The 100848-nt window shown below is 61.9% G+C and carries 82 protein-coding genes; 43 read left to right on the top strand and 39 right to left on the bottom strand.

The genetic code is table 11. The features are described 5' to 3' along the window. Positions 1–311 precede the first annotated feature (311 nt). From JF616_10980 to JF616_10920, 13 genes are all read left to right on the top strand, one after another. A complete protein-coding gene (locus tag JF616_10980) occupies positions 312–953 on the top strand; it encodes a cytochrome c3 family protein (protein ID MBW8888269.1) in 642 nt (213 codons plus the stop codon). Next, on the top strand, positions 941–4081 hold the full coding sequence (locus JF616_10975; GenBank protein MBW8888268.1) for a TAT-variant-translocated molybdopterin oxidoreductase: 3141 nt from the start codon (positions 941–943) through the stop codon (positions 4079–4081). The genes JF616_10980 and JF616_10975 overlap by 13 nt, the downstream gene beginning before the upstream one ends. Positions 4082–4120: 39 nt before the next feature. Beyond that, the gene (nrfD, locus tag JF616_10970) at positions 4121–5545 is read left to right on the top strand and encodes a polysulfide reductase NrfD (protein ID MBW8888267.1); all 1425 of its coding nucleotides are present in this window, start codon (positions 4121–4123) and stop codon (positions 5543–5545) included. 2 nt (positions 5546–5547) lie between these two features. After that, a complete protein-coding gene (locus tag JF616_10965; protein MBW8888266.1) occupies positions 5548–6027 on the top strand; it encodes a DUF3341 domain-containing protein in 480 nt (159 codons plus the stop codon). A 4-nt stretch (positions 6028–6031) separates the two neighbouring features. Next, positions 6032–6640, top strand: coding sequence for a cytochrome c (locus JF616_10960; GenBank protein MBW8888265.1), 609 nt, complete (start codon positions 6032–6034; stop codon positions 6638–6640). A gap of 12 nt (positions 6641–6652) precedes the next feature. Beyond that, complete coding sequence (locus tag JF616_10955) at positions 6653–7846, top strand: hypothetical protein (GenBank protein ID MBW8888264.1); 1194 nt, start codon at positions 6653–6655, stop codon at positions 7844–7846. Next, positions 7839–8423 (top strand): hypothetical protein, encoded by a 585-nt coding sequence (locus JF616_10950; GenBank protein ID MBW8888263.1) that lies wholly within the window; start codon positions 7839–7841, stop codon positions 8421–8423. The genes JF616_10955 and JF616_10950 overlap by 8 nt, the downstream gene beginning before the upstream one ends. A 4-nt stretch (positions 8424–8427) precedes the next feature. Then, the gene (locus JF616_10945) at positions 8428–9324 is read left to right on the top strand and encodes an SCO family protein (protein MBW8888262.1); all 897 of its coding nucleotides are present in this window, start codon (positions 8428–8430) and stop codon (positions 9322–9324) included. A 55-nt stretch (positions 9325–9379) separates the two neighbouring features. After that, on the top strand, positions 9380–10318 hold the full coding sequence (gene coxB, locus JF616_10940) for a cytochrome c oxidase subunit II (GenBank protein MBW8888261.1): 939 nt from the start codon (positions 9380–9382) through the stop codon (positions 10316–10318). Between the two features lie 83 nt (positions 10319–10401). After that, positions 10402–12003: a cbb3-type cytochrome c oxidase subunit I gene (locus tag JF616_10935; GenBank protein ID MBW8888260.1), complete on the top strand. Its 1602-nt coding sequence runs from the start codon at positions 10402–10404 to the stop codon at positions 12001–12003. Continuing rightward, entirely contained in the window at positions 12003–12656 is a 654-nt protein-coding gene (locus JF616_10930; protein ID MBW8888259.1) for a cytochrome c oxidase subunit 3, read from the top strand. The genes JF616_10935 and JF616_10930 overlap by 1 nt, the downstream gene beginning before the upstream one ends. Positions 12657–12661: 5 nt before the next feature. Beyond that, positions 12662–13147 carry a hypothetical protein gene (locus JF616_10925; protein MBW8888258.1) on the top strand — a complete coding sequence of 162 codons (486 nt, stop codon included), beginning with the start codon at positions 12662–12664 and terminating at the stop codon, positions 13145–13147. 21 nt (positions 13148–13168) lie between these two features. Further along, the gene (locus JF616_10920) at positions 13169–13861 is read left to right on the top strand and encodes a hypothetical protein (protein ID MBW8888257.1); all 693 of its coding nucleotides are present in this window, start codon (positions 13169–13171) and stop codon (positions 13859–13861) included. Here the strand turns inward: JF616_10920 and JF616_10915 are convergent. From JF616_10915 to JF616_10880, 8 genes are all read right to left on the bottom strand, one after another. Further along, positions 13821–15098: a cation:proton antiporter gene (locus JF616_10915; GenBank protein ID MBW8888256.1), complete on the bottom strand. Its 1278-nt coding sequence runs from the start codon at positions 15096–15098 to the stop codon at positions 13821–13823. The genes JF616_10920 and JF616_10915 overlap by 41 nt on opposite strands. 102 nt (positions 15099–15200) lie before the next feature. Further along, entirely contained in the window at positions 15201–15863 is a 663-nt protein-coding gene (locus tag JF616_10910) for a sigma-70 family RNA polymerase sigma factor (protein ID MBW8888255.1), read from the bottom strand. 193 nt (positions 15864–16056) lie between these two features. Further along, positions 16057–18168, bottom strand: a complete 2112-nt coding sequence (locus tag JF616_10905; protein ID MBW8888254.1) for a hypothetical protein — start codon at positions 18166–18168, stop codon at positions 16057–16059. A gap of 38 nt (positions 18169–18206) precedes the next feature. After that, positions 18207–19025: a hypothetical protein gene (locus tag JF616_10900; protein ID MBW8888253.1), complete on the bottom strand. Its 819-nt coding sequence runs from the start codon at positions 19023–19025 to the stop codon at positions 18207–18209. Positions 19026–19955: 930 nt separating this feature from the next. Continuing rightward, positions 19956–20831: a TIGR02147 family protein gene (locus JF616_10895; protein ID MBW8888252.1), complete on the bottom strand. Its 876-nt coding sequence runs from the start codon at positions 20829–20831 to the stop codon at positions 19956–19958. Positions 20832–21150: 319 nt separating this feature from the next. Continuing rightward, positions 21151–22158: a 2-oxoacid:ferredoxin oxidoreductase subunit beta gene (locus tag JF616_10890; GenBank protein MBW8888251.1), complete on the bottom strand. Its 1008-nt coding sequence runs from the start codon at positions 22156–22158 to the stop codon at positions 21151–21153. Further along, positions 22155–24050 carry a 2-oxoacid:acceptor oxidoreductase subunit alpha gene (locus JF616_10885; protein MBW8888250.1) on the bottom strand — a complete coding sequence of 632 codons (1896 nt, stop codon included), beginning with the start codon at positions 24048–24050 and terminating at the stop codon, positions 22155–22157. The genes JF616_10890 and JF616_10885 overlap by 4 nt, the downstream gene beginning before the upstream one ends. A gap of 123 nt (positions 24051–24173) precedes the next feature. Continuing rightward, entirely contained in the window at positions 24174–25112 is a 939-nt protein-coding gene (locus tag JF616_10880; GenBank protein MBW8888249.1) for a hypothetical protein, read from the bottom strand. Positions 25113–25422: 310 nt separating this feature from the next. On the opposite strand from JF616_10880, the gene JF616_10875 reads away from it, so the two are divergent. From JF616_10875 to JF616_10865, 3 genes are all read left to right on the top strand, one after another. Further along, positions 25423–26163 (top strand): type I 3-dehydroquinate dehydratase, encoded by a 741-nt coding sequence (locus tag JF616_10875; protein MBW8888248.1) that lies wholly within the window; start codon positions 25423–25425, stop codon positions 26161–26163. After that, entirely contained in the window at positions 26160–29516 is a 3357-nt protein-coding gene (locus JF616_10870; GenBank protein ID MBW8888247.1) for a PD40 domain-containing protein, read from the top strand. Before JF616_10875 ends, JF616_10870 begins: the two co-directional genes overlap by 4 nt. A gap of 81 nt (positions 29517–29597) precedes the next feature. Further along, the gene (locus tag JF616_10865; GenBank protein ID MBW8888246.1) at positions 29598–30062 is read left to right on the top strand and encodes a PTS sugar transporter subunit IIA; all 465 of its coding nucleotides are present in this window, start codon (positions 29598–29600) and stop codon (positions 30060–30062) included. Here JF616_10865 and JF616_10860 read toward each other — a convergent pair. Next, a complete protein-coding gene (locus tag JF616_10860; protein ID MBW8888245.1) occupies positions 30059–31198 on the bottom strand; it encodes a glycosyltransferase family 4 protein in 1140 nt (379 codons plus the stop codon). The two genes, JF616_10865 and JF616_10860, sit on opposite strands and share 4 nt — an antisense overlap. 171 nt (positions 31199–31369) lie before the next feature. Between JF616_10860 and JF616_10855 the strand changes: the two genes are divergently transcribed. The 3 genes from JF616_10855 (at position 31370) to JF616_10845 (ending at position 35699) form a co-directional block, all read left to right on the top strand. Next, positions 31370–32134: a recombinase family protein gene (locus JF616_10855; protein ID MBW8888244.1), complete on the top strand. Its 765-nt coding sequence runs from the start codon at positions 31370–31372 to the stop codon at positions 32132–32134. 122 nt (positions 32135–32256) lie between these two features. Next, entirely contained in the window at positions 32257–34833 is a 2577-nt protein-coding gene (locus JF616_10850; GenBank protein MBW8888243.1) for a DNA topoisomerase III, read from the top strand. A 50-nt stretch (positions 34834–34883) separates the two neighbouring features. Further along, complete coding sequence (locus JF616_10845) at positions 34884–35699, top strand: hypothetical protein (GenBank protein MBW8888242.1); 816 nt, start codon at positions 34884–34886, stop codon at positions 35697–35699. A gap of 76 nt (positions 35700–35775) precedes the next feature. Here JF616_10845 and JF616_10840 read toward each other — a convergent pair whose 3' ends face one another. The 5 genes from JF616_10840 to JF616_10820 form a co-directional block, all read right to left on the bottom strand. Next, complete coding sequence (locus JF616_10840) at positions 35776–36693, bottom strand: class I SAM-dependent methyltransferase (protein ID MBW8888241.1); 918 nt, start codon at positions 36691–36693, stop codon at positions 35776–35778. 7 nt (positions 36694–36700) lie between these two features. Next, positions 36701–37687, bottom strand: a complete 987-nt coding sequence (locus JF616_10835) for an RluA family pseudouridine synthase (GenBank protein MBW8888240.1) — start codon at positions 37685–37687, stop codon at positions 36701–36703. 7 nt (positions 37688–37694) lie between these two features. Continuing rightward, positions 37695–38276, bottom strand: a complete 582-nt coding sequence (gene lspA / locus JF616_10830) for a signal peptidase II (GenBank protein ID MBW8888239.1) — start codon at positions 38274–38276, stop codon at positions 37695–37697. After that, positions 38273–39448, bottom strand: a complete 1176-nt coding sequence (locus JF616_10825) for a squalene/phytoene synthase family protein (protein ID MBW8888238.1) — start codon at positions 39446–39448, stop codon at positions 38273–38275. Before JF616_10825 ends, lspA begins: the two co-directional genes overlap by 4 nt. Positions 39449–39556: 108 nt before the next feature. Continuing rightward, complete coding sequence (locus JF616_10820) at positions 39557–40129, bottom strand: hypothetical protein (protein ID MBW8888237.1); 573 nt, start codon at positions 40127–40129, stop codon at positions 39557–39559. A gap of 308 nt (positions 40130–40437) precedes the next feature. On the opposite strand from JF616_10820, the gene dnaA reads away from it, so the two are divergent. Continuing rightward, positions 40438–41781 (top strand): chromosomal replication initiator protein DnaA, encoded by a 1344-nt coding sequence (gene dnaA, locus JF616_10815; protein ID MBW8888236.1) that lies wholly within the window; start codon positions 40438–40440, stop codon positions 41779–41781. 26 nt (positions 41782–41807) lie between these two features. Here the strand turns inward: dnaA and ptsP are convergent, their stop codons facing one another. The 4 genes from ptsP to glgA form a co-directional block, all read right to left on the bottom strand. Continuing rightward, positions 41808–44090 carry a phosphoenolpyruvate--protein phosphotransferase gene (gene ptsP, locus JF616_10810; protein MBW8888235.1) on the bottom strand — a complete coding sequence of 761 codons (2283 nt, stop codon included), beginning with the start codon at positions 44088–44090 and terminating at the stop codon, positions 41808–41810. 65 nt (positions 44091–44155) lie between these two features. Next, positions 44156–44446 carry a hypothetical protein gene (locus JF616_10805; GenBank protein MBW8888234.1) on the bottom strand — a complete coding sequence of 97 codons (291 nt, stop codon included), beginning with the start codon at positions 44444–44446 and terminating at the stop codon, positions 44156–44158. Between the two features lie 103 nt (positions 44447–44549). Next, positions 44550–46553 carry a DUF3416 domain-containing protein gene (locus JF616_10800; protein MBW8888233.1) on the bottom strand — a complete coding sequence of 668 codons (2004 nt, stop codon included), beginning with the start codon at positions 46551–46553 and terminating at the stop codon, positions 44550–44552. Continuing rightward, complete coding sequence (glgA, locus tag JF616_10795) at positions 46543–47796, bottom strand: glycogen synthase (protein MBW8888232.1); 1254 nt, start codon at positions 47794–47796, stop codon at positions 46543–46545. Before glgA ends, JF616_10800 begins: the two co-directional genes overlap by 11 nt. Before the next feature lie 207 nt (positions 47797–48003). Here glgA and JF616_10790 point away from each other — a divergent pair, with 207 nt between their 5' ends. The 4 genes from JF616_10790 to JF616_10775 all read left to right on the top strand — a co-directional run bounded on the left by JF616_10790 (position 48004) and on the right by JF616_10775 (position 54119). Beyond that, on the top strand, positions 48004–50307 hold the full coding sequence (locus JF616_10790) for a response regulator (protein ID MBW8888231.1): 2304 nt from the start codon (positions 48004–48006) through the stop codon (positions 50305–50307). 347 nt (positions 50308–50654) lie between these two features. Then, complete coding sequence (locus JF616_10785; protein ID MBW8888230.1) at positions 50655–50993, top strand: hypothetical protein; 339 nt, start codon at positions 50655–50657, stop codon at positions 50991–50993. A gap of 44 nt (positions 50994–51037) precedes the next feature. Further along, positions 51038–53386 carry an RNB domain-containing ribonuclease gene (locus JF616_10780; GenBank protein MBW8888229.1) on the top strand — a complete coding sequence of 783 codons (2349 nt, stop codon included), beginning with the start codon at positions 51038–51040 and terminating at the stop codon, positions 53384–53386. Positions 53387–53405: 19 nt separating this feature from the next. Further along, the gene (locus tag JF616_10775; protein MBW8888228.1) at positions 53406–54119 is read left to right on the top strand and encodes an adenosylcobinamide-GDP ribazoletransferase; all 714 of its coding nucleotides are present in this window, start codon (positions 53406–53408) and stop codon (positions 54117–54119) included. Positions 54120–54132: 13 nt separating this feature from the next. Here the strand turns inward: JF616_10775 and JF616_10770 are convergent, their stop codons facing one another. Beyond that, positions 54133–54429, bottom strand: coding sequence for a Dabb family protein (locus JF616_10770; GenBank protein MBW8888227.1), 297 nt, complete (start codon positions 54427–54429; stop codon positions 54133–54135). A 9-nt stretch (positions 54430–54438) separates the two neighbouring features. Continuing rightward, the gene (locus tag JF616_10765) at positions 54439–55752 is read right to left on the bottom strand and encodes a glycosyltransferase (GenBank protein MBW8888226.1); all 1314 of its coding nucleotides are present in this window, start codon (positions 55750–55752) and stop codon (positions 54439–54441) included. A gap of 81 nt (positions 55753–55833) precedes the next feature. Between JF616_10765 and JF616_10760 the strand changes: the two genes are divergently transcribed. Beyond that, entirely contained in the window at positions 55834–57042 is a 1209-nt protein-coding gene (locus tag JF616_10760; GenBank protein ID MBW8888225.1) for a glycosyltransferase, read from the top strand. Beyond that, positions 57039–57806 carry a polysaccharide deacetylase family protein gene (locus tag JF616_10755; GenBank protein MBW8888224.1) on the top strand — a complete coding sequence of 256 codons (768 nt, stop codon included), beginning with the start codon at positions 57039–57041 and terminating at the stop codon, positions 57804–57806. Before JF616_10760 ends, JF616_10755 begins: the two co-directional genes overlap by 4 nt. Positions 57807–57843: 37 nt before the next feature. Here JF616_10755 and JF616_10750 read toward each other — a convergent pair whose 3' ends face one another. Both JF616_10750 and JF616_10745 read right to left on the bottom strand, forming a co-directional pair. Further along, entirely contained in the window at positions 57844–58392 is a 549-nt protein-coding gene (locus JF616_10750; GenBank protein ID MBW8888223.1) for a hypothetical protein, read from the bottom strand. Between the two features lie 19 nt (positions 58393–58411). Continuing rightward, positions 58412–59362, bottom strand: a complete 951-nt coding sequence (locus tag JF616_10745) for a hypothetical protein (protein MBW8888222.1) — start codon at positions 59360–59362, stop codon at positions 58412–58414. A 147-nt stretch (positions 59363–59509) separates the two neighbouring features. Here JF616_10745 and JF616_10740 point away from each other — a divergent pair, with 147 nt between their 5' ends. Beyond that, on the top strand, positions 59510–61591 hold the full coding sequence (locus JF616_10740) for a hypothetical protein (protein MBW8888221.1): 2082 nt from the start codon (positions 59510–59512) through the stop codon (positions 61589–61591). Between the two features lie 40 nt (positions 61592–61631). Beyond that, complete coding sequence (locus tag JF616_10735; GenBank protein ID MBW8888220.1) at positions 61632–62624, top strand: hypothetical protein; 993 nt, start codon at positions 61632–61634, stop codon at positions 62622–62624. Between the two features lie 18 nt (positions 62625–62642). On the opposite strand, the gene JF616_10730 is transcribed toward JF616_10735, so the two are convergent. Next, the gene (locus tag JF616_10730) at positions 62643–63716 is read right to left on the bottom strand and encodes a hypothetical protein (GenBank protein MBW8888219.1); all 1074 of its coding nucleotides are present in this window, start codon (positions 63714–63716) and stop codon (positions 62643–62645) included. Between the two features lie 81 nt (positions 63717–63797). Further along, positions 63798–64508 (bottom strand): hypothetical protein, encoded by a 711-nt coding sequence (locus tag JF616_10725; protein MBW8888218.1) that lies wholly within the window; start codon positions 64506–64508, stop codon positions 63798–63800. Positions 64509–64549: 41 nt separating this feature from the next. Here JF616_10725 and eno point away from each other — a divergent pair, with 41 nt between their 5' ends. From eno to JF616_10700, 5 genes are all read left to right on the top strand, one after another. After that, positions 64550–65836 (top strand): phosphopyruvate hydratase, encoded by a 1287-nt coding sequence (gene eno / locus JF616_10720; protein ID MBW8888217.1) that lies wholly within the window; start codon positions 64550–64552, stop codon positions 65834–65836. Positions 65837–65894: 58 nt separating this feature from the next. Then, positions 65895–66431: a DUF3052 domain-containing protein gene (locus tag JF616_10715; protein MBW8888216.1), complete on the top strand. Its 537-nt coding sequence runs from the start codon at positions 65895–65897 to the stop codon at positions 66429–66431. Positions 66432–66596: 165 nt separating this feature from the next. Further along, positions 66597–67691 carry a hypothetical protein gene (locus tag JF616_10710; GenBank protein MBW8888215.1) on the top strand — a complete coding sequence of 365 codons (1095 nt, stop codon included), beginning with the start codon at positions 66597–66599 and terminating at the stop codon, positions 67689–67691. 42 nt (positions 67692–67733) lie between these two features. Beyond that, positions 67734–68186 (top strand): D-tyrosyl-tRNA(Tyr) deacylase, encoded by a 453-nt coding sequence (locus JF616_10705; GenBank protein ID MBW8888214.1) that lies wholly within the window; start codon positions 67734–67736, stop codon positions 68184–68186. Between the two features lie 26 nt (positions 68187–68212). Then, positions 68213–68848, top strand: a complete 636-nt coding sequence (locus tag JF616_10700) for a class I SAM-dependent methyltransferase (protein ID MBW8888213.1) — start codon at positions 68213–68215, stop codon at positions 68846–68848. Positions 68849–68875: 27 nt separating this feature from the next. Here JF616_10700 and JF616_10695 read toward each other — a convergent pair whose 3' ends face one another. The 6 genes from JF616_10695 to JF616_10670 all read right to left on the bottom strand — a co-directional run bounded on the left by JF616_10695 (position 68876) and on the right by JF616_10670 (position 76777). Continuing rightward, entirely contained in the window at positions 68876–69706 is an 831-nt protein-coding gene (locus JF616_10695; protein ID MBW8888212.1) for a hypothetical protein, read from the bottom strand. Then, entirely contained in the window at positions 69699–70571 is an 873-nt protein-coding gene (locus JF616_10690) for a TIGR02147 family protein (GenBank protein ID MBW8888211.1), read from the bottom strand. The genes JF616_10695 and JF616_10690 overlap by 8 nt, the downstream gene beginning before the upstream one ends. A 51-nt stretch (positions 70572–70622) precedes the next feature. Then, complete coding sequence (locus tag JF616_10685) at positions 70623–71510, bottom strand: hypothetical protein (GenBank protein ID MBW8888210.1); 888 nt, start codon at positions 71508–71510, stop codon at positions 70623–70625. Between the two features lie 253 nt (positions 71511–71763). Next, complete coding sequence (locus JF616_10680) at positions 71764–73755, bottom strand: DNA gyrase/topoisomerase IV subunit A (protein MBW8888209.1); 1992 nt, start codon at positions 73753–73755, stop codon at positions 71764–71766. 135 nt (positions 73756–73890) lie between these two features. After that, on the bottom strand, positions 73891–75843 hold the full coding sequence (locus JF616_10675; GenBank protein ID MBW8888208.1) for a type IIA DNA topoisomerase subunit B: 1953 nt from the start codon (positions 75841–75843) through the stop codon (positions 73891–73893). Between the two features lie 223 nt (positions 75844–76066). After that, a complete protein-coding gene (locus tag JF616_10670) occupies positions 76067–76777 on the bottom strand; it encodes a hypothetical protein (protein MBW8888207.1) in 711 nt (236 codons plus the stop codon). 157 nt (positions 76778–76934) lie between these two features. On the opposite strand from JF616_10670, the gene JF616_10665 reads away from it, so the two are divergent. Next, positions 76935–77300 carry a hypothetical protein gene (locus JF616_10665; GenBank protein MBW8888206.1) on the top strand — a complete coding sequence of 122 codons (366 nt, stop codon included), beginning with the start codon at positions 76935–76937 and terminating at the stop codon, positions 77298–77300. A gap of 68 nt (positions 77301–77368) precedes the next feature. Here JF616_10665 and hemB read toward each other — a convergent pair whose 3' ends face one another. From hemB to rpmG, 3 genes are all read right to left on the bottom strand, one after another. Then, on the bottom strand, positions 77369–78340 hold the full coding sequence (hemB, locus tag JF616_10660) for a porphobilinogen synthase (protein MBW8888205.1): 972 nt from the start codon (positions 78338–78340) through the stop codon (positions 77369–77371). 44 nt (positions 78341–78384) lie between these two features. Beyond that, on the bottom strand, positions 78385–78774 hold the full coding sequence (locus tag JF616_10655; GenBank protein ID MBW8888204.1) for an HIT family protein: 390 nt from the start codon (positions 78772–78774) through the stop codon (positions 78385–78387). A gap of 100 nt (positions 78775–78874) precedes the next feature. Further along, on the bottom strand, positions 78875–79057 hold the full coding sequence (rpmG, locus tag JF616_10650; GenBank protein ID MBW8888203.1) for a 50S ribosomal protein L33: 183 nt from the start codon (positions 79055–79057) through the stop codon (positions 78875–78877). Between the two features lie 236 nt (positions 79058–79293). Between rpmG and JF616_10645 the strand changes: the two genes are divergently transcribed. Further along, on the top strand, positions 79294–80235 hold the full coding sequence (locus tag JF616_10645; protein ID MBW8888202.1) for a 2-dehydropantoate 2-reductase: 942 nt from the start codon (positions 79294–79296) through the stop codon (positions 80233–80235). Between the two features lie 57 nt (positions 80236–80292). On the opposite strand, the gene JF616_10640 is transcribed toward JF616_10645, so the two are convergent. Further along, positions 80293–80724, bottom strand: a complete 432-nt coding sequence (locus tag JF616_10640) for a response regulator transcription factor (GenBank protein MBW8888201.1) — start codon at positions 80722–80724, stop codon at positions 80293–80295. Beyond that, positions 80721–81866 (bottom strand): HAMP domain-containing protein, encoded by a 1146-nt coding sequence (locus JF616_10635; protein MBW8888200.1) that lies wholly within the window; start codon positions 81864–81866, stop codon positions 80721–80723. The genes JF616_10640 and JF616_10635 overlap by 4 nt, the downstream gene beginning before the upstream one ends. Before the next feature lie 156 nt (positions 81867–82022). Between JF616_10635 and JF616_10630 the strand changes: the two genes are divergently transcribed. From JF616_10630 to JF616_10600, 7 genes are all read left to right on the top strand, one after another. Then, positions 82023–82697: a hypothetical protein gene (locus JF616_10630; GenBank protein ID MBW8888199.1), complete on the top strand. Its 675-nt coding sequence runs from the start codon at positions 82023–82025 to the stop codon at positions 82695–82697. Positions 82698–82871: 174 nt separating this feature from the next. Next, a complete protein-coding gene (locus JF616_10625) occupies positions 82872–84944 on the top strand; it encodes a hypothetical protein (protein ID MBW8888198.1) in 2073 nt (690 codons plus the stop codon). Positions 84945–85069: 125 nt separating this feature from the next. After that, positions 85070–88981 (top strand): translocation/assembly module TamB domain-containing protein, encoded by a 3912-nt coding sequence (locus JF616_10620; GenBank protein MBW8888197.1) that lies wholly within the window; start codon positions 85070–85072, stop codon positions 88979–88981. A gap of 8 nt (positions 88982–88989) precedes the next feature. Beyond that, positions 88990–90972, top strand: a complete 1983-nt coding sequence (locus tag JF616_10615; protein ID MBW8888196.1) for a BamA/TamA family outer membrane protein — start codon at positions 88990–88992, stop codon at positions 90970–90972. A 119-nt stretch (positions 90973–91091) separates the two neighbouring features. Further along, entirely contained in the window at positions 91092–91598 is a 507-nt protein-coding gene (locus JF616_10610; protein MBW8888195.1) for a DUF421 domain-containing protein, read from the top strand. A gap of 52 nt (positions 91599–91650) precedes the next feature. Then, on the top strand, positions 91651–94764 hold the full coding sequence (locus JF616_10605) for an FAD-binding protein (GenBank protein MBW8888194.1): 3114 nt from the start codon (positions 91651–91653) through the stop codon (positions 94762–94764). A gap of 54 nt (positions 94765–94818) precedes the next feature. After that, on the top strand, positions 94819–95763 hold the full coding sequence (locus JF616_10600; GenBank protein MBW8888193.1) for a cation transporter: 945 nt from the start codon (positions 94819–94821) through the stop codon (positions 95761–95763). A 3-nt stretch (positions 95764–95766) separates the two neighbouring features. On the opposite strand, the gene JF616_10595 is transcribed toward JF616_10600, so the two are convergent. The 4 genes from JF616_10595 to JF616_10580 form a co-directional block, all read right to left on the bottom strand. Continuing rightward, the gene (locus tag JF616_10595; GenBank protein MBW8888192.1) at positions 95767–96864 is read right to left on the bottom strand and encodes a mandelate racemase; all 1098 of its coding nucleotides are present in this window, start codon (positions 96862–96864) and stop codon (positions 95767–95769) included. 5 nt (positions 96865–96869) lie between these two features. Beyond that, positions 96870–98627: a pyruvate oxidase gene (locus tag JF616_10590; GenBank protein ID MBW8888191.1), complete on the bottom strand. Its 1758-nt coding sequence runs from the start codon at positions 98625–98627 to the stop codon at positions 96870–96872. A 74-nt stretch (positions 98628–98701) separates the two neighbouring features. Beyond that, positions 98702–99217 (bottom strand): MarR family transcriptional regulator, encoded by a 516-nt coding sequence (locus tag JF616_10585; GenBank protein ID MBW8888190.1) that lies wholly within the window; start codon positions 99215–99217, stop codon positions 98702–98704. A gap of 31 nt (positions 99218–99248) precedes the next feature. Next, on the bottom strand, positions 99249–99587 hold the full coding sequence (locus tag JF616_10580; protein MBW8888189.1) for a four-helix bundle copper-binding protein: 339 nt from the start codon (positions 99585–99587) through the stop codon (positions 99249–99251). Between the two features lie 221 nt (positions 99588–99808). On the opposite strand from JF616_10580, the gene nhaA reads away from it, so the two are divergent. After that, positions 99809–100848 (top strand): Na+/H+ antiporter NhaA (nhaA, locus tag JF616_10575; protein ID MBW8888188.1); only part of this gene is annotated, 1040 nt, incomplete at its 3' end.

Genomic DNA, 100848 nt, shown 5'->3' with positions numbered 1-100848 from the left:
CTATGGTGTGGGATAAGGCGATCGTGTTCGTATAGGGTCTCGCGGTTAAACGCTTGACTTCATTCCGGTTACGAACGGATCAGGAACCGCGTCTCGCGCGGGTCGGCTCTCGCTGACAACAATTCCCAATTAATCGCGGCGCGAACGGGGAGCGGATCGAATCCGATCTGACTAAAAATTTCCCCCTTACAACGCTTATGATCCATTGGCAAGCGGTTACCCCTTGTCTATCTTTTCGCGCCGTCAATGATGGCCTCGGACATATCCTGCTGCATCCATCTCGCCCAACTCCCGCAACGGAGAGCTGATTAATGGTATTCCCCAAGTGGACAAACAAGATCCCGGCGATAGCCGCGGTATCCTTATTCGTCGTCTCGAACGCGTTGATATTCGTGTTCTGGTACTGGTTCTCCCCGAAGCATCTGAACGTCGGCTTCCAACCGGAGCAGCCCGTCCATTACAGCCACAAGCTGCACGCCGGGACCATGGGCATGGATTGCCGGTACTGCCACTTCAACGTCGAGCGCGGGCAGTTCGCCGGAGTGCCGCCGACGGAAGTCTGCATGAACTGCCATACCAGCGTTAAGACCACTTCGCCCGAGATCGTGAAGTTGCGCGAAGCCTTCGCTTCCGGCCAGCCCATCCAATGGGTGCGTATCCATAAGCTGCCCGAGTTCGCCTACTTCAACCACAGCGCCCACGTCAACAAGGGCGTCAGCTGCGTGGAATGCCATGGCCGCATCGACCAAATGGACGTGGTCCACGAGTTCGCCCCGCTGAGCATGTCCTGGTGCCTGGACTGCCATCGCAATCCCGCCTCCCATATCCGCGACCGCAAGCTGATCACCAACCTGGCTTGGCATCCGGACGGGGACCCCGTCGAGAACGGCCGCAAGTTCATGGAAAAGTATCACGTCAATACCAGAACGGACTGCAGCACATGTCATCGTTGAATCTGGACCCCAAGAATACCGGAAAGAAGTATTGGAAGAGTCTCGACGAGCTCGCCGAAGCTCCGGAGTTCAAGGAGTTCGTAGAACGCGAATTTCCTGAAGGCGCATCCGAGCTGGGTACCAACGTATCGCGCCGCCGCTTCCTGCAGGTGATGGGCGCGGGCATGGCATTGGCCGGCGTTTCGGGATGCAAGCCCATCCGCCGTCCGGATCTGAACATCCTCCCTTATAACAAGCAACCGGAAAGCCTGATCCCCGGCGTGCCCCAGTTCTACGCGACCACCATGTCGGTGGGCGGCGAGGCCGTGGGCCTTTTGGTCGAGAGCCACGAAGGGCGTCCGACCAAGATCGAAGGCAATCCCAAGCATCCTTCCAGCCTCGGGGCCACCGGCAAATACCACCAGGCTTCGGTGTTGGGCCTTTATGATCCCGATCGCTCCAAGGAACCGTTCAAGAGCGGCGTGAACAGCGATTGGGGTTCCTTCTGGAAAGAGGCCGACGCGCTTTTCGCGGGCTATAAGGCCAACGGCGGGCAGGGACTGCATTTCCTAAGCGGGTATATCGCTTCGCCCTCCCTGGCGGACGTGAAGGCCCATGTGCTCAAGACCTACCCCAAGGCCCAGTGGACCACCTACGAGACCGTCAACCGGGACGCGCAGGCCCAGGGTATCAAGGCGGTTACGGGCCAGGCCCTGGATCCGCACTATAAGATGCAGGCCGCCAAGCGCATCCTTTCCATCGATTGCGATTTCAGCGAGTCCGAATCCGATCACCTGAAGAACGGCAAGGCCTTCGTAAGCACCCGCAATCCCGATCTCGGTCCGGAAGGCATGAGCCGCCTCTATATGGTGGAGTCGCATTTCAGCCCCACCGGCGGTACGGCCGACCATCGCCTGCGCGTGAAGCCGAGCCAGATCGCCAACGTGCTCATCCTGGTGGCTAAGGAAATGCAGGCCCAAGGCCTCGATCTGGGCGCCTGGGGTTCGGAAGTGTCCGCCCTCTCCGCCGATGCCGCCGCTGCCGGCGTCAAGCCCGAATACATCCGCGAAATGGCGAAGGACATCCTGGAGCACAAGGGCGCGTCCCTCGTGGTCGTGGGCCGTTACCAGCCGGAGCAGGCCCATGCGCTCGGGCACATCCTCAATTCCGCCCTGGGTAACGTCGGCGTTACCCTCGAATACAAGCCCAGCGTGGTGGCCTCCCTCAACGGCGAGACCCCTTCCCTGGAAGCCCTGCCGGCATTGGCCTCGGCCATGGCGGCCGGACAGGTCGAGACCCTGGTCATCCTGGACGCCAACCCCGCCTTCGCGGCCCCGGCGGACATGGACTTCGCCGGCAAGCTCGGTAAGGTCAAGCATGTCATCGCCCTTTCCTCCGAGAGCAACGAAACCACCGCCCTGAGCGAATGGCATCTGCCCTCGAGCCACTTCCTGGAAGAGTGGGGGGATGGCCTGGCGTATGACGGCACCGCGTCCCTGGCGCAGCCGCTGATCAATCCGATGTACAACAGCATCGGCGCCGCGGAATTGCTCGCCGGTCTCTCGGCCTATCCTTTCCGCAAGAGCCATGACATCGTGCGCGAGTACTGGCGTAAGCAAGGCGGCGCGGACTTCGAGCATACCTGGCGCCAATGGTTGCACGACGGCGTCATTCCCCGGACTACGTATGCTTCGGTCCATCCCGGCTCGGTAGGCGGCGCCTTGGCCAAAATTCCCGGCGCCCCGAAAACCGGCGGCATCGAGATGCTTTTCCGCCATCATCCCAACCTGTACGATGGCCGCTACGCCAACAACGCCTGGCTGCAAGAGCTTCCCGATCCGGTCACCAAGCTGACCTGGGACAATGCCGTACTGGTTTCGCCGAAGCTGGCGGACAAGCTGGGCATCGCGGCCCAGATGCTGACCGACAATAAGACCGGCACCCGCATGGGCGAGTACCGCCATCGCGCCATGGTGCGCGTGACCGTGGGCGGGAAATCCCTGGAAGCCGTGGCCTGGATCCTGCCCGGCATGTCCGAGGACACTGCCTTGCTGCATTTCGGTTATGGCCGCCGTTCCGTGGGCAAGGTCGGGACCGGTTCCGGCTTCGATGCCTACGCCTTGATGTCGAGCGCTTCCCCGTATTGGGCCGGCGACGTGAAGATCGAGGCCACCGGCGGGCTGTATGAGGTCGCTTGCACCCAGGATCATTGGTCCATGGAGCGCCGCCCCATCGTTCGCGAGGCTTCCCTGGAAGGCTACGAGGAAACCAAGAACAGCACCGTAGAGGAAGAGAAACCGTTTTCCGAGGCCCGTTGGAACGAGCATCCGGTCGATCCGAAGGACGGCCTGGAGAAGTCCCTCTGGGGCGAGGCGCCCTTCAAGAAGGACGGCGCCCGCGGCGATTACGACTTCACCGTCGGGCAGCAATGGGGCATGGTCATCGACCTGAACAATTGCACGGGTTGCAATACCTGCCTGCTCGCCTGCACCGCCGAGAACAACGTGCCCGTGGTGGGCAAGGAACAGGTGCTGCGCGGCCGCGAGATGCATTGGATCCGCTTGGATCGGTATTTCAACGGCGACGTGGACAATCCCGATATGGTCTTCCAGATCATGACCTGCCAGCAATGCGAGAACGCCCCTTGCGAGGAAGTCTGCCCGGTGGCCGCCACCGTCCATTCCCACGAGGGTCTGAACGACATGGTGTACAACCGCTGCGTCGGGACGCGCTACTGCTCCAACAACTGCCCGTACAAGGTGCGCCGGTTCAACTTCTTCAACTTCACCAATAACTGGAAGAACAGCCCCTTGGCCATGCAGAAGAACCCGGACGTCACCGTCCGCTTCCGCGGCGTCATGGAGAAGTGCACCTACTGCGTGCAGCGCATCAACCGCGCCCGCATCCAGTACAAGAACAAGGGCCAAGAGACGATTCCGGATGGCGTGGTGACGCCGGCCTGCGCCCAAGCCTGCCCGACCGATGCCATCGTGTTCGGCAACATCAACGACCCGGAAAGCCGGGTGGCCAAGCTCAAGAAGCACCCGCGCAATTACGGAGTGTTGAAGGACTTGAACACCAAGCCCCGCACGACCTACCTGGGCCGGGTGCGGAATCCGAACAAAGCCATCGAAAAAATCGCGGCCTGATAATGATGAATAGGTTGAACGGTTAAGGGAAATGCCGAAATGATCATCCACAGCGATTACGATCCGACAAAACGGCCGGTACTGGTCGAGACCGAGGACTTCCACGAAGTCACGGATATCATCACCTTGCCGGCCGAAGCCAAACCCACCGCGACTTGGGTTTTGCTGTTGCTCGCCAGCCTGTCCCTGCTTTCCCTCATGGCCGGCCTTATCGGCTACCTGTTCTGGGAAGGAACCGGCGTCTGGGGCGTCAACGTCCCGGTGGCTTGGGGCTGGGCCATCGTCAATTTCGTGTGGTGGATCGGTATCGGCCACGCGGGGACCCTTATCTCCGCCATCTTGTTCCTGTTCCGCCAACGCTGGCGCACCGCCATCAACCGCTTCTCCGAAGCCATGACCATCTTCGCGGTGATGTGCGCCGGCATCTTCCCGGCCATCCACGTCGGGCGTATCTGGGTCATCTATTACGTGTTCCCGATCCCGAACCAGATGGCGGTCTGGCCCAACTTCCGCAGCCCTCTGCTGTGGGACGTCTTCGCGGTCTCGACCTACTTCACGGTCTCGGTCCTGTTCTGGTACATGGGCCTCATCCCGGATCTGGCGACCTTCCGCGACCGCGCCACCACCAAGGTGCGCAAGTTCGTGCTGGCCGTGTTCGCCCTCGGCTGGCGCGGTTCGGCGCGCCACTGGCAGAACTACGAACGCGCCTACCTCATCCTGGCCGCCATCTCGACCCCTCTGGTGCTCTCGGTGCACTCCATCGTCTCCTTCGACTTCGCCGCCTCCAAGGTGCCGGGCTGGCATACCACTATCTTCCCGCCCTACTTCGTCGCCGGCGCCGTCTTCAGCGGCTTCGCCCTGGTGGAAACCTTGCTCATCGTCGCCCGCCAGGTCTTCGGCCTGAAGAAGGTGGTCCGCATGCACCATCTGGAGAACATGAACAAGTTCATGCTCCTGACCGGTTCCTTGGTCGGATACGCCTACTTCATGGAGCTCTTCATCGCCTGGTACTCGGGCAGCATCTACGAACGCTTCGCCTTCTATACGCGCGCCCTTGGCGAATATGGTTGGGCCTATTTCATCATGATGTCCTGCAACGTGATCACCCCGCAGTTCTTCTGGTTCAAGAAGATCCGCACCAATATCCCCATCATGTTCGTCATGACCATCTTCATGAACATCGGCATGTGGTTCGAGCGCTTCGTCATCGTGATCTCCCTGCATGCCGACTTCCTGCCTTCGTCCTGGGGCTACTATCGCCCGACCTGGGTCGACATCTGGACCTACGTGGGCACCTTCGGCCTGTTCGGCACCTTCTTCCTTTTGTTCCTGAAGTACTTGCCCCAGCTGGCCATCGCCGAGGTGAAGGGCGTCATGCCCGTGGCCAGCCCGCATTACGGCGAGCATCATGATACGCCGCCTGCGGCCATGGGCACCGCGGGCGCGAAAGCCAGAGGACACTGAGAATGGAAAAGACCGTCACCCAAGCCAAACCGAAGACTTTCGGCGTCCTGGCCGAGTTCGCGGGCGTGAAGGAAGTCTATCACGCGGCCGAAAAGGTACGCGATAAGGGTTTCAAGAAATGGGACGTGCATTCGCCGTTCCCCATCCACGGTATCGACCACGCCATGGGAATCGGCGATTCGCGCATGGGCTGGATCGCTTTCTTCGGGGCCATGGCCGGCTGTTTCGGCGGCTTCGGGCTGCAGTACTGGATCAATATGTTCGCCCAGCCGGTCGTCATCGGCGGCAAGCCCCTGAACCCCTATCCAGCCTTCATACCCGTTATGTACCATGCCCTTTTCAAGAGCAAGAACTTCGGCAAGTTCTCGGACAACGGGTTCTTCATCAGCATCGAGGCCAAGGACCCGAAGTTCAACGTGAACGAAGTCCAGAAATTGCTGGCGGACATCGGCGGCCGCAACATCGAAGTCCTGGAGGATTGATCCCTTGAAACCCCAACCTCGCATCGCGCTTCTCGCCGGCCTCGCTCTCGCCGCCCTGCTGGGCTGCCGCGGCCAGACTTCGGATGAAAACCCGGTCTGGATCAAGCATGGCATGGAGTTCCAGCCCAAATGGCTGCCCTACGGGAAGAATACCTTCACCGAAGACGGCCGCAACATGCAGACGCCCCCGGAAGGCACCGTGGCGGTCGGCCTTCTGAAGGCCGACGACGATTATTATCGCGGCGGCAAGGACACGGCCCACTACGCCGCCAATCCGCTCAAGATCGATATGGCCCTTCTGGAACGCGGCCAGGATCGCTTCCAGATCTATTGCACCCCCTGCCATGGCCGCACCGGCATGGGCGACGGCATGGTCATCAAGCATGGTTTCCCGATCCCCCCGCCGAACTTCCACGATGATCGCATCGTGAACATGCCGGACGGGCAGATCTTCCATACCATCACCTACGGGGTCCGCAATATGCCTTCTTACGGCAAGCAGGTTCCCGAAGAGGATCGTTGGGCCATCGTGGCCTACCTCCGGGCCCTGCAGCGGTCCACCCATGCGACTCTCAACGACGTTCCCGAGAACGAACGCGCCAACCTGAAGTGACAAGGAATAGGGATGTCAACTGATAATTACCGTTTGACCGCCAAGGTGGGGAGCGCCCCCATCTTCCTGGGACTGGGAGCGATCGGCGCCGTCCTGTGCGGCGTAAGCTATATGCAAGGGCAGCAGGCGTTCTTCGCGTCCTACCTGACCGCGTTCTGCTTCTTCCTGGCCATCGCGCTCGGCTCCTTCTTCTTCGTGTTGGTTCAGCACTTGGCCCGCTCGGCCTGGAGCGTTACCATCCGCCGCGTCAGCGAGACCGCGGCCGCCAACCTTCCCTGGATGCTTATTCTGTTCATCCCGGTCATCCTGGGCGCGGGCCAATTGCTCCCGTGGTACAGCGCCGATGTCCGGGCCCATGACCACCTGGTGCACATCAAGGAAGCTTACCTCAACCCGACCGCCCTCTATATCCGCCTGGCCATCTACTTCGGCCTGTGGACGGCCTTCAGCGTGTTCTTCCTGCGCACCTCGCGTAAGCAGGACGAAACCCGGGACCCCGCCCTCACGATCAAGATGGGCCGCGTGGCCGCCGGCGCCGCCATCGTCTTCGCCCTGACCCAGACCTTCTTCGCCTTCGACTGGATCATGTCCCTCGACCCGCACTGGTTCTCCACCATGTTCGGCGTCTACTTCTTCGCCGGTTCGGTCGTCCTGCAATACTGCTTCCTGATCCTGATTTCGGCCTACCTGCGCGGCAAGACGGGCCGCAAGGACATCTACCGCAAGGATCACTTCCATGATGCGGGCAAGTTGCTTTTCGGCCACAACGTGTTCTGGACCTATATCGCCTTCGGCCAGTTCTTCCTAATCTGGTACGCCAACATCCCGGAAGAAACCTCCTTCTTCCACCATCGCGCCGTCGGCAGCTGGCATACGGTCAGCCTGCTCCTGCCCTGGTGCCATTTCGCCATCCCCTTCTTGTACCTGATGTCCTGGCACGTCAAGCGCAACATCCTCGCCATCTCGGCGGGGGCCCTTTGGCTGATGACCATGTGCTACATCGATATCTATTGGATGATCCAACCGAATTTCCATCCGGACGGGGCGACCTTCGGCCTCGGCGATGTCGGATCGCTGTTGTTCGTCGGAGGGATGTTCCTCTTCCTATTCTTCCGCCGGATGAACAGCGCTAACTTGATTCCGTCGGGCGATCCGCGCCTGGCCGACTGCCTATCCTACGATAACGGGGTACCCGATCATGAGTAGCACCGATACCCGCACCGTCGATCCCGCCCAGCCGCATTCTCCCGCGGGCGTCGGGCATGAGCTGTCCGATTTCAGCTGGACCACGGTCCTGTGGCTGATTCCCATCAGCGTGATCATCATGCTGGCCTTTTTCGCCGTCTGCATTTTCTGGTTCAAGGGCGCAAAGGATCACGAAATCGCGCATAAGCAAGCGCAATTCGTCCCTTCCGAGTTGCAAGCGCTCCATGCCCATGAAGACGAAATCCTGACTTCTTATAAGATTCTGGATAAGGACAAGGGCCGCATCCGCATCCCTATCGCGCGAGCCATGGAGCTGGTTGCACAAGAACATCAGGGGAAGCCGGGCCGGGAATGGGTTCCCATCACGGACACCTACCTGGAAGGCGCTGCTTTCGCCGCCGCTGCGGCCGCATCCGCTCCCGCCGCGGAAGACAACGGGATCCAGGTGGAGAATGCGCCTGAAGTAAAGAAGAGCGCCAAAGTGGTTTCGGGGCCCAACGGCGCAGCCGTTGGGAAGCCGGCCTCCGCCAAAGCAACCTCCGGCAAAGCCAAAGCCGCGCCCCAGGTGAAGAAGTAACAGCATGCTAGCCGTCAACCGCAGCGTCCTTATCCTGTCCGGTCTAGCCCTATTGGGCATGGGCCGGGGCGCGCATGCGTTCGGCGGCAGCTACGATACCAACCGCGAACCGACCGCCGGGGCGGAGGGCCAATCACTGCCCGCCAGCCTGGTCGACGTGGGTATCGATGAGCACCTCGGGGACCAGGTTCCCTTGGACGCGAAGTTCAAGGACGACGAAGGCAAGGACGTTACCCTGGGGGCCTACTTCCAACCCGGCAAGCCGGTCCTCCTCAATTTCGCCTATTATCAATGCCCCATGCTGTGCAACCTGGTATTAAAGGGGATGCTGGACGGCATGAAGAAGCTGACCTGGACCCCGGGCAAGGAGTTCGAGGTCGTAACCATCAGCATCGATCCGCGCGAAACGCAAACGCTGGCGGCCGCCAAAAAGCAGTCCCATATCGAAGCCTTGGGGAAGCCGGAGGCGGCGGCAGGCTGGCATTTCCTCACGGGGAACGAGAAGGAAATCAAACGGGTTACCGCCGCCATCGGTTTCAAATACCAGTACCTGAGGAACACCAACGAATTCGCGCATGCCGCGGGCATCTTCACCATCTCGCCGGCCGGCAAGATTTCCCGGTATCTGTACGGGGTGGAGTTCAAGCACAAGGATCTGCGCCTGGCCCTGTTGGACGCCAGCGCCGGCCGGGCCCTTTCCATCGGCGAGAAGATCGAGATGTTCTGCTACCGCTACGATCCGAACGCTAAGGGCTACGTCCTGTTCGCCCGGAACTTCATGAAGGGGGGCGGCTATGTGGTCGCCTTCGGGCTCTTCCTGTTCCTGGGAACCCTGTGGCGTCGCGAGTTGAAACGCAATAAAGTCCCCAATCGGCCGGTGGCCGCGGGGACGGGGGCCTGAGCCGAAGGCTCGCGGCCGGATGACATCTTTCAATCAACGGGTGTAAGAGAAGAATATGGATAACGCGAAAACGTTCTGGCTTCCCGAAAAGGCCTCCACCTTCACGAGCATCGTGGATCCGGCCTTCGATCTATACCTGTGGATTTCCGTATTCTTCTTCGGGCTCATCGTCATCTTGATCACGGTGTTCACCTTCAAGTACCTGCGCCGCCGCCCCGATCAGCTCGCCACCGCCCAGATCACGCACAACCTGACCTTGGAACTCAGCTGGACCATCATCCCGCTGATCATCGTGATGGCCCTGTTCTTCGTGGGCATGAAGGGATTCCTGCACATGCGCGTGGCGCCTTCGGGCTACATGCAGGTCAACGTGAAAGGCCAGAAATGGTCCTGGAGCTTCGAGTACCCCGCCGGCGCGGTCAACGATACCCTGGTGGTCCCGGTCAATACCCCGGTGAAGCTGGCCATGACCTCGCGGGACGTGATCCACAGCTTCTTCATTCCCGCTTTCCGCGCCAAGGCGGACGTGTTGCCCAACCGCTGGAACGCCATATGGTTCCAGGCCACCCGCACCGGCGTGTTCCCGGTGGAGTGCACCCAGTATTGCGGGACCAACCACTCCTACATGTGGACCGCCGTGAAGGTGGTAGAGCCGGACGTCTACCAGGAATGGCTGGCCAACGCCTCGGATCCGGGCAAGGGCAAGACTCCGGAGCAGTTCGGCGCCCTTCTGTACCAGAAGCGCGGATGCAATGCCTGCCATTCCATCGATGGATCCAAGGGCGTAGGGCCTTCCTGGAAGGGGCTGTACGGCCGCCAGGAAACGACCAATATGGGTATGGTGATGGTGGACGAGGCGTACCTGAAGGAATCCATGATGGTTCCTACGGCCAAGGTCGTCACCGGATTCCAACCCGTGATGCCGGTTTTCCAGGGCGTATTGTCGGACCGCGAAATCGCCGCCCTCATGGCCTACATCAAATCGTTGAAGTGACCGGATCTGATCGTTAGCCTGGTAGGTTTGGAACATTAGCGTGCACTTAGGTAGCGGGAAAAAAAGAGAGACGGACGGTTAATATGATTGCCCACGTACACGACAACATCAACTACCTCAAGACCAAGAAGGGCCTCATGTCCTGGTTGGTCACGGTGGACCATAAGCGCATCGGGATGATGTACCTGGCTTCCATCCTGCTTTTCTTCATCACCGGCGGGACTTTCGCTTTCCTGTTCCGGCTCGAGCTATGGAGCCCGCTCAAGGATTTTCTCACCCCGGATCAGTACAACCAGTTCTTCACCCTGCACGGCGTGATCATGGTGTTCCTGGTGGTGGTTCCCGGGATTCCGGCGGCCCTGGGCAATTTCTTCGTGCCCATCCAGATCGGCGCCAAGGATCTCGCTTTCCCCAAGTTGAACCTCACCAGCCTCTACCTATACTGGATCGGCGCCGGCATCGCGCTTTGGTCCATCGTCGCGGGTCATGCCGATCAGGGTTGGACCATGTACGCTCCATACTCCTTGTCCCAGAATCCCGCCGTACTGTGGATGATGGTGGCCGCCTTCATCCTGGGCTTCTCTTCCATCCTGACGGGCCTTAACTTCATCGTCACCATGCACACCATGCGCGCCCCGGGCATGACCTGGTACCGCATGCCCCTGTTCCTGTGGGCCATGTACGCCACCGGCATCATGCAGATTTTCGCGACTCCGGTTTTGGCCATCACGCTGTTGCTGTTGCTGATGGAAAACTTCTTCGGCATCGGCATCTTCGATCCGGCCTTGGGCGGGGATCCGCTCCTGATGCAGCACTTCTTCTGGTTCTACTCCCATCCTGCCGTATATATCATCGTGGTCCCGGGTTTCGGCATCACCTCGGAAATCATCGCCGCTTTCGCCAAGAAGGACATATTCGGATACCGCTTCGTCGCCTACTCCTCGGTGGCCATCGCCATCATCGGGTTCGTCGTTTGGGGCCATCACATGTTCGTGGCCGGCCAATCCGAACTGGCGGACACCATCTTTTCCTTCCTGACCTTCTTCACGGCGATCCCCTCGGCCATCAAGGTCTTCAACTGGACGGCTACCCTCTACAAGGGTTCCATCGACTTGAAGACCCCGATGCTGTACGCCCTGCAATTCCTGTGGAACTTCACCATCGGCGGCCTCACCGGGATCATCCTGGCCATCCTGTCGGTGGACATCCATTTGCATGACACCTATTTCATCGTATCCCATTTCCACTACGTAGCCATGGGCAGCACCATGATCGCCTTCATCGGCGGCATCCACTACTGGTGGCCGAAGATGACGGGCAAGATGTACAACGAGACTGTGGGCAAGCTGGCCTCCATCACCGTATTCATCGGCTTCAACGTCACCTTCTTCGTGCAGTTGATCATGGGTTCGCTTGGAAGCCCGCGCCGGTACTACCATTACTGGGATCAGTTCCAGATTTACCATCAGATCTCCACCGTAGGCGTGGTCATCCTCGCCGTCGGCTTGTTCACCGCCCTAATCAACCTTATCGTGTCCCTGTGGAAGGGCGCGACGGCCCCGGCCAATCCGTGGGGCGCCAAGACCTTGGAATGGCAGACGGATTCCCCGCCGCCGCTGTATAACTTTACCGAGACCCCTATCGTGACCCACGGTCCCTACGCCTTCGAGACGGAGAAAGCCTAATGGCCACCGTAACCGGATTGCCCGAACACCACGTCGCCCATCATTTCGACTCCGCCGAACAGGAGTTCGATTCCGCCAAGATCGGCATGTGGTTGTTCATTGCCTCGGAAATAATGATGTTCGGCGCCTTGTTCGTCGGCGCCTTGCTCTTCCATACCTTGCACCATGGCGGTTTCGCCGAAGGTTCCGCCCATCTCGATTGGCGCTTCGGAGCGGTCAACACCTTCTGGTTGCTCACGGCCGGCCTTACCATGGGCTTGGCGGTTGTGGCCGCCCAGGCGGGCCAGCAAGCGAAGGTCCGCATGAACCTGATCTTGAGCCTGATCTTCGCCGCCGGCTTCCTGGTGACCAAGTCCCTGGAATACGCCCAGAAGTTCGAACACGGCACCCTCCCCGGCCGTTTGTGGCATGCCCACCACGGCTTCACCGACCCCTTCTCGCACGTGTTCTTCGGCTTCTACTTCGTCATGACGGGCCTGCATGCCGTCCACGTCCTGGTGGGCATGGGCCTGATGATCTTCGCCTTGGTCCGGACTTCGCGGACCCGTTTCAGCCGTTCCTATTTCACCCCCATCGAAATGGTCGCCATCTATTGGGCCCTGGTCGATTTGGTATGGGTCTTCCTGTTCCCCCTCCTTTATCTCATCAGGTAAGCCAAATGCACGATACCACCCTTCCCGGCCATGAATTCCCGAAAGGCGCCGTCATCGGCAGCTATTTCGCCCTACTGATCCTCGCCGCCGTTATGATCGGCCTGTCCCAGCTCGACGTGGACAAGCTGGGCATCGATTGGTTGAACCTGCATGCCATCCGCACCACCCTGATCATGGGGACGGCGCTGATCATGGGCATTATCGTGTCCATGTTCCTCATGGGCTTGCGCTATGAAAGCAAGCTCCTGAACCTGACCATTTTCCTGGCCAACTTCGTGTTCCTGCTGATCTTCGTGCTGTTCACTTGGGTGGATACTTCCTTCCGGGGAGAGGTCGATCCGACCTTCAACGAGAAGATCAATTGGACCTCGCCCGTGACGAAGAACGCCGCGGAAGAGGCCGCGCCCGCTGCCGCCCCGGCGACCCAAGCGGCGCCCGCTCCCGTAGGAGCGCCCGCTCCGGCTGGAGCGCCCGCTCCCGCTGGCCATTAGACCGGGGCTTACGCAGGACCCGTGCGAAAGCCCATCCTCTCCCCATCCCGCAACGCCGCAGGCAATCAGCCCCTGATGAAGGGGCCTTTCTTTATTTTCCTCCTGCTGATGCCGGCCTTTCTCGTGCTGGTTTTCCTCATCTTGCTTGCCATGCAATACAAGCAGCTGAAGGCCCTGGTCGCGCCGCGTCCGGCGGAACTTACGTCCGTGCAAACCTCGCCCGAGTCCCAGGCGCGCGTCCGCGCCAAGGTGGACAGCTTCCTGACGACGCCGAAAGCGGCGGACCCTGCGGCCAAAGATACCTTGGCCCTGGATGCGGCGGAGTTGAACGACCTCATCCGCGGTAGCGACGCCCTGGAGAACCTCCATCTCGACTATCATCTTTCCCTGGAGGACACCCTGCTGGTGGCGCGGAACAGCCTGCCGGTGGAGCAGATGAAAGGGGCCTTGGCGACGCTGGCGAAGCTGCTGCACGTGCACGGCTACCTGAATTCGGTCATGAAAGGTTATCCCAAGCTGGAGGACGGGAAATTATCCATGGTCCCGGTCGCGGCCATCATGAACGGGATCTCCGCGCCGCCTTCCGTGCTCTCCTCCAAAGGCAAAATCGAAGCGCGCGATTGGGCCTCCGACAAGGAGGCTTTCGATCGGGCGACCGCGCATCTGGCGGACGTCAAGATCCGCGGGGGACGCTTGCTTTTGATCCGGGGCTGAGCGCGCGGGATACCTGCCCGGGCGTTTTGCCGAGGATCAGATCGAGCAAGGGCCCGGTCATGGCGGTGGTCACCAGCGCCACCAGGACCATCAGGGTGAATAACCGGGGCGGCAGGATACCCAGGTCGAGCCCTACGTTCAACACGATCAACTCCATCAATCCCCGGGTATTCATGAGCGCCCCCAGGGCCAAGGCTTCGCGCCAAGGCGCACCCGCGGCCCGTGAAGCCAGGCTCACGCCTCCCAGCTTGCCCGCCACCGCCAAGGCCAATAAAAGCGCGAAGACCCCCCAGTCTACCGCGCTCGTGAGGCTATCCACGCGAGTGCGCAAACCCGTCGAGGCGAAAAACACGGGAAGCAGGAAAAGCGATGCCGGATACTCCAACCGTTCGCGCAAGAAGGTCCGGAAGGCCGATTGGGAAGGCATGGCCGCGCCCGCCAGGAAGGCCCCGAACAAGGCGTGGATGCCGATGGCCTCGGTGCATAGGGAAGACAAGAAGAGAACGATCAGGGCGGCGAGTACCGCTCCCCGTTTGGGCCGGCCATCGGGATCGAGCACCGGCAGGCGGCGCGCGGCGGGCCGCAACACGAACAACATCGCCAGGGTGAAGGCGGAGGCGGCCAGCGCCACCGCGGCCGCGGAGAAGGGCGAAGCCGCCTTGGCTACCGCGATGATCAACGCCAGCAGGATCCACGCGATCACGTCTTCCACGGCGGCGCTGGCCATGGCGGTATGCCCCAAAGCCGTCGCCAGCAGGTTCCGTTCCGCCAGGATGCGGGCCAGCACCGGGAAGGCCGTGACGCTCAATGCGCTTCCCAGGAATAGCGCGAAGGCGGGGAAGGGCACTTGCGGCGGAGCGATGCCTGAGTAGAGGAAGGCCGCCGCGCCCGCCCCCAATAGGAAGGGCACGACGATTCCCGCCGGGCTGACGAACAGCGCCTGCCGCGCATGCCGCCGCACCGAAGCCAAATCGATCTCCATCCCCATGGAAAACAGGAACAGGATCACGCCCACTTGGCTGAGCAGGTTCAAGGTCCCTAGGCTCGCCGGCGGGAACAAGGCTTGCGAAAAGCCGGGGAAAAAATGGCCCAGCAGGGACGGGCCCAGGGCGATGCCCGCGGCCATCTCGCCGATCACGGCGGGTTGCCCCAAGCGTTTCGCCAGCAAGCCGCAGGTTCCGGCGATGCCCACCACTACGGATAGCTGGGCCAGCAGCAATCCGAAAGGAGTATGCAACGCGTCCACCGGCTTAAGTTAAAAATCGCGACGCGCTTGCTCGGGCGATGCCCCCCGAAGGAAGGGCGCCTGCCCGCGCCGACCCTATCGATGAGTCGCTTTCTAAGCCGCGATGAGTTGGGCCTCGGGGGCGTAGGCCGGATCCAAGGCCAGTTCCGCGGAAGCTTCGCGATGATGGCCGGCGCGGGCCAAGGACAAGGCCGGCGCGGCCCCGGCGGCGAAACGCGTCTGCCCGGCGCGTACGAAGGCGGTCTCACGCTTAATGCCCAGGTCGGCAATCTCCTTCTTGAACCGGGTAAGGCGACGGGTAATGGCGACCCGCGAGACACCCATGCGGTTGGCGATCTCCCGATGGTTGAGCCCGTCCATGGCCAGGCGCAGGATCTCGCGGAGGCGGCCGCGTATTTCGGGCAAGACCTTCTCCAGCCGTAAACGATGGAGAACGAATTCATCCCCGGACTCTTCGGACTCCCATGCGATTTCCAGCGCCATCTCCGCGCGGCGTTCCATATGGCGCCTTTGCCGTATCCGGCGGCTGAAGCATTCATGCTTGGCGATGGCGCCGATCCAGGTCAACGGATCGCACTTCCATTCGAATCCCCCCCAGGCGCGGAAGGCCTTGATGAAAACGTCTTGGGAGGCGTCTTTCGCTTCTTCCCTGTCCTTCAGGAAGTAAAGGCAGATCCCGAATACTTTCTGGTGGTAACGGTCGTAGAGCTGGGCTTGCCAATCGGCGCCATTCCGCAGGTCTTCGTGTTCCGACATGCTATCCTTCTTTCCGATCCCAGGGCTGATTTCAGGAATCATGCCCCTTCGACGAGAAAGATATCGCCGTCGGTGCCCCCACCACGGGCAGGGCAAGCTCAATTCGCTCCATTCTGTGAGCGGCTCGTATTCCGGGGACGGATGGGGTATGCGGAACTACCCGGATAGCGGAACTATCCGGGTAGGCGAGGAATCAAGGCGCGCGTTTGGTAGGCGCGGCCGAGGGCGCAGCCTTCGCGGGCGCGGAGGCCTCCCCGGGGGCCCCGGCCTTGGCCGGATTCGGGGCGGTAGCACCGGGGTTACGGGGGGGAGCCATGCGGCCGGCGGGCGCGGCGGCCCCGCCTTCCATGCCTTGGCCGGCATCGGGCCAGCATAGGCCCGCGCCGGGCCGGCAGGGGAAATGGAAGTGGAGCAGGATCGGTTCGACGGGCGGGGGCTCTTTCGATTTCGTGGCGGAGGGATAGAGATAGACCTGGGCCAGAACGGTCACCGAGGGCATCAAGTAGGTCCCGTCCAATTGCGGGGCGTCGCGGAATTTTTCCGTCGTCTCCACGTAGGATTCCAGGATCTTCACGGGCTTGATGTCGCGGATGCGCAAGCGATCAGGATGATACGGATACAGCAGGGTGCGCGGCCGCGTGCGGGAATTCGTCCATCGGACCAGGCTGTCGGCGACGTATTGTCGGGTGGGAACCTTCACCGGCGCGCCCTCGGCCAGTACCGGGTCGCGCAGGGAGAACAATTGGGTGGCGCCCCCGGCGCCGTAGCTCAAGCGGACCTGGAAGGCGTCCCCCAGCACCAGGCGATCGTCCAACTTACGGATGTACCGGCCGAAATAATAAGCGGGCACGGCAGGGAGAACCTGATCCTTCGTCTCCGGGGATTTCTTCTGCACCATGGTGATCTCGTAGTTCGCGAAGGCGTATCGATCGGCCTTCTCTTGCAGCAGCTCGCGCAGGATGCCATCCGTGCGGAAACGGATCAGGGAATCCGGAACGTAATCCTTCTTGTCCAACATCGGAACGCTTTCGTCGGAGAAGCCGAGCTCGGACATGCCCGGCTCGTAGGTCAATAAGGCTCCCGACTTGTCGCGCCAAACCCAATTGACGGCGGTCGATTCCGGCTTGCCCGCGTCCTTCATCTTGAATCGGGTGAGGAAATACTTGACCTCGTCCTTGTTGACGGGCCGATTGAGGATCCGATAGCTCTTGGCCAGGGTGCTGTCCTTCTCATGCTGCGCCGCGCGGGCGGCCGCGGCCGCGGAGTCCCGTGAAGCCTTAGCCGCCGCGATGGAATCGGTCCGGGCCTGGAGGGCGGCGCGGCGCAGGGCTACCTTGGCTTCGGCGGCCGCTTTCAGGGAATCGGCGCGATGGCGGCCGGCAGCGAGGACGGAATCGGCGCGCGCCCGCGCGGCCGCGTGGACGCTATCGGTCCTGGCTTTCGCCGCGGCGCGGAGGGAATCGGCATGGGCGCGTTTGGCTGCCGCCGACAAGGAGTCGTTGTGGGCTTTGGCCGCCCGGGCGTTCTTGACGGAATCGGCCCGGGATTGCGCCAACGCCTTGTCGGCCGCCACCTTCGCCAAGGCTTGCAGTTTCACGGCCGATGCGATGGAATCCGCCTTCGCCTTGGCGGCGGCCTTCGCGAGGGAAGCCACGGAGTCCTTGGCCGCCTTCGCGGCTTGTAGCGAGTCGGCGAGGGTCTTGGAGGACGCGACTTTGGCTAGGGCCGCCGTATGGACGGAATCATCATGCGCCTTCTTGGAGGCCGTGGCGGCGGAGTCGCGGTGGGCCTTGGCTACCGCCAAGGAATCGTGGACGTACTTGAGGCGCGCGGCCAGCGAATCCATGACCAACTTGCGGCGGACCGCCAGGGAGTCGCGAACGAACTTCTGGCGGGTCGCAATGGAATCGCGCACGTGCTTGTGGTGCACGACCAGGGAATCGTGGACGTACCGGCTGCGAGCCGAAGCGGAATCCAGGGCTTTCTTACGTACGGCCGCCAAGGAATCCTTCTGGGCCAGGCGCTTGATCTCGTCGATCTTGCGGGCCGAGACCAGGGAGTCCTTGGCGAACTTGGCGCGCGTGGCCGCGGAATCGGCCAAGGCCTTATGGGCCGCGGCGGAATCCTGGGCCACGGCGGAAGCGGCCGCCGCGGGCGCGGCTTTGGCCGGGGCGGCTTTGGCTCCGGTGTCGGCAGGAGCGGACTTGGTTGAATCGGCCCGGTTCGCGATCGCGTTCTGCGCGGGAGCGGCATGGGCGCCGAAGGCGAGAAGGACGATCGCCATGGGAAGGACAGCGTTACGCATTGCGTTTCTCCGCGTGAGGAATGGAATGGGGGCGGGCCTCAGTACTGGGGCGTGCCGATCACCCTGGAGTAGTAATAACCCGTATTGGCGATAGCCTTGTTGTAATTGTGGGGCGCCAGTTTGAAGAACTCGCGGCAATAGTCCCAGGAATCATCCGAATATTGGGCGGACAGGCAACCGGGTTCCAGTCCTTTGGTGGGGTAGAGGTGCTTATACCCGTAGTTGGCCTCGGCATCGAAGAAGGAGGACAGTATGCTTTTCCCCCGGGAGGTCCAATTAAGCCAGAAGTCGTTGTACAAATCCCAGCTCAGGTTATTGTCGAAGACGTAGGACTTGAATCCGAGCATGACCTTGAGGCCTTTGAATGCGGGCTGCCAGACCGTGGCGGGGGCGCCGCCGTTGAACAGCGAGCAGGAGTTGGCCAGCAACCAACGATTGTAGCCGACCCCGAGGTTCAGATCCGAGGGCTTGACGTAACCATAACTCGGGTAATTGCCGAGGAACATCTGCCCGTAGATCCCGTGGCCTCCGAAATAAACGAAATCGGCGTATTCCCGGTTCCCGTATCCGCTGGACGTATTCGTGAGAGCGGCTTTCGACACCTGGGTATCGCGGGCATCTACCGCCAGGGTGGGGGTGCCCGTGTTGCCGCCCGCATAGGGAGGAACATCGGCTTGCGCCGCCCAGAAAAAGTTCTGCCCCCCTGCGATGAGGTAGCTGAGATCCAGCGCCCCGCCGCCATTGTCGGTGTAATCATCGATCGCGAAAGCGCCGATGTCCATGGAAACGGGGTAGCTGCGGACGAGAGAGGGGATTGAGAGCGAGGCCCCTACGAGCAGGGCGGCGCGAAGGCCCATCCGGCCGCGGCTTTTACCTTGGGGCGCGGATCGCGGGGATGCCTTCCCCTTGGAATCGCGAAATGAGGTCACCCAGTTTGATGACCGTGATTGGATTGGAGTGGTGAAGACTGTCATTGACCAATTCCTTTACCAGTGAAAGGGCGTAGACTTCGATCGAGAAGACCGCCTTCGGAGCCGAATGGGAAACCACCTTGATGCATCGCAACGGGAACCGGCCATACACGGTAGGACCTATGTACAGGCTGTCGTGCCCGAAGGATGGCGGCCAATAATATGGCGCGCCAGGAATGTAGTAATAGAGCTTGGCGTTCCCGCTAGTGTCGGATTGTAAGGATCGAAGTAGGGAGTCGGGTATCCCGGCGAATTGGTAATGAGGGCTGGTCAGGCTGGTCGTGCTCGAGTCATTGACGTGAATCGGCCACTCCAGGAATTTTTTCCGCTTTTTGGAATACGTGAAACCCGGAAATAACGCGCGAACGGAATCAATCCGGACTTCGACGGTAAATCTTAAGGTATCCATATCGCCTTGCAACAAAGGGTTAAGGTCCACTGCATTGATTCTGCAAGTATCCGAGACCGGGAAAACCAAGCGCAAGGTCGGTACCGAGTCGAATAAGGGATTAAATCCGGATCGATAGAGGAGGAAGGTCGCCGCGAGCCGGGTCGGAACCGGGTTGCTTCCCGCGGTCAATGCTTGCATGAAGGAAAAGGATAAAATGGAATCCGCGGTTCCGATTATTTGGATAGGCTGCGATCCGACGTCTTCTTGGGGCCAATTGGTGCTGGAGGTTGCGCCTGCCTGGCGATCATCATCCCCGATTGGGGTTTGTCCGTTATCCGTACCGGGCCCCGTCGATTCGGGCTTCATACAAGCGAATGCCAGGAGTGCCCCGAGAATGCAAATCGCCCGTATGGCCGGCATCGTTCTCATTTCGTGTTCGGAATAATCTGGAATACTACGGTGCATACCTTGTCCGTCCCTTTGTCCTTCGCCACGATATCCTGCATCTCTTGCTGGAAGGCCACGAACTTCATCCGGATCGCCTTCAGGCTCTCGCTGGAAACCGTCGTAACCTGGGTGCTGAAGGCCTTGAAGCGCATCATATCCTCTTGCGCCAGATCGCTCGTCAGCTTTTGGATCTGCCGGTTGTACTCCAAAGCGACTTCGCCCGTGAATCCTCCCGACACCAGGTGGTTCCGCGTCAGAGCATAGCCCCGCTCCGATTTCTTCACCAGTTCCAACTCCATCAGCAGGTCGATGGCTTCGGACACCTGGGCGTCGGTCAGCGCCGGGGTAATCTCCGCGGCGATCTCCTTGGCGGTCGCCTTCCGTTTGTCCAGCCCGAGGTAGCTGAAAACCACGGCATAGTACCATTTAGCGTAGTACTTATGCTGGTTCTCCCTCACCACCCACGGCTTGGAGTTCCGGAACCGCGACAGCTTCTCGAACAAGAAGTTCCTTTCCAGGTCATGCTTGGCCTGGTTGTGCTGTACCAGGAGCTCGAAGTATTCGTTCTCCTTATCGTTCAAGCCCAGGGCGGCCGCGCAGCGCACGCGCAACTTAGGCCCCAGATCCCGCCGGCCCTGGATGACCTCGTACAGGATTCCGGTGGATCCGAAGTACTTCTGCGAGAAGGCGCGTTTGGAGAAACGCAGATTCCCCTTTTGCCGCCACTCTACGTAATCGGCCAGGTAGGACCGGTATTCCAGGTGTTGGAATATGTCCGGTCGGCCTGGCTCGGTTTTAGGGTTAAGATGATCCAAATGCTGCCCTTGGAAATCCGACTTCCGAGGCGACTTCACGTTTTCCGCTCCGAATTGTGAGCGGATCGGACTCGCCGTACCGGGGTTCGGAACGGTGGCGACGCTTCCAATTTCCATGAAATGCTCCCGAGTCGAGGGAGATTCGGTAAAAACTAGCTTCCCTGTGAGCTAATTGGCAGGATGTCCCTACCGGGGCTTTGACGATTGCGAGCGGGATTCGGCTACCCGTTCCGGGTAATGCGGGATTCACGGGCGGTTCGGGAATATCTTCCTAAAAAATCGAAGGCGGCCTGCGTAGGCCGCCTTCGGAAAGGTCGTTCTGTAGGAAGCGGGTTTTAATCCAGCTCCCGGGGGCTGCTTAGTCCACCGTCCAAGTGCTGCCCGAATTGAACAGCTTATCCAGGCTGGGAGGATTCTTGGCTTGGGCGGCATCCACTTGGGCCCGGACTCCGGCGTGATAAACCGGCCTTTCCACGTTGCGGAAAACGCCCACCGGCACCGGATATTCCGGATGGGCCAAGCGCGACAGGTAGAAGCCCAAGGCTCCCGAAGCCTCTTTCTCATCGTGGATGAGAACTTCGCCTTCGGACGGATTGGTCTTGGACTTCATGGCGAACTTGTCCATCACCAGGCCCTTCTCCATCTCCTTGCCGAAGCGGAGGGGCTCGCCATGCTTCAGGTAAAGCAAGGTGTCGTTGCGGGTGGGACGGCCGTAGTAGGGTTCGTGCACCTTGTCCGCGAAGATGACGCAGTTCTGCAGGACCTCGACCAAGGCCGCGCCTTTATAAGCCGCGGCGGCCGCGAAGACCTCGCCCATATGCTTCACGTCATTGTCGCTGGTGCGCGCCACGAATCCGGCTTCCGCTCCCAGGGCCATCGAGATGGGGGAGAGGGGTTGATCCACGGAGCCGTAGGGAGTCGAGGGCGATACGGTGCCTACGCCCGAGGTGGGGGAGTATTGCCCCTTGGTCAGGCCGTAGATGCGGTTGTTGAACAGGATGATCTTCAGATCCATGTTGCGGCGCAGGGCATGGATGAAGTGGTTCCCGCCGATGGACAGGGCGTCGCCGTCGCCGGTGATGACCCACACCTGCAAGTCGGGATTGGTCAGCTTCACGCCGGACGAAACCGCCGGGGCGCGGCCGTGGATGGTGTGGAAGCCGTAGGTGTTCATGTAGTAGGGGAAGCGGCTGGAGCAGCCGATGCCCGATACGAACACGAAGTTTTCCTTCGGGATCCCCAAGCCGGGCAAGATGCCTTGCATGGTGCTGAGGATGGAATAGTCGCCGCAGCCCGGGCACCAGCGGATAGCGGTCGGCGAGGCGAAGTCTTTGCGCGTTAGGGGTTCGGCGGTGGCGGTCGTCATTTCTGGGTCTCCAGGATCCGATGTAGTTCCGAAACGAGGAAGGATACTTTGAAGGGCTTGCCGCGCACCTGGTTGATGCCTTGCACCGGGATGCCGAAGCGGCCGGAGATGAGCAAGCGGAGCTGGCCCATGTTGAGCTCGGGAATGATCACGCGATCGTACTTGTCCAGGATTTCCCCCAGGTTACGGGGGAACGGGTTCAGGTATTGCAAATGCACGTGGGCCACGGGAAGGCCGCCCTTGATGGCTTCCTCCACCGCGGTCGAGACGGTTCCGAAGGTGCCGCCCCAACTGATCACGAGGGCATCCGCGTCCGCCCGGCCCATCACTTCGGCCAAGGGGATGTCGTTGGCGATGCCGGCGATCTTGGCGTGCCGCTCATTGGTCATGGCCTGGTGGTTTTCAGGATCGTAAGCGACCGCGCCGGTGTTGCGGGCCTTCTCCAATCCGCCGATGCGGTGCTCCAAACCCGGGGTTCCCGGAATGGCCCATTTGCGGGCCATGGTAACGGGGTCGCGCGCGAAGGCCTGGAAGGTCGAGCCGTCCGCCGTAGCGAGGTTGGTTTTGATCTCGGGGATGGCATTATGGTCGGGTATCAGCCAGGGCTCGGCGCCATTGGCGATGTAGCCGTCGGTAAGAAGCACGACGGGGGTCATGTACTTGAGGGCGATGCGCGCGGCTTCGAAGGCCATGCCGAAGCAATCGCCCGGCGAACGCGCGGCCAATACGGGCAAGGGCGAATCGCCGCTGCGCCCGAACATGACCATCAGCAAATCGGATTGCTCGGTCTTGGTGGGGAGGCCGGTGGAAGGGCCGCCGCGCTGGACGTCCACGATGACCAGGGGAAGTTCCGTCATGACGCCCAAGCCCATGGCTTCCAGCTTGAGGCAGATGCCCGGGCCCGAAGTGGCGGTCACGCCCAGGCCGCCGGCATAGGCCGAACCCAGGGAGGAGGCGATGGCGGCGATCTCATCCTCGGCCTGGAAGGTGATGACTCCGAAGTTCTTGTGGCGCGACAAGCCATGCAGGATATCCGAAGCCGGGGTAATGGGATAGCTGCCGTAGAAAAGCGGCCGTCCGGATTTCTGCGAGGCCGTAAGCAGGCCGAATACGGTGGCCTCGTTGCCGCTGATCTTGCGGTACTTGCCCTTGGGGAGGGCCGCCTTCTTGACGCGGTAATGCGAGGTGAACAGCTCGACGGTGTCGGCGAAGTTGTAGCCGGCGGTGAGCGCCTTCTTGTTGGACTCGGCGACCTCGGGCTTGTCCTTGTATTTGGTCTTGGGGCCGTATTTTTCGTCCAGCCACTTGAGGGTATGGGTGAGGGGCCGATCGTACAGCCAGTACATCATCCCCAAGGTGAAGAAGTTCTTGCAGAGCTCGGCGGATTTCCCCTTGAGCCCCGTCTCCTTCACGGCGTTGATGGTCAGCTCGGTGATGTTCGCCTTGATGACGCGGTAGCCGTCCAGCGATCCGTCGGTGAGCGGATTGCTTTTCATCTCCGCCTTCTCGATGTCCTTATCGGTGAACCCGGCTTCGTCCAGCAGCAAGATGCCGCCTTCTTCGAGGTCGGCGATATTGGCCTTCAGGGCGGCGGCGTTCATGGCCACCAGCACGTTAAGATCATCTCCCGGCGTCTTGATGTCCAGGGAGCTGAAGTGGATTTGGTAGGCGCTCACGCCTGCGACGGTGCCGGCCGGCGCGCGGATCTCGGCGGGGAAGTCCGGCATGGTGGCCAGATCGTTCCCGAACACCGCGGAGGCGTCCGTGAATTGGGTGCCGGTGATTTGCATGCCGTCGCCCGAATCCCCCGCGAAGCGGATGGTTACGGATTCGACATCGATGTGGGCTTTTTCGGTCGGATTGATCGGGACATCGGTAACGGGTGTGGACATGGCTGGAAGTGTCTCCGGGCTAAGAATATGTCCTAAAGTGGACGTTCTAAGATACAAATTTGGCAGACGCATTATCCCGGCTATTCTTGTGCCAGGGTGTCCGTCCATTATCGCGTCCGGAGGTCATCTTTGCAGCATGTTTTGTTTCCGCAAAGCATCTACTTCGCGTACCAGGCTCGCCGGCAGCCAATTCCCCAGGCCGGCGTACCGGGGCGAGTACCAGATCCCCAATTGCCGCTGCAATAATTCCCGCTTCCCCTGGGCGGCGTAGATCTTCGCCAGGTTGCCCACCGAGCACAAGTAACCCAAAGGCAGGGTGGCCGGCGGGGGAGAGGCGGAGGCCAGGGCTTGGTATTCGGAGGAAAGGGCGAGGTGCACGGCCAAGGCCGAGTCCAGATTTCCGGCGCCTGATCGGGATCCCCGGAATTCGAAGTCCGCCAGCATCTGCCGCCAGATGCGATTGCCGGGATAACGCGCCAGGAAGCCGCGGATGGCGGGGAGCCCCAAGTCATACCGCCCGGAATCGTAATAGATCCAAAGCAGGGACGCGGACAGGGTAGCATGCAGGTAACGGGAGCGGGGAACGGCGGCTTCCAACCGACGGAGGGGCCCTTCGCGATCGGCGTTGACGAAGGGGAACCAATCGATCCCCTTCAGGAGCTCCGCCTTGTAATAATCATAGAGGGCCAGGGCCGCTTCCGCCTCGGCGATCCCGGGATAGGCCTGCAAATGCTTGGCCGCGCGCCGGCCTAAGCGGGCGGCCTTGATGCGCCCGCCCCCATGCAGGCTGGCGACGTAGCTCAACTGCAATTCCGCGAGCCCGCGGTAAATCCCGTAATTGGCGGCCTTGGCCAGCGGCGATCCGCCTTCATCCCCGGCCCGTTCGATGCGGTCCCATTCGGCTTCCGCCGCGGTGAGCGCGGCGGTATCCCCCAAGTCGTTACAACGGGCGGCCGAAGCGAGACCTAAGAAGAAACCGCGCGCCGGGATGTCCGGCAGGCCGCGCAACATGCTGTCGGCCGATACGTATGCGCCGCGATAGAGGGTGTCAAGGGCGCGCATGAGGAGGGAATCGTAGCCGGGCTCGGAAAGCGGGATAAGGTTTCGCGCCGACGGGGCCGGTGCCAGCGTATCGGCGGCACGGATCGCTACGGAGATGGAAATGACCAGCAGAAAGGCCTTCGCGATGGCTATTATGGAGGGGGATTTTTTGCGGCAGGCGGGGGATACTAATGTATCTTGGGATGGCATTGTGCGGCAAAGTACTAAAAAGGCGACTTTGATCCGCCGATACGGGGCGCGCGTAATAGGCATTGTCACCGGCGCAAACCGCCATGATCCCGCGGCTTGGGCCGCTCTCTCGGATTGCGATTTGGCCGAATTCCGGGCGGATACCTTCGCGGGCGATTCCGGGATTGCCGATCCCGGCCGCCTCGCGGATGAATTCCTCTCCTTCCGGTCCGAACGCGATCGCCGCGGCCTCGCCTTCGGCACCTTGCTGACCGTACGCCTGCAACGGGACGGCGGAGCCTGGCCGGATGCCCGTTCCCCGCATCGCGCCGTAATCTGGGAAGCCTTGGGCTGCGCCGGAACGGATCCGGTTCCCGATTGGGTGGACATCGAGATCGAGGAATATCCCCGCCTCCCGGTTGCCCTACGCGACGGACTCTCCGCATCCGGGGCCCGATTGCTCTTGTCGCACCATGACTTCGCGGGTTGCCCCGCGCCCGATCGCCTGAGCGCTCTGCTGCGGGAGATGCTGGCCTGGCGGCCGGCCGGAGTGAAGTTCGCCGTCAGCTGCGCCACCCGCGCCGAGGTGCTCGCCCTGATGGGCTTCGCGCGGGAAGCCGCCGCCGCCGCGCCCCAGGCCTGCGTCCTTTCCATGGGCGCGGTCGGGCGCGCCCTGCGGGTGCTCGGTCCCGCGCTCGGATGCCCCCTGGCCTACGGTTATCTTGCCGGTCAGGCGGTGGCCCCCGGGCAGCTTTCGGCGGCCGAGATCGCCCAATGCCTGGATCGCTTCTCCGCCGAACTCCCCGGGGACCTGCTGTCCACGGGAGCCGAACCGCGCCTTTTGGATTGGGCCGAAGCCCGCTTGCAAGGAGAGCCCGCTTGATTACGAAGTTGCGCGCCGTTCTGGTACTGGCCGCCGTCCTGCTTTTCCCCATCCGCCCCCAGGCCCAGAACTTCGGCCAGAACAAGGTGCAATACCACCAATTCAAATGGTCGTATTACCGGACCGAGCATTTCGACATCTATTTCCCGCAAGGCTCCGACCTCATCGCCCAATTCGCCGCCCGCCACGTGGAGCAGATGTACAAGAGCGTTTCCACCACGGTGGGCCACAAATTGGGCGCGCGCGTCCCCATCATCCTGCACGGATCGCATGCGGAATTCGAACAGACCAACGTCATCCGCCTGCCGCTGGAGGAGGGGATCGGCGGCTTCACCGAGATTTTCAAGAACCGCATCGTGCTCCCCTTCGAAGGCAGTTACCACGACTTCTACCACGTCATCAAGCATGAGATGACGCACGCGGTCGTTTTCGACATGCTCTACGGGGAGAACGCGGCCTCCATGGCCGCGCATCAGACGTCGCAGTTCCCCCTGTTCGTGAGCGAAGGCCTGGCGGAATACGCCTCGCTGGGCTGGGACCTGGGATCGGAATTCTTCATGGTGGACGCGACCACCTTCGGTTACGTGGAACCGCCCACCACCGACTTCGGCGGTTTCCTGGCCTACAAGGGCGGGCAATTGTTCCTGTACTGGGTGGACCAGATCTACGGCAAGGGGACGGTGACCAAGCTGATCCAGGCCATGGCCGACTCCCATGATCTGCCGCAGGCCTTCAAGAAGGTGACCAAGACATCCCTGGAGGAAGCCGGGGAGCTATGGCTGCGCGAACTGCGCTTCGTCTATTGGCCCGAGCTGGGCCAACGCCAGTACGGGAAATCGGTAGCGCGCCAATTGACCGATCACGGCAAGGACCAATCCTTCTACAACTTGCAGCCTTCCATTTCGCCCAACGGCGAGGAGATCGCCTTCTTCAGCGATAGGGAAACCTGGGAGGCCATCTTCATCATCAACGTGAAGAGCGAGAAGGTGACGCGAACGGTGATCCAGGGCGGCAAGACCGAGCAGCATGAGAGCTTCCACTCCTTCAAGTCGGGCATCGCCTGGAGCCCGGACAGTAAGCAGATCGCGGTCGTGAGCAAGCAGCAGGGCAAGGACGTCATCGACATCGTGGACGCGCGCAAGGGCCATCAAGGCAAGCAAATCCGAAAGATCGCCCCCGACGTGCAGGCCATCCTCTCGCCCAATTGGTCCCGCGACGGCCGCTACATCGCCTTCAGCGGAATGCGAGACGGCCTGACCGATATCTACGTCTGGGATCTCCGCGAAGGCAAATTGATCCAACTCACCCATGATCTCGCCCACGACGATCATCCCGTCTTCTCGCCTTCCGGGAAATGGATCGCCTTCGAGTCGGACCGCCGCAATGCCATCGTGCGGCCGCCTTCGGCCAACCCCTTGGACGATTACGATAGCTTGCTGGCCTTCAGCGACGTCTACCGGATCGGGATGGACGGCCAGGGATTGACGAAAATCGCGGGCGGCGCCTTCGACGAGAAGCAGCCCTCCTACGGGCCTTCCGATTCCAGCCTCGTATTCGTATCCAACCGCTCGGGCATCGATAACGTTTATCTGGCGGCCGAAGATTCGGCCGGGACCTGGGGCGAGAAGCCTCTAACCAACCTTTTGTCCGGCTGCTTCACGCCCTCCTGGTCGTGGGACGGCAAGTACCTCGCCTTCTCGCTCTTCGAGGAAGGCGGTTGGGACGTTTTCCTGATGAAGGATCCCCTCGCGAAGGCCATGCATGGCGAATTGCCCACCACCCGGTTCATCAAATCGCTGCAGGACACCTCGGTGCATTTCTTCCGGCCCGTCAATTGGGCCACCTTGTCCAGCTTCAACCCCGATAGCATCCGTATCGATTCCGTCAAACGCGCCGATTCGGTGAAGACGGCCACCGCCAAGAGCGACTCCATAGAGCATATCCGCAAAGAGAAGGCTTCCAAGGCCGCGGGAGAGGCCATCGGCGCGGCCATCGGCAAGGATTCCGCGGCTTCCGCCCGCTTCGCCAAGGACTCGGCCGTCCTGGCCTCGAGCCGAGGGCGCAAGGATACCACCGCGAAATCCGCTTCCGCCCCTGCGGACACGGCGGCCCGATTCTCGATGCGGGATTCCGTCCGATCCGACTCGGCCGCGGAGGAACGCGGGGAGCGCAAACGTGGCAAGAAGGCGAAGACGCCGTTCCTCACCGACAGTTCGGCGTACATGACGCCCGACGGGGGCTTCGTGAAGAATCGCTATAAGCCGATTTGGAGTTTGGATAACGCGAACGCGGCCCTGGGCGTAGACAACCAATACGGCTACGGCGGTTTGGCGTACATCACCCTGAGCGATCTGATGGGGGATCAGGAACTTTCCTTCGCCCTCGCGATCAACGGCAGTTGGGAGAACACCAACGGGGCCATCAGCTATGATTACCTGGCCCTCAAGCCGGATTTCTCCGTGACGGCGTATCATCAGGCGCAATTGTCCCAGTATGCGCTCTTTAGCGGGAACGGCTCCGTCTTCCCGGACTCGAACGTTTACCTCGATCGGCAATGGGGATTCGGCGGTTCGGTAAGCTACCCGTTCTCGGTCTTCACCCGCATGGAGTTCGAGGCGCGCACCATGTTCACCTCGCGCACCCGCCAAATCAGCGACGGCAGCAACTTCAGCACCGACGATTCCTTCAAGCCCATCGTCATCAACGCCTTGTTCCCGAGCATCCGTTGGGTCCATGATAATTCGCTTTGGGGAATCGTAGGGCCGGTCAATGGGGAGAGGCTCTACGCCAACGTCACCGCCGTTCCGCCGGTTTTCCAGGATAAGTTCGCTTTCGTCGAGGCCGATGCGGATTTCCGCAAATATTGGGAGTACTTCAAGAAATACACCCTCGCCGTCCGCGTTTCGACGGGCGCTTCCGAAGCCTTGGGCGGTAAGGAAAATCCCCACGAGTTCTGGGTGGGCGGGGAAGACTATACCTTCAATGCCCACGCCAACGGGGCGAATCTGCCCAGCCGCCTAGAAGAACTCTATTTCTCCCAATTCGATTTCCCTTTGCGCGGCTTCGATTATTACGAATTCAAAGGCACCCGCAAGTTCGTTTCCAATATCGAATTCCGGTATCCCTTCATCCGGGAATTCTCGATTGTCTGGCCCATTCCCTTGGCATTACGTTATATCATGGGGAACGTCTTCGCCGATTACGGCGGCGCCTGGTCTGCCGGCAACGCTTTCGATGAAATGGGGCTGGGATTAGGATGGGGGATGCGCATGAATCTGGGCATCTTCGTGCTCAAGTATACCGAAGCCTGGGCGATCGACGGCGTTGGAACGCATCGGAATCCGCCGCGGTAATACTGGTCCTTAGGCGCGGAATTTTAAATTAGGGGCGCCTGAAAAAACGGTTTACGTTTTTTCGGCCAGAGGAACGGCATTATGAGGCTTTCGGAACGGTTCACGGAAAAGTGCATCATCATCGACTCGCAAAAGCCGAACAAGCGCGAGATCATCGAGGAGATGGTGGTCTTGCTCTGCCAGGCTTACGGGATCGAGAACCGGGACGGCATTATGGCCGCCGTACTGGGGCGCGAAGAGAAGATGTCCACCGGCATCGGCTGCGGCCTTGCCGTCCCGCATGGCAAGGTCGACTTCCTGGATAAGATGTGCGTGGTGGCTTGCTCGGTCAAGCGCGGCATCGACTTCGAGGCCATCGACAAGGAACCGGTTTTCCTGCTCTTCCTCATCGTATCGCCCTCGAATACCACGGGGCCGCATATCCGCGCCCTTTCCGCGATCTCGCGCATCATGGCGGATGCGGACATCCGCAAGAGCCTGATCGCCGCGAACAGCCCGGTGGAATTCTACGCGAACCTGAAATTGGGCGAAGAGAAGTACACCTAGCCGGCGATCTCTTCCAGCAAGGCCCGGAGCTTTTCCAGGCTCCGTTCCCAACTGAAATTCTCGCGTACCCAACCCGGCCCCGCCTTCCCCATCTCCCTTAGCTTTTCCTGCGAGGCCAGCGACCAGGCCAGCTTTTCCCTCAGGTCCAGCGCGTCCCCGGCGCGGAACAGGATGCCGGTGCGTCCTTCCCGGACCGCCTCCGGGATGCCGCCGGTGCGGGCGGCAAGGACCGGCAGGCCCTGGCTTTGGGCTTCCAGCAAGGTAAGCCCCAACCCCTCCACGTGGTTGTTCGACACGGGGGGCAGGCTGGGCAAAATGAACAAGCTGGACTCGCGCAAGAGCCGCATCTTTCCGTCCTCGTCCACGGAGGGCAGGAAGCGGATCCGATCGCGGAGCTTCAGCTTGGCGACGAGGGCCTTAAGCGATCCTTCTTCTTCGCCGCGGCCCACGATGTCCAGGCCCCAGGCCCGATCCTTCAGCCCGGCCAAGGCTTCGAGCAGCAGAGCCGTGCCTTTGCGCGGGACCAGGCGGTGCATGCACAATAGGCGGGGACCGGGGGTAACCGGCGGGATACCCTCACCCGGAGGCGGATCGCGCCTGCCTTCCAGGGGATTGCCGTAAGGGATGACTTCCAGGCGGCGGCAGCGGATGCCGAGTTGGGAAACGATTTCGGCCGTATGCAGCGAACCGGCCACCACGGCGTCCGCGTTCGACAGCACCGCATGCTTGAGCCGACCCACCAGCCATCTTTCGGGATCGATCAATTCGGCGCCGTGCACCAGGACAACGTAGCGCGTGCCGGGTACCAGCTTGCGGAGCGCGAGGGAGGGAAGGGCGGTGGTCCATTGCATATGCAAGAGCAGCGAGGTCCGATGGCGGAAGCGGAACCAGGGGATGGTCCATAGCCCCCAGGCGAAGGCCCTCCAGCGCGTGCGCCCCCGGCGCCAGGCGAGAGCCACGCCCCGCGCGGGCGATGGCAAAGCGCGCCGCGGGCGATCGCTACCGGCGATGACGGCGCGCAGCATGCCTCCGGGCCAGGAGGTGGCGATGCGATAGGAATAGGTTTGCAGCCCGCCGATATCGGGAGGGAAATCGGTGGTGACGAAGGCGGCTCGCGCGCGCCCGGCTTTTGGCATTTGGGTTTCCGCTTGAAATTATCCAAGGCTAGCGCGAAAGATGCAACCCCGCTGTCGGGAATCGTTACAACGCCTGGTCAAGGAAGGGTTTGCGAGGCTCCCGGGGGTAGAAAAGTGCGCGTGGCGAAACAGGATTATGTTTATATTAAGCCAAGTTCAGGCGCAAGCAAAATGAGCATACCTACCAAGAATACCAAGGCTTTGATCTACTGTTCGGTTTGGCCGGACGAAGGCCAGGAACGGACTCTGGCTTCGCAGTCGGTCGACCTCCAGACCTATTGCGTGCTGCAGGGCCTGGAAGTGGTGGACATCGTCACCGACGTGGGACCGGGCGCCAAAGGGCGGATGCGCTCCGGGCTGGAACGCATCCTGAGCCGCACCATGCAAGAAGGCATCGGGCATATCGTGGTGCAGGACGTGAACCGCATCGGCCGGGGGTCGCGCGAAGTGCTGACCTTCCTGCGGGACACCTTCGATTCCGGCCGTACCGAAATCCATGTCACCGCTTGGAAGCTGACCTCCGCCTCGGCGGAGTTCGCGCGCATGACGTCCATCGCCGGGGAAATCCTCGCTTTGGATCACGCCGACCCGGCCCGCGAATTGGCGGCTCGCTCGGAGAAGTTCCGCCTCAAGCCCTTGTGGACGAAGTTGTTCGGCATGCTCCAGGACGAGCGCTACGCCGAAGTGCTCATCCGCGCGCTGTTCCAATTGAAGGACAGCGTACGACTCTCCGAGAGGGAGTACAATGCCGTTCACGGCGGCTACGATCACTTGAACATGTTCCGCGCCTTGGGCTTCCGCATCAAGGGCGAGAAGACCGACAACACCAAGCTCGTAACCGACGTGCTGGTGCGCTACTGGGACAAGCTCAAGCTCCATCTCTCCGCGGACCTTCATCGGATCATCGAAGGATCCGAAACCGCCTCCCAGCTCTAGTCCGGATCCTCCCGCAGCCTTTCCCGCTTCTCGTTTCGCCGCGCGCTGCGCTGATTTTGACCCCCTGTCTATGTTATATATATTGAACCGACTCCAAAACTCGCCGGAAAGGATGGCCGTAATTGGCTGCCGAAGCCACGAAAACCCTCATTATCGCCGAAAAACCCAGCGTGGCCGGCGATATCGTCAAAGCCCTCCCCGGTAAATTCGAGAAGCACGAAGCCTACTACGAGAGCGACCAGCACGTCGTGTCCTTCGCCATCGGCCATCTCGTTTCCATCGCCACCCCGAAGGACATGGATGAACGGCTGAAGTCCTGGTCGCTCGACATCCTTCCCATCATCCCCGAGAAGTTCATCATCGCCCCGCTGCCCAAGACCAAAGGGCAGCTTTCCACCTTGGCCAAGCTCCTCCGCCGCAAGGACATCAAAGAGATCATCAACGCCTGCGACGCCGGCCGCGAGGGCGAGCTCATCTTCCGTTATATCCTGCAATACGTTTCCGAGACCAAGCCGGTCAAGGCGTCCATCAAGCGGCTTTGGCTGCAAAGCATGACCAAGACCGCCATCGAGGAAGGCTTCAAGCACCTTCGTACCGATGTGGAAATGCAGAACCTGGCCCAGGCCGCGATGTGCCGATCCGAGGCGGATTGGCTTATAGGCATCAACGGTTCCCGCGCCCTTACCGGCTACAAATCGCAATGGGGCGGCTTCTTCCTCATGCCCTGCGGCCGCGTGCAAACCCCGACCCTTTCCATGCTGGTGCGGCGGGAATGGGACCGCGAAAAGTTCGTCCCCAAGGATTATTGGGAAGTCCACGGGGAGTTCGCCGCCGGCGCCGGCACCGACTATGCGGGGCGTTGGTTCGATCCCGCCTTCCGCAAAGGAGACGACGAAGATACCGCGAAGCCCGACAAGGGCGAAACCGCCAAAGCCGATCCGACCAAGGCCGAACGCATCTGGGACAAGGCGAGGGCAGAGTCCATCGTCGCCAAATGCCTGGGTAAACCGGCCCAGGTCACCGAGACGCAGAAGCCTTCCAGCCAAGGGGCGCCGCAGCTTTACGATCTTACCAGCTTGCAGCGCGAGGCCAATGCCCGCTTCGGCTTCTCGGCCAAGAACACCCTGGGTTTGGCTCAGGCCCTCTACGAACGCCATAAGGTGCTCACCTATCCGCGTACCGACAGCCGCTATTTGCCCAACGATTACCTGGCCGTGGCCAAAGGCCTGATGGAGAGCCTTCAAGGCTCGGATTACGGGAAGTTCGCAAAGGAAGCCTTGGCAAAGGGTTATGTGCGCATGGACAAACGCATCTTCGATGATGCCAAGGTTTCCGACCATCATGCCATCATTCCAACGAACGTGATGCCTGGGGAACTTTCCGAACCGGAGCGCCGGATCTACCAAACCGTAGTGCAACGTTTCCTGGCCATTTTCTTCCCGCCGGCGCGCTTCCTCAATACCACCCGCATCTCCATCGTGGAAGGCGAGCATTTCCGCACCGAAGGCAAGGTCTTGGAAGAGCCCGGTTGGAAAGCCATCTACGGCATCGACAAGCAAGAAGAAGCCATCCTGACTCCGCTGAAGGCAGGCGCCAAGTACGTCGCGAAGGACGTCACCCTCAAGCAGGACGCCACGCGGCCGCCGCCCCGGCTCAACGAATCGACCCTGCTTTCCTTCATGGAAAGCGCGGGCAAGTACGTGGAAGACGAGGCTCTGGCGGACGCCATGAAGGAGCGCGGCCTGGGGACGCCGGCTACGCGCGCGGCCATCATCGAAGGACTCTTGTACGATAAGTACATCGTGCGGGAAGGCAAGGAATTGGTGCCCACCGCCAAGGGCGCCGACCTCATGAGGCTGCTCTCCGCCATCGGCATCGAGGAACTGGTCTCGCCGGAATTGACGGGCGGATGGGAGTTCAAGCTCAACCGGATCGAGCGCGGCCTGTATACGCGTCCCGAATTCATGAAGGAGATCGTGGACCTGGCCAGGTCCATCGTTTCCAAGATCAAAGGCTACGACGAGGACAAGGACAAGAAGGAAGCGCCCTTCGGCAATCCCATCGACGGAAAGCCGATGTACGAGACCCTGACCCGCTACGAGTCCGCCGACGGCGAGATCATGATCCGCAAGGTTTTGGGCGGGCGCCAGATGAGCGAGGCCGAGGTGTTCGAGCTGTTGCAGAAGCGCCAGATTGGGCCGCTGCAAGGCTTTCGCAGCAAGGCGGGGAAACCCTTCACGGCCGTGCTCAAGCTCAACGAGAAGAACAAGGTCGAATTCGTCTTCGACGACACCGCTTCCGGCGCGGACGGGCAGCCCCTGGACATCTCCAAGGAAGAGCCCGTCGGCATTTCCCCCGTGGACGGGACCAAGGTATACGAGACCTTGACCGGTTATGTTTCGGAAAGCGCCCTCAACGGGGACAAGACGGGCCTCAAGATCAACAAGATGATCCTGGGCAAGACCCTGGACCGAGCGATCATCCAGCGCCTGCTGTCGTTGGAACGGACCGATCTGATCAAGGGCTTCCAATCCTCCAAGACCAGGCGGTTCTTCGACGCCTACTTGAAGCTTTCCAAAGAGGGGAAGATCTCCTTCGAGTTCCCGCCCCGGGAATTCAAAGGCCGCGGCAAAAAAAAGGCCGTCGAATCCCAAGGGGACGGCGCGGAATCCCCGGCCGAGGCCGCCGAAGCGGGTTGAGAAATCTCCTTTCCGTCAGGTGGGTCCGGTACGTCTGGTTAGGGGGGTCGTTGGCGGCATGCCTCCTCGCCTGCCATAACGGGGGCGCCGCAACGCCCGATGACGGGACCGGTTCCCCGCCCCGCACGGATACATCTGGTCAATGCACGGGTTCCTGCGACGCTTCGCCCCCGAGTTATCCGGTGCTCGGCGATACCTCGGGCTACGGGGACGTGACCACTTATGGCGGTACCGCGGGCGGCCACCCAAGCGCGGGCGGCGCCTGCAACTACGATTCGACCGGCATCCTCGCATTCGCCGCCATCCAAGTGAACCGCCTTCCCGGGGACATGCAGGGGCAATGGCGCGGCGGTCGCGTATGCGGGCAATGTGTGGAAGTCAGGGCGCGGACGCCGGACGGATGGAAGTCCACCGTGGTGCGCATCGTGGACAAATGCCCGGACGCGAATTGCGGCATCGATCTGGGCGGCACGCCGGCGGGCATCTTGATGGGGGACAAGCCGGGACGTTATGCCGGGGAGTGGACCTTCGTCTCCTGCGATGGGCACCCCGACGCGTCCGACGGCCCTCCGTCCCTTTTCATCAAAGCAGGCAGCAATGCCTATTGGTCCCTCATCCAGGTCCGCAATCCCGCCCAGAGGATCCTGGGAATACGATGCCGCCGTTCGGGATCGACCGCATGGACCGATCTGGCGTGGGCGACCGAGGCGGAGAACTTCTTCCACGTCCCGGTTAGCGTGCTGGCGGACTCGTCGGTATACGATCTGGAAGTGGACATGCCGCATGCGGCCGGCTATTCCCTGCGGTGCCCGGGAAGCGCGCTGGCGGCGGAGAAAACGTCTTTACCTCTGGTCCCGGCGCCTTAACTTCTTTGCCCCTGACGGGGCCTTGGCCGTAATCGACCGCAGCCGCGCGAGCGTTGGCTCCCGGCATGGGCCGGATTCAAATCGCCCTGAAATCCGAAATGAAATATCCCCCGGTCCGGTCCGTCGGATCCTGGGTCTGGTGGTACACGTCCAGGATCACCTGCGATCTGCGGAAGCGGTTTCCGGCGTAACGGAAGAAGGCTTCGCTGCGCATTTCTTTCACGGGTTCTTCCAGGGCCCCTTCCACGAAGAGCGAGCGCATGTGGGTGAGCGGGCTCAATTCCTCGCGGGGCGCGTTGGCGTAGTCCACTTTGAATAGGGTCCCGCCCTTGCGCAGCAGGCCCCGCAGATTGCGGCTCACCACGCGATCGGTCATCAGGCCTTCGTACAGTTCCTTCGGCTTGACGGTGTTCACCTCGTCCTCGGGATCCATTTCGCGCAAGCGGGCCAACACCGTGCAGACCTTGCCGTCGGGGCGGTTCTTGTATCCATGCCGATCGTAGTATTCTTGATCGTCGGGAGCGGGAGTGAGGTTGGGGAAGACGAAGAAGACGGCGGAGGCTTTGCCCGCGGGGAGCGAAAAGTTGGGAAGCGAAGTTTCCACCAATCGGATGCGCGGGCCGCGGGCCTCGAAGGCGCGGCGCTTATCGACCCGGTCGGCTTCCTGGCCGGCCCGGGCCAGGCGCTCGCCTGCGAGCGAAAGCATCTTCGGGGAACCGTCGAGGGCTACGATGCGCGACTCGGGGAACCGGCGCGCCAAGGCGGCCAGGAAATGGCCGCTGCCGCATGCGTAATCGACCAATAAATCTGGTTTTATACGGGCGGCCCGCATGCGCTCGAATCCGTAGTCGGCCACGTCGGCGTAGGCTTTCCGGTGCGGCCCGTCGCAGGATTGCTGATCCCACCAATCCCCGATGGCGGTGTCGTAGGAGGTGCGTCCTTTCAGGAAAAGCTTCTCGAAGTCGATGCCGTGCAGGCGCTTTTTCTTGGGCATGCGTCCTTTAGGGTTCGTGGCGGAAGCGTTCCAGGAACGCCAAGGCTTCGGACATCTCGGCGGGGATGGGGCTGATGAATTCCATGGGCAGGCCGCTGGAAGGGTGGATGAAAGACAGCCGATGCGCATGCAAGGCCTGGGAGACGAAGAAGGAAAGCAGCTTGGAGGCGAAAGGATGGTGGATGGGTTGGATTCGATCCAAGAATGAAGTGCGGCCGCCATAGGTCGGATCGCCCACCACGGGATGCTGGATATGCGCCAGATGCACGCGGATCTGGTGGGTGCGGCCGGTTTCCAGTTCTAGTTCCAGGTGGGACGCGAATTGGTAGAAGCCCAAGGCGCGCCAATGCGTCACCGCTCGCTTGCCCTCCGGGTGGATCCCCATCTTGAGCGGGTCGCGCGGATTACGGGCGATGGGCTGGTCGACGATGCCGGAGGCTTCCGCCATTTCCCGCCAGGCGATGGCCCGGTAGATGCGCTTGATGGTCCGCGCCTCCAACTGCCGCGCCAATTCGAGATGGGCCGCGTTATGCTTGGCCACCACCAAAAGGCCCGATGTGTCCTTGTCCAGTCGGTGCAGGATGCCCGGCCGCAAGGGCCCGTTCACGTCCGAAAGGTTGGCGTAGCGATGGGCCAACGCGTTAGCGAGCGTTCCCGAATGGATGCCGTGCCCCGGATGGGTCACCATCCCCTTGGGCTTATCCACCACCAGCAAATCGGCGTCCTCATAGACGATGGGGAAAGGGATTTCTTCGGGCACGAGGGTGGAAGAAAGATCTTCTTCGGGAGCGCGGACCACGTCGATGGCATCGCCCACGTCCAAGACGTCGCTCTTGCGCGCGGGCTTGCCGTTGCGCAGGAAGCAGCCCTGCACGATCCATTTCTGCACGCGGCTGCGGGAAACGCCTTCCGCCCGGGCGGCTATGAACGCGTCCAAGCGCGAACCCGCTTCGTCGGAACCGCAGGTCCAGGCAGTGCCGGCGATGAAGTTCATAAAGTCCTTAGGATTGCGGTTGGGAGTCGGGGAGGGTGGCGGGATCGGCGGGCGTCTCATCGTGCTTGCCTTGGGGGAGGCGGCTGGCGAGGACCAGCATGGCCACGCCGACGCAAACGCAACTGTCGGCCACGTTGAAGGTGGGCCAGCGCCAGGCATAGCCGGGAATCCCCACATCGATGAAATCGGTCACCTTGTCGAAGCGCATCCGATCGATCAGGTTGCCGAAGGCGCCGGAGAGGATCAAGGTGATTCCCGCTTTCTGCCAATTGTCCCCGCGCGGGACCCGCCGGTAAAGGAAGACCAGGAAGCCGATGGCCACCGCCGAGAACAGCGCGTAGAAGAGGGTGGGGTTGAGCCCGGGGATCAGCTGCTGGGGCCGCATCCCGAAGGCTGCGCCGGCGTTGTAGACGAGGCGGAACTGGATCCATTCCCCCAGGACATGCTTGATCTTGAAATAATCGGGCTCACCGCCGGCGAGGCCGAAGTGGACGCGCGCCAGGAGCTTGGTCCATTGATCCAGGGCCAGGGTGGCGATAAGCAGAATGCCCAAACCCAGGCGGGCGGTCCAACGATTGGATGCGTTCACTTGGCTTCCTTATGATCGGGGGTAAGAGCGGGGGCTAAACGAGCGTCCAGGCGCGACATGGTCGCGCGGAACATGCGGCGAAGCCACAGGTTGGACCAGCACGCCAGGCTGGTGCGCCCGACGATATCCTTCACTTGCCCGCGCGTGATCTTAAGCTTGCCTTCCGTAGGCGCGCCACCCGGATGCTCGGCCATCACCACCAGGTTCTCGGCCGCCATGAACAGGGGCCACAGGCAAAACAGCCGCAAGCGCGGCTCCAGCCGAGGGAGCAGGCAGGTATATTCCAACGCGTCCCGCAGATGGCCTTGCGCTTTGGCCAACAGCCGCGCCATGACCCGCGCGGAGGCCGGGCCGCCTGCGCCGAAAGCGGCCGCATCCAGGCCTTCCTCCGCGAGCAAGTCGGAAGGGATGTAGGAAACGTTGCGGCCGCGATCTTCCTGGACGTCCTTCAGGATATTGGTCAATTGCAGCCCCAACCCGAAGGAGACCGAAAGGGCGCGCAGGGCGCGAGAGCGCTTCGCGCCGATGAGCGGCGAATGCAAGGTGAAAAGATCGCAAAGCAGGTTGCCCACCGTTCCCGCAACGTAATAGCAGTACTGATCCAATTCCTCGATGCTTCCGATCAGAACCTGGCCTTCCCGGCTTCGATCTTCCGGGCCTCGCGCTTCGCGGACTCGCGCCTGGCGGCGGGTGAAATCGATCATCCCCACGCACATTTCGTCGACGCAACGGGAAATGGCCTCCACCGCGCCGGCGGGAAAGCTTTGCAATTGCGGCAAGATCCAATGGCAGTGCCAGACCAGCAACCGATCCCAACGATCCGACGCGTTCCATTCCGCCGGCAGGAGCGAGCGGAAGGCGGCGATGCGGCCTTCGGAGGTCGGGCCCGGGGGGAAAAGCCCCCGGAAGGAGTCCAGCAAACGCGCCTTCGCGCCTTCCGTGAGGTCCGCGTCGTCTTCCAGGGTATCGGCCATGCGGCAGAACAGGTAGGCCAGCAGTACTTGGCGGCGCAATCCGGCGGGGAGCACCTGGATGTTGAGGGCGAAGGTGCGCGACGTCTTTTCCAGGAGGAAGGCCGCGAAAGCTTGCGGATCATCAATCCGACCGGAGGCCATGGAGCGTTTCCATTTGGCTTCCGGATCGTCGACGGCTTTGGGGGGGATGAGGAACATGGATTCGGCCCGCAGCGCCGGATTGGGCGCTTAGAACCGGCAAATGATAAAAAAAAAGCGGGGGGAGGTCTCGACCGGCCTAGGTGGACCCTGTCGATGAGACGCTTCTTAAGCTTCGACGGGAGTGCGCGCTTGCTTGCGGTTTTTCCGGGAGACCTTAGCCTGGCTCCGGAGGGTTTTGATCAGTTCGCCCTTTTCATCGGCTTTCCGCAACAGATTCTGGTGCTGATAAGCCGCCAGGTTCTTGAAGGCCGATTCGGGCATGTCCTTGCCCTCGCTCTCGAGCCGGAGCCTCAGTTCATCATGGAGGAAATAATAGGAGTCCTCCTGTTGCCGGTACCGCAGAGCCAGCCATAAGGCGTTAAGGCGCACCATCAGAAATCCGAGGATGAGGAAATACGCGAAAAGCCAAGGGGCCTCGTCCCTATGGAGGAAATGCCCGGAGAGGACCACTCCCAAAGCGACGACGGCCAGCATGAGGATGCGGGAAATGAAAATGATCCACAACTTGCGTCCGCCCCGCCACCGCAGGGGGATGTATACCCACGGCTTGCCTTTTTTCAATTGCCGTTCGAAGGAGATCGGGTAAGCCACGTACCAGCACCAAGCCCAATGCAGCACTAGCAATAGTGCCAGCAGGCCGAGGCCGATGTATGGGATTTGTTCTCGGGGGACGATCACGGGATGGTGGCTTCGCTAGGGTTCATTGTAGCTTACCGCGACACCGGAAACAAGCCGAAGACCACAAGAACTCCGCCCGCCCGTTGCGGGCGTCGCCCGCGCACGGCGAGCGGCGCCCACAAGGTAATAATTCCTCTACTCGTTTTTCGCGCGCCCTCGAGGGTCGGTGGAAAATCCGTTGATACTATGTTGAAAACCCCGGCTCTTTCGACCGGAATCGGGCCGCCAATCGTGGCTCAGGGCCGAAGCTTGTTGATTATATTTGACCCCCAGGCCCCGACGCTTTCCCCTGGAAGAATCCCATCGGCATGATCAATTCGGCAACCTCCCTTCATCCCTGGTCCGCATGCCTGACATCCCTGAAGGGAAAGCTTTCCGATGACGCCTTCAACCAGTGGATCCTACCGCTAAAGGTTTTCGACCTCAGCGAGTTCCAGGTGAGCCTGGCCGTCCCATCCCAAATAGACATGGATCAGTTGGGCAAGCTTTACCAGGGCTTGATCGAGCATTGCTTCGTGGAAGCCAACGGCCGCGAGGTGCGCGTGAGCCTGCGCCGCATGCCTGCCGTGGCGCCGACCCCCGGCTATTCGAGCTCATTCTCCGGCATGCCCGCCATCGACCTGAATCCGAATTACACCTTCGAGGAATTCGTGGTCGGCAGCAACTCCCAATTCGCCTATTCCGCCGCGCAGGCCGTGGCCAAGGATCCGGGCGGAACCAAGTTCAACCCCTTGCTTATCTACGGCGGGGTGGGGCTGGGGAAGACCCACCTCTTGCAGGCCATCGGCAATCACGTTATCGCCGAGAATCCCCGCAAGAAGGTCCGGTACGTGACCTCGGAAGCGTTCTACCGGGAGTTCGTCGAGTCCATCCAGCACAACCGCATCAACGAGCTTTCCACCTACTACCGGAACGAAGTGGACGTCCTCCTCATGGACGACGTGCAATTCATGAGCGGAAAGGATCGCACCCAGGAGGAGTTCTTCCACATCTTCAATTCCCTGCACCAGAGCCGCAAGCAGATCGTGCTGACCAGCGATGCGCCTCCGGGGGAATTGAAAGGGTTGGAGGATCGCCTGGTGAGCCGCTTCCAATGGGGATTGTTCGTCGATATCCAGCAGCCCGATCGCGAGACCCGCGAGGCCATCCTGCGGCGCAAGGCCATCGCCCTCAACCTGGACATCTCCGACGACATCATCGCCTTCCTGGCCGAAGCCATCGACTCCAACATCCGCATCCTGGAAGGCGCCATCCGCCAGCTCCTGCTGCAGGCCTCCATCAAGCATTCGGACATCACCATGGAGTTGGCCAAGGAGATCGTCAATCGCGCGGGCATGAACCGCCCGACCAAGAAGATCACTCCGGAGGATATCACCTCGGTGGTGGCAAACTATTTCGTGGTGGAAGTGGACAAGATCATCGAGCAGGGCCGCGGCACCAAGGAAGTGGCCCAGGCCCGCCAAGTGGCCATGTTCCTGATGAAGGAATTGACCTCCGCTTCCCTGAAAACCATCGGCCAGCGCTTCGGGGGCCGGGATCATAGCACCGTGGTCCACGCCATCAAGACCATCGAGAAGGCGATTGAAAAGGACGATCAATTCAAACGCAGCGTGGACGCCATCATGTCCAAGCTGGCGACGACGCGGTCTTAAGCGGCACTAAACCGCCTAAAGCGGTCCTAGGCGGCCGCCACCGATTCCAGGAATGCCTCGATCTCCGCCTTGACGTCCTCGGACGTATGCAGGTTGGCGATTTTCCCCAAGAGCCGTTTGCAATCCTTAACGTTCAGGTTACGGATGGCCGTGCGCAAGGAATCGGCTGCGGCCGGGGCGATGGAGAGGCGCGTGATTCCGAGGGCCAGGAAGATGGGCAGGGCTTGCGGGTCCGAGGCCATTTCGCCGCAAACCGTCACGGTTTTGCCGGCGGCATGGGCCGCCGCCGAGATGCGCATCAGCGCCTGGATCAAGGCGGGATGGAAGGGCTGGTAATAAGAAGCCACCCGCTCGTTCCCGCGATCGATGGCGAACAGGTACTGGATGAGATCGTTGGTGCCGATGCTCAGGAAATCCGCCTCTTCCGCGAAATCGCGGATCTGCATCATGGCCGAGGGGATCTCGATCATCGCCCCCACCGGCGGACGCTTCAGGGGGTGGCCGGCTTCGGCTTCCAGTTCCTTCAACACCAGATCGATCTGCTCCTTCAGGGCGCGGAACTCGGTAATGAGGGAGAGCATGGGGATGACCAGGCGGAACTCGCCCAACTGCGCCGTGCGCAGCAAGGCGCGCAGGTGCGGCTTCAGAATATCGGGCCGGGACAACAGCATGCGAATGGAGCGCCAGCCCAGGCTGGGGTTCTCTTCCTTGCCCCAATCGAAATACTTCAGGGGCTTGTCCCCGCCCACGTCCAGCAGGCGGAAAGTCGCGCCGTGCTTGCCGCAGCGTTCCAGTACGCGCTGGTAGATCCCGAATTGGGTTTCCTCGTCCGGAAAGGAACTGCGGATCATGAAGAAGAATTCCGAACGGTAGAGGCCCACGCCTTCGATGCCGTACTGCTCCATCAACTCCATGTCCGAAATCAATGAAAGGTTCCCGGAGAGATGGATGGCTACGCCGTCTTTCGTTTCCGAGGCGAAGTCGGGAACCGCCAGGGTGCGCGTGCCCAAGTCGTCCAGCAAGCGGGCGTATTCGCGCTGCACGTGCACGTCCGGGTCGATATACAGGATCCCCGAGTTCCCGTCCATGATCACGCGCGTATCGTTCTGGATATATCCGGTGAGGCCCGGGATGCCCATGAAGCAAGGAATGCCGAGGGAGCGGGCCAGGATGGCCGCATGCGAGGTCAGGCCGCCGGTTTCGCATAGGATGCCGAGGATGCGGCGGGTGGACAGGTAGATGAGATCGGAGGGCAACAGTTCCACAGCGGCCACGATGTTGCCGTCCTGCGCCGCCGCCGCCGGATCGCGGTTCTCGGTCGAGACCTCGCCCAGGGCGTTCAGGATGCGCAATCCGACGTCCCTCAGATCGGCGGCGCGGCTGGTGACGAAGGGGATGCCCGAATCGAGCATGGACTTGACCAGTTCGCGCGTGGCCAGCTTTACCGCGAACGGCGCCGCCAGGTTCTCGCGGATGTGGCTTTCGATTAAGCCGATATAATGCTCGTCGCGCAGCATAAGCTCATGCGCCTCGAAGATGCGCGCGTCCAGCTCGGCGAAGAGTTCTCCCGCGCGTTTCTTCAGCCATAGGCTTTCTTCGCGGGCGACCTCCAGGGCCTTCTGCATGATCTCCAATTCGGCCTTGGCATCCAGGCATTCGGCGAAGAGGATGGTATCCCAGATCTGGTGGGTCTTCAGCACCACCACGGGCCCATCGGCGATCCCGCCTACGGCCACTTGGGCGCGCACGAAAGGCGGGGCCTCCTTGGGCGTCTCCGGATCGCCCTTACCGGGTATCGGCGATGCCGAACGGAGGCTGCGATTCTCGAGCAGGGTGCCGAGCTGGGCCGCCAAGGTATACGCCAAGTCCTCGACCATGGGGGAGAAGTGCTCCGGATCGGTGGACTGCAAGGTCATGACGCCGGCCCCGAATTTGGAGGCGGGCGGAATGGGGATGCCCAGGAAGTTCTTCAGGCGATCTTCGCCGAGGGCGGGGAAATACTTGTTGCGCTTATCGTCTTTGGGATTGGCGATGTTGATGATCTCGCCCCGGCTGAAGACGTGCCCGGTGAGGCCTTCCTCGGGGGACATGGCGATATCCTCGCCGGGCTTCCTGTTCAGGCCTTGGCTGGCGGCCAAGTGCAGGCGGTTTTCCGCGCCCTGGTACAGGTAGATGGAACAAACGTCCACGCCCATCTTCTCGGAGATGAGCTTGACGACCGCATCCAAGGCAGGACGAGTCGAAGTCGATTCCTGCATGGTCTGCGCCACGGAACGGATGATTTCCAAGGCTGTGGAAGCGTCGGACATTTCGTTCTTCGGGTTAAGGCGTTAAAAGGCGAATCGAAAGAGTTGAGGTATCGGCTGCGGGCGGATCAATCCCACATGATCCCCGGCTTCGGCGCCTCGGGGAGCTTGTCCTTGTTTTTCTTGGCCCACTCGAACTTCTTCTTCAGCAGGTCCAGGCGCTGATCTTCTTCCTTCTTGGAGGCGTCGAACTTGGCCGCGAGATCGGCGGCGCGGGTCTTGTCCGCTTGCATGAACTGCTCCAGGCTGGGAGCTTCGTCCTTGTGGGGGATGAATTTGATGATGCCGCCCGTGGCGGCGTCGATGATGAGCTGGGCCCTGCAGCAGGGGCAGGCGATCTTCAATTCCTTGGCTTCCATCTCGTCCCGTCCGCTCCGCGGCGCCGCCGTGGGCGCCAGCCCTTAATATAGGACTTTTCGGATCAGTCCGCTGTAACCGGGCCGGCGTTCGCGGCGCTGTCCGTCAAAATTTCTCAATCTTGAGAAGGTGCAGGACTTCCTTCTGCGGCGAGAGCTCGACGTAATTGTACCGCCCCGACCACACGTAGCTCTCATGGGTGAGCAGATCGTATACGCCGTAAATGTTCTCGTTGGCCAGTCCCATGCTGCCCAGGTCCAGGTTCAGGGTCGCCGCTTGGCGGTTATGCGGATCCAGGTTCACCACGCAAAGGATGATGTTTTCCCCTTCGGTCTTGGAGTAGGCCAGGATGCTGGGATTGTTGGAGTCGTGGAAGCGAAGGTTCTTCAGGCGATGGAGGGCGCGGTTGTCCTGGCGGATCTCGTTCAAGCGCTTGATGAAGCCCTTGATGTTCCCCGGGCGATCCCAATCCCAGGCCTTGTACTGGTACTTCTCCGAATGGAGGAACTCCTCCTTGCCAGGCACGGGCGCGCTTTCGCATATCTCATAACCGTTGTACATGCCGTAGGCCCCGACCAGGGTGCAAGCCAGGGCGAAACGGATCTTGAACATGGCCGGCGTCGCGTTCTGCAGATGCCAGGGCAGGATATCCGGGGTGGTGGGGAAGAAGATGGGCTTCATGAAATTCTTTGCGGAAGACTGGGTCAACTCTTCCAGGTATTCCCGAAGCTCCTGGGCGTTGGTCCGCCAGGTGAAATAGGTGTACGACAGGTCGAAGCCGATCTTGGCCAGATGTTTCATGATCTTCGGGCGGGTGAAGGCCTCGGCCAGGAAGATGATCTCCGGATTCTCGGCTTTGATCTCCCGGATCATCCAATCCCAGAACACGAAGGGCTTGGTATGCGGATTATCCACGCGGAAGATGGTCACGCCCATGTCCATCCAAAACTCCACGATGGACTTGATCTCCTTCCACAGATTCTTGCGATCCGGGCAGAAGAAATTGAGCGGGTAGACGTCCTCGTATTTCTTGGGAGGATTCTCGGCGCATTTGATGGTGCCGTCCTTTTCGCGGTAGAACCAATCGGGATGGTTCTTCACGTAAGGATGGTCTGGCGAGCAATTGAGCGCGAAGTCGAGGGCGAGGGTGAATCCCATGTCCTGGGCGGTTTGGAAGAAGGCCCGGCATTGGGCGAGGGTCCCCAAATCCGGATCCACCGCCTTATGCCCGCCATGACGGTTGCCGATGGCATAGGGGCATCCGGGTTCCCCGGGTTGGGCCACCAGGGCGTTGTCGGCGCCTTTGCGCTTGGTCTCCCCGATGGGATGGATGGGCGGCAGGTAAAGCACGTCGAAGCCCATGTCCTTGATGTCGGCGAGCCTTTCGGTCATGTCCGCGAAGGTGGCGCTCTTGTTCCCGTCCTTGCCCTGGGAGCGGGCCCACATTTCGTACCAGGCGCTGAACTCCACCAAGGGGGAATCCACCCTAAGCCGCGCCGGCTTTTCGGATCGGATAGGCGTATCCACGTACGGGATCTCGCGGGAGCTCGAATGCCCGAGGGTGCGGGCTTCGATGAGGTATTCCCATTCGCCGGCTTCGTTGGGGGCGAAGCGGCCGCGCCAGAGATCATTATCCACGAATTCCATGGGCGTGCGGATCCACTTTTCCGCTCCGAGCTTGCGGAAAAGCAGAGAGGCTTCGCATTTCTCATGGCCGTCGCGGAAGATATCCGCGGTGACTTCGATGATTTCCCCGGGGATGGCCTTGACCGGGACGCGTCCGCCATCGACCAAGGGCTGGAGGTTCTCGATCACGGTGTGGATGGCTTCGGTATCGGGCACTTGCGATTTCGCCCGGAGCGCTGCCTTGGCGGCGGCCGAAAGCGGGACGGGCTTCTTGAGGGCCGGTACGGAGGGCGCCGCGGGGGCGACGGGCTTGGCTATCGCTGCCGCCGCGGGGGCGGGTTTGGCCGCGGTCGGAACCGCGGCCGGCTTGGCCACGATCGGAACCCCAGGGGACTTGGCCGCGGCCTTAGCCGGCGCCGCGGGAACCGCAGCGGCTTTGGGGGAGGCATTCTTCGCTTTTACGTTCTTGGGCTTAACGGGCATGGGTGCGAATCAGCTCCTCGTAAAATTGTTGCGTGCGCCTGGCCACCTGGGTCCAGGCGAAATGATCCTCGACGCGCCTGCGCGCTTTCTTGGCCATGGACCGGCGCAGGCCGGAATCGTCGAGAAGGGAATTGGCGGCGGCCGCCAGATCCCGGGAGAATTTCTCCGCATCGACCGGTTCGAAATCCTCGCTGCCGCGCGCCTTGAAAGGGACCAGTAGCCCGGTCTCGCCGGGAACCACCACTTCGGGAATCCCGCCCACCTGGGAGGCCACCACCGGGGTTTCGCAAGCCATGGCTTCGAGATTGATGATGCCGAAGGGCTCATAGACCGAAGGGCAGATGAACACCGCGGCGTGGGTGTACATGGAGATGATTTCCCGCTTGGGAAGCATCTGGGGGATCCAGATGATGGAGTGCGAGGAATCCTTGCGGGCCGCCTCCACCTTCTTCTTCATCTCTTCGCCGATTTCGGGGGTGTCCGGCGCGCCGGCGCAGAGGACCACCTGGGTGCCCGGGCGCAGATGCTTGATGGCGTTGATGAGGTGGAGCACGCCTTTTTGCCGCGTGATGCGCCCGACGAAGAGGACGTAGGGCAGGGCCGGATCGATTCCGTAGGCGCCTAGCAGGACCGGATCCGGGCTGGGATGGTATTCCTCGGGATCGATCCCGTTCGGGATCACCCGGATGCGTTCGTCCGACACGCCGTAAAGCTCGCGCACGTCCCGGCGCATGGACTCCGAAACCGCCACCACGCCGTCGGCATTCTGGTAGGCGGTCCGCTCCAGCCAGGTGGACACGTGATACGCGTTACCCAATTGCTCCACTTTCCAAGGGCGATGGGGTTCCAGGCTATGCGTGGTCAGGACCAAGGGGATGCGGAACAGGTTCTTCAGGATGCAGCCGGCGAAATGCGTGTACCAGGTATGGCAATGCACGATCTCGCTCGGAACTGCCGCGCCCGCCATCATGACGTCGCGGGCCAAGGTGTCCATCAGCTTGGCGAATTGCGGATTTTGCGCGGGAAGGGCGAAATCGGGTTTGAGCCCACGCGCCGAAAGCGTGCCCCCATGCTGGGTTCCGCCATAGGCCGGGCCCGTCACCGTTTTCTGATCGCCGAAGCAAAGGATTTCGACGGCATTCCCCGGCAAGGCGGAGAGCGCCTGGGAAAGGTATTCGACGTGGACGCCGGCGCCCCCGTAAACGTAGGGAGGATACTCGTTGCTGAGGAGGGTAATCTTCATCGGAACGAGGAAAATTAAGAATTTCGGCGGCGCGGGAATAGAGATTTCGCGCGAAGCGGAGCGCGCAAGCCCGGATGTTTGCGGCGCTTGGGAAATCGGCGGGCCGATCCGGGGACGGATTTAACCCTCGCGCGCGCTTTTATAAGTTTAACCGGGGGCGAGGATGGGCCGGCTCATGAGTCCGGTCCGCCGCGCCGAGGATCAGCAATGCCGAAGCCTTGGGACGAAGACGTCGACGCGCGGGTGCGCGGGCTGGAAGCGCAGAACCAGCGCCTGACCAAGCAATTGTCCACCCTCATGGACGTATTCGCCAAGCTCGAGATCACCGATCTGGAGCACTCCCTCTACTTCAGCAACCAGAAGCGCCTGATGGATTTCGTCCAGCGCATCACCATGCGCCTGGACGACGATGATCTGATGGACGTCATCGTGGAGGAATTGCTGATCGAGCTCAAGGCCGATCGGGTTTCCTACATCCTGGTCGGCGATGGGCCCAAACCCACCTGGGCCGTCTCCCAGGAGGCCGTGGATAAGGGTATCAAGCGGCTGCCGCTGCCGTACTTCGTGGACAATTCGCCGCCCGGCACCTTCGTCAAGTTCCTGCAGAAGGCGGTGAAGCACCCCGGCGGGCCGACCACTTGCGAATGGCCCGAACCCATTTCCATCGTGCCCGATGCCCAGTACAGCTCCCTGGAAGAGGAGTTCCGCGCGGCCCTCGAGGACGAGTTCGATTTGGCGAGCAAGGTCGAGTGCCGCGCCGCGATGGCTTTCCCCATCGAGACGACCTTGCAGGGGAAATCCCTTTTCTGCGTGCAGCGCATCAATAGCGATCAAGGCTGGACGCGCCAGCAGCGGGACCTGTTCCAGAACATGTGCCGATACGCCAGCTCCTTGCTCGATCAGACCCAGCTTTCTGAACATATCCGGGAATTGAAGGACCAGCTCGGCTCCCTCATCGAATCCATGCCTTCGGCCATCATCGGGATGGATTTGTTGGGCACGGTGACGACCTGGAACGGCAAGTCCCAGGAGTTCTTCGGGATCGCGGAAGAGGAAGCCCTGGGGAACGTGTTCTGGGAACTCGTGCCCGAATACCATTTCATGGCCAACGCCCTCAAGAACGTGCTGCAGGTGGAAGCCTCCACGGGCATGGACTTCGAGCCCATGCCCTATAAGCGCAAGGACGGGAACGTGGTGTACTACCGCGCCAACCTGTTCACCATGTTCCGCCGCAACCGGGGCGAAGTGGCGCTGCGCATCGATGACGTGACCCGTACCGTGGAATTGAACCATCAACTCTTCCACTCCCAGCGCATGGAAACCGTGGGCACCTTGGCTGGAGGCCTGGCCCACGAGTTCAATAACGTCTTGGGCGGCATGGTCGGCACATCGTCCCTCATGCGCCAACGCCTTCAGAAGGGCCATTCTACGCCCCAGGAATTGCTGGACGATTTGCAAGTCATCGAAGGCTGCGCGGATCGGGCCTCGGCCATGGTCAAACGCCTATTGGCCTTGTCCCGCCGGGCGGAAATCGTGATGGAACCGCTGGATCTGAATGCCATCGTCCGTAGCCTGGTGTCCCTGTGCGGGCATTCCTTCGAAAGCCGCATCCAGGTGAAGGCGAAGTTGCCCCCGGCGGAAACCTGGATTTCCGCCGACCGATCCCAACTGGAACAGGCAATCCTCAACATCTGCGTGAACGCCCGGGACGCCATGAAAGCCGGCGGCACCTTGAGCCTGGTCGTGGAGCGCTTCGCGGTGGACGAGGCTTTCCGCCAAAAGCATGCCGGCTGCACGGCTCCCGAACTGGTGCGGCTAACCCTCCAGGACACCGGCGAGGGAATCCCCCTCGATCAGCTCGATCAAATCTTCGAACCCTTCTATACCACCAAGCGGGAAAACGGATCGGGGCTGGGCCTCACCATCGTCGATTCGATCATGAAGCAGCATAAGGGGTTCGTGGAGGTGGATAGCGATCGCAAGATCGGCACGCGCTTCCAGCTCTATTTCCAGCCCGCCGTCAAAGCGGAAGGCCGCGAGCCGGCGGCCCCGGCCCCGGCGCCCGGCGGCAAGGGGGAACCCCGCCAAGGCGAAATCCTGTTCGTGGACGACGACGAAGTCATCCGTCGCATGGCCGCCCGCATCATGGGCGAGCTCGGCTATACCGCGGCCACCGCCGCCGACGGGGCGTCGGCCATCCGCATAGTGGAAAGCGGGTTGCATTTCGATCTCGTGGTGCTCGACGTGGATATGCCCGTGATGAACGGCCTGGATACCGCCAACGTGCTTTGGCGCCTGCGGCCCGATTTGAAAATCCTCTTTTGCACCGGCAGGCAGCATCAATACGATATGGCGCCGGTTCTCGCGAAAGGCGAGGCGGGCGTGCTCGTAAAACCCTTCGACATGGCCGCCATGGCGGACAAGGTGCGCGAAGCCTTGGCCGGCAAGGGCGCGAAGGCCGCCCCCATCGCGCCGGACCCCGATCGCGGGCCCCTCGGCAAGGCCGCCTGACGTCCCTTCCCACGTTTTCCAATACGGTCCGGGGCAGAAATTCGATCTGCCCACGGGCAACGTGCACGGCCTAGGCTTATGCGAGGCGACGGGTTCAGGGCTTCTGGGGGACCTCCGAAAGTCTTGGCGCGCCAATGGCGCTCCGCCGGGCGCTCCATTGGCGCGCCGCTGGTCCGCTTCATTGGCCTTCTGTCAGTACTTAGTTGGCATTCCGTGGCGCTCCATTGGCGCTCCGCCGGGCGCTACATTGGCGCGCCATGGTCTCCAGGATGCCTCCTGCCCCGGTCCGACTCGCCGGGTAAATTTTTACATTGATCCGATCGCCGGAGCGCGATCAAGGCGGGAAAATGGGATTATCGGAAGAAGAGAAGGACCTCGTGGCGCAGGCCTTGCAGATGTACCTGCAGCAAGCCAGCATGCAATTACCGCCGCAATCCGTGAACCAATTGGTCACCGTCTGCAAGGGGATCATCACCAAGCTCGACCACTTGGAGATGGGCGGCTCCGGCGGGAAGCGCAAGTCGAACGATCCGCCCCCGGGGATTTCCCAGGAATGGTTCGAAAACGTCTGCCTCACCTGCCCCAACCTTACCGCCACGGGTTGCGCCGATAAGATCACGGTAAAATTCCCCGGCAAATGCGATCCTATCCTCAAGTACGAGCGCAGCAAGGCCGGAGTCAAATGACCTCGCGCCCCGGGGCGCGCACCCGCACCGGAGGCCGCTGAAGCATGCCCAAGGAAAAGTCCCGTCCCGTCCGCGGCATCCCCGAGGGGAACTCCATCCTCGAGCGACTGCGTTCCCAAGGCCGCCGGCCCCAAAGCCTGCCGGCCCTGGAGGAATTCTTCGAGGTCCCGCGGGATCGTTCCCGGGAGTTCCAAGTCCAACTAAAAATCCTGGTAGACTCCGGCATGGTGCGCCGCGTGAAGGGCCGCAAGTTCGTGGCCGAGGAAAACGAAGCGACGGGGGTGTCGCGGCGCGCGCGCAAGGCCCGGGATACCGCGCAGGTCCTCCCGGAATCCTTGACGGATGGGGACGGCAAGATCGTGTACGATTCGGATAGCGAAGTGCGCGGCGCTACCGACGAAGAGGCGGGCGCCGCAGACGCGGGGCGCGGAGGGAACGCGGCAAATGCGGAACCCGGCGCACGGCGGGCCCCCGGCCTGGACTCGCGTGGGCGGCCCAAGTTCGGCGGCTCCAAGACCGGCGGCCCCAAGGGCGCGGCCAGCCGTTTCCTGCCCAGGGGCGGCCCCAAGGGTGGGTTCCGGGAAAACCGCGACGGGGATTTCGATAAGTCCAAGCGCCGTACGGGCGCGGGGGCCCGCGGGGCATTCGGCAAAGGCGGGCGCGAGGAGGGCGATGCCGGCCTCGTCAAAGGCAAACTCATCCGCCAAGGCGGCTTCCATTTCGTAAAACCTTCGCAAGGCGGCCGTCCCGGCTCCGACGAGGATCTGATCCTCATTCCGCGCAAGAACCTGGGCGGCGCCAAGGCCGGGGACATCGTCAGCGCGCGCATCCTTGAGGAAGACGGCAGCGAGCGTATCGGGCGCGTGGTCGCCACCCTCGAGGAAGAGATCTCCTTCGCCGAAGTATCCAAGCAATTCTTCCATGAAAACCATCTTCCCCACGGCTATCCCAAGAAGGCGTTGCAAGACGCGGGTTCTTTCCCCGAACCCGTTTGGGAAATGCTGGAGAACCGGACGGACTACCGGGATCTGCACATCATCACCATCGATCCTTCCACGGCGAAGGATCACGACGACGCCATCTCGCTGCAACGCCGCAAGGACGGGACCTGGCTGCTGGGCGTGCATATCGCCGACGTGGCCGAATACGTGGGGCCTGATACGGCCCTCGACCACGAAGCCCTGGAGCGCGCCTTCACCCAGTACCTACCGTGGACCGCCGCGCCCATGCTGCCGCAACGCCTGTCTTCCGATTTGTGCAGCCTCCTGGAAGGCCGTGAACGCCTGGCGTTCAGCTGCATGATGGAAGTCGCCCACGACGGGTCGCTCAAGAAATTCGACTTCGTCGAGTCCTTCATCCGCGTGGAGCATTTCTATAGCTACGAGGAGGCGCAGGCCGCCCGCGAAGCCGGCGACCCGTTCCTCAAGGAATTGGACGAGTTCACCGCCGTGCTCCTCGCCCGGCGCCGCCAGGACGGCTTCATCGATTTCCAGTTCCCCGAGCCCAAGGTGGAGATGAAGGACGGGGCGCCGTTCCGCATCTATCCCGCCGTGCGCCATGCCTCCCATTCCTGGATCGAGGAATGCATGCTATTGGCCAACCAGGCCACGGCCATGTTCCTGACCAAGCACAAGTTGCCGGGCCTGTTCCGCGTGCATGAACAGCCCGATCTGGACGTGGTGGCCGAGCTGTGGGCCAGCCAGGGCCAAGCCCATAAGGACAAGGGCATGGCCGAGGTATTCGACAAGATGGCGGCCACGCGCGGCAACCTCAATCCCGCCATCCAGAAATTCTTCATCCGCATGCTGGGCCGGGAAGGCGGCGCCCTGCCGCCGGCGGTGCAGCGCAAGATCCTGCAGAGCATGAAAAAGGCGCAGTACAGCGCCGATCCGCTCGGCCATTTCGCGCTCGGCTGGTTGCATTACGCGCATTTCACTTCGCCCATCCGCCGCTACGCCGACCTTTGGACCCATCGCGTCATCAAGGCCCACGTGCGCGGGCAACGCGTCCACAAGCATCTGAAAACCCTGGCGCGGGACGTGGCCGAGAAGATCTCCGAGCGGGAAATCGCGGTCATGAAAGTCGAGCGCCGCTCCCTCAAGACGGCGACCGCATGGGTGCTGCGCGGATTCGTGGGGCATGAATTCACGGGCGAGGTGAGCGGCCTGGAGAACTTCGGCATCTTCGTCTCCCTGAAGGACCCCATGGGCGAAGGGTTGATCCCCGTCCGCGCCCTGCGGGACGACTTCTACCAGAAGGACGAAGAGACGGGCCACTTGGTGGGCCGGCGCACTCGGCAGCGCTTCGAACTGGGCGACAAGGTGCGAGTAAGATTGGATCGCTCCGATCCCTTCAGCGGCCAGGTCGATTTCGATTTCCTCGGCCGCGCATGACCTCGAACGACATGCGCCCATGAGCCTCAGCAACGCCCTGAGTTACCTGACGGTTCTGCCGATCCCGTTCAAGAAGCATATCCCCTTGAACCGGTCGGTGCATTTCTTCCCGCTGGTGGGCGCGGGAATGGGCAGCGTGCTGGTCCTGGTTTTCCTGGCCTTCAAGGCCCTGATGCCCATCTACCTGGCCTGCCTGGCCACCATCGCGGTGCTGGAATCCATGACCGGCGGCATCCACTTGCGCGCCGTGGCCGAGCTGGTCGACGGCCGGCGCACCTTCCCGGGATCGGGATTCGCCCCCAAGCCCGAATACCATTGGCGCGGCATCGCCGCCGTGGTCCTGCTGATATTCGTGAAGGCGAACGGGTTGGCCCACATGCGCCCCGACTGGCAGCCCTTCGCGGTCTTGCTAGCGCCCATCCTGGGCCGCAGCTCTCAGGCCATGGGCATCATCTTCAGCCGGCATCGGCTGGAAACCAGGCATGGCCGCAAGGACCCGGACGTGCGGCGGCGGCAGATCAGGGCCTTGCTGTTCACCGGCGCGCTCATTTGCTGTATGGCCTTGTTTCCCTGGCAGGCGGCGGCCATCCTGACCGCGACCTATTTCGCGCTGATGATCGCGACCTATCGCTTCCTCAACCGCCGCATGGAAGGCCTGACCGTGCAGACCCTGGGTACGGTCGCCGAAATCGCGGAAGCGTCTTTCATCGCCACTTGTTCGGCCTTATCGTGACGGGCCTCCGGCCTTAGATCGAATCGAAGATCTGAACCCGGCTCCAGAAGGAACCGCACTTTTCCCGGAAGGTATCGTGGGTGGCATGCGTCTGATACGCCGCCTCGCCCGCGGCATCGTCGAACACGACCGTCAAGGCGTAGGAATAGCTGCGTTCGATGACCGGCCGATTCGTGGCCGCCGGCTTGCCCAGCCATAGATTCCGCACTGTAGGCGCCTTGGACATGGCCGTGGCCAGTTCTTCGAATTGACGGACCTGGGCGGGAGAGAGATCGGGCTTAAGCCAAAAATAAACGGCGTGGACGAACATGCTGCTCCTTTAGGGGATTTGATTGCGATGGTACTTCCGGTAGAAATCCCAGAAGGCGTCGGCGGATCGGTCGTAGGTGAATTCCAGGGCCCGCACCCGGGCTTTGGCTTTGAAGGCTTGGAGGCGTTCGGGATCGGAGGCCAGGGTGAATATCTTCTCTTCCAAATCGCCCGGGAGTTTCGGATCGAATACGAGGCCGCACTCGCCCGCGATGATGATTTCCTGCGGTCCGCCTTCATTGGAGGTTATGCAAGGCACGCCCGAAGCCAGGGCTTCCACCACGCTATTGCCGAAGGTATCGGTCAGGCTGGGGAAGACCAGCAGATCGGCGGAGGCGAATATGCCGGCGAGATCCTCGCCCTGCACCACCCCGGTGAAATGCACGTCATTCCGGCCGGCGAAGCGGGCGGCCAGGCCGACGCGATAAGGCCCTTCGCCCACGATGGCGAGGGTAACGCCCGGGATACGTCCGGCCAAGGAGGGGAAGACGTCCGCCAGGGCGTCCAGGTTCTTCTCTTTGGAAACGCGGCCCACGTAGATCAGCCGTAGGCCGGATTCGGGCAGGCCGAAACGGCGCCACGCCCCGTTGCGGGCCTTGTCGGGATGGAAATTCGAAAAGTCCACCCCCCGGGGCAGCTTATAGATCCGCTCCAGCGGGACACCCAGCGCGGCCACCTTGGCGCGGTAGGCTTCCGAGGGAACGATGACGGGGCCCATTAACCGCGTCATCCACATCGTCCAGGTGTTGATGCACCACACGCCCAACCGGTTCTTCACCAATAGGCGCGAATAGGTCGGGATGTCGGTGCGGTAATGGCTGAGGGTCTTGATGCCCGCCGCCTTGGCGACGATCAGGCATTGCACCGCGACCGTGCCCGGGGTCTGGAACTCGATGACATCCACGGGATGGTTATACAGGAACTCGATGAAGCGGTCGAGCTTCAGCATGGCGACTTCGCTGGCCGGGTAACCCGCTTGATCCACGGAGAACCGCCCGGAGGCCATCACCACGCACCCGTCCGGCCCATCGCGGCGGGGCGGCCGGGTATGGAAGGCCGCGCCGAAGACGAAGGCCTGATGGCCTTTCAAGCGCAGTTCCCGCACCATGATCCTCAGCGAAAGGGCGATGCCGTTCACCTCGTCCAGGTTGTCGCCGACGCAGGCGACCATGGGTTCGGCCGGAGGCCGGGCTTTGATCTGGCGGTAACGGGCGCGTAACCGGAAAAGGGCGGGCAGGCAGGCCAGGAATTCGAAAACATAGAGGAAAACGAAGCGGATGATGCTGGGAAGGTAGATTAGGTCGTGGGGACGGTATCGGCCCATGCTAGGCTCCGTCGCAGCTGGCATTTCTTCCCCCACCAATGCCGCGGCTTCGGTTTCCATCGGAAGGGTAAAAGTAAAATATTGCTACATAGGCGCGAAGTGGTCTTCCTCGATATCAATACCTTCTTTTCGCCCAAGGCCGGCGGCATCCGCACCTACCATCGGGCGAAGATCGAATGGTTCCGGAAACGGCCCGGGATCGGTTATTTCCTGGTCTACCCTGGGCCCGCCCGCCAGAAACTCAAGGAGGCGCCGAACGTCACCTTGATCGAGGCTTACGGCCCGGCCCTGACCAAGGATCCCGCGGGCTATCGCTTGCTGATCGACTTCTTCCACGTTTTCAAGCTCATCCGCGCGCAGCGGCCCGACGTGCTCGAGGCCGGCGACCCTTGGCTGACGGGCCTGTTCTGCCTCGCCCTGCGCAAGCTCGGCCTGTTCCGCGGATTGCTGGTTTCCTTCTACCACAGCGACCCGGTGCCCACCTACATCGAACCCTGGTCGCAACGGGGAGCTTTGCAAGGCCTGCGCGCGCCCCTGGCCAAGGCGGCGGCCTTCCTCCTCTACCGCCTGCAACGCGGATACGATCTAACGGCGGTGGCTTCGCGGACCATGGAGGAGCGCCTGCGGTCCAAAGGCGTGCGGGCGGTGGCCCATTTGCCCTTCGGCGTGCCGGCCCATTTCCTGGAAGGCATATCGGCGCCGGACGACATCTCCCCGGACGCCAAGTCGGTCCCCGGGGAAGGCCCGGTAAGCCTTCTCTACGCGGGGCGATTGGATCGCGATAAGGGCGTGGATTTGCTCCTGGAGTCCCTTCCCGATCTGCTCCGGGGTAACGTAAGAGTTACCGTGATGGGGCGCGGGGCGATGGCGGGCGGGTTCGCTTCCTTCCGGCACGCGCGCTACCGCTACCTCGGTTTCGTGGCCGATCCCGGCGAGGTGCGCGCCATCTACGACGCCCATCACGTGCTGCTGGCGCCAGGGCCCCATGAGACTTTCGGCCTGGGGGTGTTGGAAGGCATGGCGCGCGGGCTGGTGGTGGTCGGGCCCGATGCCGGAGGAACCGGGGAACTGTTGCGGGAGGCGGGATCCCGCTTCCTCTTCCCCGCAGGCGATGCGGAGGGATTCCGGCAGGCCGTGGCGAAGGCGATCAAATGCGATTGGCCCGCCGAGTTCGCCCGCTCCCGCTCCTTGGCTTTGCGCTATGGGGGATGGGACGATGCCATCGGACGGATGATCAAGAGGTATTCGGCCCGCTTGGGGACCCGCCCGCCCGGCGAGGCCGGCCCATGATTTCCGGACAACGGAAATTGGTGGTTTCCCTGCATGACATCACGCCGTTCCACCGGGAACGCATAGGTCGCGCGGAAGCCGTATACCGCGAGTTGGGCCTGTCCAAGCTCACCTACCTGTTCGTGCCGGAGTACCATGGCGGTTACCCGGCGGCCCAGGACATGGCTTTCCGGGCCTGGTGCCGGGAAGAGCGGCCCTTCCGGATTGATTGGCATCTCCATGGGTATTGCCATCTGGAACCGCCCCCGCAACCGGGCTCCTGGGGAGCGGGAGATTTCCTGAAGCGGAAACTTTTGACTGCGGGGGAGGGGGAATTCCTGGCCCTGGACGCGGAGGCGCAACGGCGGAAGCTGGAAGCGGGCCGCGAGGCCTTCCGGACCTGCCTGGGAAAGGATCCCGTCGGATTCGTGGCTCCGGCCTGGCTCTTCAACGCCCACCTGCCCGGGGCCCTCAAGGACCAGGGGTTCCGGTTCACGGAGGATCAGCGCCGCATGTATCGCGTCGATACGGGAGCGAGCCTGAAAAGCCCCGTCATCACCTGGGCCACGCGTACCTGGCTGCGCAAGTACGGTTCCTTGGTCGTCTGCCCGCTGTTGTTGCGGCTTTGGTCCCAGGCCCCCGTCCTGCGCGTGGCCATGCATCCCTTCGATTTCGATCATCCCGCCACCGTCGGCAACATTCGTTCGGTATTGGCCGCGGCCATGCGGGATCGGGAACAGGCCTTCGCCGAGGACTTGGATTTCGCTTCGGCAGGCGCCGCGTAAGACCCGTTTCCGCATCCGCCGCGGAGGCGATTGCGGCTTAGGGGCTTTTCGTAAGCCAACCTCCGGCGATCAGGATCCCTTCCTTGCCGGCAGGGTAGATCGAAAGCAGCCGGCCGCCGCCCGAATGCAAGACCTTGGCATGGCTCGTATCGCCGAGGGCATTGCCAGGGAGGCCGAACCAAGCGGGAATCCGGATCAATCCCTCATCGCGCAGGAGCTTGGGTAACCCGCCCGTTTCCCCCAGGGAGGGCGCTACCTTCCAATCGCTTCCCGAAGTATCGAACTCGCCTTTGGCTTGCACATAGCATTCCATGGCCAAAAGTTCCCCGGTGAGGCGGTAATGCCGGAGCGCCTCGCAATGGATGAGGCGGAAGTTCGCCGGCGGGGGAGAGCCGAAGCAATCGCGGTATCCGTTCATGCCGGAGAGGGTGGTCCAGCGGCCGCGCTGATCGAAATAAACGAACAGGATCACCGCGACCGCCAGCCATGCCAGCAAGGGGGCGAGGATCCAAACCCTCAATCCGCCGGAACCGGGAGGATGGGGCGTCCCAAGAGGGTCGGGCGCCCCGAAAGGGGCGGGCGGCATGCCGTTTTTTGGCATCGGGCTAGATCCCCCTTCCCAACACCTCGTGGGCCAGCTTATGGAACAGGGTGGGATGGGCGGAGTGCTTCGCGAGGTTCTCGCGCGTCAGGCCCGCGGCCAGCTGCTTGTGATTGCTGGAACACCAATGCAGCGAATAGGCATCGGGGGGGAGGGGACGGGCGGGCCCGTAGAAGAAACGGAAAGTCTGGCTGGGGGTGATGAAGTAGAAATGATCGGCGGAGAGCCGGCGCATGTGCGCGGCGGCCTCGGTGGCCCAGGTGCGGTTCATGAGGATGGGCCCGAGCGCGTAACGGATTTTCGGATCGGTTTCCGGAACCAGGGCGATGGCTTTGCCGAAGAAGGCGTTGCCGGGCGCGGAGCCCAGCACGGCGTTATTCAACTTGCGAACCGACCAATAGCGCATCAGGGAGCGATTGAGCGCATTGCCCGCCGCGGAATCGCCCAACCATCGGCAGTTGGCCTGGGAGAGGTAATAGCTGGCGCCGAAGGCGATGCCGGTGGGGATGAGCGCGGGCGGGAAGCGGCCCTCCACCCGATCATCGTCGTACTTGAAAACGGTTTCTTCCCCGATGAAGGCGGGATGGGAAAGCAAGGGCCGGTAGTCCCGCGTGGTTACCGTGTCGAAATCGATGTAGATGCCTCCCTCACGATACAATATGAGGTAGCGGAGGATATTGGCGCGGCCGGCGAGATAACCCGTCGAGATACCCGACAGGACGGGGATGACGGAACTCATGGAAGCAGGGAGTCCTTCGAGCAGGTTTTCCAGGGATAGGGGCCGGAACTCCACCTTGGACTGCAAGGCCCGCCAATCGTCGTTATCCGGCGGATCTTCGAAATGCAAGGTAATCCGGGCCCCGGGATTGGTCTGGAGGATGGACTCCACCGCCAAGCGGTTCACGAACGGGAAATGGCGCCCGATCCAGATGAGATGGAAATGATGGGGAATCAAGACGCCTCCGGATGGCTCGAAGGCAGCTTATTGTAGCAAAAATTTGTGTTTTACTCCCCGTAATCGCCAGCTGTCCGCTGGCCGCCTTTCCATGGCAACGGATATAATGGAACGAGGCCGGCCCCGGGCCGGAGCCTCCTGAACAGCATGCGCTTGAACCATATCCTGATCCCCATCCTCTGCCTATGCGTGGCGGCGCGTGCCCGCGCCATCGCCGTCAACCACGCCGATGAATTCCGGCCCATCGTCCTGCAAGCCTGGAAGGAGCGGGTCGATCGGAACGGGGGCGTGCATGCCTGGAACCGCCATAACGACGGCATGAGCGTTTTCCAGGAATGGATCGCTTTGATGACCTTGGCCCAACACGGCCCCGCGGGAGACAGGCAGCGTGTGGGCCAGGCCCTGCAGCGCTACGTGGTGGGCGGGAATATCGGCCCGCTCGGATCCATCGGCACCAGCTTTCCGGTGCCCGGGTACGATCAAGGCGATTTCGACATGGCGCTTCTCAATTGCGCTTCCCTGCTTTGCCTCTTCGAAGGCGACCGCGACTTGCTGACGGACAAGACCATGGTGCATCTCATCAAGCGGGTGGCGCGCGTCTGGGGCCAAACCTCCAAGTCCCATTTCGAAGTCGGCTTCGTTAGCCTGCCCGAGACCGAGAACCATTTGTTCATGGCCGAATCCACGCGCTTCCTGATCAACCAGATCATCACCCGGAACCTGCGGGGCCTGGCGGAATTGACCGCCTTGCGGGATTCCTTGCAGCACGAAGGCATCGAGCTGGACAACTCCCAAGGGCCGTTGCAGCGGTTGCTGCTGAAGGCCATGCAGCAAGCCATCCGCAAAGGCTTCTTCGAATTCAACGCCCAGATCTACCAACGCTTCACCCTGCACGCCTTGGACAACCTCTACAGCTTTTCCCGGGACGCGGCCGTTTCCGAAGGCGCGGCCTGCCTGCTCGATTTCCTGGCGTCCGAGTTCGCCTTCCAAAGCTATGACGCCCTGCGTTACGGCCCCTACCGCCGATCCTCCGAGGTTTACGACGATAGCAGCCTGATCGGGAACGATGCCGTATGCAGTTTCTTCGGTTTGCAATCCGGGTCCTTCGGCGCCTACGCCCCCGGTCTATGGCGCACGCGCACGCCCCATGCGCATATGGCCCTGTTCTCGGCCGTATTGAAATACCGCGTGCCCGCGCCCATCCTCGCCTATATGCAAGAGCGCCCCGGGGAATACCGCGCGGAGATGCGTTCGGCCTATGCGGGCGGAGGCCTGCGCAGCCGGCCCACCGAGTCCTATTCGGGAGGGGCCGATTGGCTGCTGACCGCGGGCGGCCGCTACGAATCCTACACCGGGCCGAATTTCCCCACCCTTCGCTTCGGCTTGAGCGACGCCCCCTGGGTCTACGATGTCATCACGCGGCCGGGATCCTTGTTGCTCGATCCGGCGCGGGAACGCCCGCGCGAGGTAAAGGACATCCTGCATTTCCGCGGCATGCAATGGCGGGCCAACAACATGGCCATCCACCGGAATTTCCTTTACGGCTATGCGCCATCGGACCAGTACAATTCCGAGGCTTGGCCGCAGCACGTACCCGCGGAATGGAAATGGGACGGGGCCACCTATACGACGCGCGATTTCGATTTCCGCTTCTACGATCGCTCCGATCTCGGGGTCTACGTAATCCTCAGCCGCCTGCGCCCGTTGCCTACCTGGCTTAACTGGGGATATCAGAAATACCTGCGCGGCGGGATCGAAGTGGTGGAGGCTTCCAAGGCGCGTTCCTTGGATGCCTTGCGCGACTCCACCTTGGCCCGCAATTCCCCGGCCTCGCATTGGCCCTTGGGCGCGCATCGCTTTACCTATGTCGATTTCGCCGGGGCGAAGCTGGGGCTGAACGCCCGTTACGATGGGACCCGGGACGGGATTTCGCGCGTACAAGAGGCCCCGGAGGATTCGGCCGACCAAGCGATTCCCGCCGTGGTCCTGCCCTTTCCGGTGCAGCCTTCGGTCGAAAACAACACGGCGGCCGCGGGGTTCCTGTTCCGCCATCCCTCCAATCCCCTCTTCCAGGTGGAACTCTTCCGCCCCTGGCGCGGGAAAGTCGCGCTCGCGGACGGGGAAGGGGGGATGTGGCTCTACCATCCGGGCACCGGAGGCTATTGCCTGGCCGATTTCCGGGAATGGTGGAACCCGCGCAGGGTGGTGAAGGAGGCGCGGAAGGAATAAGCGCCGGGTTTTGGGACCCGAGGCTTATTAAATTCCTTGCATGAAAACCCTACTGCGCGCGCTCGCCTTCATCCTCCCTATCGCCGCTTACGCGGATGAACCCGATTACCATTGGCAGATCCAGGACCTTACCAAGTTCCCCGATCCCGAAGTGGTGGCCGTGGCCACGGATGATCAGGGGCTCAAATGGTTCGGGACAAAGAAAGGGATCGTCCGCCTGGATCAATTGGGGAATTGGCAGACCTTCACGGTCGAGAACACGGGGAAGGGGCTGGTCTCCAACGTAATCACCGCGTTACAAATCGGGGAGAACCGCGAGTTGTGGGTGACCACCGAGGGCGGCGTCAGCTGGTACGCCAACGGGAATTGGCGGTCCTTCACCAAGGAGAATACTTCCGGCGGCCTGCCGGACAATTTCGTGACCTCGATGGCCATCCGCAAGGATGAGCATTGGTTCGGGACCAAGAACGGTTTCGCCTTGCTGCGGGGAAGCTCGGCATGGACGAGCTACGGCGAGGAGCGCATCTCGGGACGCCTACCACATAAGATGGTGACCGCCATCGCGGTGGATTCCGCGGGGGACAAATGGCTCGGGACCATCGCCGGCCTGGTGAAGTTCAGCAATACCGCCTGGACCACTTACACGCGGGACAACACGAACCAGGGTTTGCCGCATAACAGCATCACCTCCATCATGATCGCCCCCGATGGCGCGAAGTGGATCGGGACGCAGATGGGCGTCGGCCGCCTGGCGGGCAGCGCCTGGACGTCCTATAAAGGCTCTTCCCAATTGGGCGAAATCGCGTCCGAGCAGGTTTACAGCCTGTATGCCGAGAAATCGGGGACGATGTGGGTGTCCGCCAAGGGCGGGGCCGCGCGGTACGACGGGACCACTTGGCGGTTGTTCAACAAGAACAATACCACCGGAATCCAAACGCGCTTCGTCTTTGCCGTGGCGGTGGACAAGGATGCGGGTGTCTGGTTCGCGACCGAGAAAGGCGTTTCCGCCATGTTGCCGACGCCTAAGGAATGAATTCCCGGCGCGGGGAATTCACTCCACGGTAAAGAAGTCGTAGGCCATGGGACGCGTGCCGGAAATGGTGCCCAGCCCGCGGAACGTGAGGATCTCCCCGCCCATGAAGCTCTTGATGGCCATCTTGGAGAATCCGCTGAACTCATGCAACACGGATTGCTGCAGGCGATCTTCGCTGCGGTTCAATACCGTTTTGCTGCCGTCCTGAAAGCCGATCTCCAGCGCGGTCGGGACCTTGGAACCCATGGCGCTGGACGCGGAGAGCGCCTTGAGGCTCGTCGGTTTCCGTAAAACCAGTTCCCCGTTCAAGGTCTTCAACCCGTAACCTACCGGTTGCCTTTCGTACTTGGAGGCCGGATCCAGGAAGTAGCCCGATTCCGCCTGTCCCTCAGAAGCCACGTACCGGTAGCCGGCGGAGATCAGGTTGGGCGCCAGATCGGTTTGGAAGGTATGGTCCATATAGGCCGTGCCGTTCACGTCCAAGGTATCCTTGTTGACGGCCAGGCGGCCCTTCACCTTGGCGGAAGGGATATGGATGAAAATCCCCACCGCATCCCCGCCCCCGAACTTGAACATGCCATCGCCCCAAACCCGCCCCGGCAGGATATCCGAGAAGTCCAGGTCCAGGTAGTAGCCGACGTTTTTCTTGTTGGTGGCGAAATGCGCATGATGCGATTCGGGCAACTTCCCGGAGAACCAGATGTTCTCGTGCACCCTTAACGCTTGCGCGGAATCGGTGAATACGAAATTCTTCTTATCGTACTCCCGCGCCACGGTCCAATTCCTGCCTTGGAACCCCATGATGGTAAGATCCGCGCCGCATACGGGCGATTTGAAGGAACCCAGGTTCACCCGGGAGAAATTGAGGATGACCTGGATGTTCCCGTCCAACATGAAATGGTAGGTCCAGAATTCGTTATAGGTCTTGCTACCGCTGGGGTGGGGTTTGAGATCGGTCAGGACCGCGGCCCGCAAATCCCCGGTGGGCTGCTGGATATGCTGCGCAGCCAGGGAAGGTAGGGCCGATGCCAAAAGCATGGCCAGAGTTAGCAAGGGCCGGAAGCTATTGCGGATATCGATGGGTCGCCTCATTCGATGATAGGATACAAGGGTCGAATCGCCATTACCATTCGCGGAGGTAAGGTAAAAACCGGCGCAAGGCGAAGGAAGGGCTCAGTGGGCGCCATTCCTCCCGATCCGCGCCCAAAGGGTAGGTAATTCGCCCCAAGAATGCTTGACGGCGGCTGGCAGCCAAGCCCAACCGAGAACGCCGCGCATCCACAGGATTAGGCCGAGGCTCAAGAACAGCAGGATGGCGACCGCGAAGGTGGAGAAGACGAAACCGTAAGCATGCAGGTCGGTTTGGCGCCAGCGGTATTCCAGGCATAGCCGCCATGCGAACCAGCCGAGCAGGAAGAAAAGCCCGTGGCTCCAGGCGCCTTGCAGGCCGGGCTTCACCGCCAAGCCGAGAAGGGCGGCCAACAGGCACCACAAGGGCAGGAAGTAGGGGGCCAGCACCGCCAAGGGGTTGGCCCCTTTCAATTCCACTTCGCCGCCCGACTTCAGCGTCGCCGAGAGGGATACCGGCGGACAAAAAGTCAGATAGCCCATGAGGGCGTGCGTCAATTCATGTTCCAATGTGTCGATGAATCCGAACGGATCGTCCCGGCCCAGCCGGCGCCAAAGCCAATGGGACGCGGCGCGGAACAAGAATCCGGAGCCGCACCAGAGCAGCGTTCCGGCGCTGAGGGCGCTACGCGCTGAGCCGAAGAAGGCACCGGCCATGGCCCAAGCCAACAACGCGAGAAAGGGGATGAGGAACCAGCGGAGCGCAGTCCCGAGCAGGCGGGGCATGCCGCAAAGGATAGAAAACCCGGCCCGCATTGAATATCTTTTCGGCCCGAACCATCCATCCGGAGAAGACCATGTCCGCCATCAAGACCCTTGTCGCACGCCAGATCCTCGACTCCCGCGGTAACCCCACCGTCGAAGTGGACGTGACCCTCGAGAGCGGGGCCTTCGGCCGCGCCGCCGTGCCATCGGGCGCGTCCACCGGCGAACGCGAGGCGGTGGAGCTGCGCGACGGGGACAAGTCCCGCTACCTGGGCAAGGGCGTGACCAAGGCGGTCAAGAACGCCAACACCAAGCTGGCCGGCTTGCTGATCGGCAAAGAGGCATCCAAGCAGTCAGAGCTGGATAAGGCGATGATCGATCTCGACGGGACCCACAACAAAGGCAAGCTGGGCGCCAACGCCCTCCTCGGCGCCTCCATGGCCATCGCCCGCGCCGCCGCCGCCGAAGCCGGCAAGCCCCTCTACGTTTATCTCGGCGAGCTGGCCGGCAATACCACCTACTCCTTGCCCCTGCCGATGTGCAACATCATCAACGGCGGCGCCCATTCCGACGCGCCCATCGATTTCCAGGAGTTCATGATCGCCCCCGTGGGCGCCAAGAGCTTTTCCGAAGGCCTGCGCATGTCGGTGGAAGTATTCCATGCCCTCAAGGCCCTGTTGAAGAAGCGGGGCCTCTCGACCGCGGTGGGCGACGAAGGCGGCTTCGCCCCCACGCTCAAGGGGACCAAGGACGCCCTCGATTCCATCATGAAGGCCATCAAGGACGCCGGGTACGTGCCCGGTAAGGACGTGAAGATCGCCCTCGACGTCGCCTCCTCCGAGTTCTACGACAAGGATAAGAACGTCTACACCTTCCATAAGTCCGACGGAAAGTCCTACACCAGCAAGCAGATGGTGAAGATGTACGCGGACCTGTGCGCCAAGTACCCGATCTACTCCATCGAGGACGGCATGGATCAGAACGATTGGGAAGGCTGGAAGCTCTTGACCGACGCCATCGGCAAGAAGGTCCAATTGGTTGGCGATGATCTTTTCGTCACCAACCCCGCCATCCTGAAGAAGGGCATCGACGGCAAGGTGGCCAATGCCATTCTGATCAAGGTGAACCAGATCGGCACCGTCACCGAGACCATCGAAGCCATCAAGATGGCCCAGGCCGCCAAGTACGGCGTGGTCTCCTCGCATCGCTCCGGCGAGACGGAAGACTCCTTCATCTCCGACCTGGCCGTAGGCACGGCCGCCGGCCAGATCAAGACCGGCTCGCTGTCGCGCACCGATCGCGTTTGCAAGTACAACCAGCTCCTGCGCATCGAGGAGCAGTTGGGCAAGAATGCCAAGTGGAAGAAGAACGCGTTCTAACTTGGATGGGCTCGCGGGGTTCGCCTGCGCGAATCCCGTAGTCCTGGCGGGATGAGGAATGGCGGGATATTCCCCGAAATCCTTGCTGGAAAAACTGGGAGTAGCCGGCCCACGCAAGCTTTCCAAGGGAAAGCCGCTTTCCGAAGGGAAGGCGGTCTCCGTCCCCTCGCGGCGGGCCCTGTTCGTCGGGGCGCCCGCCGGTTACTCCCGAATCCTCGGTCCTTTGCCCTCCCACGTCTCGGCCACCGAGGCCGGGTTGCCGCAAGCGGCCTCCCTCTCCACCATAAAAAAGGGTGCTTCCGGCGCCCTCCGGCCTTCCTTCGGGTTCATCCAAGCCTTCTGCCGGACGGAGTCCGAACTCGCCCCCGCCATATCCGCCCTGAAAAAGCTGCTCGCCTCCGATGGGATGTTGTGGATTTGCTGGCCCAAAATGATAAAGGGGCGTAAGCCCGTCCCCGGGGAACTCAACGAAGCCCGGGTACGGGCCCTGGGCCTGGCGGCCGGGCTCGTGGACGTTAAGGTTTGCGCGATCGACGAGACCTGGTCGGGCCTGAAATTCGTATTCCGGCTCGAGGATCGCACTAAGGGCCGCTAAAAACGCCCGCACCGCTCCGCCCCGCGCGGCGGGCTCCCTTTCTTTGCTTTCCCTCCTTGGCCCGAAAATTAGTTTAAGGGTAAATCCGGACATGAATCCCATTGCCAGCCGGCCGTGGATCGGGACGCATTTCCGGAGGCGTCCTGAGGTATTGGAGATCCTCCGATGAAGATACCGCACCTGCCCTTCTTCCTTTTCGGCATGGGTAACCGACGCAAGCTGTTATATAAGGGAGGCGTGCTTTACGATGCTTCCACGGGAGAGATGCTCCGCAGTTGGAAGGTTCTCCACGAGCAAATCATCCCCCATGAATACACGGTAAGATGGCAATCGCGCGAAGGGAAACAGTACTCCATCCAGGAGGACGAGACCGGCGTTTGCCTGATGGTGGAAGGAACGCGCACCTACCTGACCGGGAATCCTCTGCAACTGCCGGACTTCAAGAGCCCTGAACCGGGGCTGTTCGGGAATTCCCATAGCCAACTGATGCGCGTTCTCCTGCACGAAGTGCTCATCAATATCATGGATGGGAAACCCTACGCGAACTTCCTCGACCGCGAGTCCCCCAACTACCGGGATGCGGCCATCATTTGCGAAGCCCTGCGCCGTACGGGAAATCTCGAGCTGGCTAAGGATTGGATCCTGGGCCTCACCGAGCCGTTCGATGCGGCGCGCGATGGGGAACGCGAGCCGGACAACCTGGGGCAGATCCTCTTCCTGATTTCCCTGGTCTCGGATAAGGATCATCCCCTGGTGGCGCGGGCGCTGGAGCAGGCGGAAACCTTCCGGTGCACCGATTACATCAACGGCAATACCGAAGGCGCCGCCCATCCCGTCTACCAAACCAAATGGTTGAAGTTCGGGCTCAAGAGCCTGGGCCTCCCGGACGACTGGCATTTGCCGCCTTCCTTCGATCCCTATGCCCCCGTTTTCTGGCTGGACTATCGGGACGTGCCTACGGGCGGCCCGCCCTTTTCGGAAAAGGTGAAGGATGCCAACCCGTCCTTGGCCTGGGCCGAAGCGCATTTCCACGCCTGGGATCCGCCCATGGACATTCCAACCCGGACCTACCCCTTGAGTTGGGGGTTCCATCCGGATCAGGATCCGCCCTTCGGCATGGGGCTCGTCTCGCCGGAGTTCGTAGAGCGCCGCGTGTCCGTTCCCCACGCCCGGCATGCCGCCGAGATGTTGCTCTACTTCCTCGATTACGCCCCGCGCGGGACGTCGCAACCCGACGAGCGTTTACAGCACGCGCATTAGAATCCCGCATTCTGTCAGGGACTCTTAATACCTTTCCCTGGTATGCGGATCGTGGCCCAAAGGGTGGGGGAAGCTTCGGTGGCGGTAGACGGCGCCGAAATCGCCCGCATCGGCCGGGGCTTGCTGCTTCTGGCGGGAGTGGCCCAGGACGATACGCCCGAAGACGGGGCATGGCTGGCGGGCAAGCTGGCCCGCCTGCGCATTTTCCCGGATGCGGAAGGCAAGATGAATTTTTCCTTGCTGGACATCGCCGGGGATGCCCTGGTGGTTTCGCAGTTCACGCTCTTCGCGTCCACCGCCAAGGGCAATCGCCCCGGTTTCGCCGCGGCGGCCGGCCCGGAGCTGGCCGTTCCCATCTACGAGGGATTCGCGGCGGCATTGTCCCGGGAGCTCGGTCGTCCCGTGGCTACCGGCCGTTTCGGGGCGGATATGGAAGTCGCCTTGCGCAACCAGGGCCCGGTGACCATCCTCATGGATAGCAAGCGACGGGAATAAAGGCGGCCATCCGCCAAGGGAGGCATATGGATATCGTCGACGGGAAGCTGGAGAAATACGCATTCGATCGCACCCGGCCGGAGCCGGAATTGCTCAGGGCCCTGGCGGATGAGACCTACGCCAGCATGCAGTCGCCGCAAATGCTGACCGGACGTCTGGAAGGGCGGTTCCTGAAGCTGCTGGCCGCGGTATCGGGCGCCAAGCAAGTGCTGGAGATCGGAACCTTCACGGGATATTCCGCCCTATCCCTGGCGGAGGGCCTGCCCGAAGACGGCCGCGTGATCACCTGCGAGATCGAAAAGGCCCATGCGGACATGGCGCAACGCTACTTCGATCGCAGCCCGCATGGCCGCAAGATCAAGATCCGCATGGGACCGGCCTTGGAAACCTTGGCCACCCTCCCCGGGCCGTTCGATCTGGCCTTCATCGATGCGGACAAGTCGAATTACCCCGCTTATTACGAACGCATCGTGGAGTTGATCCGGCCGGGCGGGTTGATCCTCGTGGACAATACTTTATGGTCAGGCCAGGTATTGGAACCCCGGGACGGCGAAAGCCGCGCCATCGACGCGGTCAATCGGCGCATCGCCGCGGACGCGCGGGTGGAGAACGTGCTGCTGACGGTGCGCGACGGGTTGCAGGTCGTCCGCAAATTGCCTTAACGGGCGGGGGGAGGGTAGGCTCCCGCCTCAGGGGCCGTCGCCCTCGTGCTTCCCGCTCACGGTCCCGGAAGCCTTGACGGCATCCTTCATTTCTTGCTCGACGCCGCAACCGCCGTCCTTCTCGAAGGCGAATCCGCCCGTGGAGTCCAGCGGCAGGGATCCGTTCTCCAGGCAGGCCGTAAGGTTGGCTTGCGACAGCCAGCGGGCGATATCCAAGGCCACCGTGATGGTCGTGCTTCCTTCGGCCACGGCGAAGCCGGCGGGCGATTCGAAGCGCTCGTCCTCGTCGAAGTCCAAGGCCACGGTAAAAGGCCTATCGGCGCGACCCGACCAGGAAAAGGTTCCCCCGAAGACCAGGCTGTGGCGGCCCAGATCGGGGGCCCCCGCGGCCACCTTATCTTGGGACTCCAGTCTTACTTCCAGGCGCTTATAAACCCCCAACGGCATGCGTACAGTGCCGGGATCCGGGATCCATTTGCCGGTCATGAGATCGGAGACCCAGGGACCGTCTATGGTCGCTTCTCCCGATTCGCATGCGGTTTCGTCGGCCTGGGAGCAGTCGACCCCGTCGGGCAGGGCGATGCGGATGCGGCCCACGTTGGCATATCCCGTCTTCACCGTGAAAACGCTTCCGCCCGCATCGCGGATATCGAAGGAGCCGTCGGGATTGCGGGTCATGGCTGCCGCCTTGGCGGCGGCCTTCGCGACCGGGGCGGAATCCAGGGCCACCATGGCGACGGTGACCGTTCCCTTGGTGGGGTTGCCGACGCCGGTCCCACCCGCGGTGCGATCCAAGATGCAGCCGCACAAGAGGACGCAAAGGATGCCCGCCGACAAGGTAGCGCGTAGGTTACGCATGGGGAGCCTCGGGCCGGGTGAGGGGGAAGGCTTGCAGGTTGATTTGGTAGACTTCTTCCACCGGTCCGGCTCCGGCGGCCAGATCCAGGATCTCCCGCCAAAACGCCTCCAGCTTTCGCTTCAATTCGGGGAACTTGTCCTTGGGGATCCCCAAGGTTACGGCCCGTAAATCGCGTTGGTCCCCGTCGAAGGATTCGATGGAGCTTTCCGCGAGCTTGAGTACGGAACGATGGTAGTTGGCCACCGCAAGCGAGGCCACCTCGGGCGCCGTACTGATCTGCGCATCGGATTGGACGAGTTTGCCCTCGGCGCCATCGCGGCGGATCATTCCCAGCCGCTCCAGCAACAGAAGGGATTTTTCCGCCTGCGCGGGAGTGATGCGGGGATGCACGCGCCCGGCGATCCACTCCGGCGTCCCGTCGAATTCAGGATGCGCCACGAGTTCCCGGACCACGGGATGGTACCACTGCTCCAGGTATTCGAATTGCCCCTTTTCGATGGGACGCGCCTCGGCATGCCGGCGCGAGCGCAACATGCGCTGGTAGTGGAAGGTCTTTTCATCGAAACCTTCGGCGCGATCGAAGGCGACCAGGTCGGCGAAGAATTCCGTTTCTTGCTTATTCAGCTTAAGGGCCCGAACCGTGCCCGGTACGTGGGCGGGAGCCAGATCGCGCTCCCCGGCTAAAATCAACTGCAACAGGTTGGGGGAGGAGTACCCGGCCTCTTTCGCGAAGGAGCGATAGCTGATCTTCGCACCGCCTTTTTGGGCCGCCCGGCCCTCTTGGGCCGCCGCTTTCATCGCTTCGAACGCGTCCCGGAGGTACTTGCGGTAATCCAGGTAGGCGAAGATATCGGGTTTCTGCATGGTCGGTCTTGGTATAAGATAGCCGGGCCGGGCTCGGCCGTCAGGGTTCCTTTACTTCGTCTTTCCCGAGTCGTCGGTGGAATCCTTGCTTTCCGTTCCTTCCGTCTCATGCTCGTCCTTTTCGCCCGCGTGGAAGGACGAACGGAAATTATCCTTGATGCGGTGCTCGGCGTCCAGGCATTTGCCGACTGGGGAATCCTCGGTAATATCGATGGAGGCGGCGGCGGGATCCACGACGTTCAGGCAGGCGGATAAGTCGAGGCCCTTAAGCCAATCGCCGGCCATCAGCTTCACCGCCACGGTCTGAAGGGCGCCCGCGCTCAGATTCAGGCCCGAATCGCTCCTGATCTTCAGGTTTTCGTCCAGGGTGAGGGCGAGGGAGAACGGCTTGCTCGAACCGTCGGCCAAGGTCAAGGTGCCATGCGCCACCAAGGTGCGGCCGCCCAAGGTGGAATCATTCTGCCCATGGTGCAACTCGAACTTCACCTCGTTATAAAGGCCGGCGGGCACGCTCAGGGTGCCGAGGTCGGGGGAAGAAACGCCTGTGAGGAGGTCGATGACCACCAGGCCTGACCCGTCTTCGCATTCCATTTCCTTTTCGTTCTCGACTTCGGATCCGCGGCCGGAGGTGTCGCCGGGTTCACCTTCCTTCTTGAGGACATTGCCGGTGCTGTCGCAGCTGCCGCTACCGTTCTCGGATTCCAGCTTGATACGGCTTATCACCAGCTTGGCATCGCTGAGGTCCACGTGAACCCCGGCGGTGTCTCCCAAGATCAATCCGCTCGCCTTCGCCAGCGCGCCGGTCGAGGTTGAAGCGGAGGCTTTGATCTCCAGGCCGACCGAAGCGCGGCCCGTGTTATTGGTTTCTCCGGAAAACAGGCAGGCGGTAAAAAGGGTGGCCGTCGCGGCCGTCAGTCCGAGCAGGTATGCGTTCTTCATTGGGGTCCTTCCATTGCGCCCACATTGGCGCCAACCCACTGAAGATACCCCAGAACGAACTAAATATGAAGTATAAAATAAAAAAGAAGATTTAAAAAGTTCACTTAGAGCAGTAAAAAACCTCATAAGATCACTTTATTTATGAGTTTATAAAAGACTCAAAAACCTAAATAAAATAGAAATGAACTTTTGAAAAGTTCATTTCTGCGGGTCGATTCGTGTGCTTGGAGGTGGCTGGCGGGGGCCGAGAGGGCTATTTCTTGGCGCCCTTTTCATCATTCGTCTCTGGTAGCTTGGTCTTTCGTTCCACCCGCTTAACGGCATGCGGGCTGACGATGTTGCCGTTCGTTCCGCGGCCCTTCACCTCGTAGTCTTCGAAGTTGAGGGGGATTTCGGTCTTGATGCGGGGTTGCGGCACCAAATGGACGATGACCTTATCCGAGATTTTCGCGGGCTGCACCTCGAGATACCAGACCTTCGACTGGGGGCTGCCCTTGGTGAGATCGTATTGCTTATCGCGGGTGATGCCGCCGATTTGGAATCGCTTGGCCATCAGGTTTCCGCCGCGGCCATCGCGGTAGAGCATGTTGTAGACCGTCGTCTCATCGGCGCGATCGAATTTGGCCGCGAAGAGGATCTTATTGCCCACGAAATTCTTCTCGCCCACCTTGGTTACCGCGAAGGTTCCGTCCTCCTTGAAAGCGATCACCTCGTCCATAGAGGAAAAATCCGTCCCGATCAGTTCGCCGTTCGAGACCTTGGTCCCCACGAAGCCGTTCTCGCGGTCCATATAGACCTTGAGGTTGGACAAGATCACCTCGGCGGCGTCGATATCGTCGAAGCGGGCGATCTTGGTCTTGCGCTCGCGGCCCTTGCCGTACTTGGACAATAGGTTCTCGTAGTAGGAAATGGCGTACCTGGTAAGGCCCTTGAGGTTCTTCTCGGTCTCGCCGATTTCCTTTTGCAGGGCGATCATTTCCTCGTCGGCCTTGAAGCCGTCGAAGCGGGAGATGCGCTTGATGCGGATCTCCGTGAGGCGGGTGATGTCGTCCACGGTCACGTCGCGGACGAATTGCTTGCGGTAGGGCTTAAGTCCCTTATCGATGGTATCGATGATGGCTTCCCAGGTCTCGCATTTTTCGATCTGCCGATAGATGCGTTCCTCGATGAAGATCTTTTCCAAGGATTTGAAATGCCACTTCTCCGAGAGGTCCTGCTTGCGGATTTCCAGTTCTTGCTTAAGGAGCTTGACCGTATCCTGCACGGAAAGCTCCAGCAGCTCGGAGACCCCCAGGAATACGGGCTTGTTCTCGAAGATGACGCAGCAATTGGGCGAGATGGAGGTTTCGCAATCCGTGAAGGCGTAGAGCGCGTCGATGGACTTCTCCGGCTCGGCGCCGGGGGGAAGGTGGATGACGATATCCACGTTGGCGGCCGTCTTGTCCTCGATGCGTTTGATCTTGATCTTGCCCTTGTCGTTGGCGGTCACGATGGAGTCGATGAGGCTGCCCGTGGTGGTTCCGTAAGGGATCTGGGTGATGGCCAGCGTCTTGTTATCGACCTCGATGATGCGCGCGCGCACCTTGAGCTTTCCGCCCGATTGGCCGTCGTTGTAATTGGAGGCGTCCACGATGCCGCCGGTGGGGAAGTCCGGCCGCAGCTTGAATTTCTCTTTCTTGAGCACCGCGATGCAGGCTTCGATGAGTTCGCAAAAATTATGCGGGACGATCTTGGTGGCCAAGCCGACGGCGATGCCTTCGGCGCCTTGGGCCAGGACCAACGGGAACTTCATGGGTAGGAGCACCGGTTCCAGGTTGCGGCCGTCGTAAGACCTCTGCCAGGTGGTGGTGGCCGGGTTGAACGCCACTTCCAAGGCGAACTTGGAAAGCTTGGTTTCGATGTATCGCGCCGCTGCCGCGGAGTCCCCCGTCACCGGATCGCCCCAGTTCCCTTGGGTATCGATGAGAAGGTTCTTCTGCCCCAGGTTCACCAGCGCATCGCCGATGGCCGCATCGCCATGGGGATGGTACTTCATGGTCTGCCCGATGATGTTGGCGACCTTGTGGAACCGCCCGTCCTCTTCTTCGCGCAAGGAATGCAGGATGCGGCGCTGTACCGGCTTGAGGCCGTCGGCCAGATGCGGCACGGCCCGATCGGTTATCACATACGACGCGTAATCCAGGAAGTACTCCTTGTACATGTCCTGGACGTGGGGGAGATGGTCTTTCAGGGTATTCGATGCCATTCTATCCTTCGGGGTCTTTTCTTCGGTTAGGAACAGGGTATAGGGTAAAGGGTAAAGGGTAAAGGGTTAAGAGGAGCGATTGCTTCCATTTTCAGTACCCTTAACCCTTTACCCTGTACCCTTCTTCACTCTTCTTCACTCTTCTTTACTCTGCTCTGCCGCAAGCTCGTTCGCGCGGCTCGCGACCAGCGCTTCGGCGTCTTCCACCACGTCTTCCTCGATCTTCAGGTTCTCCATGATGAAGTCGCGCCGCATCGGCGTATTCTTGCCCATGAAGTATTCCAATATCTCGTGCACCTTGGTGTCGCCGTGCAGGATGACCGGCTCAAGGCGGATGTCCTTGCCGATGAAGCCGGCGAACTCGTCCGGCGAGATTTCGCCAAGTCCTTTGAAGCGCGTGATTTCGGCGTTGCGGCCGAGCTTCTTCAAGGCGTTTTCCTTCTCCGCTTCGGAGTAGCAGTAATTCGTTTCCTTTTTATTCCGTACCCGGAACAAGGGCGTTTGCAAAACGTAAACGTGGCCTCGGCTGATGAGCTCCGGGAAGAATTGAAGGAAGAAGGTCAACAGCAGCAGGCGGATATGGGCCCCGTCCACATCGGCATCGGTGGCGACGATGACCCGGTTGTAGCGCAGTTCCTCGATGCCTTCCTCGATGTTGAGGGCATGCTGCAAAAGGTTGAACTCTTCGTTCTCGTACACGACCTTCTTGGTCATGCCGTAGCAATTGAGGGGCTTGCCCTTGAGGCTGAATACGGCCTGGCTGTTCACGTCCCGGGCCTTGGTGATGGAACCGGAGGCCGAATCGCCCTCGGTGATGAAGAGGCTGGAATCCTCGCGCTTCTTATGCGTCGTGTTGTAGTGGATGTTGCAGTCCCGCAGCTTCTTGTTGTGCAGGCTGGCCTTCTTGGCGCGCTCGTTGGCCAGGCGGCGGATGCCCGCCATATCCTTGCGTTCCCGCTCGGATTGCTGGATCTTCGCCAACATCTCCTTCGCCGTCTCGGGATTCTTATGGAGGTACTGCTCCAGGTTGTTGCGCACGAAATCGACGATCCAGGTGCGCAGCGAGTTGCCCTTCTCGTCGTAGTTGGTCGAACCCAGCTTGGTCTTGGTCTGGGATTCGAACACCGGCTCGTGCATGCGGATCGAGATGGCGCCTACGATGCTGGCGCGGATGTCCGAAGCGTCGAATTCCTTCTTGAAGAAGTCCTTGCAGGCCCGGATGATGCCTTCCCTGAAGGCCGCCAGGTGGGTGCCGCCTTCCGTCGTGAACTGGCCGTTCACGAAAGAGTAATAGCGCTCGCCGTAGGAATTGTCGTGGGTGATGGCCGCCTCGAGGTCCGAATCCTTAAAATGGATGATCGGGTAGCGCTTGGTGTCGTCGGTGTGCCGGGTCAGCAGATCGTGCAGCCCGGCCTTGGACAGGTACTTCTGCCCGTTGAAATTGATGGTGAGGCCGGCATTCAAGTAGACGTAGTACAAGATTCGCTCTTCCAGGAATTCCGCCGCCCATTTGTATTTGGGGAACAGCTCGGGATCGGGCAGGAAGCTGATCAAGGTGCCGTTGGGTTCGGAAGTGGGCTTTTCCTTTTCCTCTTGCTTGAGCACGCCCTTCTCGAAGACGGCGGTCTTTACGCGGCCCTCGCGGAAGGATTGCACCTTGAACCACGAGGCCAGAGCGTTCACCGCCTTCGAACCCACGCCGTTCAGGCCCACCGATTTCTTGAAGGCCTCCCCGTCGTATTTGCCGCCGGTATTGATTTTGGAGACCACATCGACGACCTTGCCGAGCGGAATGCCGCGCCCGAAGTCGCGCACCGTGCAGGAACCGTCTTCCCCGATGGCGATATCGATCTGCTTTCCCGCCCCCATGACGAACTCGTCGATGGAGTTGTCCACGATCTCCTTGAAGAGCACGTAGATCCCGTCGTCCGGAGAAGAGCCGTTGCCGAGCTTGCCGATGTACATGCCCGGCCGCAGGCGGATGTGCTCGATCCAATCCAGCGTCTTGATGCTGTCTTCATCGTAACGGCCAGTACCGGATTCCCCTTTGGGCTCTTTTTTCGCGACTTTCTCGGCGGTCTTGGCCATTCTCGGTCTATCCCCTATGCGTTTGGTCCCAGCCGGCTAAGGCGGAGGACCCGGACATTGTAATCGGCCCGGCCCCGCTTGATTACTGCCCAAACGCGCAGTAAAGGGGCTGGCTGAAGATACCAAATCGCTTTCCGCGCCGTCAATGGCCGCCGGAAGCGCTTCGCGCGCTGATGCGTGACTTTACCAAAGGTGAGAGGGGGTGTACAACACCCTCTTATGATCAGCGGCCTGCGGAAAAAACTTGATAGTGGAATTCGATCCCGCCGCGTTCGTTACCATGCGAAGACAAGATTTCCAGAATGCGCGCGGCGCCCAACGGCGGCAACGGTTTATCATCATAAAATACAACGATTTGCGCGGGAGCCACGCCCGGCGCGGACCGCGAGGCCGCCAGGAATACGGGCTTCTTCCCTTGCTGGCCGTACACGCGCTCGGGCGCATCCGGCCATGCCTCGACCACCTCGGCATCCTGGCCGGTCCCGAAGACGGCTTCCACCGCCACGTGGTAAGCGCCGGTATCGCGGACCGAGAGGGTCAGGCTGTCCCCGGCGGCGTAGTCCTTATCCAGATAGCGCCAACCTGCCGGGGAATCGTACAGCACTTCGACGCTTTTCCCGTTTCCCCCGCTCATGATGAAGGTGGAATTCTCCCCTGGCCGCGCGAACCAATGCTTGGCGACCAAGAGCACCACGATCAGGAACAACAGGGCGGGAAGCATGGTGGTGTAACGCGTGCGGCTGCCGTGGCGGGAGCGCCGGCCCTTACGGAAGCGCTGCCAGGCATGCTGACCCACCACCTGGCTTTGGTTTTCCAAGGCTTCCAGGCGGGCCTTCAGATCGGGATCCTTTTCCAGCCGCGCCTCGAGTTCCTTCTCGTCCTCCTCGGAAAGCTCCCCGTCGAGGTATTTTTGCAAATGGAGGTCGGTCAGCATGCGACTAATATAAATAATGGGTTCAGCGCCACGCGCGGCCCCGCTCCGGAATTGAGAGCGATTTCCGCGACCGGCTTAAGATTGACCAACGATCTCACTCATTAACTTAAACCTGACTAGTCGGCAACGGACGCCGGCAACAAAGCGAGGTGGATTGGTGAAACGCAAACTCATTTTCTTGCTCGGATTGGTTCCACTCTTATCCTCCTGCGCGGATGATTCAGCTTCATCCGATCCGGAGGCGCTGCCGGCTTGGGTGGAAAGCCGGATCTCGCAATACAAGGCCGAGCGTGTGGCCGACCCGCCCCGCGAGATCATCGAATTCGATCACGGCGGTTCGAAGGTCTACCTGGTTTCTTCGGATTGTTGCGATCAATACGACTCTTTATTCGACGCGAACCAGCGGTATATCTGCGCGCCCTCGGGCGGATTGGGCGGACTTGGCGACGGGAAATGCGACGCCGTATTCGATGAGCACAGTGCGGGTAGAAAGGTCGTCTGGAAGGATGACCGATCGCTTTGACATGATCCTGTCCGGTTTACGCCGAATTGATCATGAATGGATGACCGGTTCGCCGCGAACGGGCGGCGTCAGCCGTTGAGGCGTTGCGCGATTTCCATCGCGGCATAGGTCAGGATCGCGTCCGCGCCGGCCCGGCGGATGCAAAGCAGGGATTCCAGCATGGCGGCCTCCGCGTCCAGCCAACCCAATTGGCCGGCGGCCTTGATCATGGCGTATTCGCCGCTCACGTGATAGGCGGCGATGGGCACGTTCACGGCCGCCTTGAGGGCGGCGATCACGTCGAGATAGGGGAGGGCGGGCTTGACCATCACCATGTCCGCGCCTTCGCGCACGTCCAGCTCCGCTTCGATCAGCGCTTCGCGCCGATTGGCCGGATCCATCTGGTAGGTCTTCTTGTCGCCATGCTTGGGCGCCGAGTCCAGGGCTTCGCGGAACGGGCCGTAAAAGGAAGACGCGTACTTGGCCGTATAGGCGAGGATGCCCACTTCGGTGAAGCCGGCTTCATCCAAGGCGCGGCGCAGATACCCCACGCGGCCGTCCATCATGTCCGACGGGGCCACGATATCGGCGCCGGCGCGGGCCTGGGCCAAGGCCATGGCCGCCAGGATGGGCAAGGTCTCGTCGTTGAGGATGCGCCCGTCCCGTACCAGGCCGTCATGGCCATCGGTCGAATACGGGTCCATGGCCACGTCGGTGATCACCGTGATCTCGGGCACGCTTTGTTTCAGATCGCGGACGGTTTCCTGCAAGAGCCCCGTGTCGGATGCGGAAATGGAAGCCTTGGCATCCTTCTTGGCTTCGGCGATGACGGGGAAAAGGGCCACGGAACCGATGCCGAGGGAAAGCGCGCGCTTGGCTTCCTTGATGATCAGATCCCGGCTCAGGCGCTCCACGCCGGGCATGGAACGGATGGGCGTGCGCTGGTCCTTGCCTTCCTGCACGAAGAGCGGAAGGATGAAGTGGGAGGGCGCGAGTTCGGTTTCCCGGACCATGGCGCGGATGGAGGCCGTCCTGCGGTTGCGCCGCGGGCGTTGGGGCATCCCGCCCAACGCGTCTTGCGCGCCGGGCTGGTTATTCTTTGGGTTCACAAATGCTCCCGGATTTTTTGGCCAATGGCCTGGAGGTCCTCGGGTTTGGCGGGCCGCGCGCGGCTGAAGGTCAATTCCCCTTCGCCTTCGATGGGCACGAGATGGATATGCGCATGCGGCACCTCGAAACCGGCAACCAGAACGCCCACGCGAAGGCAACCCGTGGCGGCTTGGACGGCTTTGGCCACCTTTTGGGCGAAGGGCAGCATGCCGGCCAACAGATCCGCCGGCGCCTCCCAAAGCGAATCCACTTCGAGCTTGGGGATGACTAGCGTGTGGCCGGGGTTGATGGGACGGATGTCGAGGAAGGCGAAGTAACGTTCGTCTTCGAGGATCTTGACCGAGGGGATTTCCCCCTTGATGATGCGGGTGAAGAGCGTTGCCATGTTCCGACCCCGGGCGATGGTTCGAACCTCTAGAAAGTCTTTCGGAGAATCCGCAGCGGAGACTCCGGACAAACGGAGGACGGGCGTCCTCCGCGGGACCTTACTTCACTTCGCGGTGGAGCGTATGCTTCCGCATGAAGGGATTGTACTTCTTCTTCTCGAGGCGGCCCGATTGCTTGGACTTGTTCTTGGTGGTCATGTAGCGGGAAGGCGGCAAGCCGGCGGCGCGAGCCTCGGTGCATTCGAGGGTGACGACGACGCGCTTTCCTTTGATCTGAGGCATGGCTGAACTCCTTAAGCCCTGATGGCGTTACCGCTTACCGCGGCCGGCCGGGCCGATATTAGAGCGGGTAATGTTAATAAAGATGCTAGATTTTTCCCAGTGCAGCCTAGCTTCGCTCCCTCGAATTTCACCGGAATTACCTTGTTCGCCCTGGTTTTGTGCGCCTTTGGCCCCGATTCGGGCTTCGGGCATTGCCCTGGTTCCGCATTGCCGAGGCGGCTTGGCTGAGGTTTTCCATGGCTTCTGATCCCTCCAGGGCCTTGGGCCTGACCTATTCCATCCTGGGAACCGGGGCCGTAGGCGGCTACTACGGCGCCTTATTGCAGAAAGCCGGCCGCCAGGTGCAGTTCCTCGTGAATACCGACTTCGCCCAGGTGCGGGCCCATGGCCTTCGCGTCGATTCGCCCAAGGGGGATTTCCGGTTGCCGGTGGTGGACGCCGTGTCCCGGGCGGAGGATTTGGAACCTGCCGATGTCGCGGTGATCGCCTGGAAAACCACAGCCAACGGCCTGCTGCCCGGCGTCTTGAAATACGCGCTTAAACCCGGCGGCATCGCCTTGGTCTTGCAGAACGGCTTGGATCCCGAACGGGAGGTTTCCGCCGCCGCGCCCGCCGCCAAGGTCCTCAGCGGTTTGTGTTTCCTATGCTCGCGCAAGGCCGGGCCGGGATGGATCCAGCATCTCGACTACGGGGCGGTAAGCCTGGCCGCCTTCGGTTCGGGATCGGAAGGCGTCACGCCGGAGATGCGGGCCGTCGCGGAGGATTTCCAGGCCGCGGGCGTGGACGTGAAGCTGCTGGAGGATTGGCGCGATGCGCGTTGGCGCAAGCTGGCATGGAATATCCCGTTCAACGGCATGTGCGCCTTGACCGGCAAGGATACTTCGGCCTTGCTGAAGGATCCTTCCACGCGGAAGCGCATTTCCATCTTGATGGACGAGGTGATTGACGGCGCGGCGGCCTGCGGATGCCGTCTGCCCGCCGGCTTCCGGGATCGCATGTTGGCCGATACGGAGAAGATGATCCCCTATAAGCCGAGCATGCAATTGGATCGCGAAGCGGGAAGGCCGATGGAATTGGATGCCATTTACGCGAAGCCGTTAAAGGCCATCGCCGCCGCGGGAGGCCTGGCGCCGGCCATGCAAGACCTCTTCGGGGAGTTGTCCCGCCTGGAAGGATGATGGGCCGGCCGAACCGGAAACCGGTCGGCCATCGCGGATTCCGGATACCGGCCGTCCCTACGGTTTCAGGACTACCCACCGCATCCGAAGCTTTTGCATGGCTTCCAGAAGTTTGAAAAACCCGATGGGGCGGGTTACGCAAATCGAAAGCGGGAGATTCAGCTTTCGGAACTCCGCTTCCGCTTCGGTCGAGTCCACGAGAAAAATGAGGGGGACCCCGGCCAAGGGGCCGCGCCGCCATTCCTTGAGCCAGGAAAGGCGGGAGGGACCCGGTTCCCGGACCCCGATCAAGATCAATTCGGGCCCGGGATCCGCTAGGCTTTTCCCGGGCGCTTCCCGAGCCGCCAAGTACTTGAGCGCCTCCGCCGGTCCATGCAGCTTAACCAACGAATTGGCGAACTGGTACTTGCCCAGGATGTGGGAAACGTTGGACTCGTCCGCGGCATCGTCCGTGATCAATAATATTTCCGGGCGCTCGGATGGATTCATTCTGGATTCGCCCCGGATTCCGGCTTGCGTTTCAAGAGAGCGAGAAGGGAGAATTCCGATTCCCGTAATTGGGCGTTGCGCCATTCCAGCGTCTCCGCCATTTCGTCGAAGGCCCGGGCCAGCTCGCCGAGCTCGCCGCTATGGTAGGAAAGCCCCGAGCGCGCGGCGAGATTCCCCGCCCCCAGTTGCTTGGCGGCGTTGATCAACATCCGCACTTGCTTGAGCAGGAAGACGTCCGATCCGAACCAGGCAGCCAGGACGGCCAGGATGCCGACGATCCCGAGGGCCGTGAGCTGATCGCGGAGCGCCCGGTTGGCGGGCGCCAGGATGGCTTCCCGGCTCACCCCGACGTTGACCATGAGATCGCCTTTCCTCCGCACCTTGGCGTAGGCATAGAGCCTCTTGATGCCGTCGATCCCCCGCGTTACCCGGGTACCTTCGGGGGCCGTCAGGTTTCGCAATCCGTCGGCAGGCTGCCGTGATTTGCCGACCCATTTCTGGGGGTCGGGAAAACGCGCTACCGCATCGCCTTTTCGGTTAACGACCGAGATGGCCCATCCGGCAGGCAGACGCGAGCCTTCCGCCAATTCGTTCAGCCAATCGAGCTCCATGACGGCGAAGAGGTACTCCTGTCCGATCCTCCCATCCGCATGTGCCGCGGAAACGGGTCGGACCAATACGATTGACGGGGCACGGCTTATGCCACCGTTGAAATCGAACCCGACCGAGAAATCGTCGGCCGAATCCGCCCCATGGAACCATTCCAGGGCTCCCAATCCCGGAAATGAAGCCGATGGTCGGCCGCTGCAAAGGATTTTTCCGTCCGGACCGGAAAGGCCAACGTTGGCATAGACTGAGGAATCGCCCAGGAAACCTCGGAGCGCCTCCGAGCATCCTCCGGCCAAAAGATGATCGCCGCGCAAGGCTTCCGCCGCCGCGGCCAGGAAACTCTCTCCCTCCGCCAAATCCCTTTCCAGGTTGCTCGCCAGGAAGCGGCTCAATCGCAGGGTATTGCGCTCGGCTTCCCGGGACATCTGTTCCTTGCGTTCGTTGGCGGAATACCATATCAAGGCCATCGCGGGTATGATGGCGAGGAGGACGATCGCGAGTATGCGGATCCGGATGCGGGTGAACATCAGCAAGGCGCGATAAGGTAGATAGGATTAACCATATGGACAATAAACCAAATTCCGGGAAAAAGCCCTGGGAGCCGAAAGTACCGTGCGGAATCCTAAATAGTTAAATAAATTAACTAATCTCGGACGCATCCCCGGCGTACCGGGATAGAGGGGGTCGCTATGCGTTCATGCTTACCGCTTGCGCTGATAGTGGTGGTCGGTCTTGTCGGCTGCTCTTCCTCCGCCTTCCCGCGGTTTTCAGACCCGCAGCAAGAGCGTCTGGACGTCCTTACCTCTTTTTCCCTGGCGCTTTCGAAACGGGACTACCGGGCCGCCGCCGGCTATCTGGGCCCGGAAGATCGCGCTAAACTGGCGGATGGGACGGAGGGGATCCTACCCGAATACAGGGACCGGGTGCGCGCGATCCGGAGGGCGACCCTGCTTAACAATCCGCTTATCGAAGTCCGCAAAGGACTTATCTACGGGCTCCCCGACGTGCTGCCGGTGTTGGCCCAGGGACGACCGGACAGCTTGAACCGGCAGGATGATCCCGATACCGGTTTCGCCGTGGTTCCGGATTCGAACCGCGCGGAGGCGGCGGAGTTGGAATTGAAGCGGGCCGCGGAGGCTTTTTTCCAAGCGGTTTCGAAGCGCGATTGGGGGAAGGCCTTGGGCTATCTCGCCGACGAAGAACGGGAGGACTTCCTGGATCCGAAAGGAAAGCTCCGGGATGACGCCCGGCGGCGCCTGGCTTCCGCCGACACCTCCCAATGGGCATCCCTGACCTTGAAAGACGGGAAGCTGACGGGGGTTTTCCTCATCCTCCCTGATCCCGGGCCCGCCCGGGCAAACTGAACCCCGACAAATCGGAGAAACCGCGGCCCCACCCGGCTTGGCAGTAATAGCCCATTTTCGATCACGCGCATTCGGTTGCGCGGGTTATCTTAGATGAGCATTTTGACCCGTACCGAAGCCATTTCCGGAGGACCCGATATGTCCCTTCCATCCGCGCGGAACTTGAGGCGTTTGTTGCCGATCGTACTGGGCGTTTCCTCCATGTGTGCCGCCGTATGGGCCGCGGGCACCTCCGGGGATCTCTATTTCACTACCTATAAGGGCGGGGCCGACGTCAACAAGATCAGCTTCAATTACGATGGGACAAAATTGGTGGTGGGCGCCGTCGTCAACGTGGCCAAGACCGACGGGTCCGACGGATTGATCTTCGCCCCGGATAGCGAGCTACTGGTCGGCGGGCAAGGCGATAAGGTCCACAAGATCAACATTGCGACCCAAGCCGTGGTCACCCACACCGCGGGCGGGGTGGAGGCCTACCATATGGCCTTGGATCCCGGCCAACAATACGCTTGGGCGAGCGGCATTCCGGGGGGCTTGGCGAAAATACCCTTGGCGCCCTTCGCGGACGGGACCGCCATCCCGTTGACCGGCGATGACACCAAGGTCACTTCCCTGGCCTTCCAGGACGCGAGCCATGCCTTTTACACCAGCAGCGGAACGGACGGAGTCGGGAATTTCGGGACCTTGGATTTACAGACCTTCACTACCCATCGCCTGATCAAGAACCTGCAAGGCGGGCACGGCATGGCGTTCGATTCCTACACGGGCCAATTGATGCTCTTCGGCGGGGAGAACATCGTTCAGATCAATCCGGCCAACGGGCTGATCGTGTCCACCCGGACCTTCGCGGGAGCCAGTTTCGATCAAGGCACCGTGGACGGCAAAGGCCATCTGTTCGTCGCCGACGGGAACGGAACCATGCTTTTCGTCGATTATCTCGCCTCCAAGAAGATCGGGGATACCACCAATTACGTGGCCCAGCCTTTCGTCGCGGCTAACATGGATGACGTGGCGCCCTTGTCCGGGTTGGGCTCCAATCCGAATCCTAACCCCAATCCGCAGCCCGATAGCCTGATTGCCGTCGCGAAGGCCTTGTACCAGGACGCGGACGGGAACGGGCGCATCGATCAGGTATGGGTGGAGTTCCCCAAAGCCATCGGCAGCCTCCCGACCCAGATCCAACTCCAGGATCCCTTCAATCCTTCCTCCACGGTGACGGTCCTGGCGGCGGATATCGCGCGGATCGATGGGACCCATATCCTGGCGACGTTCAAGGATAAGGAGTTCGCGGCCGGCACCGGCTTCGATCCCAAACCCTACGGGAAGATCCTGGCGGATGGCAAGGTATTCGACGGCGCCTCCTTCGTGATCGGCGATGGCGTGGGCCCGCGCATCGCTTCGGCGGTGTCCGTTCCTCCCGCGAACGCGAGCGATAAGCCCACCCTCACCGTGACCTTCTCGGAAGCCGTGAAGGCGGATCTCGCGGGCGGATTCCCTTTCGATATCAAGCGGCCGGGCGCTTCCGATCCAAGCGGCAAGATCAAGGTGGTTTCCGTGCAATCGACTGGGGGTAACACCTATGTTTACACCTTCGACGGATCCGTTTTCCCGCTTCCGGGGGATTCCCTCCGCATCAAGTCCGGCGCGGCCGGCGTCGCGGACGCCCAAGGCAACCCGAGCAACATGAAGGACTACGTTCCGGTGGGCGGAGTTTTGCCGAAAGCGGTGTATGAATTGGAGACAAAGGGTTCGGGCCTGGTTACCGTCCCCAAGCTGGACGGGCCGATTTCGTTGCCGAACTCCATCCTCATCATCGATCAATCCGTAACGCCGGGAGTCTGCCTGAATTGCCCCCCTTCCGTGAACGTCGTGTTTTCGGACGCGGTGAATGCCAACTCCAAGAACACGAAACCCTATTTGATTTCATTGAAGGTAAACGCCCCTTTCCATTACGATCTTTCCTTCTTCGATAACCTGGGCGTATACGTGAACAAAGCCATCGGGGACGTGAGCGCGGCCGATCTGGCGCGTTTGCGTAAGGACAAGGACGGGAATTACCTGTTGAGCCTCGCTTGGTGGCCCGTTTCCGCGCGGGGCGGCCAAGTCGGAAACGGCGCCTACATCGCCCATGGAACGCTCACCACTACGGGCGATCTGAAGACCATCCAAGGGAGCCAAGGCGAATTCCGGGCCCTGACCAATAAAAGCGAAAACCTCTTCTTCACTTTCGGTTACCTGCGCCGTTGAATTCCGGCTGCTGAATTCCCGCCGCGGAAATCCTTCCGCGCCTTGCCGCCGCCGTTTATTTTCCCAACAAGGCGGTTCCCCGATTCCGGCATGGGTCCATGGGCAAATGGCTGAAACGCGTTTTGATGATTTGGTTCGTCCTAACGCTGGTCCTGATCCCGCTGATTTATCTCGCCGGCCACTGGGCGGTGGGGCATTATCTGGGCCGGGACATCAAGGTCGGAACGGGATCGTTGCGGCTGGTGAACGCGCGTTGGCGTTGGAGCCTGGAACTTAGGGCCGATTCCCTCCTTTATCATGCTCCCGGAATGACCGCGCGCGGAGGCGCCACGGCGGTGACCGCGAACCTGTTCCGTAGCCTGTGGCGCTTTTCGCCATCGGTGGATTTCACCCTCGATACCCTTCGCCTCGCTTTGCATCCCGCGGACGAGGCCAAGCCAAAAGCCAAGCGGCCCGCGCGCGATTCGCTTCCGTTTCCGGATTTCAAGCTTCCCGTTTCCGTCCGCGTCGAGGTTGGGCGCGTACGGGTGGAGGACGATTCCGGCTTCCTGGCGGAGGCCGATGGGATCACGGCCGCGACCGGCGGACCGCGTTCCGCCTCGCTGGAAGTCCGAAGCTTAGGCGCCCGGGCCTTGCATGGGCTGGCCCCGAGCTTGAAGACAAGCATGGAATGGCCAGGCGATAATTTGCATGCGCGCCTCGAAATCGCGCGCGGGCTTGATAGCGTGGCAGTTGTGGCGAGCGGCCCTAAGGCGGACCTGCTGCGTGCGCAAGCGGATGTCGGAATACGCATGGCTTCTTCCGCTCCGTATGCACAAGCATTCAAAGCGCCGTCTTCCTTGCCTCTGGTCCAGGATCTCCGCTTCTCCCTGCAGGCCGCCCAAGGGACGGGCTATCGCGTCCATTCCAATTTTACGGCGGATATTTCCGGATTCGATCCGCGGGCCGCCTATCGCATCGGGCCGCAGAAGATGGACGGGTCCTTGGATTTCCGGGATACCTCCGGGACGTGGTCGCTCCGGAGCCGTGGGCCGAAAGGGGAGGACCTCGCGCTGGAGGGTGGCTTGCGTACGCTGGCCCTCGATTCCCTCGCCAATGCGGCTTGGTTGGCGCGCCATCTGGAGGTCTCCTTACGAGGGTACGCGCGGAATATCCGCATCGCGACGGCGGGAAAAATCCTGCCGGCCAACGTGCAGGTGAAGGCGCCGCGTATGGGGCCGGATGCATTGGTGGCGGAGATCGCGACCGGGGACGGCTCGCGGTTGTCGGCGGATCTGCGCAAGACGGCATCCGGATGGGCCGGTCCTTTTTCCCTTTCCATCCCTCCCGAAGAACCTTGGGTGCGGGCTTTCGCGGATACCAATGTGCGGTTTCGATCGCTGCAGGCGAAAGGGCGCGCGGAGGGGCGACGGGTCGGCCTGGACGCGGTGGTGAGCGGATTGCGGGCCTTCGGGGCGGAAGCGGATTCCATCCACCTGATGGCGCGCTATGGGCCCGACGGAATCGTGTTGTCCCCTTCTTACTGGCATCGCAAAGGCGTGGTCTGGCGCCTGACCGGCCGCATGTCGATGGACAGCGCCAGCCGGAAGGCCGATTTCACCTTATGGCATCCCGATTTCGGATCCGCGGAGGCGAGCCTCCGCTCCGATCGCATCGAGGCGCGCCTGCGGGGCTTGGCCATCTACACTCTGCCATACCGGGGTCTGGACAGCTTGGCGGCCCGAAAGCCCAAGATGAGCGCATCCTTCGCGTGGGACACCAGCGCGCATACCGGCCGCGCCGACGCGCGGGTCACCGGGAATTATCGATCGGAGCCGCTGGAAGCCAATGCCCGGGCGGAATGGGATCGACGTAGCTTGCGGGTTACGGAGCTGGACGCCTCCTTGGGCGGGAACTCGCTGCGGGGCGGCGGGGAGGTGGCCTTGCACGGCCGCCAATTCCATCAACTGGCGGCCGTAAACCGCGAGGACATCCGGCATGTTTTCCTGCAAGCCGATCGATTCGATCTGGCCAAGGCCCTGCGCATCGCTTCGGCCCACCCCCCTTTACTTTCGGGTAGCTTGGACGGGCGCTTGGACTACTCGGATTCGGGCGGGTTCCGCGGGGCCTATCATGCCCGCGATTTGCAGCCGGCCGCGACCAACGGGACCCTGAAGGCGCGTGAGATCGCCTTGCTGGGGAACGGGGATTCCCTGATCATCCGGGCGGTTACCCAATCCGAAAAGGAACCGCTTTTCGCCGACTCCCTGGAACTGGGGTTGGGCGGGGTCCTCAGGGCCGAGCAGGTTGTCAGCCTTAAGGTGGCGGTGGGAAGGAAACTTTTCCTCCGGGTTTCCGGACGTATGCGCGCCTATGCGGACTTCCGCGGGAATGTCTCGCTGCGCGGGGATGCCGCCCTGCCGGGAAAGTCGGGAGAGATCCTCGGGCTGGATGCGTACGGACCCTTTGCCGTCGTCTTCAGGGAAGGACCAGCCGGTTGGAAGATGGATCTGGACACCCTGCGCGGGCGATACGCGGTGCCGGGCCTGGATACCCAGTCGTTCTCCGCGCCTTTGCATATCGTCCGCGGCCGTCTCTCGATTCCGGATTTGTCCATGAAGGGAAAGAGCGGAAGCCTGGGAGGAACTGCGGCGATGGACCTCGGCGACGCCCATGCGTTGACCGCGCATTTGCAGGGGGACGGGCTCTTGGCCCAACTCGGCCCCGGCGACAAAATCCGGCTCAAGGACCTACGCATCGATCTCCGCTCGGATACTTCTAAACTGGAACTCCAGGCCCGGCTCGGGTCCGGATCGATCGAGCATGTCAAATCCCCGCTGCGCGCGGCGGCCGATTTCTCGCGCCTGAACTTCACCTATCGCGCGCCCAAAACCGAACCTGCGGGAGGCGTCTATAGCCAAAGCGATTTCGCTTTCCTGGAAGCGAGCGCCCGCCTCGATAGTTCCAACGTCAAATACCGCCTGCGCAGTTTCGAGACCCTGCAGAACCTGTTCAAGCGCAAGCCCCAGGCGCGGGGCGCCCGACCGGCGCGGCCGATGGAGATACGCCTCGACCTGGAGACCGCCGGCTCCGGCAACCGCGTGGAGACCGACGTGCTGCGGTTCGCTTACGTGGGGAATTTCTCCATGCGCGGGACCTACCCTTATGCCTTGGTGCAGGGCCGCATCAACTCCACCGAAGGCCAGTTGGGAACCAAAGCCCAGGCTTACGATCTGAGCCGCATGGAGATCAAATGGCTCAACTCCACCTTGGAGGAGGGCCATCTCGATCTCGAAGCCAGGAAAAAATTGGCCAAGGATTGCGAAGCCGGCACCACCGATTCCTGTACGGTCATCAACCGCCTTGCCGGGCCCCTATCGCAGACGGAATTCTCCTACGACACCGATTGCGGCGGGGCCTACGGGGCGGGGGCCGACGTGGCCGCCCTGGTCTATTCCGTGCGGCGCGGATGCTATTCTTCCGCCTTCGCGGGCGGCGGCTCGGGCCTTTCCTACCAAGAGCAGGCCTTGGCCCTGCTGGAGCCCCTTGCCAGCGACTACCTCTCGCGCGCGTCCCGCAAGCTTTCCGGCCATTGGATAGCGCAAACCAAGATTACTGGTCTAGGGAGCCTCGCCTCCAACCAGGGGTCCTCCTCCGATACGGCCACCGAGGCCTTGGCCTTGGAGGTCATCAGCAAGGAATTCTGGCGCACCCGGCTCAGCCTGCGATCCTACTATCGGCCCCAGGAGACGGAGAACAACGATCCCTGGGCCTATCGCATGGCCCTGGAATGGCGCCCGCCCCTGGCCCGTCTCGTCCGCGATCCGCAGTGGAAGAAGCGGCTCAAGAACAACGTGTCCCTCGACGCTTCCGTATACACGGATACGGCGGGGACCATGGATCCGAACCAGGAACGCATCGGGCAACGCCTGGGGCTCAACTACGACTACCGTTTCTGGGTCCGGCGTTGGTCCAAGCCCGAGAGCATGCGCGAATTGCTGCAAGAGCAAGCCGCCGATACGGCCGGCGAGCGGCGGGCGGCCAGGGACTCGGAATGAAGTCGAATATGCGCCGCGTCCGGATCGCGGTCGCGCCCGTGGTCCCGCCGGCGGCCCTGATTCTTTTGGCCTTGGCGGCGTGGGCGCCGCCGGCTTGGGGGCATATCCAAATCCAATTGCAAGGCAATCACTTCTTCGGTGCCCGGAAGCTTAAGGAGAGCATCCCCCTCGATCCCAAGAAATACGATAGCGAATCCCTCGCCACCTGGAAGGAAGATGCCTCCTTCAACGTTTCTGACCTGTATCGGCGGAGCGGATTCTTCGACGTGAAAACGGATCTCGTCCTGGAGCGGGCGGGCGGCCCCGAGGATTGGCTCGCCCGCATCACCGTGGACGAAGGCTCCCGTTACAAGTTCGATACGGTGCGGGTGGTGGTGGTGCAAGACACGGCGGGTCCTGCGCCGAGCGATACCGGGCGCGTCGGCATCGATTCGTCGCGCGTGGATACCCTGAAGGAGGCCCCGCCCGAACCCGTGCCCCAGCCCGCCTTGGTGGTGGGCCCCAAGCAATTGCATTGCCGCGTGGGCACGCCTTATATGGAAGAGAACCTGTTCCTGGATCGCCGCGTGGTGCTGCGCCGTTATGGCGACGCGGGTTTCGCCCGCGCCAAGGTCGAAAACAAGGTCAACGTGAAGGCCGACACGAAGACCGTCAAAATCGATTACCTGGTCGAGCCCTCCTATCCGGTTCTGTACGGGAAACTGCTCATCCGCGATACGCGCGCCCCGCCGGACGATAGCCTGCAGGGCATAACCCTCAATACCCTCTTCCGCTCCCTGGTGCCTTATAAGCCGGGGGACACGGTGCGGGCCTCGGATAACGATCGCATGATCGAGAAGCTGCAATACTCGGGCGTATTCGATTACGTTCGCTTGCGGGATAGCCTGCTGCCCGGCCCTTCGCATCTCAGCGCCCTCATCCTCAACGCCGAGGAACGGATCCCCGGCAACCTCACCGCTTCGGTATTCTGGGAATCGCAATACGGCCCGGGTTTTTCCTTCGATGGCGCGCATCAGAACGTGGCGGGGACCTTGAACGAAGTACGCGCAGGGGCATCGGTGGCCTGGGACCGCCAGCGCTTCTACGCCGGCTACGGATCCCCTTTGACCTTCGGCCGCCTGGTCCGCTTCGACGAGGACGCGGACGCCAACTGGTTCCAGGATCCGCCCGTCCCGCCGAGCCAAGGCCGCTTCGGGGGGGATTTCCGCGGGACCAGCAGCACGCGGCTCACCTTCCCATGGAAACGTTGGCTGCGCCTGATCGGGGATGCTGAACTCGAAGGCAAAAGCCGCATGGTGGTCGAGGGCCGCGAGCGCTCCCTGAACCTGAATTTCATCCAGACCACGGCGTTGGCATTCCTTGACCATGCCGCCGATCCCACCCGCGGCGCCCGTGCCGCATTCATCCTAGGCAATGGCGGGCCGGTCGTGGAGGGCGGCGAAATCGCCTTCACGCGCCTGCGCCATAATTGGATCGAAACGCAAACGGGCTGGTATTTCCCCCCGCTGCGGCAGGTGAAACTGGCGGCGCGCCTCGACGGCGGCCGTTTCTTCGGCGAAGGGGGAACCAACTCCGATCGATTCTTCCTGGGGGGAGGGCGCAGCGTGCGCAGCTACGGGTACCAGCGGTTATGCCCGGAGAAGGATAGCGCCGGCTTTTGCGTGACGGCCGGCCTGCAGCCCGCGTATTTCCTGGTCTCCGGAGAGGCCCGTTTGGACGTGTTCGATTTCGGCCTGTTCGATCCGCGCGGGCCCATGCGCCATCTGGCTCCCTTGCAACTGGTTCCTTTCTGGGATTTCGGCAAGGTGTGGGACGTGCGCCGCGGCTTTTCGTTCAGCTCCCAGCCCGACGGCCAAGGCGTCGCTTATGGCGGAGGCCTGCGCTATCCCATCCTCGGTATCTTCCATCTCCGCTTGGACCTGGCTTACGGGGCCCCGGGCGGAGGGGCCTGGCCCGATGCGTGGGTGATCGATTTGGCGCAGGCGTTCTGAATTTTTCGGCTTAATCCCATGGAGGATATAAGGGCCCGCACCCCGCGTTTGACCGGGCCCTGCTCAAAAGGTTCTTTCCGAAAGGGGCCATTGGCGATAGGTCCCGGGTGAGGAAGGCCATGCATCCGCTCCAATCCTGGTTGAATGGTTTGTTCGGTTTGGATGGCGGGCCGAATCTGTGGCAGATGGCCCTGCGTACCCTGGTCATCTACCTGATGAGCATCCTGCTGATACGCATCGGGGGCGATAAACGCATGTTGGGGCGCCATGCGCCTTTCGATATCATCCTTTCGGTGATCTTCGGTTCGGTGATGAGCCGCGCCATCAACGGGTCGGCCCCGTTCTTCCAGACCATCGGCGTGGGATTCGTTTTCATCCTGATCCACCGCATCCTCGCTCTTCTCGCTTTCCGTTACCGCGGCATGGAAGTCCTGCTGAAGGGGAAACCCGTCGTCCTGATCCGGGAGGGCGCGATCGATTCCGGCGCCATGCGGGCGACGGCCATCAGCGATGCCGATTTGCAAGAAGCGTTGTTCATGAAAGGGAAGGCCATGAAACCGGAAGAGGTCGCGCTGGCCCGCTTGGAATGCAACGGCGAAATCAGCGTCTTCCCCAGGCGGGCATAGGTCCCATCCATAGGCGTCGTCATCCGTATCGGATGACGACGGGAGGTTATCCATGAGAAGCCCGACTCAAGCAGCGACGGCAATATCCGCGGATGCCGAAAGCGATCGGTCCGCGCGGACGGGGGCGTGGAGCACGGACCATGCGGAGGCCTTGGCCGAGGAATTGCGCGCGCGCATCCGCGGCGAAGTCCGCTTCGACGCCGGCGCGCGCGCCTTGTACGCGACCGACGGATCCAATTACCGCCAAGTCCCCATCGGCCTGATCGTCCCGCGCACCCAGGAAGACGTGGTCGCGGCCATCGGGATTTGCCGCCGCGCCGGTGCGCCCATCCTGCCGCGCGGCGCGGGCACCAGCCTGGCGGGGCAGACCTGCAATGCGGCCGTCGTCTTCGACTTCACCAAATACCAGAACGGGATCGTGGGCATCGACCCGTTCCGGAAAATGGCGCGCGTGCGACCCGGAGTGGTTTTGGATCGCTTGCGCGAAGCCGCCGAGGCCCACGGCCTCACCTTCGGGCCCGATCCCGCCACGCATCGGCAATGCACCTTGGGCGGCATGATCGGGAACAATTCCTGCGGCGTGCATTCGGTGATGGCCGGCCGCACCGCCGAGAACGTGCTGGCCCTGGAAGTACTGACCTATCGCGGCGCCCGCATGCGCGTGGGACCTACGAGCGAAGAAGAGTTGGATGCCATCATAAGCGCGGGGGGGCCCCAAGGCGAAATCTACGGCAAGCTTCGCGAGCTGCGCTATCGATACGCGGACGAGATCCGCGCCCGCATGCCCCAGCTTCCCAGGCGTTCCTCGGGATTCAATCTCGATCAACTGCTGCCCGAAAGCGGATTCAACGTGGCGCGCGCCCTGACCGGTACGGAGGGGACGTGCGTTACCGTGCTGGAAGCGGACCTGCGGTTGATCCATAGCCCGAGCCAGCGGGCGCTGATCGTGCTGGGATATCCCGACGTCTTCTCGGCGGCCGAACACGTGATCGAGATCATGAAGTTCGGACCCATCGGGCTGGAGGGCCTGGACGATAAGCTGGTAGGGTACGAGCGCGAGAAGGGCGTGCATCCCGAGGCCCTGCCCTTGCTCCCCAAGGGCAAAGGCTTCCTGATGGTGGAACTGGGCGCGGATGACCGCAAAACGCTGCATGAGAAAGCCCAGGCCATGATCGCGCGGCTCAAGGCGCAGCCCCACCCCCCGGAGGTCCAGGAGTACGAGCGGCGCGAGGACGAGCAAAAGATGTGGGACGTGCGCGAAGGCGGATTGGCGGCCACCGCGCGCGTGCCCAACCGGCCGGATACCTGGCCGGGCTGGGAGGACAGCAGCGTGCCTCCCGAACGGCTCCCGGAATACCTGCGCGCCCTGGATAAGCTATTCGGGAAGTACGGTTATGACGCGGCCCTGTACGGCCATTTCGGCCAGGCCTGCATCCATTGCCGCATCCCGTTCGATCTGGAGACGCGCAAGGGCATAACGGCCTTCCGCTCCTTCATGGGTGATGCCGCCGATCTGGTCGTTTCCATGGGCGGGTCGCTTTCCGGCGAACACGGGGACGGCCAAGCGCGCGCGGAACTTTTGCCCAAGATGTACGGCGAAAAGTTGGTGCAGGCCTTCCGCGAGTTCAAGGCCATCTGGGATCCCGACGGCAAGATGAATCCCGGCAAGGCCATCGACGCCAATCCCATCACCAGCCATCTGCGCTTGGGGGAGAATTTCCGCCCGGCGCGACCGGAGACGAAATTCAGGTACCCCAAGGACGATGCCAAGCTTTCCCGGGCGGTACTGCGCTGCGTAGGCGTGGGGGCGTGCCGGAGCGATGAAAAGACTGTCATGTGTCCCAGCTACCGCGCCACGCGGGAAGAAAAGCATTCCACCCGGGGCCGGGCGCGCATGCTTTTCGAAATGTTGCAGGGCGACACCATTAAGGATGGCTTCCGATCGGATGCCGTCAAGGAGTCGCTCGATCTCTGCCTGGCTTGCAAAGGCTGCAAAACCGATTGCCCGATGAAGGTGGATATGGCCACCTATAAGGCGGAATTCCTGTCGGGGCACTACCGCGGAAGATTGCGGCCGCGTCCGGCCTATAGCATGGGGCTCATTTATTGGTGGGCCCGCTTGGCCGCCCGTGTCCCTGGCCTGGCGAATTTCGTGATCGAGACTCCCGGGCTTAGCCATATGGCGCGCGCCTTGGGCGGATTGACCCGGAAGCGATCCATGCCGGCTTTCGCGGGGCTCACCTTCCGGGATTGGTACCGGCGCCGTTACCGTAACGCGCAAGCGACGCCCCGGCGCGGGAAGGTCCTGCTCTGGGCCGATACCTTCAACAATTACTTCGAGCCCGAGGTGGCGGCTTCGGCCTGCGAAGTCCTGGAAGCGGCCGGTTTCGAGGTGATGCTCGCGCGCCGGCCCCTGTGTTGCGGCCGGCCGCTCTACGATTACGGCATGCTGGATTTGGCCAAGCGCCAATTACGCCAGATCCTGGCCGAGTTGCGGCCGCAAATCCGCGCGGGCGTACCGGTGGTGGGATTGGAGCCCAGTTGCGTCTCGGTTTTCCGCGACGAGTTGGCGAATATGCTGGACGGGGACGAGGATGCGCTTCGCTTGTCCAAGCAAACCTTCCTGCTGGAAGAATTCCTGATGCGCGAGGTTCCCGGCTATGCGCCGCCGCCCTTGCGCGCCAAGGCCCTGGTGCATGGCCATTGCCATCAGAAATCGGTCCTCGGGATGGATAGCCATCGCGAGCTCCTCGGGAACATGGGGCTAACCTGCGAGGAACCCGATGCGGGTTGCTGCGGCTTGGCCGGCTCCTTCGGTTTCGAAAAGGACAAGCACGAGGTGTCAATGCGCATTGGCGAGTTGCACTTGTTCCCGGCCCTGCGCCGGAGGCCCGCCGGCGCCTTATCCATCGCCAACGGATTCAGCTGCCGCAATCAAATGAAGGAAATCCCCGGCCAAAAACCCGTCCACCTGGCCCAGGTTCTGCATCGGGCCGCGAAGGGGGAGGCCGGGCAAAGGCGGCTGACGGAACAATTCGCGAAGGCGAAGAGCCGGGCCAAGCTGCGGTTTTTCCTGTGGGCCGGGGCGATAGGAATCGCGGCCATAACCGCGTTGGCCATAGGCCGGAACCATCGGCTTCCGTGGACCAGGCGGCGCGGTTCGTGAATCACCAAAGCCGGTGAATATCTTCAGAGCGATGCGCGGCGGAGGATCGGATCCATGAGCGCCAAGGAATCCCGGTTCGTCCTATTCGCCGCCTTCGGCGCCAATCTATTCATCGCGGTCTCCAAATTCGCCGCCGCCTTGGCGACCGGCAGTTCGTCCATGCTGAGCGAGGGCATCCACTCCGTGGTGGACTGTACCGATCAGGCTTTGCTCCTGGTGGGGGAGAAACGCGGTTCCCGTCCCGCCGATCCCGAGCATCCCTTCGGGCATGGTTTGGAGCAATATTTCTGGGGTTTCGTGGTGGCCATCCTCATCTTCGCGTTGGGCGGCGGCATGTCCGTATGGGAAGGCATCCGGCACCTACGCCACCCGGAACCCTTGAGCCGCCCCGCCTGGAACTATGCCGTGCTGGCCGTGGCTTTCGTTTCGGAAGGCTACTCCTTCAGCGTCGCGTTCCGATCGCTACGGAAAGGGAGGGGAGGGAAAGGGATTTGGCGTTCCTTCCAAGCCAGCAAGAACCCCTCCGTATTCGTGGTGCTGGCGGAGGATGCGGCCGCTTTGGGAGGGCTCGTGATCGCGCTCTGCGCTTTGGCCGCGGATCAACTTTTGGGCATGCCCGTGTGGGACGGGATCGGTTCCATCCTCATCGGGGTCGCCCTGGTAGCGGTCTCGGGCGTGTTGGCCTATGAAACCCGCGCTCTGCTGACGGGGGAAAGCACCGGCCCCGAGGTGGTGCGCCAGGTGAAGGCGATGGCCCAATCCCAGCCCGGGGTGTTGGAGGCGGGTCAGCCCCTCACCATGCATTTCGGGCCCGATCAAGTCCTGCTGAACATGGAACTCCGTTTCCGCCCCGACATGACCGCCGAAGAAGTGGGGCGGGCCTCGGAGGCGTTCCGGCGCCGCGTGCAGGAAGCCTTTCCTTTCATCACCCGCATTTTCGTGGCGGTCCGGCAGACGCTCGACCGCGGCGGCTCCCATGGGCTGCCCGGGCCGGCGTAAGTCCTAGACGGCTAAAGCCCGGGCATCTTCGCGTTTGAATTCGAATCCCAACCCGGGCCGCGATAGATCCGGAGCAAGGCGGCCCGCGCGCGGCCGCGCGAACCCCTCGAAAAGCTTTTCCTCGATCAGGACATGATCGTGGAACCATTCCAGGTGGCGCATCGGCTGGGCCGCGCAACCCAGGGCGACGTGCAAGGAAGGCGCGCAATGGCTGGACAGGGGCATATCGGCCGCCTCGCACAAGGCCGCGGCTTTCAGGAAGCCGGTGATGCCCCCGCAACGGGTCGCATCGGCCTGCAAAAAGGACAAGGTTTCCTGGTGGATCAGGAGGTGGAAATCCTCCGGGCGGTAACCGTACTCCCCGCCGGCCACGTCCATGCCCGCCGGGATGCGTTCCCGCACGGTCCTGGTGCCGGCGCGATCCCAGTGGGGCACCGGTTCTTCGAACCAAACCACTCCGGCTTCCGCGAAGCGATGCGCCAATCCGATGGCTTGTTCCGCCGCGTAGGCCCCGTTGGCATCCACGAACAATGCCGTTTCCCCGATGGCTTCCCGGGCCGCTTCCACGCGCCAGGGATCGGCATCCGGATCACGGCCCACCTTCATCTTGACGCGCGCCATGCCTTCGGAGGCCCAAGCCGCGAGCTGGCTCTGCAATCGGGCCGGGGTATAGCTGGTGAATCCGCCGCTCCCGTAAACCTCGACGGCATCCCGGACCTGCCCCAGCAAGCGGGCCAGGGGCAGGCCCAGGAGCTTGGCCTTCAAATCCCAAAGGCCCACGTCCAGGGCCGAAACCGCCATGGCGGAAAGTCCGGGTCCGCCCAGATTGCGGAGGAAGCCCCCCATGGCTTGCCAGGCGGCTTCCGTCGCGAACGCGTCCTTGCCGCGCAGGACGTCGGCGAGTTTACTGCGTATCAGAGATGCCACCGCGGCATCGGCGTAGGTGTATCCCCATCCCGCCATCCCTCCGGCGCGGACTTCGGCCACCACCAACACGGTCGCGTCCCAGGCCAAGGTCCCGTCCGATTCGGGTTCCTCCGTCGGGATGCGATAGGCGAAAGCCTCCACGCCTTCGATGGGGACGTCAACGCGCGGGCCCATGGCGGCTACACCAATTCGCGGGCGCGATCCTTGATGACCTCGGCCACGATGGTCTTGCGGTCGACCTCGCCGCGGGCCAGGGCTTCGGCCAGATGGACGGCCTGCTGCGCCTTGATTTTCCCGGGCATGGGCGGCGTATTGGGATCGACCACGGCCTCGACCAAGGCGGGACCTTCCGTTTCCAGGGCCATGCGGATCACCGAGCCGCACATATCCGCGTCATCGACCGAGAAGCCGGCACCTCCGCAACTGCGCGCCACCCCGGCGAAATCGATGGGATGCAAATCGCAGCCGTATTCGGGATTGCCCAGGAAGACCATTTGCTCCCATTTGATCTGCCCCAGGGTATTGTTCTTGAAGACGATGATCTTGATGGGCAGCTTGTATTTGACGGCGGTGGCGAATTCGGCCATCAACATGGAGAAGCCCCCGTCGCCGACGAGGGCCACCACCTGACGCTGGGGAAAGGCTATCTGGGCCGCGATGGCATAGGGCAGGCCGCAGGCCATGGTGGCCAAGGTCCCGGAGAGGGAATACATCTGCGTACCCCGCGCCTCCAAATGGCGCGCGAACCAGGTCGTGATGGTTCCGCTGTCGCAGACCACGATGGCATCGTCCTTGATGAGCTTGTTCAACTCCCATGCGGGCACTTGCGGCTTCATGGGTTTGTCCTTGCGGGTGCCGCGCTCCTCCATCAGCTCCCGCCAATCGCGCATGCCTGCCTGCGCCTTGGAAAGGAAATCCCGGTTCTCATTGCGTTTAATTAGCGGGAGGAGTAGTCGCAACGTTTCCCGGGTGTCGCCCACCAATCCCGCTTCCACGGGGAAGCGAAGCCCGATGCGCTCCGGATCGACATCGAGCTGCACTCCCCGCACCGAGTCATGCTTCGGATAGAATTCCATATAGGGAAAGGACGATCCGACGATGAAGAGGGTATCGCAATCCATCATGGCGTCCTCGGATGGGGCCGTGCCCAACAGCCCGATGCCCCCCGTGGTATAAGGGCTCCTGTCCGCCACGGCGGCCTTGCCCAAAAGCGCCTTCACGATGGGCGCCCCCAACTTCTCGGCCATCTCCTCCAACTCGGCCCTGGCGCCCAAGGCCCCGCGTCCGGCCAGGATCACGACTTTCTTCCCGGCATTGAGGACCTCCGCCGCCTTGGACAGATCGGACGGGGCGGGAAAACCGGCCGCGCGCGCGAAGACTTCCACCGTATGCCCGGGGATGTTGCGCTTGGATCGATGAGCGTCCTTGAGCTTCTCGTCCTGCAAGTCGACGGGGAAATTGATATGCGCCACTCCGCCCCGGGCCAGCGCCGTGCGGCAAGCCAGATGGGTGACCCCTTCCACGTGGGCGGCCCCCATGACGCGGGTCGAATAGAATGCCACGTCGGTGAAGACCCGGTCCAAGTCCACGTCCTGCTGGGCATGGGTGTCGATGAGATCGTGGAAATGGTGGCCGGTGATCGCCAGCACCGGTTGCCCGTCGAGCTTGGCATCGTAGAGCCCGTTCAGCAAGTGGATCCCGCCCGGCCCGGAGGTCGCCAGGCAAACGCCCAGCTTGCCGGTGAACTTGGCGTAAGCGCAGGCCATGAAGGCCGCCGATTCCTCGTGCCGCACCTGAACGAAACGGATCTTGTCCTTGGCCTTGCGGAGGGACTCCATGATGCCGTTGATGCCGTCCCCCGGCAACCCGAACACCGTTTCCACGCCCCAATCGGAAAGAATCTCGACCATCAGATCCGCCGCCGTTTTCGCAGCCATGCTTGCCTCCAGGTTCCGGGTCCCTGGAAAACAAATCCTTGCGCGACGTCCGCGCAAGACCATTCGCCTCGGCCCTAGGCGGAGACGGCGCTACGCGGTCGACGTCCCGGGCGGGGAGCGTCCGAGGCGGACTCCGACGGCTCGGCGGCCTGGATCACTTTTTCCAATTCGGCCTTCATGGCCGCCAACGCCGAGGGAAAATGCGCCGCCAGGGATTCCGGCAGGCCCGCCAGGGCCTTGCGGTTCAGATCGGCGATGACCTTGCGGATCTTAGGCAGGTGGCGATCCGCTTTCGGCGTCAATACGATCAAGTGCTTGCGTCGATCTTCTTTACTGGCGGTGCGCCGGATGAATCCCGCTTCCGAAAGGGAGTCCAGGATATTGACCATGGTCACCTTGTCGGTATCCAGCAGATCGGCCAGCTCCTGCTGGGTGGCGGTGCCTTTGGCTTCCCCGATGGCCACCAAGAGGAAGAAGTGGCGGCGGACCCCGATATGGCCGAGCTTGGCGGCCAAGGCATCCATGTATTTCTTGGAAACCTTGTTGAGTTGGAGCCATAAGGGGATTTCCGCGGGCGTTAGTTTAGGCATGGGCGGAAAGGTAATATTCCGCCGCGGGAACTCACCCCGAAAGCGTCGCCACGTCCGCGCAAGCCTCGGCGCAATGCCGGCAGACATCCGCGCACAGCCGGCAGTGCTCCATGTGCGGATGCTTGGAGCATTCTTCCGCGCACTCTTCGCAGATGGCGGAACAAAAATCGCAAGCCTCCTCCAAATTGGAGGATTGCCGATCCAGGAACGCCAAGGCCAGGCCGCAGGCATCGGCGCAATCCCAATCGAGCCGCACGCATTCGGCCATTTGGCGCGCGTCCTCTTCCCGCAGGCAGGCCATCGCGCATTGCTGGCAGGCGCGCATGCAATCCGCCAGGATGGCCCCTAATTCGATGGCCCTTTCGTTCATCGTCTCGTTACGCATGGTTGCCTCCCGGTTCGGTCCTACCCAATTAAAATAGGGATCGGGCGAGGCCTCCGCCCGCTGGCCGAAGCCGCTTTCCGGGACCGGGAATCGCCATCGAGACGGTTGCCGGGGGCGAATCCGGGCCGGAAACTATGTATGATTACAAGCCACTCTTAAGATTGCGTACCACCAGAGAAACTCCCTAAAAATCCAATCGTAACGTCGTGCCCACCCAGCCCATAGAACGCATCGCCCGATCCATCCGCCTCTTCACCCGTCTGGAGGCCGCCTCCGGGATCCTTTTGTTGCTGGCCTTGGCGGCGGCCCTGGCCTGGGCCAACTCGCCCTGGGCCGAAACCTATTTCCGCATCCTGGAAGCGCCGCTCTCCTTCGGGCTCGGTTCATTCGGAATCGCGACAACCCCCCACCACGTTATCAACGACGCCCTGATGGCGGTTTTCTTTTTCGTGGTGGGACTGGAGATCAAGCGGGAAACCGTTGCCGGGGAACTCGCCGGCCTACGCCGCGCTGCTTTTCCCGCCCTAGCCGCCTTGGGCGGCATGCTGGTCCCCGCCCTTATCTATGCCCTTTGCAATGCGGGCCACGCCTCCCTTCGCGGATGGGGGATACCCGTGGCCACCGACATCCCCTTCGCTTTGGGGATCATGGCCTTGCTCGGCAAAAGGATCCCGGGTTCCGTGAAGATCTTCCTGATGGCCCTCGCCATCATCGATGATCTCGGGGCCGTTCTCGTAATCGCCGTATTCTATACGGGCCGGATCGATTGGCTAGGCTTGGCCGAAGCAGGCGCGCTGGTCGCCGTCTTGATCGCCTTCAATCGCGCGGGCCTACGCCGCGCCTGGCTTTACGCGATCCCGGGAATCGCGCTCTGGCATTTCCTGCAAAAGGCCGGCGTGCACGGGACCATCGCCGGTGTCGTAACGGCGTGGGCCATACCCGCGCGGTCTCGAAGTGATGCTTCCGGTATCGCATTGGAGTCGCCCTTGCAACGCATCGTGGAAGCCCTGCATCCCTGGACCAGCTTCTTCATCCTGCCTCTTTTCGCCTTGTCCAATGCCGGGGTCCGCATCGGTCCTGAAGTGTTGCGCGGCCTCGCCAGCCCGGCCGGCATCGGGATCGTCCTGGGTCTGGTCGTGGGGAAGCCCCTTGGAATCTTTGCCGCGGTACAAACCATGTTGGCCCTGGGCTTCCCCAAACTTTCGGGCGGGGTGAACTGGAAGCATATGCTAGGCGCGGGCATGCT

The sequence above is a fragment of the Fibrobacterota bacterium genome (genome assembly GCA_019509785.1).
In the GTDB taxonomy this organism is placed as follows: domain Bacteria; phylum Fibrobacterota; class Fibrobacteria; order UBA11236; family UBA11236; genus Chersky-265.
Note: the sequence above shows the minus strand (reverse complement) of the source record. Positions and strands in the feature narration are given on the sequence as shown.

Excerpts from the sequence above, each read along its gene's own strand:
- JF616_10980 (MBW8888269.1), top strand. The coding sequence starts at position 312 with ATGGTATTCCCCAAGTGGACAAACAAGATCCCGGCGATAGCCGCGGTA.
- JF616_10975 (MBW8888268.1), top strand. The coding sequence starts at position 941 with ATGTCATCGTTGAATCTGGACCCCAAGAATACCGGAAAGAAGTATTGG.
- nrfD (MBW8888267.1), top strand. The coding sequence starts at position 4,121 with ATGATCATCCACAGCGATTACGATCCGACAAAACGGCCGGTACTGGTC.
- JF616_10965 (MBW8888266.1), top strand. The coding sequence starts at position 5,548 with ATGGAAAAGACCGTCACCCAAGCCAAACCGAAGACTTTCGGCGTCCTG.
- JF616_10955 (MBW8888264.1), top strand. The coding sequence starts at position 6,653 with ATGTCAACTGATAATTACCGTTTGACCGCCAAGGTGGGGAGCGCCCCC.
- JF616_10950 (MBW8888263.1), top strand. The coding sequence starts at position 7,839 with ATGAGTAGCACCGATACCCGCACCGTCGATCCCGCCCAGCCGCATTCT.
- JF616_10945 (MBW8888262.1), top strand. The coding sequence starts at position 8,428 with ATGCTAGCCGTCAACCGCAGCGTCCTTATCCTGTCCGGTCTAGCCCTA.
- coxB (MBW8888261.1), top strand. The coding sequence starts at position 9,380 with ATGGATAACGCGAAAACGTTCTGGCTTCCCGAAAAGGCCTCCACCTTC.
- JF616_10935 (MBW8888260.1), top strand. The coding sequence starts at position 10,402 with ATGATTGCCCACGTACACGACAACATCAACTACCTCAAGACCAAGAAG.
- JF616_10930 (MBW8888259.1), top strand. The coding sequence starts at position 12,003 with ATGGCCACCGTAACCGGATTGCCCGAACACCACGTCGCCCATCATTTC.
- JF616_10925 (MBW8888258.1), top strand. The coding sequence starts at position 12,662 with ATGCACGATACCACCCTTCCCGGCCATGAATTCCCGAAAGGCGCCGTC.
- JF616_10910 (MBW8888255.1), bottom strand. The coding sequence starts at position 15,863 with ATGTCGGAACACGAAGACCTGCGGAATGGCGCCGATTGGCAAGCCCAG.
- JF616_10905 (MBW8888254.1), bottom strand. The coding sequence starts at position 18,168 with ATGCGTAACGCTGTCCTTCCCATGGCGATCGTCCTTCTCGCCTTCGGC.
- JF616_10900 (MBW8888253.1), bottom strand. The coding sequence starts at position 19,025 with ATGGGCCTTCGCGCCGCCCTGCTCGTAGGGGCCTCGCTCTCAATCCCC.
- JF616_10890 (MBW8888251.1), bottom strand. The coding sequence starts at position 22,158 with ATGACGACCGCCACCGCCGAACCCCTAACGCGCAAAGACTTCGCCTCG.
- JF616_10885 (MBW8888250.1), bottom strand. The coding sequence starts at position 24,050 with ATGTCCACACCCGTTACCGATGTCCCGATCAATCCGACCGAAAAAGCC.
- JF616_10880 (MBW8888249.1), bottom strand. The coding sequence starts at position 25,112 with ATGCGCGCCCTTGACACCCTCTATCGCGGCGCATACGTATCGGCCGAC.
- JF616_10865 (MBW8888246.1), top strand. The coding sequence starts at position 29,598 with ATGAGGCTTTCGGAACGGTTCACGGAAAAGTGCATCATCATCGACTCG.
- JF616_10860 (MBW8888245.1), bottom strand. The coding sequence starts at position 31,198 with ATGCCAAAAGCCGGGCGCGCGCGAGCCGCCTTCGTCACCACCGATTTC.
- JF616_10855 (MBW8888244.1), top strand. The coding sequence starts at position 31,370 with ATGAGCATACCTACCAAGAATACCAAGGCTTTGATCTACTGTTCGGTT.
- JF616_10840 (MBW8888241.1), bottom strand. The coding sequence starts at position 36,693 with ATGCCCAAGAAAAAGCGCCTGCACGGCATCGACTTCGAGAAGCTTTTC.
- JF616_10835 (MBW8888240.1), bottom strand. The coding sequence starts at position 37,687 with ATGAACTTCATCGCCGGCACTGCCTGGACCTGCGGTTCCGACGAAGCG.
- JF616_10825 (MBW8888238.1), bottom strand. The coding sequence starts at position 39,448 with ATGTTCCTCATCCCCCCCAAAGCCGTCGACGATCCGGAAGCCAAATGG.
- dnaA (MBW8888236.1), top strand. The coding sequence starts at position 40,438 with ATGATCAATTCGGCAACCTCCCTTCATCCCTGGTCCGCATGCCTGACA.
- ptsP (MBW8888235.1), bottom strand. The coding sequence starts at position 44,090 with ATGTCCGACGCTTCCACAGCCTTGGAAATCATCCGTTCCGTGGCGCAG.
- JF616_10805 (MBW8888234.1), bottom strand. The coding sequence starts at position 44,446 with ATGGAAGCCAAGGAATTGAAGATCGCCTGCCCCTGCTGCAGGGCCCAG.
- JF616_10800 (MBW8888233.1), bottom strand. The coding sequence starts at position 46,553 with ATGCCCGTTAAGCCCAAGAACGTAAAAGCGAAGAATGCCTCCCCCAAA.
- glgA (MBW8888232.1), bottom strand. The coding sequence starts at position 47,796 with ATGAAGATTACCCTCCTCAGCAACGAGTATCCTCCCTACGTTTACGGG.
- JF616_10790 (MBW8888231.1), top strand. The coding sequence starts at position 48,004 with ATGCCGAAGCCTTGGGACGAAGACGTCGACGCGCGGGTGCGCGGGCTG.
- JF616_10785 (MBW8888230.1), top strand. The coding sequence starts at position 50,655 with ATGGGATTATCGGAAGAAGAGAAGGACCTCGTGGCGCAGGCCTTGCAG.
- JF616_10780 (MBW8888229.1), top strand. The coding sequence starts at position 51,038 with ATGCCCAAGGAAAAGTCCCGTCCCGTCCGCGGCATCCCCGAGGGGAAC.
- JF616_10775 (MBW8888228.1), top strand. The coding sequence starts at position 53,406 with ATGAGCCTCAGCAACGCCCTGAGTTACCTGACGGTTCTGCCGATCCCG.
- JF616_10770 (MBW8888227.1), bottom strand. The coding sequence starts at position 54,429 with ATGTTCGTCCACGCCGTTTATTTTTGGCTTAAGCCCGATCTCTCTCCC.
- JF616_10765 (MBW8888226.1), bottom strand. The coding sequence starts at position 55,752 with ATGGGCCGATACCGTCCCCACGACCTAATCTACCTTCCCAGCATCATC.
- JF616_10755 (MBW8888224.1), top strand. The coding sequence starts at position 57,039 with ATGATTTCCGGACAACGGAAATTGGTGGTTTCCCTGCATGACATCACG.
- JF616_10750 (MBW8888223.1), bottom strand. The coding sequence starts at position 58,392 with ATGCCGCCCGCCCCTTTCGGGGCGCCCGACCCTCTTGGGACGCCCCAT.
- JF616_10740 (MBW8888221.1), top strand. The coding sequence starts at position 59,510 with ATGCGCTTGAACCATATCCTGATCCCCATCCTCTGCCTATGCGTGGCG.
- JF616_10735 (MBW8888220.1), top strand. The coding sequence starts at position 61,632 with ATGAAAACCCTACTGCGCGCGCTCGCCTTCATCCTCCCTATCGCCGCT.
- JF616_10730 (MBW8888219.1), bottom strand. The coding sequence starts at position 63,716 with ATGAGGCGACCCATCGATATCCGCAATAGCTTCCGGCCCTTGCTAACT.
- JF616_10725 (MBW8888218.1), bottom strand. The coding sequence starts at position 64,508 with ATGCGGGCCGGGTTTTCTATCCTTTGCGGCATGCCCCGCCTGCTCGGG.
- eno (MBW8888217.1), top strand. The coding sequence starts at position 64,550 with ATGTCCGCCATCAAGACCCTTGTCGCACGCCAGATCCTCGACTCCCGC.
- JF616_10715 (MBW8888216.1), top strand. The coding sequence starts at position 65,895 with ATGGCGGGATATTCCCCGAAATCCTTGCTGGAAAAACTGGGAGTAGCC.
- JF616_10710 (MBW8888215.1), top strand. The coding sequence starts at position 66,597 with ATGAAGATACCGCACCTGCCCTTCTTCCTTTTCGGCATGGGTAACCGA.
- JF616_10705 (MBW8888214.1), top strand. The coding sequence starts at position 67,734 with ATGCGGATCGTGGCCCAAAGGGTGGGGGAAGCTTCGGTGGCGGTAGAC.
- JF616_10700 (MBW8888213.1), top strand. The coding sequence starts at position 68,213 with ATGGATATCGTCGACGGGAAGCTGGAGAAATACGCATTCGATCGCACC.
- JF616_10695 (MBW8888212.1), bottom strand. The coding sequence starts at position 69,706 with ATGCGTAACCTACGCGCTACCTTGTCGGCGGGCATCCTTTGCGTCCTC.
- JF616_10690 (MBW8888211.1), bottom strand. The coding sequence starts at position 70,571 with ATGCAGAAACCCGATATCTTCGCCTACCTGGATTACCGCAAGTACCTC.
- JF616_10685 (MBW8888210.1), bottom strand. The coding sequence starts at position 71,510 with ATGAAGAACGCATACCTGCTCGGACTGACGGCCGCGACGGCCACCCTT.
- JF616_10680 (MBW8888209.1), bottom strand. The coding sequence starts at position 73,755 with ATGGCATCGAATACCCTGAAAGACCATCTCCCCCACGTCCAGGACATG.
- JF616_10675 (MBW8888208.1), bottom strand. The coding sequence starts at position 75,843 with ATGGCCAAGACCGCCGAGAAAGTCGCGAAAAAAGAGCCCAAAGGGGAA.
- JF616_10670 (MBW8888207.1), bottom strand. The coding sequence starts at position 76,777 with ATGCTGACCGACCTCCATTTGCAAAAATACCTCGACGGGGAGCTTTCC.
- hemB (MBW8888205.1), bottom strand. The coding sequence starts at position 78,340 with ATGCCCCAACGCCCGCGGCGCAACCGCAGGACGGCCTCCATCCGCGCC.
- JF616_10655 (MBW8888204.1), bottom strand. The coding sequence starts at position 78,774 with ATGGCAACGCTCTTCACCCGCATCATCAAGGGGGAAATCCCCTCGGTC.
- rpmG (MBW8888203.1), bottom strand. The coding sequence starts at position 79,057 with ATGCCTCAGATCAAAGGAAAGCGCGTCGTCGTCACCCTCGAATGCACC.
- JF616_10645 (MBW8888202.1), top strand. The coding sequence starts at position 79,294 with ATGGCTTCTGATCCCTCCAGGGCCTTGGGCCTGACCTATTCCATCCTG.
- JF616_10640 (MBW8888201.1), bottom strand. The coding sequence starts at position 80,724 with ATGAATCCATCCGAGCGCCCGGAAATATTATTGATCACGGACGATGCC.
- JF616_10630 (MBW8888199.1), top strand. The coding sequence starts at position 82,023 with ATGCGTTCATGCTTACCGCTTGCGCTGATAGTGGTGGTCGGTCTTGTC.
- JF616_10620 (MBW8888197.1), top strand. The coding sequence starts at position 85,070 with ATGATTTGGTTCGTCCTAACGCTGGTCCTGATCCCGCTGATTTATCTC.
- JF616_10615 (MBW8888196.1), top strand. The coding sequence starts at position 88,990 with ATGCGCCGCGTCCGGATCGCGGTCGCGCCCGTGGTCCCGCCGGCGGCC.
- JF616_10610 (MBW8888195.1), top strand. The coding sequence starts at position 91,092 with ATGCATCCGCTCCAATCCTGGTTGAATGGTTTGTTCGGTTTGGATGGC.
- JF616_10605 (MBW8888194.1), top strand. The coding sequence starts at position 91,651 with ATGAGAAGCCCGACTCAAGCAGCGACGGCAATATCCGCGGATGCCGAA.
- JF616_10600 (MBW8888193.1), top strand. The coding sequence starts at position 94,819 with ATGAGCGCCAAGGAATCCCGGTTCGTCCTATTCGCCGCCTTCGGCGCC.
- JF616_10595 (MBW8888192.1), bottom strand. The coding sequence starts at position 96,864 with ATGGGCCCGCGCGTTGACGTCCCCATCGAAGGCGTGGAGGCTTTCGCC.
- JF616_10590 (MBW8888191.1), bottom strand. The coding sequence starts at position 98,627 with ATGGCTGCGAAAACGGCGGCGGATCTGATGGTCGAGATTCTTTCCGAT.
- JF616_10585 (MBW8888190.1), bottom strand. The coding sequence starts at position 99,217 with ATGCCTAAACTAACGCCCGCGGAAATCCCCTTATGGCTCCAACTCAAC.
- JF616_10580 (MBW8888189.1), bottom strand. The coding sequence starts at position 99,587 with ATGAACGAAAGGGCCATCGAATTAGGGGCCATCCTGGCGGATTGCATG.